Source organism: Clostridium sp. UBA5988 (genome assembly GCF_002435615.1).
In the GTDB taxonomy this organism is placed as follows: Bacteria; Bacillota; Clostridia; order Clostridiales; family Clostridiaceae; genus Clostridium_J; species Clostridium_J sulfidigenes.
In genome coordinates this window covers 1-100,486 of the sequence record NZ_DJBA01000077.1, presented here as the reverse complement: position 1 = coordinate 100,486, position 100,486 = coordinate 1, and the positions used below count along the sequence as shown (strand labels likewise).

Sequence of the window (100,486 nt, the reverse complement as noted above, 5' to 3'; positions counted from 1 at the left end):
CATTATCATAAATCGATCAGATGATTTCAAAAAATTCACTTCTTACTGTTGACTTATATTAAACAAAGTAATACAATTATTTAGTGGAAAAATTTATATACCTCGGTAGGTGAGGTTACTACAAGGATACGGGTTGCTACCGTAAAAGAGTGGAAACATTCTTAACTGGTTAGCAGATTTTGCCGAACAAAGAAGGCTTAATCTAACGCAATTTCATTGCCTTGTAGAGCTAAAACTTGAACGAGACATACTATTATTAGTGTTTGCCTGCGTTTAAGTTTACGGAGGTTTTTTTATTTGATAAATTTTAGGAGGTGTAAGAAACATGGACGATGGTAGTAGTAATATTGACAATGAAGATTTAATAAGTTTAATGTTTAATCCCAAAATAAAGCTCTATGTAACTTCTTACCCTCTTTATGACATAATTTAATTTCACTTTAACTTTTTCAAAGTGAAAACTATAATCAAGAATTTTATGTCCATAAACAGATAGAAATATTACATAGTTATTTATCAAGGCATTAAACATGAGGTTTAATGCTTTTTTATGTCTTCATTGTTTTTTACCCACTACAACCTAGAAATTATAATTTTTCAATTTTAGTCAATACTTATTTTGACCGTTCATAATGTATTGAATTAATAGGAGGGGTAACAATGGAAAACACAATAAAACTAATCAATGAAAAAAAGTTCATTGACGCAAGAAAAACTCTTGAAAAAAAGAATGTAGTAGATATAGCTACTTTATTAGGTGAAATGGATAAAGAATCTGTAGTTAAAATTTTTAGAGTACTTCCTAAAGATAAAGCTGCACATGTATTTTCCTATCTAGACCACGAGGAAAGACTATTTATAATTGATTCTATTACCGATAGTGAAATTTCAAATATTATAGATGATTTATTCATTGATGATACTATAGACTTTCTAGAAGAACTACCTGCTAATGTAGTTAAAAAAGTTTTAAAAAATACAGATGAAAATACTCGCAAGATTATAAATCAATTCTTAAAATATCCTGAAAGTTCAGCTGGAAGTATAATGACTATAGAATTTGCTGATTTAAAAAAGCATATGTCTGTAAATGAAGCTATTGCTCATATAAAGAAAACAGGCATAGATAAGGAAACTATTCACACTTGCTATGTTTTAGGCGATAACAGAGAGCTAGAAGGTATTATTTCTTTAAGAAAACTTATTTTAAGTGATGAAAATATGCTAATAGAAAATTTAATGAAAACTGAATTTATACATGTTAATACTTTAGATGATCAAGAGAATGTAGCTCAACTATTTAAAAAGTATGACTTGTTATCTATCCCAGTTACTGATAATGAAAAAAAATTAGTTGGAATAATCACCATAGATGATATAGTAGATATTATAGACCAAGAAAACACAGAAGACTTCCAAAAAATGGCTGCTATGGAGCCAAATGAAGAAGAATACTTAAAGACCAGTGTTTGGACTCTTTCTAAGCATAGAATAGTTTGGCTTCTTGTATTAATGATTTCAGCAACTTTTACAGGAAACATTATAAGAAAATTCGAAGATGTCCTATCCTCAGTAGTTATTCTCGCTTCCTTCATTCCAATGTTGATGGATACAGGCGGCAATGCCGGATCTCAATCTTCAACTCTTATCATAAGAGGTCTTGCCTTAGGAGATATAAAATTATCTGATGGATTTAAAGTTATTTTTAAAGAACTAAGGGTTAGCATCATTACTGGTTCCGTTCTTGCCGTAGTAAATTTTATAAGAATATATTATTTTGAAAAAATTAACCTTTTAATTTCTTTCACTGTATGTATAAGCTTATTCTGTACTGTTGTTGTAGCTAAAATAGTAGGCGGCATACTACCCATCTTAGCAAAAAAATTAAAATTAGATCCTGCTATTATGGCAAGCCCATTAATCACAACTATAGTAGATGCGGTTGCTCTAACTCTATACTTTACATTATCCGTAAATCTACTACACCTAGCAGTTTAATTTATATTTTAATATAATAAAGGACTATTCTAAGGCAATTTATTATCTTTTAATTGCCTTAGAATAGTCCTTTAACTAATTTAAAAAAGAACTACAAGACTTTAGTCTGTAGTTCTATAGAAAATAGATTATTATCTTCTATTTCTTTCTGCTTTTCTTGCTCTTCTGCAATCTGGGCATCTTACTGGCTCATTTTCGAATCCTTTTTCAGCGTAGAAAGCTTGCTCTCCCTCTGTAAATATAAATTCTTTACCACAGTCTTTGCATGATATTGTTTTATCTGCCATTTTAATTCCTCCATTTTTAAAGATTTACATTCAATTAACCAATTCCCTAAAAACGGAGAAAGTTATAATAGATGTGAATCTTTTTATTTTATGGTTTAAGTTTATCACTTTGCTAGTTAAATTTCAAGTATTTTTTGAATACTTATATCCATTTTTATACCAATTATAGGACTATTTTATTTTTAAATAACTCATATACTATATAACAAATCAATCCTTATATTTTAATAAATTATTATAATTTTATATAATAAAATAAAGCTATAAGATTAATTCTTATAGCTTCTATTGAAATATTAAATATTACTATCTTCTATTTCTTTCTGCTTTTCTTGCTCTTCTGCAATCAGCGCATCTTACTGGGTCATTTTCGAATCCTTTTTCAGCGTAGAAAGCTTGCTCTCCTTCTGTGAATATGAATTCATTTCCGCAATCTTTACATGTTAATGTTCTATCTGCCATTTTTCATTCCTCCATTTTTAAAGATTTACTTTTAACTAACTGATTCTCTAAAACTGGAGAAAAATGTTATTAATCTTAAATCTTTATAATATATTTTTTGTATTTACTACTCTTTTAGTATATCATGGTGATAATAATAATTCAATATATATTTTTAATTTTATTTCCTAGATTTTTGCACTTTAACTTTTTTTCCTTTAATAATTATCTCTCCATATTTTTTTAAGAAATTGTCACCTTTATTATTCAGTATATCTACATATGAAATATTATCTTGTATATCTATTATACCGATATCGTCTCCATTTAACTCTGGAAGATTACTAAGAGCTCCCACTATATCTATATTTCTTATTTTCTTCTTTTTACCAGCTCCGATGTATACTTTTAGGATATCTTTATGAATTACTTTCTTTTTATTTCTCTGTCCTTCTTTAAATTCTTTCTGACTCTCCTTAAATATACTCTTACCTTCTTTAATCTCTAAATCACTTGGAAAATTCCCCTTTTTAATACTATATCCTAGGTATTCTTCTATAGAAATCAAATACTTCTTTTCATATTCAGAAACTAAAGTTATAGCTGTACCTTCCCGTCCTGCTCTTCCTGTTCTACCTATTCTATGAACATAACTTTCCCTTTCCATTGGAACTTCATAATTAAATACATGGGTTATATTATCTACATGAATTCCTCTAGCTGCAATATCCGTAGCAACTAGTACTTTAAATTCCTTATTCTTGAACCTTTCCATAGTTTCAATCCTTATTTTTTGCTCCATATCTCCATGTAGTTGTTCTACTGAAATTCCCTCTGATTTTAATTCTTCATACACTTTTTTAACTTTATCTTTGGTATTACAAAATACTATAGCTGCATCTGGTCTACATGCATATAAGTTCTTCCATAAGGCTTTAAACTTATCTTTATGTTCAATATTTAAATATGATTCTTTTATTTTATCACGATTAAATACCTTGGATTCTATTTCTAAAAATCTAGGGTTTATCATATAATTAGTGCATAGCTCCTCAATGCTTTCTGGTATTGTTGCAGAAAATAGAGCTGTTGTCCTTTTTTTCGGTAATCTATCTAGTATATCACTTATCTGATCTATAAAACCCATATTTAACATTTTATCTGCTTCATCAATGATTACATATGTTAAATCCTTAAAGTTTAAGTTCCCTCTATTCATATGGTCACTTATCCTCCCAGGTGTTCCTATTACTATATGTACCCTCTGCTTAAGTTCTCTAACCTGCTCATTAAAAGGCTGCTTTCCAAAAACAGCAGCACATCTAACCTTTTTTATTCTCCCTATATTGGATATATCATCTTTAACCTGTAATGCAAGTTCTCTTGTGGGAACTAGAACTAATGCTGTTATTTTCCCCTCTTCTACCCTAACTTCATTACAAATAGGAACTCCAAAGCTCGCTGTTTTCCCACTGCCAGTTTGTGATTTTACTATAATATCCTCTCCATACAAAAGACTTGGTATTGTTTTATCTTGAACTTCAGAAGGATTTTCAAACCCTAGATTGTTTAGAGCCTGTAATATGTTTTCATTTAAATTATATTTTTTAAATCCACTTTCCATAACTATCTCCTTGTATCTAATTAATATCTAATCATTATTCCTATTTCACCTCATATTAGACTTATATATATATTTCTACTTATTTTAAAAATTTTATACATTAATACTTTTTATATAAATAGTTAATTCTATATAGCTCAAAAATAAAAGCTATAAGAATCACTTCTTATAGCTTTCATTGAAATATTAAATATTAATTATCTTCTATTTCTTTCTGCTTTTCTTGCTCTTCTGCAATCAGCACATCTAGTTGGCTCATTTTCGAATCCTTTTTCAGCGTAGAAAGCTTGCTCTCCTTCTGTGAATACGAATTCGTTTCCGCAATCTCTGCATGTTAATGTTTTATCTGCCATTTACAATTCCTCCATTTTAAAGATCCACCTATTATTAACAAATCCTCTAATTGGAGAAAATTATTATATATGTTAAATCTTTATTTCAATTTTATTTGTGTTTAACCACTTACTCAGTATAACATACACTTTACGCATAATGCAAGTAATTATATAAATATTTTATTTTATCTTTATTTATACAGTAGTAATCCCTTTATTACTTATTTGAAATACTATTTGCTCATCCTTGCCATCTACTAAAATATTGCATCCATCATAAACTTCCCCAGCTATAATTTTTTTTGCAATCATGGTTTCTAAAACATTTCCAATATATCTTTTTAGTGGTCTTGCCCCATAAACTGGATCATAGCCTTCTGTTGCTAAAATCTCCTTAGCTACGTCAGTAATTTCTAAACCTATATTTTTATCATATAATCTTCTTCTAACATGGTCAATAAATATATCTATAATTTTCTTTATACCTTCAATATTTAGTGGTTTAAACATTATAATGTCATCTACACGGTTTAAAAATTCTGGCTTGAACCTACTCTTCATTTCACTCATGACTAAGGCTTTAGTTTTTTCAGTAATTACACCACTATCCTCTAGTAGATAACTACTACCTATATTAGAAGTCATAATTATTATAGTATTTTTAAAGTCTATAGTTTTGCCCTTATTATCAGTGAGTCTTCCATCATCTAATATTTGTAGAAACACGTTAAATACATCTTCATGAGCCTTTTCTATTTCATCAAATAAAACTACTGAATATGGATTTCTTCTTACAGCTTCAGTTAATTGTCCCCCTTCTTCATAACCTACATATCCTGGAGGCGCTCCTATAAGTCTTGATGCTGAATATTTTTCCATGTACTCTGACATATCAATTCTTATAATATTTTCTTCACTATCAAATAAATTTCTCGCTAAAGTTTTAGCCAGTTCTGTTTTACCTACCCCTGTAGGCCCTAAGAAAATGAATGAACCAATAGGCTTATTTTCATCTTTCATTCCTGCTCTAGCCCTAATTACGGCATTAGCAACAGCTGTCACTGCTTCATCTTGACCTATTACCCTATTGCTAAGTTCTTCCTCTAATCTTAATAGTTTTTCTCTTTCTCCTTCTACTAATCGTGTTACCGGAATTCCAGTCCACTTAGATACAATTTGAGAAATTTCTTCTTCTGTAACCTCTTCTTTGAGAAGAGCTGTTTCATAATTATTGTGCATGCTTTCTTCTTTTTCTTTTATTTCTTCTTCAAGACGTGGTATAACCCCATATTTTAGTTCTGCAGCACTATTTAAATCATATTCTCTCTCATACCTTTCAACCTTACCTCTAGCTTCATCCAATTGCTCTTTCAAAGTTCTAACTTCAAGAATCTTACTTTTTTCTTGTTCATATTTAGCAGTCATTTCATCATTTCTTTCTTTTAATTCTGCTAACTCCTTTTGAAGTTGTTCAAGTCTCTTTTGAGATGCTTCATCACTTTCTTTAAGCAGAGCTTCTCTTTCAGTCTCTAATGTAAATAGCTTTCTTCTAACCATGTCAAGTTCTGTAGGAAGAGAATCTATTTCACTTCTTATCATAGCCCCAGCTTCATCAATTAAATCTATGGCTTTGTCTGGTAAAAACCTATCTTGAATATACCTATTAGATAATTTTGCTGCTGTTACTATAGCTGAATCATGAATTCTAACTCCATGGTGTATTTCAAATCTTTCCTTAAGTCCTCTTAATATTGAAATTGTATCTTGTACTGTAGGCTCTTCTGTAATAACTGGTTGAAATCTTCTCTCTAATGCTTTATCCTTTTCTATATATTGTCTATATTCATCAAAAGTAGTAGCTCCAATGCAATGTAATTCTCCTCTTGCTAGCATAGGCTTTATAAGATTTCCTGCATCCATAGCTCCATCAGCTTTTCCAGCACCTACAATGGTATGAATTTCATCTATAAATAATATTATCTTCCCATCAGAATTCTTAACTTCCTTTAGTACAGCTTTAAGTCTTTCTTCAAATTCACCTCTATACTTAGCTCCTGCAATTAAAGCTCCCATATCTAAAGAAAAAATTATCCTGTCTTTTAGTCCTTCTGGCACGTCTCCACGTACAATTCTTTCTGCCAAACCTTCAACTATGGCCGTCTTACCTACTCCAGGCTCACCAATAAGCACTGGATTATTTTTAGTTCTTCTTGACAAAATTCTAATTACACGTCTTATCTCTTCATCCCTTCCTATTACGGGATCTAATTTATGTTCCTTAGCAAGATCAATTAAATTAGTTCCATACTTAGCAAGAGCATCATAAGTTCCCTCTGGATCATTAGTATCTACCCTTTGATTTCCCCTAACCTGAGATAATACTTCCATAAATCTTTCCTTATCTATTCCATAATCCTTAAGTATTTTACCTGATATACCTTTTGCATCTACCTCTATGATGGCTATCATTATGTGTTCTACACTTATATAGGAATCATGAAATTTCTCTGATATATCTTGAGCCTTAACTAAAACTTCATTGATTCTTCTAGTGGCAGTAACTCCAGATGAACGAGCTCCTTCTCCTAATACTTTAGGCATTTTCTCTAGCTCTAAATTTATTTTTCTTTTAATTCCTTCAACATCTACTTCCATTTTCTCAAAGACATTAGGTATTAATCCATCTTTTTGATTTACAAGAGCAGAGAATAAATGAATAATATCTACTTGTTGATGATTATTTCTTACTGCTTCCTCATAGGCATCATTTAAACTTTGTTGAACTCTTATTGTTAATTTTTCTGTTTCCATAACATCACCAGCTACTCCAATTTTATATCCAGTTAAGTAGCATTTCTCCTTTCATAAAATTTCAATTTAAATATTTTCTACTATTTTTCTAAATAACTTTAAAAATTCTTTTCTTTCATCATTTGTGTCTAAGGCATTTAAAACATATCCATACAATTTTCTTTCAAAAGCTAGATGTTCATTTTTCACTTCCTTGCCTTCATCTGTAAGTTGTAATCCATAGGATCTTCTGTCTCTCTTACTAATAGTTCTATTTACATAGTTAAGTCTTTCTAGTCTATCTATAGCACTGGTTAGAGTACTTTTAGGTATATCTAACATAGTGCAGATTTCCTTTAAAATCACATCTTCTCTTTCATAGACAATTCTTATAATACTAATTTCCATAGTATTAAGTCTTTCTATCCTAGGAAATTCCTCCATAGTCCTATATTGATTTGAAAAAGACAAAAACATTTTCCATAAATTCGAAAATTCTTCAACTAACTTGTCATTACCCTCCATTACACCTACTCCTTTAAAATCTTCTTTATCCTACAATCATAAAATTCAATTATTAAATCAATAGATTACAACCTATATTATTGTTTGCTAAACGTAAAATTAAATTAGTACGAAATTAGTACTTTATTATTAAGTAAATAGTACTACCATCGTACTATTTTGTCAATAATGAAATTTTATTAATCAAAAATAAAAGTAATAATGAAAATCTACTATCATTATTACTTTTATTTTATATTTACAATAAATTTTGATTCAATTATTTAATATTTTTTATTTCTTATTTCTTATTTTTCCTCTAACTACTGACGAGTTTTCTTCATAGATCTCCTCTTACTTGAAGTTTTGCCCTTATTGCTATCAAATTTGCCTCGAGCATTATCATTCAGCTTACCTCTAGTATCAGAATTTTTACTTCCATTTCTACCTGCACCTTTAAAATTATCTTCCTGAGCCCCTATATATCTGCTCTTAGACGTATTTTTAACCTTTTTACTTTCTAAATAATCTCTTCCCTGATTTTTTCTAGATGAAGATACTTTAGCATTACTATGCTCTCTGTCTCCTTTATTACGTCTACTATAGTTCCCAGTATGGTTAAGATTTTTTCCATGTGTTTTAGGTCTTATTAGGCACTTTGGTCCATTTCCTATTAAATCTTCTCTTCCAGCCTCCACTAAGGCTTCATATACTATATCATACTTTTTAGGGTTTCTATATTGAAGAAGAGCTCTTTGCATTGCTTTTTCCCTCTTGCTCTTAGGTACATATATCTCTTTCATAGTTAATGGATCTACCCCTGTATAAAACATAGCTGTAGATAAGGTTCCAGGCGTTGGATAAAAATCCTGAACTTGCTCTGGCTGATAATTAATATCTCTTAGATATTCTGCTAACTCTATAGCTGATGCTAATGTGCTACCTGGATGACTAGACATTAAGTAAGGTATAATATACTGCTTCTTCCCAACTTGCTCAGTAAGATTATAAAACTTATCTACAAATCTATCATAGGTCTTCCCAGATGGTTTTCCCATATACTTTAAAACATCAGCACAAACATGCTCTGGAGCTACCTTTAATTGTCCACTTACATGATGTTCTACAAGTTCTTTAAAGAAGGTATCATTTTTATCAGCCATTATATAATCATAACGTAACCCTGAGCGTACAAATGCCTTTTTCACCTTAGGAGTAGCTCTTACCTTTCTTAGTAGTTCTAAATACTCAGTATGATCTGCATCTATATTTTTACACGGTTTTGGATATAAACATTGTTTATGCTTACATGCACCATGCTTAAGCTGAGTTTTGCATGCTGGGCGTCTAAAGTTTGCAGTAGGACCTCCTACATCATGAATATATCCTTTAAAATCGGGTAAATTTGTTATTTCTACTACTTCTTGCAAAATAGAATCTTCACTTCTACTCTGAACTATTCTTCCTTGATGAAAAGTTATAGCACAAAAAGAACAATTTCCAAAGCAACCTCTAGAACTAACTATACTAAATTTAACCTCTTCTATAGCAGCTATTCCACCTGCTTCTTCATAACAAGGATGATAATTTTTTGTGTAAGGTAATCCATAAACATGGTCTAACTCTTCCCTAGTAAGAGGCATCTCTGGTCTATTTTGTACCACATATCTATTGGCATGCTTTTGTACTAGAGTCTTTCCTCTTACTGGATCTTGTTCTTCATATTGAACCTTAAATGCTCTGGCATATTCCATCTTATCTGTAGATACAGCTTTATAGGATGGTATCTCAATATACCCACTTACATATTCTAAGTCATCTATCATATAGCATGTTCCAGGCACATGTCTTATATACTGAACTTCTAATCCATCATTTAAACAATTTGCCACTTCTACTATTTGCTTTTCACTCATTCCATATATAAGTAAATCAGCACCACTATCTACTAACATTGATTTTCTTACCTTATCACTCCAGTAATCATAATGGGCAAATCTCCTAAGACTAGCCTCTACTCCACCAATTATAACCGGAATATTCTTATATGCTTCTCTAATTTTATTACAGTATACAATAGTAGCTCGATCTGGTCTTAAACCCATTTTTCCACCTGGAGAATAAAGATCCTTTTCTCTAACTCTTTTAGCTACAGTGTAATGATTTACCATAGAATCCATGTTACCACCATTAACTAAAAATCCCAATCTAGGTCTTCCTAACTTCATAAAATCTTCAGTGCTATGCCAATCAGGTTGAGGAATTATTCCTACTTTAAATCCTGCATCTTCAAGAACTCTAGAAATTATAGCAGTACCAAAACTATGATGGTCTATATATGCATCTCCTGTTACTATTATAAAATCCAACTGTTCCCATTGTCTTTCTAACATATCATCTTTACAAATTGGTAAAAATCTATTTTCTAACATTTAATCACCTACTCAAATATAGTTCAAATTTATAATTCAACTCAAGGTCTAATTATACTATAAAAAGAATCAAGAGACTATTTCTTTTACAAAATAATCTCTTGACTCTAAATTAAATATATTGGTATTTTATAATAGTTGGCTAAATTAATTTATATTGTTACTTAAAACCCTTAACACCTTAAGCTATTTTAGTAACTTTTTCTTCCTTTAACATCTGTGCAACGTAGTTAGCTAAATCAACAACTCTTGCTGAATATCCCCACTCATTATCATACCAAGATGCTACTTTAATCATGTTTCCATTTACCATAGTTGATAATCCATCTACTATAGAAGATCTACTATCTCCTTTAAAGTCTACAGATACTAATGGTAATTCACATAAACCTAATATTCCCTTAAGTTCATTTTCAGATGCTTCTTTAATTACTCTATTTATTTCTTCTACTGTAGTTTCTTTTTCAACTTCGCATACTAAATCTGTGATAGATACAGCAGCTGTGGGAACTCTTAATGCAAATCCATCTAATCTACCCTTTAATTGAGGTAATACTTTTGCAACCGCTTTAGCAGCTCCAGTTGTAGTTGGTACTATAGATTCCCCTGCCGCTCTTGCTCTTCTTAAATCTTTATGACTCTTATCAAGGATTTGTTGGTCATTTGTATAAGAGTGAACTGTAGTTATAAATCCTTTTTTAATTCCAAATTTATCATCTATTACTTTAGCTACCGGCGCTAGACAATTAGTAGTACATGATGCATTTGATATGATTGTATGTTGTGATAAATCTAAATCAGAATCATTTACACCCATTACTACTGTTATATCTTCATCTTTACCTGGCGCTGTTAATATAACTTTCTTAGCTCCGGCTTTTACATGATCCATAAGTTCTTCTTTTGTTTTAAATTTTCCAGTAGACTCTATAACTAAATCAACCTCTAAGTCCTTCCAAGGAATTTCTTTTGGTGATCCACATCTTGTTATCTTTATTTCTTTATTATTAATTATTATTGAATCCTCTGTTGTCTTAACGTCTCCTTTGAAGGTACCAAAGCATGAATCATAAACAAATAAATGTGCAAGTGTTTTTATATCTGCTCTAGCATTTATAGCTACAATATTAAAATCCGTCTCAGGACTTTCACATGCTATCCTTAAAAAAGTTCTTCCGATTCTTCCGAATCCATTTATTCCAACGTTTATCATAATTGAACCCCCGCAATTCATTGTTATACTCTTTATATCAATATAGTATATCACATTAGAATATGTGTCAAATATAGTATATCATATTTTTTCTTAATTTCCCGTTGAAATATAGTATTTACTTTCATTTTCTTTTGTTTACTACCATTTTCATATTTATATTTATGTAAAAAATATTTAATTTACTAGGTTGGTTATTAAATTTCATTAAAAACTAATCATTTAAATCTGATATATGTGCTACACTTTTTCATTTGAAATATAAATAAAAATCCCACCAAGTTTGGTGAGATTTTTATTTGTTATTCTTAAAGATGAGTTTGAAGTTTAGCTTTAATGTCTTCTGGAGACATGTACCCTACCATTCTATCTACAGGAATTCCATCTTTAAGTACTACCATAGTAGGTACACTCATAACAGAGAATTTTTTAGCAAGAGATCTACTTTCATCAATATCTGACTTTAAAAATTTAATTTTACCATCAAAATCTCCTTGAATATCTTCTAATACTGGGGTTAATCTTTGGCATGGTCCACACCAAGTAGCAAAGAAATCCACTAAAACTAAACCTTTGCCTGCTTCATTTTCAAAATTATTTTCATCTATAACTTTCATAATAATCATCCTCCTATTCTTTTAAAGGTTAATACCTTTATTTTACTATAAATACATAAATTAAAAAAGTCTTCTTTTCATCATTATCCCATTTTATTTCGTATATCTAAGTATAATCCTTAAAAATCCTTTTAATATCATCATCAATCTACGAATTTCAAAGATTATACCATATCAATATTTTTTATATGCTATTTTTCTAGCCATTAACCCTATAAGAGGAATTTCATATTCTTTATATTCATAACACTTTACCATTGAAATAATTTCAAATATAGTTATAACTATAGCAACTATACCTGTTATTATTGCTGATAGTAATATAGTACCTAGGGCCCCATATGCTAGAGGTCTAAAAAACATTAATCCTATACTACCACCTATAATCATAAATATAATAGAACTAAATATAATACCTACAATATTTATTAAAAAAGCTTGCATAGCATGAAACTTCACAAAACTGCTATCCTTTTCTAAAATATAAATTACAATAGGAGCAAGCCACGCTATAATCTTTATTCCTGGAATAAAAATTACTACTATTGCTGCACCGTAAGCAATCAGCGCCATAACATTAGCATCTATATTTCCTATAGAAGACTTATGTGGTTCATAAATATTCATATAATACCCTCTCCTTTTATACCCATATAATTATATTATTCCTTAATATAGTTATAATTACAATATATTTAATTCATTATTTTAAATTTATAAAATAAAGGAATGGAAAAAGTTCATAAATAGTTAATTTTGATTTATGAGCTTTTTCCACTCCTAATAAATATGAAATTATATATGTTTATACTTACTTAAGCTCACCATGTTTTTCATAATGTACAATTTCTTTTATTTTATTGCTATGATCTACAAAAACCACTGTTGGCTTATGTTCTTTGGCTTCTTCTCCATTCATTTCACAATAACTCATAATTATAACCTTATCTCCTACTTGAACACATCTTGCTGCTGCTCCATTAAGGCATATAAGACCACTACCTCTTTTTCCTGCTATAGTATAAGTTTCAAATCTACTTCCATTGTTAATATCTACAATTTGAACCTTTTCATATTCTAGAATTCCTGCTGCATCAAGTAAATCCTCATCTATTGTAATACTCCCTACATAATCAAGCTCAGCTTGGACTACAGTAGCTCTGTGTATTTTTCCCTTTAACATCGTTATTGTCATTGTTTTTCCTCCTAATTATATGTGATAAGTAAAGTTATCAATTAATCTTGCTTTTTTAAAGTACACTGCCAATGCTACTAGGACATCCTCCTTAATCTCTTTTACCATCTCTAAACTTTCACTGCTTACCACTTCTATATAATCTATTTTAGCTAAATCTTCCTTTTCCATATTTTCCCTAATTAACTTTTTAATATTATCCGGATTTCTTTCTCCATCCTCTAATAGTTTTTTAGCCATAGAAAGAGATTTATTAAGCACTAATGCAGCCTTTCTTTCTTCTGGAGATAAATATATATTTCTTGAACTCTTCGCAAGTCCATCAGTTTCTCTAATAATTGGACATCCTACTACTTCAATATCAAAATTCAGATCTCTTACCATTCTTTTTATAACTGCTAATTGCTGAGCATCCTTTTCTCCAAAATATGCTCTATGGGCAGGTATAATATTAAATAACTTAGAAACTACAGTACAAACTCCTCTAAAGTGAGTTGGTCTACTACTTCCACAAAGTCCAGTGGTCAAACCACCTACCTCTACAAAAGTTGAAGCATCTTTATAATACATATCTTCACTTTCTGGATGGAATATTAAACTTGCTCCAGCATTTTCACAAAGTTTTGAATCCCTTTCTAAATCTCTAGGATATTTATCTAAATCTTCATTAGGTCCAAATTGAGTTGGATTTACAAAAATACTAACTACTACTCTATCATTTTCTGATACAGCCTTTTTAATCAAACTTTCATGACCTTCATGTAAATAACCCATAGTTGGAACTAATCCTACTTTTAAACCTTGAGCCTTCCACCCTTTAACTACTTCTCTTGCTTTTATTACATCATTTAATATTTCCATAATTTTACCTTCTTTTTAGTTTATTTTTATTAATTTACTCAGCACTGAGTTTACTTTTAATATAGTTTAGATATAACGTCTTCACTTATTTTAAATCCATGCTCTAGTGCTGGAAAAATTCCCTTACTTACATCTTCAATATAGGCTTTAAAAGCTTCTGTCATTGTAGCTCCTAAATCCGCATATTTCTTAACAAACTTAGGTGTAAAATCATTAAACATTCCTAACATATCTTGATATACAAGAATTTGCCCATCGCAACTAGCTCCTGCACCAATACCTATTGTTGGAATTGATATTTCTTTGCTAATTATCTCTGATAACTTAGCTGGAACACACTCTAAGACCACTGAAAATGCGCCAGCTTTTTCTACTGCTTTTGCTGCTTCAATAAGTTCTTTAGCCGCTTCTTCACTTTTTCCCTGCACCTTAAATCCCCCTAAGGAATTTACTGATTGAGGGGTTAATCCTATATGTGCCATTACAGGAATAGATGCTTTAGTTATAGCTTCAATTCTATCGCACATGTCTACTCCACCTTCTAGTTTTACACATTGAGCACGTCCCTCTTTCATAAGGCGTCCTGCATTAAAAACAGCGTCATAAACAGAAGTTTGATAAGACATAAATGGCATATCTGCAACTACTAAAGCATTTTCTGTTCCTCTTGCTACGGCCCTTGTATGATGAATCATATCCTCCATAGTTACTGAAATTGTATCCTCATAACCAAGGCACACCATCCCTACTGAATCTCCAACTAAAATACCATTAATTCCTGAACTATCAATAATCTTAGCCATGGAATAGTCATAGGCAGTAAGCATAGTTATTTTTTCACCCTTTGCCTTTGCCTCTCTAAATGTTATAGCCGTATTTTTCATTTTACTTTTCCTCTCCTAGAAATTCTTCAATCTCACTATAATCTCTATTTTTATTTTTTTTCTTTGCCACCTTTAACAAATTATTATTTAACATCCTATATAAAACTTTATCTTCCTCACTTAAACAAGCTATATGAGCCTTCATGGTAGATAAATCCCCTCTTTCCAATGGTCCTGTAAGGCTTTTTACCATTCCTGAAGATTTTATATTCTCTATATTATTGGTTATAAGAGGATATAAGGCTTCAATGGCTAAATCTTCACTAAAACCACACTGTTTAAGATAATTTACACCATTATTAATAAGCCCTAGAACCAAGTTACTGCTAATAACTGATGCTAAGTGATATAAACTCTTGTTTTCTTTTTCAATAATTTTTACAGAATTACCTAGAGAACGAAAAATTTCAGCTAATTTATCAATATATTTTTCATGCCCTTCAATAGTTATAAAAGCTTTTTTAAAATTTTTATAGGAATTATATTTGTCTGATATGGCAAACATAGGATGTATAGAATATGGGTAAGCACCAAACCTGCTTATATCTGAAAAGATTTCCGAAGATAACAAACCACTACAGTGGCATATTAATTTGTTTTTTATAGACAACTCTTTAAGCTCATTCCAAACCCCCTGAATTTCTCCATCTGGGGTAGTAATAAAAATCACATCACTTTCTTTCATTAACTCCTTTAAGTTTATGAAAGATTTTGTGCCAGTAAATTCTGCGGCTTCCTTTGCTGAGCTATGATTCCTACTATAATATCCAATAAGTAAGATACCATTCTCTTTAAAGTATTTTCCTAGTGAAAAACCAACCTTCCCGGCTCCAATGAATCCAAATTTTATAACAATCACTCCTCACTTTATCTGTTTTCTAAGTTAATATTAAAACAATACATAGATATTAACTGCAATTTAAAACTAAAAATCATGTGAAGTAATTTGTTATCTAAGTCTCATTCTAAAAGATATGAGCTGTCCGTAAAACTTTTCCTTTATAGCTATTTCCCTAGAGAATAATAGCTATATACAAATTAGAATATTATTTTTCAATCTATATTCTAATTTAAAGATATAATCAAATTATAGGTGCAGTTATTTCTATACTGCCCATAATTACTTATATCACAATTATATAAGTAATTCAATGTCTAGAAATTGTATTTTTTAGTTTTAAAATTCTATAAACACTCTCATTAATTCTTTTTTCGGTAATGATACCATTTCTAACAGCTTCTACTACTCCATTTGTTTTTCATTTGTTTTACACCCCTTTAATTTCCTATAATAAAATACACAAAATAAACCACACTAAAATTATATTCAAATTTATTTTTAGGAGGAATTCTTATGACAAAAGATAGTCAACCTGATAACAAGCAAGCTAGAATGGAAAAATGTAATTATCAAACACCAATTACGAGTGAGACGGGAAAAAATCACAATAGAACTGCTAAAAAGCACTCTATTAAGAGAGAAGGGTTTCAAAGCCCCCATATAAATTAAAATTATAACCTATCCTTAAGTAATGGGGAAATTCTCCATTACTTTTTTAATATATTTTAATATATTATTCTTTTATCACATATTAACACCTTTGTTCAACTGTAGTAATATATTTATATACGGAGGTGTATAAATTATGATTTATTTTGCTCATAGAGGTGCTAGCAAAAATTATCCTGAGAATACTTTGCTTGCCTTTCATAAGGCTATTATTGCAGGTGCAAAAGCTATTGAACTAGATGTTCATAAAACAAAGGATAATAAACTAGTAGTTATTCATGATGAAGATGTTGCAAGAACCTTTCAGGGTAAAGGACTTATAAAAGACTTAACCCTCGAAGAAATTAGTTCCTTAAAATCTAAAAATATTGATTATGAAAATAGCAAGTTATGCAAGATTCCGACTTTATACCAGGTCTTAGAGTTACTTAAACCTAGTAAAGTCCTTATAAATATAGAACTTAAAACTGATGTTATTCACTATAAAAATATAGAAAAAGACGTGATTGATTTAATAAAAAACTATGGTATTGAAAACCATGTATTACTTTCTAGTTTTAATCACACTTCCCTTGAAATATGTAAGTCTATAGATAAAAATATAAAATTAGGTGTGCTAATTGATAGAAAAATTGATAATATAATTGCCTATGCTAAAAATCTAGGTGCTTATTCTTTAAATCCTAATGTTTATTTAGTAAATGAGCCTTTAATCAAATTGGCTCATAATAATAACTTAAAAGTATTCACCTACACCGTAAATAAAGCATTTATAGCCAACCACCTTGATAAAATTGGATGTGATGGTATCTTTACCGATAACATAGAGAAATTTATTTAAGCATGATTTTAAGTTCAGTGGACAAAAGGAGTTAAATTACTTGCTTTAACACCTTTTATTATACTTTATATCAAATTACTAATTTAATACTCATAATTTTAAAAATAATTATAGAAGTACTTTTAATTATAATGGTATAATTATTTAGAGTCCAAAAATAATTATTGAAAAGGTTGTGATAAAATTGAAAACAAAACAAATAGTTTACAGTGGACTTTTAATTGCTTGTAGCATTTTACTTCCCCAATTATTTCATTTAGTGGGAGGTCCCGGTATTGGAACAACACTTCTTCCTATGCATATCCCAGTTTTAATTGCTGGATTTATCCTTGGTCCTATTACCGGATTAATAATTGGAATTTTAAGTCCTATTTGTAGCTTTTTATATACTGGAGGAATAATGCCTGCAATACCTATGTTATATCTTATGATAGTTGAGCTAGGTACTTATGGATTATTTACAGGTCTTATATTTAAGAAATTTAAATTCAACATATATGTATCACTTATTGTATCTATGATTGCAGGTAGAATAACTAGAGGTTTAGTTTTTGTCGTTGCTACAAAATTCTTGGGAATTTTTCTTCCTCCTGCTATGGGTATATCTATAGCAATAACTCAGGGTATTCCCGGAATAATACTTCAAATGCTAATTATCCCACCAATTCTCTATTTATTATGTAAGCTACCATATACTAAAAACTTAATGACTCAATAAATTTGGAGGCGTATTAAAATGAAAACCTGTATAAAAGCTTTACTTGAAGAATATAAATATAGCTGTATCCTTATGAGCAAAGAAAAAACTGTGATGACTTCCTTTGATAAAGGTGTAAGCCCTATATATAAATATATCAAAGAAAATGGAGTGTCCCCTATACCATTACTAATGGGGGATAAAATTGTTGGAAAGGCAGTTGCTCTGCTGGCTATTTACGGCGGTGTGGAATATATCTACACAAAAATAATTAGTCAAGGTGCTATAGATATTTTAAATTCCCATAATATTGAATTTGACTACGAAGAAGTAGTTCCTTATATAAATAATCGTAAAAAAGATGGGCAATGTCCTATGGAAGCATCTTTGTCTGGCACAATAAATCCTGAAGAAGGATTTAATATAATTGATACATTTATTAAAAATAGATAATTAAAGGAGTGTACAAAATGATTTATAAACCCTATGGTAAAACTGGTAAAATGGTTTCTGCCCTTGGCTTTGGTGGAATGAGATTTAAAGATGATTGTTCCATTGAAGAAGGAGCTGAAATAGTTAGGTATGCAAATAGCCTTGGTATAAATTACTTTGATACTGCACCTAACTATTGCAAAGATAGAAGTGAAGATATCTTTGGAGAAGCTTTTAAAAACATGCCTGGTGAATTCTATGTATCTACTAAAAGCAGTCTTGGTAGTGAACCAGATGCAGATTCAGTAAGACGTAGAATAGAAAACTCACTCAAAAGACTTGGTATAGACAAAATTAACTTTCATCATATGTGGTGTATTATGGACCTTAATCACTATAAAAAAGTTATGGCCAAAGGTGGTCCTTATTGGGGCGCTCTTAAAGCTAAGGAGGAAGGCTTAATAGACCACCTAGTATTTTCTACCCATGCTTCTGGTGAAGAAATTAGAATTATGGTAGAAGAAGGTTATTTTGAAGGAGTAACCTTAGGGTACAACATTTTAAACTTTCCGTATCGACAAGAAGGTATTTTAGCTGCTCATCAGCATGGTCTAGGAGTGGCAACCATGAACCCCTTAGGTGGTGGCTTAATTCCTGAAAATCAAGAATATTTTTCATTTATAAAACAAAACCAAAATGAAAGTGTTGTACAAGCAGCCTTGCGTTTTAATGCTTCTCATGAATGTATTTCAGTAACTCTATCTGGTATGGGTAGTAAGGAAGAAGTTAAGCATAATGTAGATGCTGTTAAAAACCTTACTATTCTCAAAAACTCTCAAATAGAAACTTTAAAATCTTCTCTTAGGCAAGATATGAATCAACTATGTACAACTTGTCAATATTGCAAACATTGTCCTAAAGGTATTAATATTCCTAAATATATGGATTTGTATAATTATTACGTATTAAAAGGTATTAATGGTATAAAAGAAATGTATGAATCACTCTCTAAATATGGCGATATTGACTTTGAGAAAGATATGGCTCCTAGTGATTGCATTGGCTGTAAAAAATGTGAAACTCTTTGTACACAAAAGTTAAATATAGTAGACAGACTAGATTGGATTAATCGCAATGTGATTACTAAATAGCTATTTATAGTAGTTAGTTAAGTATTTTAGCTTTTAATTAAAAATATATGGATTTATTAACATTTCATTTAATAAATCCATATATTTTCTTTGTTATGTACTATAAAATAATAATCATAAACTTTTTATAATTTTATTAATCTCTTAACCTATTTTTATTAACAACGGTAGTATTTCTCCCCTTTTCCTTAGCCTCATAAAGGTTTATATCTGCTCTATGTATTATATCTTCCGTATTCATATCTAAATCTCTAAAGCCATATACTCCGAAACTACATGTTATACTAAACTTATTTCCTTTATATTCAAGGGTTGTTTCCTCTAAATTCTTCCTAATTCTTTCTGCAATAATTTCTGCTTTATCTTCATCCGTATCATTTAAAACTATTAAAAATTCTTCTCCACCATAACGTCCAATCCAATCACTTCCATTACTTCTAATATATTTTGAAGCAATTCTCGTAAAATCTTTTAATACATTATCTCCAACTATATGACCATAGGTATCATTAATTTCCTTAAAATAATCTATATCTGCCATTATAACAGACATAGATTTTTGTTCCCTTATAGATTTCTCAACATCAACTTCTAATCGCTCTCTTATGTACCTTCTATTATATACACCTGTAAGATCATCTATTAGGGTAGTTTCTTGTATATTTTTCAAAAACTTCTCAATAGATTCTGCATATTCCCTCTCTCTATCTATAATAGCTCCTCCTTTTGATATATCCTTAACTAACTCAACTATATAGGTTTCCTTACCAATATTTATAGGAGAAGCCATAACTAGAAAAATCCTGTTTTTGTTATACTCTATTTTGACTACAGTTTCATTACTTTCATATGCTTTTTTAGAAATACAATTTTCACATATACCATTCCTATCCCATAACTCATAACAGTGTGTATCAGTATTTATAATATTGTTATCTGTTGATAAAATTTTATTATTATTGGGATTAATTATTCTTATCATATCATATATATTTTTAAAGATTGAAAGTCGCTCTTTCACATCATCCATTATATCCATACTTCAAAACCTCCTTATTTAAAATATGGCTTCATTTGTTCTGTATTTTTTATTTTTCAGCTGTAATAAAGTACATCTATACATGTAATCCTAAAATATCTTTCATATATATTTTGAAAAAATGATCTAGAATATACTTCTATTTAACTATTCATCTATAGGAAGTACATCTATATATTTCTCTGATACATCATTTGTCAAACTTTCTACACTCATAAGTTTTTTATTAATCTGCTTAGTCCTTGTACCTACAAGCTTATCTAAATCTGTACTTGCTTGATTTAACTTTTTCTGTGTAGCTTTAAGCACCTCTTCAAATTTTCCAAACTCTGTTTTAACTGCTCCAAGTACATTCCAAACTTCACTAGATCTTTTTTCAATTGCAAGAGTCCTAAACCCCATCTGTAAACTATTTAAAAGTGCTGCTAAAGTTGTTGGTCCTGTTATATTTATCTTATATTCTCTTTGAAGAATTTCAACTAAATTAGTTCTTTTAACAACCTCTGCATAAAGACCTTCTATTGGTAAAAACATAATTGCGAAATCAGTGGTGTAAGGTGGGTCTATATATTTATCTCTAATATCCTTGGCTGATTTCTTTATAGCTGTTTCTAACTTTTTATAACCTTCTTCTATTAAACTTTGGTCTCCTGTATCATAGGCATCCACTAAATTGTGGTATACATCCAAAGGAAACTTTGAATCTACAGGAAGGTATACTACATCAGAGGTTTTATCCTTACCTGGAAGTCTTATTGCAAATTCCACATTATCTCTAGATCCCTTCTTAGTTACTACATTTATATCGTACTGTTCTTTAGTAAGAATTTGATCTAAAATTCTTCCCAATTGAATTTCTCCTAAGGTTCCTCTAGTCTTAACATTAGAAAGAACTTTTTTTAAATCTCCTACTCCCATAGCTAAGGTTTGCATCTCCCCTAGTCCTTTATGCACAACTTCCAATCTTTCACTTACCAACTTAAAGGATTCTCCTAATCTCTTCTCCAATGTGCTTTGTAACTTTTCATCCACAGTTTCCCTCATTTTTTCTAACTTATCCTCAGTAGACTTAAGCAACTCACCCTGTTTTTGGGATAAATCATTAAATTTTTCTTTTTGCAAATTATTAAACTCATTAACACTTTTAGAAAATTGATTTTCAAAGGATTTAAGTGATTTTTCTATAGTATTAGAATATGTATCTAGTTGATTCTTTTGAAAATTTGCTATTTCACTCATTCTACCTAAAATAGCTTCACTTAACCTTTGTATTTGAAGGTTCAACTCAATTCTAGCTTCTTTTTCACCTTTACGAGATTCTTCCCTATTTCTAGAGATTTCATCTCTAAAGGCTTTTTCTAATTTATCAACACTTTTATCTATATCTCCTACTCTTTGTTCTATATGTAAAATTGAATTCTCAATATCGGATGTACTGCCCTTTTGCACTCTGCTTCTAGAATCCTTTAATTTTAAAGTAAAATATATATTTATAATTAACAATATAATTACAATAACCAATAAAACTTCCATTACCTCATCCCCAATCTTAAAATTTATATAAGAATATTACTCTCAAATACCATTTAAAGGCTAAATAGAAAATTTTATCTATTTAGCCTTACATTTAAGGTAAAATAAGAAACATGAAAATATGTTCCCTTGGTCATTATATCATTTTTCAGTATAAAATTACAAATAGATTAAATTATTAAACTCTTCAATATTTTTTACTATCTATTTAATTTATATTAGATACTTTTCATAAGTACAATTTTAAACTCAGTACCTATGTCCACTTTACTTTTAACTTCTATATATCCTCCTTGGGCTTCAATAATTGATTTACTAAGAGATAATCCAATTCCAACAGACTCAGATTTTCCCCCTTTATAAAATCTCTTAAAAATATTAGGAAGATCCTTTTCACTAATTCCCACTCCATTATCCCTTATTACAATTTTTGTATTTATAGGATTTTCTTCAAGTTCTATATGAATTTCACCATTATAACTATGTTCTACACCATTCTTAACTATATTAATCAACGCTTCTCCTAACCATTTATCATCATAATTAAACATAAACTTATTTTTATTTTTATTTTTTTTATTAATCTCTTCTATATTGCTTATTACCGATTCTTCATACATATTACTTTTAAATACTATATTAACTTTATTTTCTGCTGCCATCATTGCAACATTGTCTATAACTTCATAAATAGTATTAACTAAGCTATTTTCCTTCATATTAAATTCAATTGCTCTTGCATCTACCTTGGCTAGCTTCAATATACTTTTTATAAGCCAATCCATACGATTTAATTGTGTCTTGCTATTTTGTAAGAATTTTTCCCTATTTTCTTCACTAATTTTCTTATTGCTTAAAATATCATTATAAATAATAAGGGCAGATAGTGGTGTTTTTAATTGATGAGATATGTCTGATAATATATTTACTAGAAACTCCTTTTCTTTTTTTAAATCTACCATCTGACTTTGTAAAACTTGTCTCATATTTTTAAATCCATAGGAAAGTTTTGCAAAATCTCCTTCCTTTTCTTCATAAAGATTTACATCATAGTTTTCTTCTAGTATTTCCTTAGAGGCTCTTGTCAAATTTCTTACTCTACTATATATACCTATATACTGAATATAATTTAATAATATTAGTAAACCTCCAAATGTACTACCTATAATTATAAATATAAATTTACTACTTTTAAAAGCTTCATTTATTCCATCTATATACATTATATTTATATTGTCTTTATAACCATAATTATCTATAATTTTTTCTCCTAATTTTATCTCTTCCTTTGTTGGCACCTTAAAGGCTGCCTCTACTAAATCCGCTTCAAGATTAGGAAATTTTTCTACCATTGTAGATAACAATGCAGCCCTGCCATCTATATATTGACTCTTTATGTTATTAAAATAAAAAGTAATCCACATATTAACGATAAATATAAATATTATAACTATAAATAATAACACTATGGAACTCTTTTTTAATTCTGGATTTATAAGCTCTTTCATTAATTTCTCCTACTTTCCATTAACAACTTCTTTTATCCACATATAGCCTAGTCCTCTTTTCGTTATAACATATTCTGGCTTACTAGGATTATCTTCTATTTTTTCTCTAAGTCTTTTTATATATACTGAAAGAGTATTTTCCTCTACATATGCTCCTTCTTCACCAAATAATTCCTTTAATATATGATCCTTGCTAAGTAATATTTCTGGACTCTGTAGAAATGCTAAAAGAAGCCTATATTCCTTTGCCGTTAATGATATCTTTTCGTTACCTTTGGATACTTCTGCACTAGATGTGTTAATAATTATATCCCCAGATCTTAAAGTTGTTATATTATTATCACCTTTGCCAACTCTTCTTAAAACTACACGGATTCTTGATAATAACTCCTTTACTCTAAAAGGTTTTGTTATATAGTCATCACCACCTATATCTAATCCCAAAATTATATTTACTTCTTCATCTAAAGCAGTTAAAAATATTATAGGTGTGTCCTTCTTTTCCTTCACGTATTTACAAAAGTCATAGCCGCTTCCATCAGGTAAATTTATATCTAGAAGTATTAAATCAAACTCCTCATTATTAAATTTTTCTTTTCCATTCTCTATAGAGCCCACTCTAAAAACCTGATATCCTTCTTCTTGAAGGGTATATTCTACTCCTAAAGCCAATGCCTCATCATCTTCAACTAATAAAATTCTATTCATTACATAACTTCCTCCATAAACAAATTTTCAAATTATTTATTAACACTATTTTATAACTTGCATTTATACCTTAATTTTATCATTAAAATCATATAACATTATAGGAATTTTAAAAAGCCTAGATTATAATTATATTAAAACAAAAATCCAAAGAATATTTCCTTGGATTTTTGCTTTATCTATTTCTTATTCTTATTTTAGAATAACTGTTTTATTTAATAATAGGTCTATATTATTTACTCGCCTCTTATACTATCAATAATATTTTGTTTACTCAATCTTCTAAGAGGTATTAATGCCGAAACATATCCCATAATAATTACAGCTACAATAGAAATAATAATACTATTCCATGGTAATGTGAATTTGAAATCCCTAATATTTGACATAGGATTATATAGTAGATATGCTAGTATAGTACCTGCTACTGAACCAATAATTCCTCCATATAGTCCAAATAATACACCTTCAAATGTTATCATTTTTCTCACTTGTTTCCTTGTCATCCCTATAGCTTTTAAAGCTGCTATTTCCTTATTTCTAAGAAGAATATTTGTAGTTACCGTATTTACAATGTTTACTGCACTTATTAAGGTTATTACTATTATAAATCCCATAAGCAATATACTCATTTGCAATTTATACGCCTTTTCACTTTTAGCAGATTCTATTTTATTATAATAGCCAATTCCTGCATTGGTATTTTCTATCTTTTTTAGCGATTTGTCTATTTTATCTAAATAGCTTTCATTCTTAATCTTTATTCCCACATCTGTAACTTTAAAGTTTTTCATCTGCTGCTGATTGCCTTCTATTATATTCTTAACAGTATTCTTACTTCCTATAACGTTTAATACTCCTTGATAATCTAAATCACTAAAAGGCTGAACATCCATAATTGCTGCTACTTTAACCGTCTTAAGCTCCTTACTATTAAAGTTCTCTTGTCCATCTGAATATTCCACATCACTAATTAGTATATCATCTCCTACTTTAAGATTAGCCATGGGTGCAATAAGACTTCTCTTATCTCCAAAGAATGTTGTTTCTCTAACTATAATTACTTCTCCATCCTTAAGATTATCAATGCTACCTTCCTTAATATATTTCTTAGCCACATTTAACTTATTATCTTCATAGGCTTGAAATACAACACTAATTTTCGATTTGTTTTTTCCATCAACTTTACTCTTGAATAAATCTTCATCCCTATTTTCTGCTGCCCACTGTCTTACTTCTTTAGGTATAGCAGAATCCTCAACAAATCCTTGAGTTAATATGAAATTATAATGTTTATAGACTTCACCTACCCCTGAAATATTTCTTAATTCTTCAATTAATTTATTATTTATAGCATCTAGTTTTTCAGTATTACCATTATCAAAAATGGTAAATGCAATGTCATTATCTTCAGTAACCTTCTCAGAAAAATTATTTGAGAACTTAGCAAAGCTCATAAAAGTTACAAATAAGGTTACACTTATAGCCATAGATAATACAGTGATATAAAATCTTCTTTTATTTCTCTTAACATTTTTTAGAGCCATGGCTGTATCTATTTTAAAGACTTTTCCTAGAAATTTACCACTCCTATTTCTCTTTTCTTTCTTAATTAAAGATTGATTACTTATAGCCATTAATGGCGAAATTTTACCTGCGCTTCTAGCTGGTAGATAAGCTGAAACATATATAGTTGCTGCTCCTATACCACTACTTAATAATAGTACAAATGGTGATGTTACTACTTTAAGGTTTGAAAACTCACCCAATCCTGACATCTTATTAAAGGTAAATGCAATACAATATACAGCCACTATTCCAAAGAATACTCCAAGAGGAATACCTATAAATATCATAATAGATGCTTCTCTAATTACTAAATTCATAATTTGTTTTTTAGTAGTTCCAATAGCTCTTAACAATCCAAACTGCTTCATTCTTTCTGCTATGCTAATATGGAAAGCATTATAAATAACCACTACTGTAGCCAAAACAACAATTCCTATAACAATGAAAACTATCATAAATAGAGATTTATTCATATCAGCATTACTAGACTCCCCTATAAGTCTTAGTAAATCTTTATTTTGTACTACTTCACTTTTACTACTAACAAGATTAGATACTTCCTTAATCACTTCTTGTTTATCAGCTTCATCCTTAATTTCAACTAATACTGTGGAATCGTCTTTCACATTACTATCATTCTTTATTAAATAAGCCTTTGATATTCCTTCACCTTGATTTTGCCAATCATCCTTGGCTATTCCAGATAATGTATAATCTTTTTCATCTCCATCTTCATCTTGTATTTTAATTATATCGCCTACTTTAACTTCTTCATCAAAATATCTAAGAATCCATCTTTCAATAACAACTTCATTATTACTCTTAGGTAATTGGCCTTCTTCTAAATTTATATTCATAAGTTTAAATGCAGCTTCATTTAAATAGTTAAGTTCAATGTTTTTATCCTTTATAAATGGAACAGCATTTTTACTAATCATAATCCCTAAACTATTAACATTTATATTAGTTTGAATCTTATTTATTTCATCTTCAGATACATTAGTTATAGCAACATGAAATGCCCCCATACTTCTCTTTGAATTTTCAATCATAGAATTCTGCACTGTTAATATAAAAGTACATATTGATGTTATAAGTGCTACTGACAATATTATTCCTATTATAGTTAATATTGTCCTTTTTTTATTATCCTTTAAGTATTTTCCACTTAAAGCTTTATAACTATTAATCAATGTTTCTTCCCCCTATGCCATAGTTTTGTCACTTTCAATTTTTCCATCACTTAAAGTTATAACTCTATCTGCTTGTTCAGCCACATTCCTATCGTGAGTTATAAGTATTAGAGTTTGATTATACTTTCTAGCGGTAACCTTTAAAAGCTCTATAACTTCCTTAGAATTCTTACTATCCAAATTACCAGTTGGCTCATCTGCAAGAATTATAGATGGCTTATTTATAAGTGCTCTTGCTATTGACACTCTTTGTTGCTGCCCTCCTGAAAGCTCTGATGGAATATGTTTTCTTCTATCTTCAAGACCGATCATAGATATAATTTCATCTAAATATTTTTTATCTACCTTCTCACTATCAAGAAGGGCAGGTAAAGATATATTTTCTTCTACATCGAGAATAGGCATTAAATTAAAGAATTGAAATATAAATCCTATATTTCTTCTTCTAAAGATACTAAGACCAGTTTCATTTTGTTTGTATATGTCTATATCATTTATAAATACTTTTCCACTAGTAGGTATATCTAATCCTCCAATTAAATGAAGTAATGTAGACTTTCCAGAACCTGAAGCTCCTACTATAGCTACAAATTGTCCTTTATCAATGCTAAAGCTAACATCATCTAAAGCACGAACCTGACTATTTCCTTCTCCATAATACTTCTTTAAGTTTTCAACTCTTAAAATCTCCATACATAATTCTCCTTCAATCTATATTAAAATTTTGTAGTTACAATAATTTAACTCTTAGCCTCAATAGTATTTAGATTAAGGTTGTATTAATCACTACACTTCTCTTTACAAATATCATTATATATATTTAACTATTTTTTCACCATAAACCTTACCTTACATAATTAATAGTTTTCTTACATTTTAGTCATATAAGAAAGAGTGTAGCAAATTGTCATTAAACAAATTTAACTACACTCTTCCAATTCTAAAAGTTAATTATATAACTCCATTTCTAAATCAGTAGTAGATGAATGTTCAAATTCACATATATCATATCCAGATACACTTAATTGAAAATCCTTCTTTTTTCCTCTCCCTAAATACCCTTCATAACTACTATTTGAATTTACTGAATTAAAGTTTTCTTCATTACCTAAATCAGCCCCATCAAAGTATACTCTTCCTCCATGATTATCTTTTAAATTAACCTTCATAGCATATTTGTCAAAATCAGTGGTATACTCTATATCCCTTCCAACTAATATAACATTTTTTCCTATTGGCATGTAGGATTCTATATTTATATAATTAGCATTGATGGTAACATTATTAGGTAGCACTTTTCCTTCTCCATAATCCTTATAAGTACCTCCTGAATATACCCTAGCATTATTACAATCTATTTTAACATTTTCAGCATTTATAAATTCCCTTAAGTCTATTTCTAGATAATTGCTAGTTTTAATATTAATATTTTTAAGAGTATTATTGTGTGGCAAATTTACATATCCCCCTCTAGGACTTGTAAAAATCAATGTATCTTTCAAAACTTTACTATCCTTTATTGTTAGGTTTGTATAATAATTACTATTAAAATTAATGTCTACTCCCACTGGAACTTCTATAACAATTTGAGCATTATTATTTTTTTCTTCCATAAGTGTGTAAATAATTGCATCATAAGATTTTTCAAAAAATCCCCTTATATTTTTTGCTTCAAAAAAATTATGCATAGTTCTGTCTCCTACAACCTTAAGACCCTTTGTATTGGCATCATAGGAAGTTTGTACCTTCATATCATTTTCTATATATTCTAGTACCTTAACCCTTGTATTTTTATCTGATGAAGATTTAATTTCTACATTATACCCTTTATTTTCTAAGGATGAAATATCAACAACATCAACTTGTTTATCTGTTACAAATACTTCTCTTTCCGAAGGAGTTGCATTTATTATTTCTCTTTGAACTCTATAAACTTCATTTGCAATTTTAGGCATCATATATGCTCCACTTATAATGGACCCTGTAATTCCTACTGCAAGAAACACTCCAGCCACAATAAGAGATTTTTTCCATCTATTCATTAAATTTTTCCTCCTTATCATCTATATTTTCTTCTTTATAATCTACATCTATATCTTCTATAAAAACAGGCTTTTCTTCGTAAGTCTTATCTTCTACAGAAATTTCTTCTATCTCTTCATTTTTCTCAGTAGCACTTTCAGTATTCTTCTCATTACCTTCAGTGTTTTCTTGTTGATTTTTAACTCTTACATACATATTTCTAGTTTTAACCCAAGATATATAGCTCACTACTAAGTATTTTAATCCTTTATATACTAAACAGTATAAGATCCAACATAAAATAATAAATCCAGTCCATGCTATACAAGCAAAGAATCCAAACACTCCCATAGATATATCAATTCCACAAAGGAATGCAGCTCCTAGATAACCTATAAAGTTTGCAATTGACATTCCAACAAGTCCTAAACCACTGGCTATCATAGACATAACTATTGTTAAAGCTGGGAAAAATAATAAAATACTTATAACAACTATTATTAATTTTACTCCAGCAGAAGATATCTTTCCGTTAATTACTGAATTGGAATCTAAAAATTCCTTAGTCTTATTACCTGCCTTTTTTCCTTGTCTCTTTACATTTTTCCAAAGATTTTTAGCGTCCTTAGAAACTTTATCTTTAAGTTCACTATTGCTACTACTTGTAGATTTGCCTTGTCCCTTCATCTCCTCAGTTAATTCTTTTGCAATGCTCTTAGGAGAACCTAATGTTTTTATAATCTCCTCATCACTCTTTCCCTGTAATTCTCCATTTAAGAAAAATTCTTCATAGTCCCTTAATATATCATTTATCTCAAGTTCACTAAAAGCTCCCTTTAAGTAATCCCTAAGTATATCTAAAAAATCATTTTTAGTCATTATTCTTATTCTCCTTCCTATAACATCCTAATATTAAATTTACATCCCTTACAAACTCATCCCATTCTTTAACTAAAGTACTTAAATTACCTTTTCCATAGTCTGTAATCCTATAGTATTTTCTATCTGGGCCACCTTCTGACTTCACCATATAGGTTTCAAAATTTCCTTCTGTAGTAAGTCTTCGCAATAATGGATATATAGTGCTTTCCTTTACTGACATAACTCTTGAAATATTTTCTACAATTTCATACCCATACATATCTCTGTCATTTATAAGTGTGAGAACACAGATTTCAATTACACCCTTTCTGAGTTGTGTACTCATATCTAAACCTCCTTTATTAAGTTTTAACAACATACTTTTCTTTGTATATATTTTAACTATCCTTATACTATGTAAAACACAATAGTGTCTTAAAAAATATAGAAGTTACTGTGTATTACACACCCCTTCTAAAACTCTAGCAACTTAACTATGTAAAACATAGTAGTCCCTTTTAAATTTGGTACTACGTTTTACATAGTACCCTTACATTCTTATGTTATCATAGTATCGTGTTATACACAATAGATACATATTAAAAATATCATAAATAAAACATAAAGATTATAAAAATATATTTAACTCCTATATTCTAATTAGTGTACAAGTTCTTTATATTAAAATAACCAAGGCTTAAAGCCTTGGTTATCCAGTGTCAAAATAAATTATTTATAGCTCTCATATACTTCTTGAATCTTATCCCAGTTAAATAAGTTCCAAATACTATTAACGTAATCTGGTCTTACATTCTTATATTTTAAATAATAAGCATGTTCCCAAACGTCGATTGTTACAAGTGGTTTTTTACCTTTACTTAAAGGAGATTCTTGATTTAAAGTAGCCATAACTTCTAGCTCACCATCACTATTTAAAACTAGCCATCCATAGCCTGAACCAAATTGTCCAATAGCAGCTTTAGAAACAGCTTCTTTCATGTTTGCAACACTTCCAAAGGCTTTATTGATTTTTTCAAGTAATTCTCCCTTTGGTTCACCTTTTCCTCCTGGTGTTAAAATACTAAAGTAAAAGTTGTGGTTTGCCACACCTCCACCTTGATTAATAACTCCTTGACGAATTTCATTTGGAATACTATCTAAATTCTCTAACAATTGTTCTAAAGTTTTACCTTCAGTAAGAGCTTCATGTCCTTCAAGTAATTTGTTAAGATTATTTACGTATGTTTGTAAATGTTTGCCGTAGTGAGTTTCTACTGTTAAAGCATCAATGTGTGGCTCTAACCCATTATATTCATAAGGTAATTTAATTTTATCATATGTCATTTTAATCCACCTACCCTTTCCATTTATAATATATGCTTATATTTTACCACTTTTCATCCATATAAGCACTAATAAAAATTTTTACTTACAATTTATTATTATAAATTATTTAATATATTATTCATTAATATTTCATATACATTAATATGTTCAAATTTATTTTAAAAATCAATAATTAAGGAGCGATATTTTATGAAATCCACACTATTAATGTGGGAATGCATTGGTGCAATTATGATTTTCCTAATAGGTGCATTAATACATTTTGGCTATGAAGCAACAAACAAATTATCTTTTACTTCTGGTATCTTTGCCGTTAATGAAAGCATATGGGAACACTGTAAGCTTACCTTTTGGTCTCCTCTAATCTTTGCTATTATAGAATATTTTTTCGTAGGTAAATATGTAAATAATTTTCTCTTTGCAAAGACTCTAAGCGCTTATATTACAACAATTTCAATGTTAGTTCTTTATTATGAAATGCTTAAAAAGAATGGCCATCACTCACTACTTAAAGATTTAATTATCTTTGAAGTTAGTATTCTAATAGGACTATTAGTAAGTTATAACTTAATGTTACTACCTGAATTTCCACCAATAATGAATAAGATAGCCATTATTATGTTAGTTGGAGCTACATTCATATTTTACCTATTTACTTATTGTCCACCGAAATTACCTATATTTTATTGTCCAGTATCTAATTCCTATGGTATCAATAATTAAACTCTCACAACAAATATTATCAAAAATGACTGTATCAAAATTAACTAAATGTTAATATTTAATATAGTCATTTTAAAAATTTATCATACCTTAGGTATTTCTATTATAAATTCCGTTCCTTTATTAATTTCACTTTTAACTTTTATATTTCCTCCATGAGCTTCTATTATTGCCTTTGATATGGTAAGACCTATACCAGCTCCTCCTGTAGCTCTAGTTCTTGATTCATCAGCCCTGTAAAATCGCTGAAAAATATAAGGTAAGTGCTCTTTAGAAATTCCTATGCCACTATCCCTTATGTGTATTATTGCTATATTTTTTCCTTCATCACAGGTAATTTCAATTATTCCCCCTTGCTCAGTATATTTTATTCCATTTGAAATGATGTTTATTAACCCTTGAGTAATTTTATCTCTATCTACATTTATAATAAAAGTTTCTAATTTATTGTTCACACTGATATTTTTATCATGAAGTTCCTTTTCAAAATTAATTAGAATCATTTCTACTAGTTCCTTTATATCAACTTCATTTTTATTTAAAATCAAATCTTCACTTTCATATCTAGAAAGATGCTCTAAGGAACCAACTAACCTACTTAATCTCCGTACTTCCTCATGAATACTTTGCAGCCTTTCTTCTGTAGGCTCCCAAATTCCATCTATTAATGCCTCCAGTTGTCCTTGCATTGTAGTTAACGGAGTCCTAAGTTCATGGGAGATATCCTTAGTCATGGTTTTTCTTATCTTTTCCTCTTCATCTAAACTAAAAGCCAAAGTATTTACTGAACTAATCATATCATTAATTTCTTTTATATTGCTTTCCTCTTTAATTTTATTTTTATATTTACCTGTAGCTATGGAATTTGTGGCTTTAACTACGCTTCCTATAGGTTTGCTTATTGAAGTAGAAATTAAAATTCCTATAAATATGGAGATACCTAAAGAAAAAATTCCCACAAAAATTAATATATTATCTAAGGTTTTAAAAAAAATCACATCAGAATCATTATAATAAAGGGGACCATAATAGCCTATTTCAAGAATCCCCGCATATTTTTCATCTATTTTCAAATTATATACTTCCTCAGTATAATCACCTTTATATCCTGGATTTACAATGCTCATATTGTAACCCATCCTACTCATCATTGCCTCACACATACTACTATTATGAGTTTTAGCACTCCATATTACATTATCTGAAATATCTTTTATGCTTATAATAAATCCATTATTTATAGCTTCAATCCCTATGTCTTCTATATTTTTATTATCCCATCGTCCATTTTTATAAGTATTACTTATATCTTTAATCAGTGATTTTTTTCTTCCTTCTATAATATCCTCTAGATATCTATTAAAGTTTTTCTTCATAAATATATGAGATGAGAAACTAATTAAAAGAATAATTGTCATAGAAAATAATAAAAAAATCAAAGTAAGCCTATGTTTCAATTTCATCGAATTATTCACCACCAAACTTATATCCAATGCCGTGAACTGTTAATATATATTTAGGATTTTTACTATTTTCCTCTATCTTACTTCTTAAATTTTTAATATGAGAATCTATTATTCTATCATAAACATCACTATCATCCCCTAGAGCTCGATCAAGAAGTTCTCCTCTAGAGAATACTTTCTTTGGACTTTCACATAAAGCTAAAAGTATCTTGAACTCCGAAGGAGTTAATTCTACTAAATTATTACCTTGTCTTACCTCATAGGTATCTAAATTTATAACTAGGTCTCCCTTATTAAAGGATAAAACATTATCCTGTTTATAATTCAATGCTCTTTTTAACACTGCATTTACTCTAGCCACTACCTGCTTAGGGCTAAATGGTTTTGTTATATAATCATCAGTCCCTAGAGAAAAACACTTCAAGATACTTTCTTCCTCTACCTTGGCTGTTAACATTATTATAGGAACCTCTGATTCCTTTCTTATGATTTCACAAATTTTTTCTCCTGATATATCTGGTAACATTAGATCTAGGATTATTAATCTAGGATTGTATTGTTTATATTTATATATGGCTTCACTTCCATTTATTGCTGTTATAACACCATAACCAGCTTTCTTTAGATATGCTTCCAAAACTTCTAAAATTTTAACTTCATCTTCTACAATAAGTATATCCACTTGCATCCATACTCCTCCATTAATTTAAAACTTATTATAATATACTTCTTAATTATAATAAATCATTATGAAGATTCTATGTAGAATTCCTCCATAAAATCTACATAACTTAAATATATACTTTAGCTACTATCTTAAAATTAAGTATGAGGTGATAATTTTGTCTAATAAATCTATAACCCTAAATATTGATAATATGGTATGTACGTCTTGCGAGAATACTATAATAAGACATTTAAAAAAGATTTCAGGAGTTACAATTGTAAAAGCAAACTATACTAAGGGAACCGTCCATGTTGAATATGATGCTGAGAAAGTATCCTATTCTACCATAGTTGCTACCATTGAAAAATCCGGCTACAAAGTTACTAGTGATAAAAAAAAGAGTAACTCAGAACTTTTACCCATTATGGGAATAGTCCTTATAGCTTTACTTATGATACGCCTTGGCAAAGGTACTGGCGTATTTGATATGTCTTCTGCTTTAAGTAGTAAAGTTAGTTACATTGCTCTATTTACCATTGGTGTTTTCACATCTCTACACTGTGTGGGTATGTGTGGTGGAATAATGATGTCCCAAAGTATTACATCTTCTATTGTACCTGAAAAAAACAAATTTAAACCTGGACTTATGTATAATTTAGGCCGTTTAATTTCTTATACGGTTTTAGGTGGTATCGTAGGTGGTATTGGTAAAGCTTTTTCTCTTTCCTTTGGAGTTCAAGGCTTCATAGCAATAGTTGCAGGTGTATTTATGGTAATTATGGGTTTAAACTTATATGGTTTTAAAGCCCTTAGAAAATTTTCTATAAAGCTTCCTTGGAGTAACTGTAACTCCCAGAAAAAATTTAGAAACCCTCTTATAGTAGGATTTTTAAATGGGTTTATGCCTTGTGGTCCCCTACAAACAATGCAGCTTTATGCTCTAGCTTCTGGAAGTGTCATAGCTGGTGCAACTTCAATGTTTTTCTTTGCCCTAGGTACAATTCCTTTAATGCTAGGCTTTGGAGCTATTGCTAATGTACTTAGTCAGAAAAATTCCAAAAGATTAATTAAATACAGTGGTGGTATTATCATAATTTTAGGTATTATTATGACTAATCGTGGCTTGTCTTTAATAGGAGTTAATTTAATGCCTAATTCCTTATCTTTAGGTGGAAATAATAATACAACTATATCCGATAAATCTTCAGCTAGTAAAGCAACAATTTCTAATGGAAAGCAAGTTATAAGGATTGCAGCTAATAATCAAGGATATACTCCAAATGTAGTTTATATTCAAAAGGGAATTCCTACAGAGTTTATAATTGATGGTGAAAGTATTAACTTCTGTAATAATAAAATTGTTATTCCATCTATGAATATTGAAAAGACTCTATCCTCTGGAGAAAATGTAATAGAATTTACTCCAGACGCTGGAGACATAAACTATAGCTGTTGGATGGGCATGCTTAGAGGAACAATAAAGGTAGTAGATGATTTAAATTCTATAAATGATTCTACTATACAAAATGATATAGATAGTGAATTTTATTATCCTTCTAATGATTCTAATAACCAATTTTTTAATGGTGGTTTTTCTTGCCATTAATAAAAAAAGAAGTATTAAGGAAATTTTCCTTTAATACTTCTTTTTTATATGGATTTTATATAATATTATACTTTTATTTTTTAATCTAGAACTTCAGAAATAGTTACTAGTACCTTACTATCTACTTCAGCAATTATACTATGGTCTATTCTTGCATCGAAAGGAAGGAAATCACCTTTTTTTAATCTAAACTTTTCTCCTGCTTTAAATTCCATAGTTATATCACCTTCATATATTTGAATTGATGCATAACCATTATGAGTATGATAAGGCTTACCACTCCCTGCTACAAAGTTGAAGAATATAGTCTTAAACTTTTCATTTGATGCTATAACTTTAGTCCTAATATCTATATCATTCATACTTATAGGTACTAATATATTTTTATCTAAACTCATTTTTATTTCCTCTTTTCAAACTTATTTTGCTTCTTATAATACCTGTATATTAACGTTCTATTACATATACATAAGTAAAATCTATGTGAAAGATATTAATTTAATGCAGCTAATAATTTTTCTATGTCTAATCCATGAACTATAGCAGCTTCTGCAAGAGTTTCTGCTTGAGCTGATGGGCAACCTACGCAACCCATACCAAAACTCATTAAAATTTCAGGAGCTCCTTCTTTCATTCTTATAACTTCACCTATTGTCATATCTTTATTTATCATATTCTTTTCCTCCTATAATTTGAATTTTTATTTATAACTAATAATTTAAAATTATTAGTATCTCTTACAAGTTAAAGTATACTAAAACACTCTGCTATATTCGGTAACATAGGTTACAGAATATAAAAATTTTATAAAAAAAGTATTCAAAGGTAAACTCAATTTACCTTTGAATACTTCATTACTTTTAATTCTAGCTTTCCATGAACATTTTCATATCATCTTCTACATTAGTTATTCCACCAATACCAAAGTTATCTACAAGAACTTTAGCAACATTGGGTGATAAGAATGCTGGTAATGTTGGTCCTAGATGAATATTTTTAACTCCTAAGTATAATAGTGATAATAATACTATTACTGCTTTTTGCTCATACCATGCAATATTATATGATATTGGTAGGGCGTTTACATCATCAAGCCCAAAGACTTCTTTAAGTTTTAGAGCTATAACAACTAATGAATAAGAATCATTACATTGTCCTGCATCTAGAACTCTTGGAATTCCTCCTATATCTCCTAGGTTTAATTTATTATACTTATACTTTGCACAACCTGCTGTTAAGATAACTGTATCCTTTGGTAGTTTTTCAGCAAATTCAGTATAGTAGTTTCTTGATTTGGCTCTTCCATCACAACCAGCCATAACAAAGAATCTTTTTATAGCTCCAGTTTTAACAGCCTCCACAACCTTATCAGCCAAAGCTAATACTTGATTGTGAGCAAATCCTCCAACTATTTGTCCCTTTTCTATCTCTGTAGGTGCTTTACACTTTTTAGCCATTTCTATAATCTTAGAAAAATCTTTTATGCCATCTCTATTAGCTTCTATATGTGCACATCCTGGCATTCCAGTTGCACCAGTTGTAAATAATCTATTCTTATAAGACTTATCTGGAATTACTATACAGTTTGTAGTCATAAGAATTGGACCATTGAACTTTTCAAACTCTTCCTTTTGCTTCCACCATGCATTTCCATAGTTTCCTGCAAAATGTTTATATTTTTTAAACTTAGGATAGTATTGTCCAGCAAGCATTTCACCATGAGTATAAACATCTACCCCTGTTCCTTCTGTTTGCTCTAACAACATCTCTAGATCCTTTAAGTCATGTCCTGAAATTAATATTCCTGGATTTTTTCTAACTCCAATATCTACAGTTGTTATTTCTGGATGCCCATAGGTTTCAGTATTGGCTTTATCTAATAATGCCATACCATCTACTCCATATTTTCCTGCTTCTAATGCAAGTGCTACTAAATCATCAACAGTTAAACTATCATCTAAAGTTGCAGCTAATGCCTTAGCCATAAATCCATGAATTTCTTTCTCATTATATTTTAGGTTCATAGCATGCTTCATATATGCTGATAATCCTTTTAATCCATAAGTTATAAGTTCTCTTAGACTTCTAATATCTTCATTTTCAGTAGCAAGCACTCCAACTTTTTCAGCTTTAGCATCAAATTCTATAGTATTATCTGCTGTCCAAGCTACTGCATCTGCCATTACTATTTCTTTCTTTTGTAGACCAAATATCTTTTTAAAGAAGCCTCCAGTTATTTTTACTTCTCCAACTTGTCCACCAGCACTAACAACTTTTCTTTTTAAAGTTTCTCTTAATTTTAAAGTTTCTTTTACTCTATTTAAAATAGCATCTCTATGGAAGTTAGCATTAGTAATAGTAATAAATAAATTTTCTGTAATATATTTATCTACTACACTATCAATAACATTTACTTTTCTTCCTTCATTACTTACGATAGCTAATCCTTTAGTTACATATACTAATAAATCTTGAGCCTTTGCAACTTGCTCATCTTTACCACAAACACCCTTTATAGTACAGCCTTTACATCCTGCTGTCTCTTGACATTGATAACAAAACATTGACATAAATTTCTCATCTCCTATTAAATTGTTATTATTGCTTTTCACAAGTTAAAGTATACTAAAGCACAAAACAATATTCGGTAACATTCGTTACCAAAATTCAAAAGAATATATATTTTAATATGTAAGTAAAATTTAGATATCAATAAAAATAAATAAAATGAACTTTAAGCACAAACTCTCATGTACTTAAAGTTCATTATTCCGATTATTAAAGATATTTTTTCTCTAACTCCTCTAATATTGAAGTATATTTCTTCATAACTTCAGTATTTGCATATTCAAATTCAACACACTCTGCATTTACCTTTTCAATGATTTCTTGCTTTAATTCTCTAGTAGCAAATTTATATATTACATTATCTTCTTTGTCTATATGCCTTTCTAAAAGATGAGTATAAGAAATGGCATTAGCAATAACATCTAGTATAGCTTCTTTATTACCTGATTTTAAATTTTCAAGTGCTTCACTTAGTCCTGTAATATAAAGTCTTCCTAAATCATGTTCTACAAGCATACCATATTTCACAGTCTTCTCTGCAATAAGTCCAAGCTCCTCCACCATCTTATTAAAAAGAATTACTTCTTCTTTTTTATGGTGATGTGCATCTGCATAATTTCTAATGAAATCTATCATCTTATAGAAATCTTCATAATTTACATTCTTTTCTTCTAGAGATTTGTAAGTAGCTTTTCTAACTACAGTAAGCATACGTTTAATATACTTATGCTCTTCCATCATTAAATCTATAGCATTCATCTTTTCTCCTCCTACTTTCTTTTAATGATTTGAGTTCCATCTCCTAATTCCTCGTATTCATAGTTACCATTAACTTCATTAACAAAGGCCTTAATCCATAGTCCTCTTAAGCTATAGAAATAAGAAACATCTCCAGATTCTCTATTCCATATGTCCTTATGAACACAAATTCTTCTACTCCACTGTACCATATCTTCCGTAGACACTAGAACCTCATTAACTCTATCACATGGCATTCCATCTAATATATAGTCATTTATTCTATCATATATATCCATAGCATTACTTGCTGGGTCTAATTTTTCTTTAACTTCCTTAGCTGCTTTCATTCCTTGATGAATATAAATATTTTCTAATTTAGCCTTAACTTTTTCATTACTATTTAGTAATTTAGTTGTCCAAGCTGCCATTCTTCCCTCTGCTGAATGTATTTTTCCTTGTAGCCACCCATGGATATTACTTGTATCTATCATATCTTCTAAAGGAAGATTTGGCAGTTTTTCTCCATGATTTTCATTAATCTCCTTAGCTAATGAAGATACATCTAGTCCCTCTTCCTTAGCTAGATTAATTATTTCTTCCTCTAATCCTTCAAACCATAATATTTTGTTAAATAACCAATAATGTACTTTTCCAAGATATAAACTCATATTTTCTCCTCCTACATTTAAATAATTTTAAAACTCAAATCATGTTTATCTTATATATTGAAATTACTTTATAGCCATAGTTTCAATATAATTGTAAATCATAATCCTTTAGTTAAATATATTTTAACCTGCTTAATTTATATTAACCTTTATAAGCAGATTATATTTTATTAATCTCTACATCTATGAGTTTATATTAATATCTTTACAAATTCGGTAACATTAGTTACCAAAACAAATTAAAAGCCAATATATCAAAACTTTTTATGATATATCAGCTTATAATTTATGTATTCATCCTATATATAATTTACATTTAATAGTTCTTCAAAATCTTCCCTAGGCATAGGTTTTGCAAATAAATATCCTTGGGCCATTTCACATCCTATCTCTTTTAAGAAATCCGCCTGTTCTCGCGTTTCTACCCCTTCACAAATTACTTCCATATTAATATTTTTCGCCATATCAACTATACTTTTAACAATATCTTTACTCCTCTGTGAATTAGTTGTTTCATCTAAAAATGCTTTATCTATCTTTAAGGTATTAGCTGGAAACTCTTTTAAAAGATTTAATGATGAGAATCCAGATCCAAAATCATCAACAGAGATTTTAAATCCTACCTTTTTTAAACCTATCATTTTTTCTATAAGCCTATCAGCATTTTTCATAAAAGCACTTTCCGTTAATTCAAACTCTACCAATTTAGGATCTATGTTATAGCTTTTAACTAACTCATTAATATCCTTGACTATATTGGGATTATTAACATGAAATCTAGAAACATTTAATGATATTGGAACTACACTTTCTCCATTATCTAATCTTTCCCTTAAACACTGCAATACACTTTTATAAACATACATGTCTAGGTTTACTATAAACCCATTTTTCTCAAACAAAGGTATAAATTTCGCTGGTGGAATTAACCCTTTCTCAGGATCCTGCCACCTAACTAAGGCCTCAGCACCTACAATTTTCTCTGTATTTAAGTCATATTTAGGTTGATAATAAACCTTATATTCTCTATTTATAAGGGCCTTATACATTTTATTTTCTATTTTCAATTCCTCAATAATTTTATTTTCAAAACACTTATCATAAAAGGCAATTTTATTTGTATGAGAACCCTTAACTGATTTACGTGCTATATTAGCTTTATTGATAATATCTTCAACCTCTATACCATTAGAATTAAATATACAAATCCCACTTACAACTATTAACCTATAATTTTTTGCAAAAACCTTTTCTAATTGTCTAAAAATATTTTCAAATTTTGTTAACCTATCAATTAATTCTTTTTTATTTGTGTATTCTACAAGTATTAAAAAATTATCTGCAGATACCCTTGCAAAAATTTCATTTTCCCCCATTGAGTTGTATAACTTATTGGATATTGCACAAATAATTTTATCTCCTTCTTCATATCCTAAATTATCATTTATAAACTTAAATTTATCTATGTCACTGTATATAAGAGCATAGGATTTTCCTTTATTAGTCTCAAGTATCTTTTTAGCTCTAACTTTAAACTTATTAGCATTCCATAGACCTGTAAGTGGATCTGTAAATGCCATTTTTTCATAATACTTTGTTCTTCGTTGTTTTAAATAAAAAAATATCAAAAGAGATATTATTACTAATAAAGATATAAAAATAATAATTTCTAATCTATATTTAACTAGTACTACCTTTAAATTTATTGGAATAGATTCTTGTACTACATTTTTCATAATAATATCTACTCTAGTTTTTTCATCTATAACATTAATAGCCTTATTAAGTATAGGTATTACTAATGAATCTATATTAGGATTTACTCCAATTGATATATTATAACTTAAATTCCCAATATTCATTGATTTTAAATTATTATCTTTTATACTGCTAATAGCAATATTAGCTGTGTAGCTGTCTAATACTGTTATATCTACTTTTCCCGATTTAACTGCATTAATACAACTAATATAATCATTGTAATACTCAATGTTGTATTGTCCAAATTTATTTTCAAAAGCTTCTTTGTTGATTTTCATATCATTAGGTATAGCTATATCCACATTCTCTGTTTTTATATATTCTTCTCCTTTTCCAACTATAACTAAAGGTAAGGATATATACGGGTTAGTTAATATAATGTGTCTAGAATGTGTATTTTTTTCAATACTAGATTCACTAGCTATTAAATCCACTTTTCCATTTGCCATTAACTTTATAGCTTCTTCCGTATTTTTCACCTGTACATATTCAAATTCTATACCTATTTTTCTAGAGATTTCTTCTAACATATCTCTTACTATTCCAGAGAAGTCACCCTTGCTATTCCTATACTCTATAGGACTTAAATAATCTTTATAAGCCACTTTTAACACCGGCTTTCTTTTTATAAAGTCAACCTCTCTTGGAGTAAGTAATGGTTGTTGATTTAAAATACTATTACCATAATGTTTTTCTCGTAATTTCATATCAAAATTTAAATCATCTAGTTTTATCTTTCTTAATGCTTCATTAAGTTCATTAGTGATATCATTATTCCCCTTTTGCGTTATATAATAAAAAGGGTGAATATCGCATTTGGCAACTAATCTACCACTATTCTGATTTGAAATGCTTCCTAAAACTATAGCATCCACATTACCTGATTCCATGTCCGCTATCATTTCTTCTTCAAAATCATAATATACTTTTTCATAAGAGAAATTATTTTGTTTTGCATAACCTTCAAAGACCGTATTTTGAAAACTTTCCTTTAAAAACCCTATTTTCAAGCCATTGAATGCTTCAAAATCTTCATAAAATACACTGTTATTTTTACTTGAAACATACATAGTTGTAAGTTCTATTCCATTTGAATAATCTACATAGTCATATATCTTGCTTCTATCCTCGGTGTACTGAGCCCCACATAACAAATCTATCTCTCCTTTAGATAGCTTGTCTAATAATTCTGGCCATGTATCATATACATATTCATAATTCCAATTAGTATATTTTGATATTTCCTCGAGATACTCTACTCCATACCCTGAAAAAAGTCCATCTTTATCTTTTTCAATGAAAGAAGGATAATCATAATAACCTACTTTAATTATCTTGCTCTCAGTATCTGAAAACGCTATCATCATCATAGCTATATTTGTAATTATAAAAAATATTAGTGTTAAACACAGTAATTTAAATTTTCTCATCATATCCTCTTTTCCTATTGCAAATAATAATATATTTACATACCACTATAATTATCGTACTTAAAATTATATCTTAAAGCAACATTTATTATAATGATGAGATAAAATTTTTATTTCACTTTCTCCTATAAAAAAACAGGTTTTAGATTCATAAATACAAATCTAAAACCTGTTTTAATTTATTGAAAAGTAAAGCTTACTTCACACATTTAAAATTATTAAGCTTAATATGATTATCTCCAATTTCCATGAGTTCTTCATCATGGGTAACTATTAGGATGGTTTTCCCCTCTTTATGCATCTTCTGTAATAGGCTAACTACCAGCATCTTATTATCATGATCAAGACTTCCTGTAGGTTCATCTGCAAGAACCAGTTCACAAGGTTTAAGTAGAAGTCTTGCAATAGCTATCCTTTGCTGTTCTCCTCCTGAACACTTATATACCATTTTTTTCTCATAGCCTTGAAGTCCCACCTGCTTTAGAACATTTGATATGAGTTCTTCCTTATTCTTAGCCTTCACATTCTCCAGTGCAATCTTTAGATTATATTCCACTGTTTCATTATCCACCAAAGCAAAGTTTTGGAAAAGGTACCCTATCTTTTCCCTAAGAAGATGCTCTGCTTTCTTGGAAAATGGATGTACATTCTTTTCTTCAAATAGATAGATATTTCCCTTATCCTTGGTATCTAAAAGACCTATTATATTGAGAAGAGTAGACTTTCCAGATCCAGAAGTACCGCTGATGATAGTAAAACTATTTTTTTTAATTTCAAGGCTGAAATCCTTAAAAATCTCCACATCCTTGAAGGATTTGTTCATATTTTCTATACGTATTACATTTTCCATACTTTCTATTCCCCCTTAAGTACCATTGATACGGCATTTTTCTCAAACTTCTTAATTAGATAGACCATGAAGATTATTTCAATTGCCATGAACACTGCTACAAACAGTGCTGCTTCATTAAATGGAATCTTCAATATCCCCACAGCTGATAGAAGAAGTATAATATGGGGGCTCAGGTTAAAAATAACAAGTCCACTGTATCTAGACCAGAACCTGTGTCCTAAAAGATACTTTACAGATATCTCCTTCTTAATTTCCTCAAGGTGAAGATAGACACTTTGATATAGGAATACCAGCATGATGAAGACGTACAAAAGAATAATCCCTACAGTCTTACTAAAAGTTTTAGCATACATTTTCATATAATAATCATATATTCCACTATTATCAGTAATTCTATATTTATTCTCGTATCCCATTTCCTTTAGGGTTGCCTCAAGAGATTCAACATCTCTATAGCGTGCATATTGGTACATAGGCTGGGCATATCCTGGTAAAAAATCAGTAATAATGTATACCAAGGGATCATCACTAGTAGCCCTAGTTGCAGTGATGTCTGGGTTATAGAACGGCCTTTCAAAGGTAACATAAACCTTCTCAAATAATTCATTTTCATTTATCATTTTAATAGCTTCTTTATCCTTGTATTTTTCTGGTATAAAAATTGTATTAGTTGAAATCGAATCAACATTAATTATTTCTCCCTGTTCATTTTTAATTTTATAATCTCGTAGATATTCTTTATTTACATTGATAGATGGAACAAAATTCTCACTTTCATCTTCATTGGAAAATGTTATATTTGCTTTATTAGAAAAATCAAAATCAGTATAAGTACCCTTTTCCTTTTCCAAAACCTTAAAATAATCTTCGCTAATTTTTTCAATGTCTTCCATACTCGAGTTAAAAGATGTCTTGCTGGTTCCTGATACGGTATACCTATAGTTTTCTTTATCATAATACTTTAAATGATTATATAGATTCTCAGAAGCGATAATTCCTTTATTTACCTGTGAAATCATAGGTGAAATTATTATTGCCATGAGTATGATTTTCACCACCAGATTTAAGAATACTAATTTCATATTTACACTGCTTTTCTTCAAACTTACTAAGGATGAAACATACCTTATATAAAAATAAAGGATTCCCATAAGCAATGTTAGTCCTAGTATGAATAGTATAGAGGTAATATAGATTGGTTTTATAATATTGTATGACATAGGAGATATTTCTCCTACTAGTACAGCAAAGGTTATAATAACTGTCAAAGAAAAAACAATGATTTCCCTTGAAATATATCCCCCTATAACTCTTCTCATAATCTGATGATTCTTATTACCATTCATCTTTCTAATGCTGATTTCCTTGAGTTTCTTGTTTATAAAACTTGTCATAAGTATGATATTTACCACAACCAAAATAATAATTAGCTGAAGGTTTGTCCCTATAGCACTTTCAGATGACTTGCCTCTATCACTTTGAATAAAGGATTCATTAGTAAGAGAAAATTTATTCATTAAAGATTTTTTTAGAGCATTCATAGCATTTATATCTTCTTCATAAAATGAAACATACAATTGTATGTCTCCATCATCAATGACATTTTTCAATTGATGAAGTGGTCTGTAGGATTGAAGACTATATAATATTCCTGTGCTATAATAATCATCCAATAATTTTATCTTTATTGCATTGCTATCATTACTATCCATAGCATAATAGCGGTTTTCTTTTTTATCAGAAAAAGAAACCTTGCTATCCTCATCAGTATAGATAAAATTATCAACATCAAAGGTACTAGAATAGATAAAATGTTCTGCTACTTGTCTGTTAAGGTCGTCATTTTTTCCCCTTACAATATGGATTTCAGCATCATTCTCTTCTGCAAATTCTTGTAGACTGTCGATTAATTGAGGCATGGTCATATTATTATCCGCTACAGAAAGAGGCACATCTGTAACCTGCATATCCATATATTTTTTATTATGAAAATCTTTTATATTGAAATAGTATGTCTCATTGAATTCTGAATATATAGTTATAGTAATTAATAAGCCTAAAATTGCGGTAAAAATATAGCTTAGCTTTTTCATAATTTCTTAGACCTCTTTTCATTTTTAAGAGAGCTGCATATAACAGCTCTCTTCCTCTGATATATTAGTAAATTAATGCTTCAGTGTAATAATGAGTATGCTGACCAGTCGATGAGAACCCATAAAAGGTGTATGATGCCGAAGACTTTTTCGAAGTGGTTGTTCTGCTTACTGATAAACCGTAGACATTTCCATATTCTGGCACATAAATTCTAGCTTTACCAGAACCATCCATATTAGTTAATGTGTAATTAGTCATTGCTATGTTATTAACATCTCCAGCATACACTGTTCCATAAGCTGTACCTCTTGTACCATTCCCTACACTTGTCCAAGCAAAGACTGAGACTTGTGATACAACTAATACCCCCAATAACATTAAACCTATTTTCTTTTTCATAAAAATACCTCCTAGTAAATATTATACAAATAAACCATAATAAGATAACTTGTATTGTAACCACTGTATCAAAATGGGAAGTTAATGTCAATACATTTATGTAAAATTATGTTTACAATAACTTTTTATAGATATTATAACTTTTATGGAATCTAATATATCTAGCAGTTGATTTTATTAAGGGATTAAACTGAACTAATTCATCTAAAGACTCTGTTGTGCGCTGATGAAAGATTAATCTCAAATCAGAGAAGTTCTACGCTTTGAGGTAAAAGCTATTAGTAGAGCATTAAATATTTCTATATAATATTTATTAGAAGAATCGAGTAGGAGCTGAATAATTATTTTATTCAGCGACCTCTCACACCACCGTGCGTACCGTTCGGTACACGGCGGTTCAATAAGAATTGCCTAATCATAAATACTTTTCAGTCAATGTTATAAACCCTTGTTCTCTAAGGTATTTATTAGATAGTGTTCTTGCTAAAATAGGGCTATTGGATATTCTCCAGTAGCTTTTTCTTGTATTCGCATATTCCCAAGCCTTGTATTCATCAATACCAAGCTTTTTCAGATTATCATGTTTTGTTTTGATTTTCTTCCATTGTTTCCAATAACATAAACGAATTCTCCGTCTTAGCCACTCATCTAAGGTTTTAAGTGTACTTTTCATGTCAGCTAATTTAAAGTAGTTAACCCATCCAACTATAATTTGTCTTAATTTAATTGAACGAAGTTCCATGCTCATAGCATTACTTCTTCCTGTTACTTCTTTTAGTTTAGCTTTAAGCTTCTTAAGAGAGCTTTCATGTACTCTTATTCCCATTTCACCTTTCTTTGAATAGAATGTAAATCCTAAATATTTTAACTTCCACGGTCTATCGACCTTACTTTTGTCTTTATTGACTTTAAGTTTTAAATCCTCTTCTATAAACCTTGTTATACTTGCCATTACCCTGTTTGCTGCCTTTCTAGTTTTAACATAAATATTGCAGTCATCAGCATATCTACAGAAGTGTAATCCTCGCTTTTCTAATTCTTTATCTAGTTCATTCAACATGATATTACTAAGTAGTGGTGAAAGATTGCCACCTTGCGGTACGCCTTTTTCAGAAATATTAAAAATACCCTTATCCATTACTCCGGCTTGTAGATATTTTCTTATGAGGGATATTACCCTAATATCTTTTACTTCCTTATAAACCAGACCTATTAATTTATCATGATTAACAGTATCGAAGTATTTTTCTAAATCAATATCTACTGCCCATTTATATCCTTTATCCATGTACTCTTTGCATTTCAGAATTGCTTGATGTGCACTCCTATTTGGTCTAAATCCGTAACTGTTATTTGAGAATTTCTCTTCAAAAATTGGATTTAAAACTTGAGCGATAGCTTGTTGTATTACTCGGTCTACAGCTGTTGGTATTCCTAGTGGTCGTTTCTTTCCATCAGGTTTAGGTATTTCTACTCTCCTTACTGGATTAGGTTTATAACTACCTTCCGATAGTGATTGCCGAAGGCTGTCGCCATTTTCTTTTAGGTATTGTAGAAGTTCATCTACCTTCATACCATCAATTCCATGACTGCCTTTATTAGCTCTAACTCTCTTAAATGCTTGATTTAAGTTATTTCTGTCAATAATCCTTTCAAACAGCTCATCAGTGTATTTATTTTCGGTGTTCTGTTGCTTTTCTATCGTCAATGAAATGCTCGGCGCTCCTACATACTCTTCGAGTTCCACTCTATCCTTTTGTAGGTAGCCTTCAATATGAAGTTGTCTGCTGTTATCACATTTCTTTGTGTTATTCAAAGTTTCAAAACCTCCTATCGTTCAGTCCTTCACCGAAGGTTCATGACCCTTCTGCTACTATGACCTCTGCTGACTTCTTAGATTTCAGCTTTACATCACTGCAAAGGTTGTTATTTCAAAATTCATTTCTATAACGTTCATCTAAGACCTCCCCAGGTAAGAACGCAATCTTTCACTCCATCTATCTGCTACATTTACACCGTCTGTTTCGGATAGTTTTGGGCTTCAGCTTGTCTTGCAACCTTACCCACAGACATATGCCTTATATGTAGTTTCTGTTCGTCAGACCAGAGTTTTGCCGCCGACTTCCTTCAGATTCCATGTCACCATGGACACCCTTGTCTTAAGCTATGCACTTGGCACTATCTACCCGTGCTCGGGACTTTCACCCGTTAGATTGCGCCCATGCTGGGCGCACAAAAAATAAGCTTTGAATACCGATTTTAGTATTCAAAGCTTATTTTTATTAATTATAATATTTTTTGAACTCTACCAACTATTCCACCTTCAAGCATTACCTTAATACCTCTTGGATGTACTGAAGAATTAGTTAATAACCTTGTAACTGTTCCCTCTGTCAATTTTCCTGTGCGTTGATCTTCCTTCTTTACTACTAAGACCTTTGAGCCTATTTTTATATCTGCTCTTTTAGTTCCATCCATAGTTATTTCTCCTTATTTCTTGAATAGATCTCCAAGGGCTGCAAATGGATTATCATTAGCGGCTTCTTGTTCTGCTTCTTTTTTCATTTTCTTCATATAGTTATTAACATCCCTCTTATCAACTTTTCCACCTTTTTCGAATCTCTTATTAAATTGGGATGCCTTTTCTCTAAAGTTACAGTTTGCCCCTGGGCATACATAGATTTGACCTTCTCCGTGTCCTTTAAGGGTAAGTTTTTTCTTACATTCTGGACAACGAGCATTGGTAGTTTTACTAACACCTTCTCTGTGACCACATTCTCTATCTTGGCACACATTCATAACTCCAGTTTTAGTCTTAACCTCTAACATGTATTTTCCGCACTTAGGGCATTTTGCACCTGTGACATTTTCATGAACAAACTTATTACCATTGACTTTAACATCTTCAACTAGAGCTCTTGAATATCTTCTCATCTCTACAATGAAGTCCATGGCATCTTCCTTGCCTTTGCTAATATCTTCTAGCTGGCTTTCCCACTTAGCTGTTAAAAGTGGTGACTTAAGATCACTTGGAACTAATTCTATAAGTTGTTTTCCCTTAGAGGTTGGAACTATTTCCTTTCCTCTCTTTTCTATAGAAAATGAATTAAATAATTTTTCTATAATATCTGCTCTTGTAGCTACAGTACCTAATCCACCAGTTGCATTTAAGGTCTTTGCTGCATCCTTTGAAACATTAATATACTTATGTGGATTTTCCATAGCTGAAAGTAGTGTTCCCTCATTAAATCTTGCCGGTGGCTTAGTTTTACCTTTATTTATATCTACAGAGTTTATCTTTAATTTATCTCCAATATTAAGCTTTGGAAGTACTTGATCCTTTAATCCATCTTCTTCGTTAGAATCCTCCATGTCTTCTCTATCATATAGTGCTTTCCATCCCTTAGATTTTATAACTTTTCCTTTAGCTACGAACTTCTCTCCAGCTATTTCTGTCACTATATTAGTTTGTAAATATTCAAAAGGTGGCATCATAACACTTAAAAATCTCTTAACTACTAAATCATAAATATTTCTTTCCTCTGAACTTAAGTTAGACATATTAGGACTTTGCTCTGTAGGAATTATGGCATGGTGATCTGATACCTTACTATTATCTACAAAGCTCTTGCTTGGAGTAATTTTACCTTTTAGGATATTTGTAGCTGCTGCCCTATATGCTCCTATAGATATAGCTCTTAATCTCTCTGGAAGTGTAGCTACTATATCTGTAGTTATATATCTTGAATCCGTTCTTGGATAAGTTAATATCTTATGATTTTCATAAAGTCTTTGCATTATAGAAAGGGTCTGCTTTGCAGAATATCCCCAAATTTTGTTGGCATCTCTTTGAAGCTCTGTTAAATCATAAAGAGCAGGTGATGGCTTTTTCTTTAGGCTTTCAGTTATATCTATAATACTTGCTTCTTGACCTCTAACCTTAACTAGGGTTTTATTAGCTACTTCCTCATTAAAAGTGCTTTGATAATTATTCTTATCAACCCACTGTAGTGAAAATTCTTTAGCCTTGGCAGTAATTGTATAGTAATCCTTAGGAATAAAGTTTTTAATATCTTCTTCTCTTTGAACTATCATGGCTAAGGTTGGAGATTGAACTCTTCCTGCTGAAAGCTGAGCATTGTATTTACAAGTAAGGGCACGAGTTACATTAAGTCCTACAAGCCAATCTGCCTCTGCTCTACACACCGCTGCCTTATATAAATTATTATAATCTTTACCTGGTTTTAAATTTTTAAATCCGTCTAAAATTGCCTTATCAGTTTGAGAAGAAATCCATAATCTCTTTAGTGGTTTTTTTACTCCAGCCTTTTCTATTGTCCAACGTGCCACTAACTCTCCTTCTCTTCCCGCATCTGTTGCAATAACTATCTCATCTATATCATTTCTTAGCATTTGCTTTTTTATTTCATAAAACTGCTTTTGGGTCTTTTTTAAAACTGTGAGTTTCATATGCTTTGGAATCATTGGCAAAGTTTCCATGCTCCACTTTTTATATTTGGCATCATAGTCCTCAGGATCTTGTAGTCCCACTAAGTGACCTAGTGCCCAAGTTACCACATACTTACTTCCCTCTATGTATGCACCCTTACTCTGATTGCATTTTAAAACCTTAGCTAAGTCTCTACCTACTGAAGGTTTCTCTGCTAGTACTAATATTTTTCCCATCTTTTACTTCCTCTCTTATCTACAGTATCTATATAAAGTATTATTAACTTATTAAGCTAAATCTTATCTTTTGTATTATATCATACTTTACCTTAGGATAAAGAGATAAATGGTAAAAGAAGGCTATGAATCAAAGTCCATAGCCTTCTTTATATATTTATTAAACCTATCTTACATACATTCCACTTGGTTTTTCAGATAAATTAACCATAATATTCTTCATTTGAGTATAAGCATCTAGGACAGATTTATGAGTTTCTCTACCTATTCCTGAGTTCTTATATCCTCCAAAAGGTGCTCCAGCTGGGAAACTATTATAAGTATTTACCCATACACGTCCTGTTCTAATACCTCTAGCAACTTGTATAGCTTTATTAATGTCTCTAGTAAATACCCCTCCACCTAAACCGTATTCGCTATCATTTGCCATGGCAATTACTTCATCTATTGTCTTGAATTTAATAACAACTCCTACAGGTCCAAAGATTTCTTCTCTAGCAACTCTCATGTCATTAGTAACATCAACAAGTAGAGTTGGTTTCATGAAGTAACCTTTAGCAGCATCGCCTTCAGTGTATCTTTCTCCACCTGTAGCTACTTTAGCTCCCTCTTTCTTACCGATTTCTACATAGCTAAGAATTTTATTAAGTTGAGCCTCACTTACTTGTGCTCCCATTTGAGTATTATTATCTAATGGGTTACCCACCTTAACCTTTTCAAAAGCTTTAACTGCTTTTTCTATAAATTCATCATAAAAATCTTCTTGTACAAAAATTCTAGATCCCGCTGAGCAAACTTGTCCTTGATTAAAGAGAATTCCTAGTTGAAGTCCTTCTAAAGCTATATCTAAATCTGCATCTTTAAAGAATATATTAGCAGATTTCCCTCCAAGTTCTAGAGTTGCAGGAATGATATTTTCAGCTGCTGAAAGTCCAATTTTCCTACCTACTTCTGTTGATCCAGTGAAGGCTAATTTATTAAGGCCTTTATGATGTTGTAGATATTCTCCACTTTTTGAGCCTCTGCCTGTAACTATATTAATTACACCCTTTGGAACTATATTCTCTATTAATCTCATAAGCTCAAGTACACTTAATGAAGTTGTGCTTGATGGTTTAAATACTGAAACATCCCCTGCTGCCAATACTGGAGCAAGCTTCCATGCAGCCATTAAGAATGGGAAGTTCCAAGGTACTATTTGTCCTACAATCCCAATTGGTTCTCTTAATATTATGTTTAAAGTATTTTCATCAAGCATTGTTGAGCTACCCTCATCTGAACGAATAACTCCAGCAAAATATCTAAAATGATCTGCTGCAAGAGGTATATCAGCTCCTGTGGTTTCTCTAATTGGTTTTCCGTTATCCATAGTTTCAATAGTAGCTAAATACTCTGCATTGTCATCAATGACATCTGCAATTTTGTTTAACACATCTGCTCTTTCAGCAACTGTTGTTTTTCCCCAAGTTATGAAAGCTCTTTCAGCTGCTTTAACTGCATCATCTACATCTTTTTCTGTAGCATCTGCTATTTCAGCTAAGAATTCTCCAGTAGCAGGATTGTAAGTTTTCAATACGCCTCCATCAGAAGCCTCTCTCCATTGACCATCAATATATAGTTGATATTTTTCTTGTAATTTTATATTCATAGTAAATCCTCCTTGTACATTCTCATAATGTTTTATATTTTTTTAATCTGTTTTTTCTATCTCTTAATTTAACTTTATTATAATCACAAAATATCTTTCTAGGAAGTAGGCACTTTATTCTCATTAACTATACTTTTTGTGACATAGTATCATAAAAGATACTAATATATTCATAAATAATATTAGAAAATCTTATAATAATGTTAATAGTGGATTTGAAATTTAACATATATAAAATTCATGGTATAATGCAGAGTATGTTATAGACTTTTTTATATGTAGTTACTTTTTTATACTATAATATTATAAATATACTATTAGGACGGTGAATATAATGGATAAGAATTTGCTATGCATATTTCCTAGACATGAAGAATGTCATATGAGAAATCAATGAACTAAGTACTCTACGTGCCCCATGGTGGTGGTACAAAATCTTCTATCTGGTAAATGGAAATTATTAATTTTATGGTATTTAAGTTATGGTACCTTGAGATTTAGTGATATTAAAAAGAGGTTACCTAAGGTAACTCAAAAAATGCTAACTTCACAATTGAGAAGTTTAGAAGAAGATAAGCTTATATCTAGAAAAGTATACCCTGTAGTCCCACCTAAAGTTGAATATAGTTTAACTGAAGTTGGTAAAGAAATCATACCTATTCTAGAAATGATGCATTCCTTTGGAAGTGAATATTTAGATGCTGGTTTATTAAATACTGAAGAAAAGGATGAAGATAACACTGATTTAAATTAGTTAGATCTTTCTATTTAAACCTATGTAATAATTGAAGAAATACATATAAACAGATTTCTAAGTATCAGTATTTTTGATACTAAGAACTCGTTATCCAGGGACGTATCAGCTCTTTACTCCCACTTTGAAGAGATGGGAGTATTAGAGCTGGTAGTCATCGGATAAAAAGTGCCATTTCATATATACTCTAAGACTTATTAGAGTATAGTGTCTTATTTAAGATTTTCTGAATAAATTTTGTCTTTCTCTCGCAATAAGTATCAGCATCGTATCTATATTCTTTAGCTAGCTTTGTTTTCAATGCTGCATAATCCTCTCGTGCATCTCTATTTGTTCTAAGATGATTTCTTAATGCAATATGCTCTAAATATCCTTTACCATCTTTAGGACATACATATAAGTGATATGGCATAAATCTATTTTTCACATAACTAAAAGCCTCTCTATCTTCAATGCCTAAATTCCCTTCATGATGATATCCAGCTTCTTCTAACCTCTTCTTTATTTCAGGGAAATTATCATAACTATCCATAACCACATCTATATCGATGATAGGTTTTGCAGAGAGTCCTTCCACTGAAGTACTTCCAACATGTTCAATTGATAAAACCAAATCTCCAATATAAGAATTTAGCATGTCCCTAATTCTTTCAAATTCTAACTTCCATTTTTCATTATAAGGCTCAATAACAATAACTTTTGTTCTAATTGACATAGATTTATACCTCCTTTTTTCTATTCTAAATTAATTCTAAAACTTATCTTGTTCATACTTTTTCTCAAAACCCTTATATCTTATATAAGCCATTAATATGCCAAACAATGGACTAATAATTGCAAAAACAATTATCCTAGTCTTAAAAATTTCATTGCCTATAAAATTAAATGTTAAATCACCATCTATAAAAGGTACTAAAAATGTCCATATTAAAAAGAAGAATAATCCATCATAAAATATTCCAATTTTAAGCAGATAAGCAATTATACCTTTATTCTTTATCCTCTTCCACCTTTCTAATTTTTTTTCTTCTTTGCTCATTTTCACATCTCCAAACCTTTTAATATTTACTTTATATTATGATTTTTAAATATAGTGCTATATTAGTTTTTCTACCAAAACTTAGTTATGTTATTTAGGTAGTAATTCTCTGAAACCCGCATGAATAAAACAACTATTTAACTATTTAAATAGTTAAATATATACCAATATATCTATATAAATATTAATATCTTCATCTTAGCTCCCCATTGCATAGTTAAATATTACTTTGCCATTAGTTTAATAATAGAACCCTCTACTAATTTAAATCATTTAAAGATTTAATTATAGGGTACTTACTTTCAATATCATTCCTATCATATCTATCAATCAGAATTGGAATCATACCAAAATCTTCTGCCGCAATAAGATTTGATTCACTATCATCTATAAAAATTACTTCCTCTGGTTTTACTCCGATTTCTTCAATAGCTATTTTAAAAAGTACCTTTTCAGCTTTATAGGAGCCATAAATTGATGACATAACAAATGTAGAAAAATATTTTCTTAGACTCTTATTAATAAATACTCTTTCTAAGGATGGCCATGTATCTGAGACAACCCCTAAAATATATTTATCTTTTAATCTTTGTAGCCCAGGTTCCACATCATCAAAAAAATAAAATTTATCATCATTATATACATTATCACTTGCCAAAGAATTAATTATTTCCTCATTTATACTCGTATACTTTATTTCTTTTAGTACTATTTCATAAAACTCCTTGAACATCGCAAATTCATCTTCTTCTGTTTTTACTAATAATATTTTATTAATATGATCACAGGCTTTATTCATTGCTTCACTTAATTGTTCTTCTGTACATTGAAAGCTTGTGTCATTAATAATATTAAAGAAGTTAGGTGTAATAAACCAATATCCTGTCCTAGGTGCATTTAAAGTTCTTCCCGAATCAAATAAAATGGCTTTAATGTTGTTCATATTCATTATAAATTTCCTCCAAGCCCATCGTAAACATTTTCATTGTTTCTGTGTATAAATAATTACGATTCTAAATTAAATACTGTTGCTATCCTCATTGTTCAACTTTTTTAAAATAATATCTAGCTTTTCATCTATTTCTTTATTTCTATTAACAAAGTTTTTACACCATTTTATGCCTTTATATATAGCTATTAAAATTACAAATATCAAAATAACATTTATAATAGAAATTATTATTATTTTATTATTTACCTCCATCTATAGACTCCTTTCTTAATTTAAAATACTTATTTATTTTCTCTCATATTGAATTCTTCTACATTTAGCATAATTATGGAATTTTCTATTTCTCCATCAACTGTTGAATATCGAAGGCTGAAATAAAGATTATTCTTGATAAGACCCAACTGTTCTTCATTGAATAATTGTTGTGAACTGATTTCTCCTATACTTTTATTTAACAAAAGTTCATCAGATAAAGATGTTCCTTTATTGTCCATTTCCATTGAAACTGTTTTTAATAAAACTACATCTTTATCTCCTTCTTTATCTAAATAGATACTTTCAGAATATGATTCAATTTGTTCTTCTTTGCTTCCTATATACTGTATATTACCGCCACTAACTATATGTTTGTTAGGAGACATAATAATTAATCCATCAGTTATTCTTATATCTGTGTTTTCTCCCTGAAATGAATACACTTTAAATTCTTGTTTATCCATCTTAGTTTTGTACCAAATAGTTGTACCAATGAATACTATATTAGTTATAACTAGAAAAAACATAATCCAAAGTATAAATTTTCTCTTCATACATCTCTCCTCCCTATTTTACTACCAAATCAGCATTTTCAATTGGTGAATAATCTAAGATATATTTTTCTTCCGCTGGGAAGTAACGCCTTTCATATTTGCATTTTATATCCTTTAATCCACCTATATACCCATCTCTTTTTATAACTCTACTTAATCTAACTTCTTGTGGTACATCAAGATAAATTATAAAATCTAAATACCTTCTTATCTCTTTTCTTTGTAGAAATATCCCTTCTAAAAGCAAAACAGTACCATGTTCTATTAAAACTTGTTGTTTAATATATCCATCATTTTCTTTATCATATAACTCTATTAATTTATATATTTCATCTCCTCTTTTTACAGGTGATAAAATTTCTTTCACTAAATAATCATATCTCCACTGTATATTGTAATAACAATCCCATTCTTCTTTAGACTCATCATATCTAATATGTTTTGGATGTATAAAGTCATCAATATGCAACACATAAGTATGATACTTTTCCTTTTGTAATTGCACTTTTAATGAATTAACTATTGTGCTTTTACCCGCTCCTCCTAATCCATCAATTCCAATAACATAAATTCTATTAGAAATATCCTGGTTTCTTAATTCCCTTAATAAGCACTCCATTTCAGACTCCTCACTAAATATATTAATAATGTATGCTTAAATTTTTTATATATTTTTACAATATATAATTATTATACCTTATTATTAACTATATCCCTATAACTTTTACACATTTTTACTCTTTTAAATCTTAAAAAGATTAATTTAAAAATCTAGTTTACTTGTTATAAATCATACACTTTAAAATAAATAATGCTATAATTTATTTATTAATCTATTATTGTATTGGAGGAAATTTAAAAATGAAAGTACTATTAATAAACGGTAGTCCTAATGAAAAAGGATGTACTTATACTGCTTTATGTGAAATAGCAATGGAACTAGAAAAAGAAAATATACAATCAGAAATATTACATGTGGGCAAGGCTCCTATTAGAGGCTGTATGGGGTGTGGTCACTGCTATAAAAGTGGTAGTGAAAGATGCGTTTTTAATGATGATACTGTTAATATTGCTTTAGAAAAAGCTAAGGATGTTGATGGATTTATCTTTGGTTCTCCAGTTCACTATGCTGGTGCTTCTGGTATGATTACATCATTTTTGGATAGGTTTTTCTATGCAGGTAGTGGCTTTGAATATAAGCCTGGGGCTGCTATTGTAAGTTGTCGTAGAGGTGGTTCCTCTGCTACCTTTGACCAATTAAATAAATACTTTACTATCTCAAACATGCCAATAGTTTCTTCACAATACTGGAATATGGTTCATGGAAATACTCCTGAGGAAGTAAAACAAGACCTTGAAGGTATGCAAACAATGAGAACTCTTGGTAAAAATATGGCTTGGCTATTAAAATCTATAGAAGCCGGTAAAAAAGCCGGAATATCCTTACCTAAAAAGGAAGAAAAATTAAGAACCAACTTCATAAGATAAGATAAAAACAAAAGTGCTTTTGCAAAATATCTTACTAATTTCATGTAAGATGTCTTGCCAAGCACTTTCAATTTATATTATAAAGTTTACTTTACTCTTCATATCCTTTTGGATTTTGGCTTTGCCATCTCCAAGAATCTTCACACATTTCTTTTATCCCCTTTTCAGCCTTCCAGCCTAACTCTTCATTAGCCTTTCTTGGATCTGAATAACAGGTTGCAATATCTCCTGGTCTTCTTGCTGTAATTTTATAAGGAATTTCTTTTCCACTAGCCTCTGAAAATGCCTTAACTATATCAAGAACACTATATCCATTTCCTGTTCCTAAGTTATAGGTTACAAGACCTGAATTAGTTTTTAATTTTTCTAATGCTTTTAAGTGACCTTTAGCTAAATCTACTACGTGAATGTAATCTCTAACTCCTGTACCATCTGGTGTGTCATAATCATCCCCAAATACACTAAGCTCCTTAAGCTCACCTATAGCAACCTTTGTAATAAAAGGCATTAAATTATTTGGAATACCACATGGATCTTCTCCAATAGTTCCACTTTCATGGGCCCCTACTGGATTAAAGTAACGAAGTAATGCTATATTCCATGAATTATCAGAGCTATATAAATCTCTTAAAATTTCTTCTAACATTAGCTTTGTTCTTCCATATGGATTTGTAGCAGATAGCGGTGCTTCCTCTGTAATTGGAATAATTTTTGCATCTCCATAAACAGTAGCTGATGAGCTAAATACAAAATTTTTAACTCCATATTTTCTCATTAATTCTAAAAGTACAAAAGTGCTAGTTAAGTTATTGTGGTAGTACTCTAGGGGCTTAGCCACAGATTCTCCCACAGCCTTAAAACCTGCAAAATGAATTACTGAATCTATAGTATTTTCACTAAAAACCTTGTCCATATCTTCCTTGTTTAAAACATCATATTTATAGAATTTTGGCTCTTTTCCTGTAATAGCCTTAATTCTATCCTTTACTAACTCTTTACTATTACTTAAGTTATCTACAATAACAACTTCATACCCCTCTTTTAATAGCTCAACAGTAGTATGACTACCGATATAGCCCATTCCTCCAGTTACTAAAACTGCCATGTAATACACTCCATTCTTACTTTATTTATGTCGAATTTAAATTTATATCATAGCATTTAACCATATTGATAATGCTCAGATAAATAACTTCGTATACAATTATATCTCAAATTGTAAAATTATTAAAGTAAAAAAGAGCTATTAGTTTAGCTCTTTATTTAAAATCCTTAAGAATTCCTTCATAGTATCTTTATCTACACTATAAAAAATTTTATTATCTACCTTTTCCATATATACTAATTTAGCTACAATTAAAGCATTCATGTGATAAGAAACAGTAGCTGTAGTAAGAGAAAGAGCCGCTGCAATTTCTTGCCCGAACATAGACTTTTTCTTAAGCATCTTTATAATATTAAATTTACTTTTATCGCTTAGACACTTTAATCTATCAATTAGAATTTTTTCCTCATTATCATTTCCTACAGAAGCACTCAAAAGTTCATAAACCTTCCATCCAAAGTACATATATTCTCTTCTTTTATTATTAAAAACAGGGCTTATGGTTGATAAAAATGATACTGAATTAAATCTAATTATACTTGGAAAGATATAAATATCATCTTCCCACTGATCAAAGATTTTAATACCTGTGGAATCAGAGATAAATTTAGGGTTTTCTTTAATTAAATCTCTAAGATCATATATAAATTTTTCTACTTCTTTTTCCATAACCTTAAAAGCTTCCTTAAATACATCTATAGAATTTATAATCATATCAATAAGTTCGCTTAAATACTCCTTTGGATTTTGAGAAATAACCGTAAGCCACCACTTAGATTCACTGTCTAAAGTACATCTTTCTATAAGATAAGGCATAAATTCTTTTTCTGCATCTAGGCTAGATAAATCATCCTTATCAGGAAAATCATCTCTAAGATAATCATCTTGACATAGAATTTCCTTCATAGCAAGTTCCTTTAGTTCCATGGAATCTAAATTGCGAATTCTATTGCGTCCCTCAATTAGTTCCTCCTCGGTTATATTGTTAACAAAAATACTAGCTATACAATGTGTTTTTTCATGAACTTCACTAATATCATTAAAGAATATCTTAAGTCTATCCATAGGTATCTTATTTCTAGTCTTAAATTTTTCGATAAATTTAAAAAAGCTTTTTAAATCCTTATTCATATATTTATCTATATCTTCGCCATACTTTTTAAAACTGTCCCTGAGCTTGTTAACTATTTTTTCTTCATTAACTATAAAATAAAGAGTATTTTTCACTTCCTCAATTAAATTAATGTTATTCTCTACTATATATTTCATATGAAACTCCTTCTCTCGTCCTTCAGATGAGTAAGTTCCAATAACTAAATCAAATATTTAGATTGTCACTTAAATTTCCTGCATGCTTTTATTATAACGTTGACATAGGAATAATACCACCATACCTATTCCGAATATTAAGAATAGTTGAGCTGTGCTTAAGAATACACAAAGACTTCCTACTACTAGGGATCCTACTGGTGTAGCTGCCATACATAATGAATTAAGTATTCCTGCTGCTCTTCCCAAATATTGTTGTTCTGTTTTTTGCATAAAAGCTATATTTATTATCATCATAAATATACTAGCAGATGCACCGAATAAAAAGCCTACTAAAATGATAACAACATAAAGTGCTAAATCCACACCTATCATAGGTATAAATGCTAAAGATAAATATGAAATCCCTAGGATTACCCCTGACATTATAAATAAATTAATTCCTTTAAATTTTTCTGCTATTTTAGGATATATAGCACCACCAATAAGCATCCCTGCAGTTAAGCTAAAGCTAATCATTGCAACTACTTCAGGACCTTTTAACAACTCTTCATTTACATATGCAACTCCTAAAGTGTTAAAAGGTATCATAAATAAATTTATTAATGCCGCAAATATAGTTATTGACATCAAAATTTTACTAGTTTTTAAATATATAAATCCATCCTTTAAATCTCCGAAGTACCCCTTCATATTTAACTGTTGTTTCTTTAAAATCTCTTCTTTATATCTGACCATAGCCATAAATATTCCACAGAGAAAAAAACTAACTGCATTAACAATCATTCCGCCACCAATACCAATAACTGCAATGATTCCAGCCGCCACTGCAAGACCAACTAACTCCACAATTCTAGATAAAGTAGATTGTACTGCTCTTGCATAGGCAAACTTTTCTTTTTCAATAATTAGTGGATAGGCTGCTATTGCTGCTGGTCCTTCAAAGGACTCAAAGGTAGAATTCATGAAGATAAATATAAATAAATGATATGGCTTAAGTAATCCAAATATAAACATCAATGCTGTGATAGTTACTACTGTAGCTCTCCCTAAATTACAAAGGACAACTACATTTTTCTTCTTTTTATAGTCTACAAACACACCCGCAATAGGTTGAAATAATATTGTTGGAATAGCATTAACCCCAAAAATTAAAGCCATTAACGCAGTACTCCCTGTAATCTCATATACCATCCATCCATAGGCAATGGTGTCAATAGAATCCCCAAATCTTGAAATAAGATTACCAATGATAAATAAGCAAAAATTTTTATCCATAAGTATATCCTTATATCCTATTTTTTTCTTTTCTACAGCTAAATCCATAACTATACCTCCCTTACATAATTTATATATTATTAAAATTTCTTCCTATTGTTAGTTTATGATTATATTAGATAATTGTCAATAGTGATTAGATATATATCTAATATGAATCAAAAAAAAGGGCAAGAAGTATTTATTCAACATCACCCTTTATCAAGGTGTTTCGCTACTTCTCAACCCTTTATTTCTTAATTATTTTTTTCTTCATTGTTATCTAAACATTTTAAAAATAGCTCTACTAGTACTGGATCAAATTGGGTACCTGCACATCTCTTTAATTCTTTAATAGCCTCTTCTTTATTCATGGCCTTTCTATATACCCTATCATGAGTCATAACATCATAGGCATCCGCAATAGCAATAATTCTTGCCATAAGCGGTATTTCTTCTCCTGCTATGCCTAATGGATATCCACTTCCATCCCATTTTTCATGATGAGTTAAAACACATTTTGCCACATTAATTATTTCACTAGAAGCATTGATTATTCTAAATCCCTTTTCTGCATGAGTTTTCATCACTTCAAATTCATTTGTTGTAAGGGGACCTGGTTTTAAAAGTATATCTTCCTCTATAGCAATTTTCCCAATGTCATGTAGTCTAGCTATTATCATTAATTCATCCATTTGGGAACTCTTAAAACCATATCTCTTTCCTATTTCCAATGCGTAAGATTCTACTCTTTCAGTATGTTCTTCTGTTTCCATGTTCTTAGCTTCTAAACTCTTTTTTAGCGAGTTCATCATAGAACTCCTAACACTATTATGTTCTAATAGTTTTTGCCTATACACTCTCTCTTCCACTTCTTTAATACACTTATCAATATCTTCTTCTAGAGAGTGTTTAACAACTTCACCAAGGGCAATGCTAAGTTCAATATAACTATAATCATCCTTCTTACACTCACTTCTTATTTTTTCTACCATTCTTTCACAGGAATATTCATTACAATTTGGTAGAAGTATCATAAACTCATCTCCGCCCCATCTAAAGACATAACCTTTATCACCACAAGCTTTATTAAGAACTCCTGCTATGCTTTTTAATAACTTGTCTCCTTCTAGATGTCCTAGGGAATCGTTAACTAACTTTAAACCATTCACATCTCCCATAATTATTCCTAAAGGAAGGTGCTGCTCATTATTTAATTCTCGAATTTTTTCTTCAAAATAAGTTCTGTTATATATTCCAGTTAAAGCATCATTATAGCTCAAATATCTAAGTCTATCTTCTAAATTTTTTTGATTAGTTATATTCCTAGCTAACCCAACAACTCCCCATACTTGTCCATCTTCATTTATAACAGGAGCTTTAAAACTTTCTTCTATAACTCTATCCCCACTACTGTCTAGAGTCATTCCTTCAATATATTTTGCTTGTTTACTTTTCATTATCTCTTTATCAATTTTAATAAAATTCTCTGCAACTTCTTTATCTGGATAAATTTCTAAATCACTTTTTCCAATTACATCATCTACTCCAAATTGTTTATAATAATCACTAAAGTTTTTATTACATCCGATGAATCTTGAATCTTTATCTTTATAAAAAATAGCTTCTGGTAATGCATCTATAATAGTTCTGAGAATGCTCTTTTGATTTTGAAGCTCCATTTCTCTTCTTTTTTCATCTTCAACATTTACAATAATTCCACCTATAGCATTAGTTTGACCCTCTTCATCTGTAATTGGAAAGGCATAACACTCTTCTTTTATCTCTCTAGTAGTTTTATCATATACATCTATTTGTAGCTTCTTTAAACTTTCCTTTGTTTTTTTATTATATACTCTTATTACTTCATCCGGAAAGATTTCTTCATAGTTTTTACCTTTTACGTCTTCTAAATTCAGATTGTATTTTCTTTCAAAAGCCTTGTTAATAAATATAATTTTTTTATCTTTGTCTGCAATCCATGCAGACCATGGCATATTCTGTAAGTATAATTCAGCTAACCCCATATTTTTCCCCCATATTTATTCCCAATAATTCATCTTCACCTTATTCTACCACTTTTTTCCCTATAATATCTACATTTTTATTTCTATATAGCCCTCTAATTATCTTCTTTCCTTTCTTCTTAACTCTCTTTGTAGTTTAAGCTGAAATCTAGGATCATTAGCAATGTAGTAACTTAAAATATCACTTATAGTTTCTCCATCTAACCCTTTAATTCCACCCATTTTATCTACTTCATCTTCTATAATATCTAAAATATATTCTTCTAGAATTTCTCTTGTTAACTCCTCTCTCTCACTTATTTCTTCTTCCCTTTCCTCTCTTTTCTCTTTTTCTTCATCAGCTTTTAATCTTTCTTCTATTGATATATATTTATTATTTCTTTGCTTTTGTTTTTTCCTCTTTTTCTTAATCTTACACAAAAAACACCCCATATTAATCCTCTCTATTTAAAATTCTTTCATTATAAATTTCACCTACTAATCCTTTCTAATTAGCATCTTCCCTAAGAACTCTATTTATATAGTGAACTCCGTATCTTTGTTATAATCTGTTCTTGCAATCAAATATCTTTTTAGTATTTTAGAAGTATATACTCTAAAATATACGGAGGGTTCTATTTTTATAGAGTAACCTTTACTAGCTATAGCTAATCTAAGTTCTTCTATTGTATAACATGGATTATCTAGTTTAGTATATATCCCACCCAGTTGTAATGGAGTGTGACTATCGCTACCTGTAATTACATTAACTCCTATTTTACTAGATAATTCATATAACTCTCTTCTTACCTCTTCTTCACCTTTTTTGAATATATCTTTAGCATTTAAATCTATAGCATCTAATCTCTTTAGTAGTTCTTCAGGATGATTACACAACTTATGTCCTCTTCTAAAAGGATGTGCTCCTATTTTTAAACATCCATACTCATCAGCTAAATCTAATAACTCTTTAAATTCCACTAAGTTTTCTCTATTCATATAAGGTTCTAGCCTTTCATGAATCTCTAATATAGCCTCTCTCCTTCCTACTAAAACAACATGCCCCTTATCCTTTATGCTCACTTCCATAGCAGGAAAAACAGAAACTCCTTTAACTAAATACCTATGATCTTTGTATTCATAGTTTTCTTCAAGATATTTATATATTTCTTTAAAATTTATAGCATTAAAATGTTCACACATAATTATTCCATTTAATTTATTTTGCTTTGCATATTCAATTTCCTCATTAAAAAATCTCTCATTAAAATCTTTTCTTTTACTCAACAATCCATGGACATGAAAATCTATGTTCATATTAACTTCTCCTCATAAAATTACTGATAAAATCTAGAATCTAAACTGTAAACTCTCTCTTCTTATCATTATATTGAAATAACACCAGTAAGTTCCCCATATCTGAGTTGCTTCTCATCCATTACACATAAATAAAAGACTGCCCCAAATAATTTTGAGACAGTCTTTGTACAAAACTAAAATCTGATTTTTTCTTTTCTAAGTCTTTGTATGGCTCTTTTTTCTGTAATTACTGCTACAACTTGACTTTTTAAATTCTTATTTTCTGAGTATTTTCCATGGAAGGATAAGAAATTAAAATTTCCAATAAGAGCAAGATTTTCATCACAAATCAACACCCTTTCACAGGTATCACCCTTCTTTATTTCAAAAAGTTTACCATAGTTATTAAAATCATCTTTAATGATATCTGCTATTCTTTCTGATCCTCTTTCCATTTCTTCCATGTTCAAATCCTTATTGGAACCTAAGCCATAAACTATTCTAACCTTAACCTCTCTGTTCAATGCCTCTTTCAAAAGACTATATACTTTTTCCTTATACATTACATGATTATTTATCCAAGGAGTAACTATGTCTATTTCGCTTTTAGCTGCAATTAGAGCTTCTTTGAAAATATCAATGATTTCATCATCCTTTATAGTTTTATAATCAGCAACCCCTAGTCGAGATAAACTATTCACTATTTCTATAGTACAATCTACATTCTTCTGAACTGAAGTCATATAACTCTCTTCTAATTCTTCTATATTCTTTTTAATATTTTCACTTATTTTTTCATAATTTCCTTTTTTCTTTAGTTCTTCAAATTCATCCGTAATGTTATCCACCATTTGATTAATTTGTCTCTCACTTTGTCTTATGCAAACATCCATAACATTATTAGTATGACTCTTTAAGCTTTTTTCAAATCCATCTAAATTTATGTTACTGCTATTTTTAATTTCTCCCTTCATAGACTTGAACTGCTTGTCTATATTCATTCCTATTTGCATCTTTAATGAAGTGCTCTGTCTTGTTAAAATTTGTTCTACTTCTTTAGTATAAATATTCATACTTTCATTTAAAAGCTCATTTATTTCTTTATTAATTCCCCTGTAATCTTTTTCACTATTATCACTAACATAATTTTTTATTTTAGTTTCTATAATTTCTATGAGCTCCTCATTATTCTGTGAAAATTTGTTTCTTGCCTCTTTTATTACATCTTCATAAGCATTATTAACAGTTTCTCCTATTTCATTGACTATTTGTTTCTCTACAAATCTTTTTTTCCCTTTCATAGTGGTTGCTAAAACATCAGACATACTATTGTTAACTCTATCATTTGCATATTCTATAACATCTCTTTTTACTTTACTTATCTGATTATTAACTTTTTCCCTTATATCATCTTTAATGTCAAAAGCTTTTTCATCAACTGCAACCACTGCTTCTACTTGTTCTTCATGACTCTTCTTTTTTTTCTTTAAATTATACCCCTCAAGTAACTTTGAAAATAGAAATACACATAATGTAGCTAAAGCTATTACTAGTAAAATAGTAATTACTAAAGTTACTGTGCTTTCTCCTAAACTTTTAAACATCATTTTCCCCCACAATCCTATTTGCATTTAAATTTACTGTAAACACCCCTAAAACAAATAATATATACTTTCATAATTAATATACTATATATTATAATATTCTACCAATATATATAAATCTTTATAGTTAAATGAAAATATGATGAAAACTTTCAAATAAGTATGCTATAATCTATGTTATCCTATTTAAATCTTATGAAAAGGAGTAATGAAATGGCAAATATAACCTTTAATAATATTGTTAAAAAATATGATGAAACCAATATTGCTGTTGAAAACTTTAACTTAGAAATAAGAGATAAGGAATTTATTGTTTTAGTAGGCCCATCAGGATGTGGAAAATCTACAACTTTAAGAATGATTGCAGGTCTTGAAAGTATTACAGAGGGTGAAATATTCATTGGTGATAAATTAGTAAACAATGTAGCTCCTAGGGATAGAGATATTGCCATGGTATTTCAAGGTTACGCTCTATATCCCCATATGACTGTATATAAAAATATGGCTTTTGGACTTGAAATGAAAAAGGTACCAAAGGATGAAATTCATAAAAAGATCACTAAAGTTGCTAAAACTCTAGACATTGAAGAACTATTATATCGTAAACCTAAGCAGCTGTCAGGGGGGCAATGTCAACGTGTTGCACTAGGACGTGCTATTGTTCGTAATCCATCAGTGTTTCTACTTGATGAACCTCTATCAAATCTAGATGCAAAGCTTAGAACTCAGATGAGAACTGAGATAATCAAGCTACATAAAACTTTAGGTACAACCTTTCTATATGTAACCCATGATCAGACAGAAGCAATGACCATGGCAGATAGGATTGTACTAATGAAAGATGGCCTTATTCAACAGGTAGATACCCCTATGAATCTATATAATAATCCTTGTAACTTATTTGTAGCAGAATTCATGGGATCTCCTAAAATGAATACCCTAGAAGTTACTCTTATAAACAACTCTAACAATTTTTATGCTAAACTTAATTGTATTACAATTAAATTACCTAATACAGATAAAATTAAGTCTTTATTTAACAACTACGCAAATAAATCTATTATCTTAGGCTTTAGACCTGAAGATATATATGTTGAGAATAACACCATTAAAGATAGTCTAAGTAATATTATTTCAACTAAAGTTGATATTACTGAACTAATGGGATCAGAATCATACTTATATCTAGATTGTAATGGTAACAAGTTAATAGCAAAAGTTCCATCTTCTATAGATATAAAATCAGAACAAATAAATATAGCAATTGATACTAGCAAACTTCATTTTTTTGATAAAGATACAGAAGAAAGAATAGATATCTAATATTATTAAATTTAGAAAGCACCTTCTTAAAAATTTTTAGAAAGGTGCTTAATTATTAACCTTTACTTGATTATCTAATTTATTATCTCTATATTATCTATACTTTCAATACGAATAATATTAGTTTTAGTAACATCCTTTTTATCTTTATAGGTTATCTTAACCCACTCATCATCTACGTCAAGAACCTCACATTCCATTTCGCTTTTGCCTGTAAATACTACAGCTCCATCACAATCAATAATACATTTCACACCAATTAGATCCTTTAACAACTTTGACAAGGCCTCTTCCCCCTTAATCTTTCTTTTTAAATTCTTTAATTCACCTTCTAATTTTTTTATTTTTGATGAATATCCCATCTGAGATAGGACTAGTACAAATGCAATTAACCCAAAATACTCCAAGGAATTAATCCCCTTTCTAAAACTTATAACTTTACTAAGTTGTCCATATCCTCTCATAGATATGAAACTATATAAATATTAACATATGAACCTAGTTATATAGTCATATATAAAACTATATAACTATATAACTATTTAAATAGTTGTTCTGTTCATGCGGGTTTCAGCATCTTTGCTACTTAAATTAGCTCCTTATAAATGCTTCAATTACTGACTTAACTTCCTCTTTATTTTCCATATATGATTTAGCCTCTATGGACTTTAATTCATTTTCAGATAATAACCTTATCCCTCATTTCTAGATACATTTATTTCACCTCTTTAAAATATCTTCCTGTTATTTCAATAGTGTTTCCATCTGGATCTTCTAGTATATCATCCACTTTTTAGTTCTAGGATTATAATCAAGGCATATTCCACATCCAGGTATATTTCTCTTTCTATCAAGACTTTTGTGTATATCATCAATATAACCATCGTTTTTAATGGGATATATGTTGACACCATTACTATATGCATTCTCAAAATCAAATGCTGCCCCACCCTTAAACATATCATAAAGTTTATCTAATATCTCTGATGGTACTGGCTCAATACTTCTTTTTCTTCCCTTTAACTCACTAAGAATTTTGTGATGAATAACCTCTTTATAAACTTTTATATCATTCATATAAACCTTTACTATATAATCATCATCATGACAAAGATAAGCATATCTATTTTGTAAACTATGGAAAGTAAACTTCCTTAAAGGTTCAACTCGATGTGCTAAATACAATAACTCTGCCAGTTCCTCATTACTAACATTCTCAAGGTCATCTTCACATTGAAAATCTACCCAACAAAAATCTCCATAACTATATACATCTTCTTCTATAAAACTTTCCATGTTATTCTGCAAAATATATTCAAAACCTAACTTATGATTCCAATTGCCCTCATCTGGAAATCCCTTTAAAACTAGAATGTTATTAGGTGTTTCTTTAATTCCACTCATAAAGTCCTTAAAGGTCATTCCTGATGTAAACACAGAATTACTTTCTTCATCAATTTTTATATAACAAAACCATGTATTCTTCATTTTATTACGCCTATCCTCTCTAATATGTTCTCTCTATTCATCCATTATATATTAATATTTTATCTTTTTAAAAATATACGTAACAATAAAGCCCCTATCATCTTGACTTTCACTATATTTAATTAACTTAAATGACTTATTTAAATCTTCAAAATCAGTTTGCTGAATCAAGTCATCTTTTCTAATTTTAGTATCTACTTTATGCTTCCATCCAAAACCACATACAAATAAAATGCCATCATCAGCTATACATTCTCCGACATATTCAAGCTGGTTCTTGCTTAATCTATAATGGTTAACTAGAACATTATCAAATGTTCCAATATTTTTTAAAGAATTAATTACACTTAAATCAATTTGCTTTGTATGAACCAAATAATTATTTCTTTTTGCAAATCTATTCAACCTTTCAAGTGCTTTATTGCTGAAATCAATTCCTGTTACTTGAAATCCTTCTCCAATAAAAAATAAAGTATTTCTACCATCTCCACATGCTATATCAAGAACAGATCCTTTTTTAAAGTATCCTATATTTTCAATTATTGATTTTTCAGCACTTAAAGGCTTGTCACTTCTATTTTCAAATTTATCATCCCAATATTCCTTATTTCCCATGTACTCCATACTATGCCCCCTAATTTAACCAAGGTATATTGATATATCCTCTAATTAATCTTAAATCTCCCTTATAAATGTTTTAATAATATTTTTTCTTTTATATCCACTTATATTATGATAAATATCTTCTCGCTTATAATCAGGTACTATAAAACTGCTATCAATATTCATCAATCTTGCTAAATGTATGTTAAACTCATAATGACTTACTGGTTTTTCGCATGCTATATTTATTGTTCCTTTAAAATGGCTATATATAAGTTCAATTATAGCCTCTGCTAGATCTTCTACATTAATAAAACTTGCATAGAAATTTGCGGTTCTTGAATAACTTCTACCCATTTTTGAAATTTCCAATAAAGACTTCATTCTAGTATCCATTCTTCCATCATAGTCATAACCATATATACTCCCTGGTCTTACAATTACATGATTAGAATGCCTTCCAACTATACTTTCCCCTTCAATTTTACCGTTAATATACTTTGAAAAATATTCATCGGGCATACGTTTATGAGGAATTATATCTTCAGTTTGATTCTTTCCTTTTCCAATTGTAGTAGAAATATAAATTAAACGTACATCTTTAGAGATATTAGTAACTATCTCATTTATACCTATTTTAGATAAGGACATCTCTTTTTCTACATCAATAATACTCCAAATAATTATATCAGGTTTAAGCGAAAGCAACTTCTCTATATCTAATTTATTCAATACATTGATTTGTAAAAGTTCATGATTCCCTAAGCTATAACAAGTTCCATAAATATCATCATTGCTACATTTCTTAAGCTTCTTATATATTGTATTTCCTAAATATCCACTTGCCCCTATAATTAATATTTTCATAGTTGTATTCCTACCTTAAAATACATATTAAAAACCACATTCCTCATTAACTATAAATAACTTCATCCTATTTTCATCCGCTTGTCCCTCAATTATTAAAAGCACATTACAAACCCTTTCTTTTGATGTACAATCTACACATCTATTTATTTCTACACAGGGTGGATTATAACCTGCTCTTTTTGCATTTAAAGGACATGCTATATTTCTAACTCTTTTTATTCCCTCTTCAACATTGTCTACAATTTTGTTTTTACCTACAACTACAATTACTTTATCTGGTCCAAAAGTAATTGCTGCTACCCTATTCCCACTATGATCCACATTGATAATTCTCCCATCAGTGGTCACAGCATTAGAACCGGTAATATACCAATCAGTTATAAGAGCTTTCTTTTTCAGCATTTTAGTTTCATCCTTAGTCTTTCCAAGTTCTTTATCATAAACTATATTTCCTCTGTCCATCAGTGATTCTACTATATTCATTTTCTGAAGGGTAGCTGAATGACCAATTCCAATGGTACATTCTTCATCTATAATTTTTAATATATGATTCTTAACTTCAGTTAAATCTTCAAAACATTCAACCTCTATATTTCTAATCCTAAAGTTTTCTTTTAACTTATTTATAGTATTTGTATCCATGATTATACCTCCATAATAATTTCATATAGAAAATACCGTATATACATTAATGAATAGTACGGTATTCTATAGATAAACATTTTAATTTTTTATTAAATACTCCTATGTTATAAGCTTCTATTCTTCAACAAATTTCACTAATTCTTCATTAAATTTTTCTTTCTGATCGTAAAATACTCCATGACCACTATATTTAAATGGTATAAGTTTTGAATTTCTAATGTGTTGATTTTGTATTTTAGCTAATTCAAATAATACAACTTTATCATGAATACCATGAAGAATTAATGTTGGAACTCTTATAGTCTCTAAATCAGAAAATAATTTTTCCTCACCTAGCCACGTGTTTGCAATAGCCGCTGTGGACCATCCTGCTGCTTGTAATCCAAGATTAAAGAACCACTGAGAAAATGGTTCAGATATATATTTAAAGAAAAATATATCTCCGAAATCTCTCAGCATTTTAGGCCTATCATTATATGTCCCATCAATAATTTTAACAACTTCTTCTCTATCCAATCCATATGGAAAGTTTTTACGCTTAATAAGACTAGGTGCTGCTGCAGATATAAGAACTAGCTTAGATACTCCATATCCTTTATGACGAGCCATATATCTAATAGCTATAGCTCCACCTGTTGAATGCCCTGCTAGAGTGAAGTCTCTAAGACTTAGTGCATCTACTACACATCTAACATCATCAGATAAACGATCATAATCATAACCATCATAAGGCTTATCAGAATCTCCAAAGCCTCTAGTATCTATTCCAATACATCTATACCCATACCTTGGAAGTTGGTCAAACTGATATTCAAATAAATTATGACTACCAGGCCAACCATGTAAAAATAGAATTGTTTTCTTTCCTTCTGGATTAAGATCCTCTACATAAACTTTCACATTTGGTTCAACTTTAATATAATATCCCACTCATTACCTCCATCAATGAAATAAGTATATTGATAGATTATTCACTAAGAAATATTTTGTGAGTACTTTCATGATGATTGTCCAATATATTATTGGGTGATATTATAGGAATATTAAAGTTACTTAGTTTTTTATTGCATTATAGAATTCTTTTAGATCTCGCTTTACTTCATCTGAAAGAGAATGCCATCTGATTCCTTGTATTGCTCCCTCTAAGGCACATAACCTATTGATACAAGCAGAAGCGTCTATGCCTTTAATATCTAACCATGCTTGTTTACTACCCATTTCTTTTAATTGTTCAACAGTTTTTATGCCGACTTCATTAAGTTGTTCTTCTAGTTTCTTACCTATATTAGGTAAGTCAGATAATTTACTCATAGTTTTCCTCCATATTAAATTATTTTTATTTTAAACCTATGCTTTTCTTCTTATAAAATAATTATCATACATCATCATTTTTCTATTTAGTGGAACATAATATTTTTTCTTTAATGACTCAATACGTTCAGTTGCATTTGGAATTGCTTTTGTAAGAATTTCCTCAACATTAAAGATTTCAAAAAAATTCTTATTTACGATTTCTAAAATATCATCTATATATTTTTGTTTTTCATATTTACTCTGCAAATCTATTCTCAATACTCCATAATGGTTAAACTCGTCTTCTGCTTCTCTTTTAAACATTTCAATAGTTCCAATTTTTTCATTTGTATCATTCAAAATTATCGTCCATCTCACAAAGTATTTATTCTCATAGGAAAAAGTCCAAAATTTAATTGCCTGCTCCATTCTTTCAACTGTTGTATAATAGAAATCATCACCATTACAGTTATCAGAATTAAACAATTTCATAGCCTTTTTATCTGAATAACACTTTAGCAATTCCTCTGCATCTTTAATTGTTGTCTGTTTTAATGTAGTCAAATCATTTTTTAATATAGGACACTGCTCATAAACATTCCTTATCATTTTAATCTCCCCTTAAGTTAGTGCTTTTACCTTAGCTTTATCCTTATCTATCTTGACTCTAACTCTCTGAAGATTATTTCATAGAACTTATCTTTACTATGAACTTCATTCCAAGGGTTATGTCCACACTCCTTTAATAATATGAATTTAAAATCCTTTATTGTTCTTGTCAGTGGCTTTTCAACACCTTCAAAAGAATGAGAATCATATTCACCATGTATAGCAATTACAGGACATTTTATATTCTTTCCATAATCCAAAAGTTTCCCATTGCTTCTTAATTTATTTATTTCTTTCATACAACTTTGAAAAACTTCTGGCTGGAAATCTAGAGATTCATTTTCAATAGAAATTGGACTAAAGGAATCTGCCTTTGCCATTAATTCTCCAAACTCACGCAATACTTCTTTTTTGTTTGGATTATTATGTTCATTTAATAATTGAAATAATGTCCCAACTCTTAAGTTTTCTTCTTCTGTAAGTCTGTTAGCTCTTTTGCTATGCATTGATGAAAGATAAATATCTTCATAGGATCCACTTCCTATAAGTATAACCTTACTTACTAACTCTGGATATTTCCATGCAAAAATATAGCTTAACCATGCTCCCCATGAATGACCAATTAGTGTTACTGGAAATTGTCCATTATTTTCAAGCAATTCTTTAAGTTCACTAACTTGTCCATCAATAGAATTTGATGATTGCATAGGTTCAAGAACTCCATATTTCATTGACAATTCTTTTGCTACTGGAGCCATTCCCCCTGGAGCACCAGGTCCTCCGTGAATAACTGCTATATTATATGGTTCACTTCCATATGTTCGTATATTAATCACATTAATTACTCCTTCTTATACTTAATAATCTAATACATTAAAAATTAGACCTTTTTGCAAGTAAATTTCAGCTATAATCTTTTAACCATTTATTTCTTTATTATACAAAACTTTTAAATCCATTACAAATATTCTCTATATACATTATTATAAAATTTAAAATTTAGTTTTTAATGAGTTTCATTGATTATAAAAATGTATTTAAAATTAAATATAGATATTATATCGTGGTAAATAATGGTATGATAAATATATAGCTATAATAGTGCACTTTAACTTGAATAATTTTACAGTTGAACAAAAAACAAATTACTATGCCACATTTAAATACTCTAAGACTTTTTCAAGAGTTTCACCATTTGTAGCAGCATTAAAAATGAAAATTACCTTTTCTTTTTCTAAGTTTTTCTGGGTTTCCTTGTATCCTGTATTAAAGTGCTGTGCTTCTCTAGAGTAAAGTTTACAGTAAGTATAGTTTAGTAAGATTATTAACAGAAATCTATTAATGCTTTTTTCACTTCTAACTTGGTAACCATTTAAGCCAAGGTAGGTTTTGCAATCTCTAAAGAAAAGCTCAATTGCCCAACGGTCAGTATATTGAGTTAATATATCTAGTGGCTTTAAATCAGTGTCTAAAGAAATAAATGCTTTTAATGAGCCATCTTCTTTAAGCGACTCCTTCGGATAACTTAATGTAATAGATATATTTTTCATGTCCTTAAGGTTACCAACGTAGTTGTAGATATAGTATTGCTGATTTTTAACGGTGACAAGGTTAAAATCTTCTACATCTATTGTTTTAGCAAAGTTATTAAGTTTAACTCCTAAGCTATTACAATTTGAAGGAAAAATAACTCTATTAGTTTTTAAAGCACCAATATAGGCGTAGCCTGCTAACGCAGATGCCTTAAATATGGCTTTGCAACTATACCAGCTATCACCTAAAACATAACCTTTATCTATTGGTTTTGGAAGAGATTTAATTAAACACTCAGCTAACTTTATTTTACTCATAGTATTTTTATCATAAATATCTATTGAGTAAGGTAGCACTAGCCCATCACAAGAAAGCAATGATACTACAATTTGATGACCATATACATTTTTACCTTTTAAGTGTGAGTTGTGAAATCCACATTTCTCAATAGGATTTACAGCCTTTGACGAGGGCTTAGTTTTTTCTGAAATGGTATCATCAATTATAAAGTATATTGGCTTTTTAGTAACTCTAGACTTCTCCCAAATAAGCTCTAAAACTAATGATTTTAATGAGCGTCTCACATGTTCTTCATTCCAAGCATTGCTTGATAAAAATCTAGTAATACTTGTTCTATGACGTTGAGATGTACTTGATGCTACATCCGAGACTTTACCGTTGTATCCCTTTGAAAGTGTTGCATTCATTATGTTTTCTAGATGACTAATCTGTGGTTTAGTTAAATATAGGTCTAGTTTTAGTTTTTCAAAAAAATTGTATAATGATAGTTCTTCTGATATAATTGATTTCTGAAACATTTATGCATGACTCCTTGTTGTCGTTTTTGTGTGAGAACTTAATTATAACAAGGATTTTTCATAAATGTTTTTTTATTTTATTCGCTTGTAAAATTATTCAAGTGTTTTTGCACTATTATAGATATAGATTATTAAATCCGATTAATGTAAATATTAAATGACAATTAGTAAAATTATAAAAGCACAGTTATATGGCAAATGAATTATTCTAACAAAGAAAGGAGCTAATATAATTATGAAAAATAGGAAAGCAATTATTTTGAAACCTCCTAGATAACATGTATTCATTAATATTAAACTTCCAAGAGGTCCTCCTTATATAATTTTATAAATCTATTTAGTAACTCTATTAAATTTTAGGAGGATAATATAATGAAAAAAATAGGAAAACTCATACTAAATAAAGAAAGTGAAAATCATAAAATTTTATGTATGGCTGATGGAATTTCGATTCGTAAGATGGAGGATAATCCTTTTGATTATATCTTAATGTCAAAATGGCTAAGTAATCCTGAAGTTCTTTTTTACTATGAAGGTAGAGATAATGCCTTTAGCATAGATAGAATAAAAGAAAAATACTCTCCAAGGATTTTAGGTAAAGAATCTGTTACTCCATGTATCATTGAACTTAATGAAAAACCCATTGGATATGTTCAATATTATTATGAAAGTGAAAAGAAAGACCTTGAGGTTGAAAACTATGATAATCCTTATGGAATTGATTTGTTCATAGGTGAGACAGAGTATCAAAACCAAGGAATTGGCACTAAAGCCATAAAGATTCTAACTAAATATTTATTTAGAGTAGAAAATGCTGATGTTATTCTCATAGATCCTCAAACTTGGAATAAACGTGCCATAAAATGTTATGAAAATTGTGGATTTAAAGCTATTAAAATCCTTGAAAAAAGAGAACTTCATGAAGGTCAGTATAGAGATAATCTGGTAATGCATCTAGTTAGAAGTTAGTAAAATTTCCAACAACTTATAATTTATAATAACTCTAAGAATTAATTAATCTTTTAGTAAAAGAAATAAAGGGAAGTCACAAAAGACAACGTGTTCCGTTTATAAGTGCAAAAGTTGCTAATCAAGTTAAAATCTCAACTAAAATCACAGGTCAAATCACAGAGTAAATCACATATAAAATAAAAAAATAATAATTTTATTATCTTTGTGAATATATATGTGATTTATACCTAAAAGAAAGGAGTTGCGGAGGTGAAGTATATAAAACCTAAAGTAAGAAAAAGGTTTCTTTGGAATTATCAACAAGAACACTTGCCATATTAGAACATTACTCTAAATACACTCAATATAGCCAAGAGGAAATACTGGATATGTTTTTATTAAACCTATTAGAAGATACTGATTTTATATAATGAGTTAATAATCAAAGATACAATAAGAAAATACTTGCTTAATTGTATGATACTATTAGTGATTCTGAGTTGAAAGATAATGAAACTAAAGAGATTGTTAGATAAAACTGTTAGTAAAGCAAAAGTTATTCCACCTATTACTCAAGAGGAAGTTAATCAGAGGAAAATAGACTATACCGATTTATCAAAGATAGAGTTTTCGAGAAAATATAGATACCTTCTATATACCCCCAGTAGAATTAGTTGTTGATAAAAAGTCTTATAACATTTTAAACTAACTTTTGTGCTAATCCTTTTTTTAAATGGTATGGAAAAGAGCAATTCAAGTATAAGAACCTAAATGGGAATGCTTCTCGATATATGATTACAGGAAAGAATTTCAAACTAATAAAATGTAATGATATTAACGATGATACTATTGATAAGACTGTAATAAGAAGTTATACAGCTCCTTATTCAAATTGGGCAATGGCAGAATAAATTAAAAGGTTAATAGATATTAACACTACAGTTCCCATTTAGCCAGATTTATATATTCTATAAAGAAGATTCTTCTGAAAAAGATTTAAATCCGTTTGATAATCCTAATAGTTTTTATAGACGTGGTAAAAGTTCAAGCAACTCTCAAAAGTATCAGTGTAAATTATGCAAGAAAATTGCAAATGTCTTACCAGAGCAGAAAGAATGTTTTACTTATTATGAGAAGAAGAAAGAATATCAATATTATAAAGACCATTATCGGGGGGGGGGCAGAGTAGAAGGTAAAAGTTATATATATGCTAACTTTAATCCTAAATATGCTCAATATATGAATAACTATTCTAAGAACATATTTAAACTTCTATGAGACTTGGGATAGCAAAAAAGAAATATAAAATAGAGGATATATTATATTTAAAGTAATTAAATATCAATAAATAAAGTTTAAATGACTGGCTATTAATAGTCGGTCATTTAAACTTTATTTTAATTAATACCAATATACTGAAATCAAGTTTAATATTATGCTAAGTCTAATTATCGACATCATCTTCATTTAGTTTATTATCAATAACTTGTTGCTTTTTCTTATTTATAGTTATCATTGCTGAACGAAATATAAATAAGAAAAGAACAAAACTAACAAAATATAATGCTAAATTTTTTATATCATATTGACCGCTTAATATTGCAAGTAAAATTACGGAAGCAATCCCTGTTATAACTGTGTTTAATAATAATTTTTTCTTACTCTCACCATTGGGATTCCAGATGTCAATACCGTTTTTAAAATGGCGAATTGAAATAAATAACCCACCTGCTATTAATGCAAAAAATTCAACTGCATATTGAGCGAATGGAGCATTCATAAAAAATTGCTGTACAATAATAGAAATCATCAATCCAGTCACCAGCCATCCGTATGCCTCGCTTTGGATTTTTCTTCTCTCCAAAAGTATTCTTTCATCTTGAATTTTATTATTCTTCATCTAATCCCTCCCAAAATAAATCATTTAATGTTTTGTTTAGTGTTTTACAGATTGCTATACAAAGGTTTAGTGTAGGGTTATAATCACCAGATTCAATAAGCCCTATAGTCTGCCTTGTTACGCCAACTGCTTTAGCCAAATCATCTTGTTTCATATCGCATTCAATACGAGCGATTTTCATCCGTTTATTTTTCATATAGCACCTCCTTATATTATATAGCCTTATATTATATAGTATATAGTATAAATTGCTAAATGTAAAATATATATTGCATTATGAATAAAATAATAGTCAAATAATATTTAAAAACTCAATAGTAACACAAGATAATATTTAAAACCTATAAAGAATATATACATACTTTTACTTACAAATTCCTTTTCATTATATATATAATGAAAAAAGTTCTAAGTCATTTATTTAACTTAGAACTTTAGTTATTTATTAAGTGATTTTGTATGATATTTTTATTGTGATTTCTTATGAGAATTTATAACTTTGCACCTCAAAACGGAACCCGTTGCACAAAAGACTTCACTTTAAGAAAATATACCTAACTGTCTTTTAAAAATCTAGCTAGTAACAATGTATTTTTATATTCCCCTTCGATTTTTATGTTTTTATTTTTTCTTCCCTCTTCAATAAATCCGAACTTTTTATAAAGTGCTATAGCAGGTGTATTTTCTTCAAAAACCTCTAATTCAATTTTCTCAACTTGATTTTCTTTGCACCACTTTATAACCTCTTCCATTAACAAAGTTCCTATTTTTAACCCACTGTATTCCCTTAAAATTGTTATACCAAAATCTGCAACATGACTTGTCCTTTTAGTGTTACCCCTCTGTAATGTGGTAGAACCTACTATTTTCTCATTTACTTCTGCTATTAAAAATAAAGATGTATTTTTAATATATTCTGCCTCGTCTTCAGCTGTTAAGTCAAATTCGTCTGGCTCTTTAGGAAAGAAACTTACCTCGCCCATTACTTGTTTCACCAACATTACAATTTCATTAGAATCTTCAACTGTTGCTTTTCTAATTATAAGTTCATTGTGATTTTTTTTCTTCATCATAATTATAACACCTTTCTATAATTTCAAATATCTTTCAATTTACTACTTGTATTATATTTTCCAATTTCAATCAAAAATTGATAACTGAGTATGGCATCCTTGATTTAACTTTTCTTTCATCGGTTTGGAGTAACTACTTGATAAACCATATTTTTCTCTCAAAGCATTTACTGTTTTATATAAATTATTTTTATATTCCTTATTTGCTCCACCAGTTTTATATAATAATAGTAAGTCATCATATATCTTTGGAAATTCTTTCTTTATGAAATCTAAAAATACTTTTCTTGTACTACCTCTTAAATAAAGAGTTCCTGGTAGAACGTAATCCACATCACATTCTTTAGCATGAAAATATAGAGAATTTATATTTTCAAAAGTATCTGTTATATATGGAATAATAGGCATAAAATGAAGTCCAGTAGATGCATTGGTTTTACTAAATTCCTTTAACATTGCAAATCGTTTTAAAGATTCTACTCCATTTGGTTCAATTAATTTTCGTATATTTTCATCCATAGATGTAATTGTAGCTGCTATATTTACATAGGTAATCCTAGAAAGATCATCTATTAAATCATAATCTCTTAAAATTAAATCTGACTTAGTTGAAATAATGCATGGTGTTTTATACTTTATCATAAGTCTTAATATATCCGGCATTAGTTTATACTGTTCTTCTACTTGTTGATAGCTATCTGTTACCCCTCCAATATTAACAACTTCCCTTTTCCACGAAGGACTACTCAGTTGTTTTTCCAATTGTTCAACCACATTAGTTTTTACATATATGTCTTCAAAATATTTATCTGAATCTAAATATTGATGTGAATACATAGCATAACAATATTTACAACCATGTTCACAACCTCGATATATGTTTAAATCCCAAGCAAAGGGTATTTTTCTTTTTAATTTATTACACGCTACATCACAAGTAATTTCTCTAATCTTTGCCATTTATTCACCTCCAATATAACAATGATAAGGAATATAAAAACTAATTATTTTATTTTTTACTTATAGGTAATATTTTACCATACATATGTATATTAAACATATCTTTAAGAAAAAAAATTATTTTTATCCATGAATAAGTTTCTATATTTTCACTTATGTAATCATTTACTATAGGCTGAAATTAGGTTAATATTATTATATAAACATCTTTTATAAAAAATTTAATGTGCCTTGAACTTAACTATTATCTATTACTTAATGAAGGGGTTGTTTGAGATGAATAAAGATTTTTTCAAGAAGAATAGGCTAAAGTTATCAATGGAATTAGCTAATGGATCCATATTAATAATGCTTGCTGGAAAAGCACCGAAGAAATCAAATGACTATAATTATAAGTTCACACCAAATAGAAATTTCTATTACCTGTGTGGAGTTGATGAAGAGCATATAAATCTTGTAGTTATTAAAGATAGAAATGGGAATATAGAAGAAAGACTTTATATCAGAAAATTTGATGAAAAAAGAGCTAAGTGGGTAGGTAAGAGTATTAATGTTGAGGATGCTAAAAAAATATCTGGAATAAATGATATTAGATTTATAGATGACTTTAAAACAGATTTAAATAGTTTAATATCAACTAAAAATTTAGTCCATATATATTTAGATTTAGAAAAAGATGCCTATGAAGATGATTTAACTACTAATGGTTGCTTTGCCAAAGATTTAAAGGAAAGATACTCTCAGGTATTTATACACAACGTATATCCTAAGTTATCTATTCTAAGAATGTGCAAAGAAAAAGAGGAAATTAAAGAAATTAAATCTGCTATAGAGAAAACTAAATTAGGAATAGAAGCGATGATGAAAAATGCTAAACCTAATATTATGGAATATCAACTTGAGTCCTATTTCGATTTTTCATTAAAAAACAATGGTGTGAAAGATTTTGCCTTTCCAAGTATAATTGCCAGTGGAAAAAATGGAACAATTCTTCACTATGAACAGAATAATTGTGAAATTGATGATAACTCTTTGGTTTTATGTGATGTAGGTGCAGCATGGAATTATTATCATGGAGATATAACTAGAACTTTCCCTGTTAACGGTAAGTTTACTGAAAGACAAAAGCAAATATATAATATAGTATTAAATGCTGAACTTGAAACTATAAAAGCTCTTAAACCAGGTCATACTTTTCAGTCAATAAATGAGGTTACAAAAAAAGCTTTAACAGAAGGATTGATTGACCTTGGTATAATAAAAGATGAAAGTGAATTGTCTAATTATTACTATCATCAAGTAAGTCATCATTTAGGACTAGATACCCATGATGTAGAAGATTATGATACTCCTTTTGAGGAAGGCATGGTAATTACAGTAGAACCTGGCCTATATTTATCCCAAGAAGGCATAGGAATAAGAATTGAGGATGATGTAGTTATAACTAAAAATGGATGTAAAGTCTTGTCTGATGAGATTATAAAAACTGTTGAAGAAATCGAAGAATTTATGAAGAAATGTCAAAAACAAAAAATTTATTAATCATTTAAAATATAAAGGAGAGTAAGTAAGTTTGTGTAAACACAAATTTATTTCTCTCCTTTTTTAATATATAAACTTTTATTTAATAAGTGCATCTCCAAAGAGAGAATTGAAGGTCTCATTTGCTATTTTTGTAAAGTTTTCAGGTGTAGAATATTTATTTTCTATATTAAGATTTTCCCATGTAGCAGTCCAGATTAGATATTTATCTAGGGGTAACATGCTCTTTACCTTTAGATGACAACCATCACGAACTAATAATCCATCTTTAGCTATTTTTTCAATATCAAAATATAACCTTGCACCTGTTTTATATTTCATTTTCTCATCCATAATAATTTTATTATTTTCCTTGGATAATACAACGACTTCACTTGAAACATTCCCATTAGAAAACATAATATAATCACTATAGTCCTTTGGATCACCAAGAAGCTCACCTATAGGCTTGTCCTTGTAATTACTGCCTTCTTTTTTTAGTATATTCCACGACTTTAAACATCCATCGGTTTTAATTTTTTCCCAATTTTCCATTGTGGTACTATGAATAAGAACCCTAGGTTCATTTCCCCTTAAAAAAGCTTCATTATAATGATGATTCTCATATGCTTCCTTTGCTTTAATTAAGTCTTCCTCATTTACCGACAAAATCATATTTTTACAATAGCTATTTTCATATTCTATAAAATCCATAAGATTAAATTCCCATTGCTTACACTTTTTACTTACCTTTAAAGTATATACAGATGAATTTCCTCTTCCATTGGTTATTTCATAATTCTTAGAATTAGTTAAGCAAAATATAATCCAATCATCAGTATATCTTTCATCTGTAAATGGATTTATATGTTTCGGTTCAAATCCAGGTTCTGTAATGTATATCAAAAGCCTTCCTCCGTTCTTTAGATAATTGTTACCACTATTAAAACTAAATTATAATTATTCTGTTTTTAATATTTCTATTATAGCATATTTTCTAAATATTCATTATTATTTTTTATTTAATTTAATTATTAATATCTATGGCTTTAATATACTTAACATTATTCCTTTATTAAATTATATTCTCAACTTCAATAAATCCAAATTTTTTATATAGATCATAGGCAGGTTTATTGTCTATATGTACATCTATAATAATATCTTCTATATCCTTTTTATGCATATCATTTACACAGGTAGCTAATAGTGTAGAAGCAACTCCTTTATTTCTATGATCTGGTGCAACATGCAGTGAATAAATATGCATCTCATTCACACTTCCAGGTAAGCTATTAAAATACCTATCACTTCATCCTTACATTGTGCAGTTATAATATATCGTTTTGAAAAATCTCCTAAAATATTATTCCTAAGATTTTCAATAAACTTATCTGGTTTTTTACCAGAAAGGTCAGGGTCTAAGGTTCCCTCTATAAACATTGATAGATAAGTATTTAATTTACTTTTTAACTCTTCTCCTTCTAAAACTAGCTCACTGATTTTAAATTGAAACGGTTTTTCTATTTGGTTAATCAACCTCTTTCTAAGTTGTATGCTCATTTACTTATCCTCCTTTATAAATAATTAGTACAAGATATCAAACTCAAAAATTTTATAACCTACATACAAATATATTTCACTTAAAAATACATAAATTTTATAGTAATAATAAGCGCTGGTAGGGTTAAAACTACAATACCAACATTTATAATTAGGGCAGCGATTGTTAAAAATAAATCCACTTTAGGAACACATATATTACTAATCTCTCTTTCTCTTAGTGATTTTGAACTTAAAATGCTATATATCATTCCAATAATACTAATTACTAAAATTAATGATATGGTGATTAGTAAAAATAACTCATTATCTTTAGGTGGATAAAATATATCCATGATCATAAATATAAAATATATAACTGCACTAATCCCAATAGATATAAAGGAATATAAATTAAGTTTCGTATGTGATTTTATTTTCATTTTAACTCCCCCAATGCTACACAATATTTAATAAGCACAACCTTTTTTACCATATTATAACATATGTTCAAATTAAAAGCTAATTATCTCCATGAATATCATTTTTTATTAGCATAATGGAGTATCAGCTTCAAAGCCCATCTACTCTTCCTATAACTTCTACTCTCCTATTTCGTCCAAATGCCCTGTATCATTAATGCATTTCACAGCTATCTTATTACTTATCTCATCACATTTAACAATACTTATACTGCAATTATAAAATTCCATGTTAAATCTTTTAAAAATCATTATTACAAACTACACCATTAAAAATAATATGGATTATAAAGAAACTTTCTAGGAAACCAATGGTCTAATATTATTTTAAACTTTGAATCTAATAGTATAATCCACTCCTTAAATTCAAGCTCTTCTACAGAATATACACCATACAATAGTGCGGTAAGCCCTTTTATATCCATCTTTACATGTGGTTTTCCACTCTCATATTTACTCATTTTTAGTTTCTTATCCACAGCTTCTAACTTATAAATACCATTATTCCACTGACAATGTTCATCATATAATTCTAAAATAATGTGACCTTCTAAATTTACATTAATATCATTCATTGCTTCTACTGCATCTATAATTCTTACCATCCATGGATTATTGTTAATCTTTACTTCAAAAGGCCTCATTGGATCATTCAACCATGTCCAAAAATTAGTACCATATGGAACTCTTAATTCTATATGTGAAAATTGGTCTTTATGCTTTGCAAAATATCTGAATAACATCACTCTGCTTTCTATGTCTTTCCAATACATTTCTGCCACAAAAATTTTTCCATTTTCTCCTGATCCTATTTTAATATACTTTGCTGCTGCCATAGTTTTATTATTTTTCTTTATAAATACTACAATTACATCACCATGATCTTCTATCCAATACTCCTTGGACATATTATTGAGAAAAACAAGTCCATGATGCTCCAACAAATCAAGTTCAAATTTAAATGCTTCAAATTCCTCTTGCACCTCAATAGCTCTTACTCTTTTATCTTCCCATTCACCATTTATTTTTGATATATCTTTTAAATAATGAAAAAATCCATCTAAAGAAATTTTAATTAGCAAATTGTCATTTGTACCCACATACCCAAAAGAATTATAAAAACTTTCTTTAAAAGGATGTAATAAACTAACAGATTGATTTTTTTCTTTCATATCTAAAAATGCTGCTTTTGTTAAGTCCTTTACATATCCCTTCAAACGATATTCAGGAAAAGTAGCCACATGGGAAACCCCTCCCATCTTCTTAATTACACCTCTCACTGACTGATTAAATGTATAGTTCCTTATCATAGCTACTAGTTTCTCCTCATCAAACATTCCTAATATTTCATCAGGAGTATAAAATGATAATTCATCCTTTGCTGGTTTACTATCAGTCCACTGACGGCCTGTACAATATACGTGTAGCTCCCTTACTTGCTCAATATTCTCAGCTTTAATTTTTTTAATTTTCATAGGCATATTCTCCTATATATTTCTTTAGAGATTGCTCCATTCTACTTTTCATTGATAATATGTCTGTTAAGAATACATCCACCAAAAGTTTATCCTCCATCTGATATTCTTGTTTTGTAACTTGTCCACAAAATTTGTGATAAAACTGATTTGATGCTGCATAATGATGGTTATAGACAACAATCTTTTCCATACCCATAACCATGTAGAAATCCAATGTGTAAATAATCATCATGAGAGAAATCCCCCTATTTCGCTGGTCAGGATATACCCAAAGCCCATTTGATTCCTTTAATTGTCTAATTTCAATCATTGATTCATCCTCCAATAATACAACTAATCCCATACAATTACTTTTTCACTAGTATATATTCAAGATAAACTGATGTATTTTCTCTATCATCGATATTTCTTTTTACTGATTTCTTTTCCTTATATATAACTTCAAATTTTGTAAGGGCTTGCTCAATTTCGTTATCCTTATAATGACAATAGATCACTTCATCATTATCTTCAATTTGTAAAAACTCCCCTTCACCAATTTCTTTTCCTATGCCATAAGTATCACACTCTTCACCTAAAAAATTCACATAGCATAGTCCTCCAGGTTTTAACACTCTATAAAATTCTGATAAAGCAAGTGAGAAATCTTCTTTTTTCATATGAACAGATGTATTATAAGAATACAAAAAACTAAAAAACTCATTTTCAAAAGGTATTTTTCTCATATCACCAAATATGATATTTAAATCTTTATCTTGTTCTATACAAAATGCCCTTGCTTTTTCTAGTTGATCTTCAGATATTTCAATTCCATAAGTTTCATATCCAAATTCATAAAACAAAGAAAGAGGTGGATTAGAACCACCAGCACCACAGTCTAATATAATTTTCTCAGAGGAATTGTTATTACAATATTTTAAGAAATTATATAACGGAATAGCATTTATAAGATTATGCATAATTTATTAATACTCCTTATACTTTAAATTTTTGCTATTTGTTTACCTTTAGTTATATATCATCTATTGGGGTTTTCATTAGGAAAACAACAAATTACTGTATCGAGGTACTCAATACCACAAAAATATTCACATATTGAAGTATTTTTCACTGCACATTTATGTGTATTAGAACCTTCTTTTTCATTCCAAGGACAACGACTTTGCTTCCAATCAACCTTGTCATTACTTGTTAAATCTATGTCCATATTTGCACCTAAAAGTTTTTTTATTTTTTCTTTCATAATCTTTACTCCTTTTTGCTTAAAACAAAATTTAGTCAATATCTTCAATGCTTCATTGACCATTATTAAAACATATAACTTTAGAATCCTTATATACTTCCATCTTTCTTTTGCTTCTTTTTAAAACAAACTCTTCTCCCATAGCTACCTTATTTGCTTGTACATCTGCTTTGTATCCATCATCAAGTATTTGAAAATGATTGATTTCTTCAGTTCAGTATAATCTGAAAAACATTTTATATATTTCAATTCAGTTTCCAAAATTTTTTCATATAATTCTGCCTTCATAATATAAATCTCCTTAACATATCTATTTTTGAATAACTACTATATATTTAAAATAATTACAAATAATTCCTTAAGAAAATTATAACATATAATTTTAATGAAAATCCCAAAATATATCATATTCTTCTAATTTCTACTATTATGTTTCCAACATCAACTATTTACATTTCAATGTTTGAATTGTAATATAGCTTGGTTATTAAATGAAAAAATATCACACATTCCTTTTAGAACATGTGATATTTAAACTAATTGTAATTAGTATTATTAAAAATATTTTAGGATTTACTTAATAAATTTACCTATTGCATCATTTAAATCTGTGAGAACTTTTTTATCTCCTGTTTCTACAGCATCAACAACACAATTTTCAATATGATCTTGTAAAATTATTTTACCAATATTATTAATTGCAGATTTTACTGCTGAGACCTGTACTAATACTTCACTGCAATCACGACCCTCCTCAACCATCTTTTTCACTGCCTCTAAATGTCCTATAGCTCTTGATAATCTATTTATTACAGCTTTAGTATTTTTATGTGTATGGTTATGTCCATGTTCATCACTCATAAATTTATCTCCTTTTGTTATATTTAAATTATATGTTGATTTTCTGCCACTTTCCACTTAAGAAACGTTTTAATAAAATTATACCTCTAATTGTAATATCTAAAGCATACCCAAGCCAAACTCCCAATAATCCAAATCCAAATGTTACTCCTAGTAAATATCCAATTACTACTCTTCCACACCAAATTCCTATTAGTGTTGCATACATTGGAAATTTTGTATCTCCAGCACCTTGCAATGCACTGGTAAATACTTGAGTAATTGCTGCAAATGGCTGAAATAACGCAATCAACCTTAATACTTTTACAACCATTTCTTGTATTTCTTTTGTATTTGTAAATATTCTTGCAAATTGTGGAGCAAATATAAAAAATATAATTCCAATAATAATCATAAAAATAGTTGCGATGAAATCCGATAAAATAACAATATTTTTAGCTTTCTTAGTATTATCTTCTCCAAGACTTATACCAACAAGAGTAGCTGTAGCAACCCCCAAACCCATTGCAGGTATATAGGAATAGCTTTCAATATTGCCTGCTATATTATGGGCTACATATGCTGATATACCAATAGAAATAATCATGCTATTGTATACTAATTGACCTAATCTCATAACTAATTTTTCAATTCCAGCTGGTATTCCAATTCTCATGATGGATTTAATTATATCTTTTTTAATCTTTATATTTGTCAAATCAAGCTTAATAACACTACCATTTACTAGCTTTAATGTAAGAATTAAAACATTTATCATACGTGAAATAGTTGTAGCTAAACCTAACCCCAGAATCCCCAATCCTAATTTTATAAAAATATAATTTAAAAATATATTTAACACATTAGCAATCCCCGTTGCTATCATTGGTGTATTAGTATCTTTAGTTGCTCTTAAACAGCTTGATAGAATAAGTGATAAGCAAAGAAATACTGATGGAACTGCAACAACCATATAATATGGTACTGTATAACTTAATATTTCATTTGAAGCACCTGAAATCATTAATATCGGTTTATAAAATATTAAATTGACTGCTCCAACTAATATTCCTATTATAATACCTAATATATTGGATTGTTTTATGGTGGCATTTGCTTCCTCAAAATCACATCTTCCAACATTTCTTGAAATAATTGCGTTAGTTCCTATACTTATAGCAGTATAAAAAGCAATGAACACATTAACAATTAAATTAGTTACACTAATTGCTGCAATTGCACTATCATTAATCTGTCCTGCAAAGTAAGTATCTACCGTTCCCAGTAGTGTTTGAAGAATATTTTCTATTATTACAGGAATTGATAACAAAAATATAGTAATAATATTATCTTTATTTTTCTTTGCCCAATTCATTCTATCCCTCCTTATATTATCCCCCCATAGGGGATAATATAAGGGTATCATTTATTAAAATACACTTCAAGAATTTTTGTAAAATTATCCATTTAACTTCTATAATACCAAACTATAAATATTTTCTTTGACTTTATTAATGCATATGATAAATTAATCGCCTATATTCAATACCATTTTGCACGCTTATTATATGTAAATTATACCATATAAATTATAAGTAGCTTATTTACAAGTTAATTATTGAAAAATAAAAATACCGTAAAATTCATCACTAAATTTCACAGTATTTTAGAAATCCATTTATTCCTATATCAATTTTATCTATATGAAGAATATGTTTTTGTTTTGTAACTATTTAGCAATCTTAGATAATGATTTGCTTCTCTTAGAACATGATCTCCTAAGAGCGGTAAAATTATGGACTTAATCTTACAATTTAGTAATCCTTCTGTTCCTTTCATCTTGAAATCTCTAATATCTTTAGTGGCCTCTCTACTCTCCTCAGTCACAGTGGATATATGTGCTAATGAAATTGTATTATCGTGCATAGTAAGTGCTTCTTCTGTCAATCTATCAAATTGCTTACCAAACTTGTTAGCAACATTAAATAATTCCTCTTCTGTTGGATCTAAAAAGCCTCTAATAAATTTAGAATGATCAGCCATATTTCTATTCCAAGAGACTTCTTGCTCAATCATCGCTTTATTAATGTCCATCTCAACTCTTTCCTGTAACCTTCCTAACATTCTAAGATAGAACATTGCTTCTCTTAAAATATGATCCACTAAAAGAGGATATGAACCTGTAAACATCTTGCACTTTAATACATTTACTTTTATTTTATTTTTTAACTTAGCTGTTTCATTTACTACATGAATAATCTCTTTATTTAAATAAAATACTTCTTCTGATAAACCATCTAGAGTTTTACTATTTTGATAATCTCCTAAAGATAATTCCATTTCAGTTGTATTTGTATTGATATTAATTCCAGTGTAAAATTCTGTAGCTCTTTCTGCTTCTAGTGTATAGTTTGTAATTATTTCCCCTGTATTACCAATGTTTGGATCGATAATTCCACTAGATAATTTTATAGTCTTTCTAAGCAATCCATCTAGTTGTTCCTTTAACATATCTGCATAATGAAGGTAATTTTGAGATCTAGGCATTAATGATGCACCAACAAAAACTAGATGCTCCTTCATTATTCTTAAAAAGAATAGATTTAATTCTAGCGATTGTTTAATAAACTTCTCCTTAGATAACATATTTTCTCCCTTTAAATAATACTTCATTAACAATATATGCTTATACCTATATACTGACAAAGCAATTTAATTAATTTTTATTACAAAATATACTAATACACCTTGTTAATATTAAAATTACCACAAATTACGTTCTTATTGGTTGTTTTTCTTTTTTGCCATTTTATACTTTTGGTAAAGAATATCTTTTAAAACTAAAACAGTATCTACGTCGTCAAACCCAAACTCAATTTTAAAAGTTTCATGAAAGTTCTTTTCAATAAGTCTTTCGTTGTATACTTGTTTACCTTACATTAATTGAGAATCCATTTTTTTATTTAATTCTTTTAATGTTTCTTGTTCATTTATATTTACTAGGTACTTATTAGGAAATATAACTTTTAGTGATGTTGGATAATCTTCACCATCCCAAGGAGCCTTATGATTCACCACTGAATACATGCCATTTTCATCCTCTTTCAAGATAATAACTAATGGATTTGCACCTCCACTAATTTCCTTTTTATCATTATTATTAATTTCATATTCCCCAAATAACGTATACATATATACGTATTTAAGTCCGAACTTTTCATCTATACCATATATTTTATGAACTTCATGTGATTCCTTTGAGGATAAATTATTAGAACTAAAATTATTGGATTTAAAATAATTATTAATAATGTAATCTGAAATTACTAAGTCTAAATTTTTTCTATCTAAATTTTCTGTATAGACAATACCATCCTTTGATGGTGTATAATATCGTAATAAAGTTAATGATCCTATTAACACTATAATCATTAGTATCATGATAGTTAATAATATTTTAAAAAATTTTTTATTCACAACATTTCCCCCTTATTTCTATATTAACAATTAATAATGTAGCATATAACAAACAACGGTTACATTTTATCCTAAATGTACCAAATATTATACCAAATCTAATAGTTTATACCCTACGTTATTCACTTTTCAGTATACTAAACACCTTTTCTATCAAGTTAAAATGGAAATTTGTCAACTAAACTTAACATTCTAACTCTCTCGTATTTCCTTATCATCCCTAAGATATTTAATTTAATCGTAATTATTTATCATGCTCTCTTCATTAATGGCAGTATCTCCACTTACCTTTTCATCAGATTCCCCTTTAGACTTCATTAATTCATTAATGTATAAAGAATCTGCTATTGTTAAGCATTTCACCCTTGCCAATAATTCCTTTGATGCAGATTTTGCTGGAATACTCTTTATACACTTAGGTGGATTTTTACCATCACTAACATAAACTTTTATAATACCACCTTCAAGTATGTACTCTATTTTCCTTTTACCTGATGTTTTTATTTCAGTATTACTAGCTTTTGATTCTTCCAATAATTTTAAAAATTCTCCTTTTGAATTTTGCTTTTTATTTCTATCTTCATAATTTTTTATATAATAATTATTTAAAGTAACTTTCATTATGAATACCCTCCTTAAATTTATAATTTAATTGAAATACTATTAATCTATATTAACTTGTCCATAATGTTCACCAGCACATTTTATAATAGCAGAACTTTCACTAATCCATTCAATTGTATATTGTCCACTTGAAAAATTATTAAGCCCCTCTACCCTATTCCAGTTTACACTTCTCTTAAATAACCAATACTTTTTTTCATATATAGTACTATAACCATCTAATAGTGATGATTTTTCAACAACTATTATAGTATTTGCTCTATTAGGCTCCTGAAAATATAACTCCTTTTTAGAAAAGAACAATAACTGAGAAGTTATAACTAAAAATGAGATCGCTATAAACACCATATATCCAATTACTTTACTAGATTGTGTTTCTTTAATTATATATAAAATAACAAGATATAACCCCAATATAATTAAAGCTGTATTAGTATAATTTCCAATTAGTGATAGATTGAAAGCTACTTTTATAGCTATCAATAAAATTATTATTAATATATAAGTTATAGAAATTACATTAAATAAACAGATTTTTTTCATCTAAATATTACCCCTATATCTTTCTACTAACTTGTAAGTCAAATTCTGGCTTTGTAACATATGCTAGATATTGAACATTCTTATCATTTTCAACTACTCCTGCTCCTGTAACAATATGTGTTGGCATAATCATAAGTATCACTCCTTAGTCAATTACTAGCAATTACTTTACATAATAAAAATTAACTATAGTCTAGCCTTTTATTTTCCTCCATGAACTTTCTTCTAATCCATCTGCTTTTAGATACTTACAGAATCTTTCAAAGCATCCCATCATAGCAGCTATAGCCTCTTCTGTTACTTGATAGTTCTCTTCCCACCACCAATTTTTTATTATCAATGGTTCATTTCCTCGATGTATTTCAGGTTCAAATCTTGCTACAAGCTTATCTCCATATAAAACTGGTAATACATAATATCCATACTGCCTCTTTGAAACAGGTTTATATACTTCCCAACTATATTCAAAATCAAAAATATCTTTAACTAACTTTCTGTCCCAAAGAAGATTATCAAGTGGAGCCAGAAAACTTGCTTTTTTATCAATACTAGAATTAAGATTATCTAACATTGATGTATCGTCAGCCCTTATATAAAAAGTTTCATTTAGTCCTTCTACTTTTACAAGTATAAGCTCACCATCCTCTAGTAGCTCCTTTAATATTTTCTTTCTAAGATTTTTATCGGATACAAAATGACCAAGCCATCCTTCACCACTTCTCTCCCAATAAATCCCTATACTTCCTATCCTTCTTTTAAAATACCACTTATAAAAATCATCATCACTATTGAATGGATCTTTCATTTCCAGTATTTCTTTAGGCAATAATTTCTCTATTAGGTCATAGATTTTTTGAGTATTCTTCTTTTCTTTAATACCTAGAGTTCCACTATTCCACATATAATCCATAGTAGCGCTGGAAAGTTTCCCATGACCCCAAACTCCACTTTTCACACGTCCAATATCCAGCTTTGAAGGCAAGGTAGCACCATTTTTCTCTATATATTCCTTTGCTACATCAACATAGTTAATTGCTTCAATTGAATTTCTATGATTCAATACTCTCTCAATCTCTTCTTTTCTTCTTAATCTAACTCTTTCAAAATAAGGCCAGTCATTGACAGAATAGATAGCCATCATTTTATCCCAACCATCTATGATCTCTCTTTTATCATAAAGAAGAGTTTCTAGCATCATAGGGTTATAATTTTCAACTCTGGACTGAAGCACCAAATCAGCATTTCTCCCTACCATATTTAAAGGATCATATTGTATGCACCCTACTCTATTTATAAAATTCTTAATACCCTCTTCACCATCAAAAGATTTTGGTGAAGATAAACCTTGATACATAACCAGAAATTTTCTCAATTCGCCCTTTGACATAGTAATTTTTTTCATATTACTTCCTCACTAAAATTTTTATTTATTATATTATTTTCAATTTTAAGACTAGATTTTTAAATAAATTATTCTGAAAAACTTCTTATAATAATTATAATTACATGAAAATATTGAGCTTATGAGGTTTTATTTCTTTTACAGGCATTACAACTTCAACAAAACCAATTTCTTCATATCTACTGTTTGGAAAAACCTCATAGTTTTCGATTACGTATTTTGTAGCCTCTACTAATGCTGATTCTTTATCTTCATTTCCCAGCATAACGGCACAATGAGGTACCCATTGTCCAGCTGTGTAATATTCCCAACCACTATGATCACAAAACGCAAAGGTTTCGTGTATATTTTTGTGTAAAGCAATTAATTCATCACATACAACTGGTGCAAGATATACAGTTGGGGTATTATTAAATACCCCAATACTAGAAAGCAAAGCGGGAAATGATTTTGTATCCTTAGCTATTTCTTTTAATAACTCGTCACACTTTTCAATATCAATATCATTAAATATAGCTATGGTAATATGAGGACGAGTCTTCCATTCTAAATATTTTTCACTGATTCCCTCTCTTGCAATTTCTTTAGCTAATTTAATAATTTTTTCCTCTGTTTCCTTATCAAAGTATAATTCTATTGCATATTTCATACTAATTCTCCTTCCATATGTAAATATAATTTATTATGAATATGGCTATGAATTTCATGTTGTTCAAATATGAAATTCGCTGAAACCCTTGGTATGACAACAACTATTTAAATAGTTAAATAGTTGTATAGTTTCCTATGTAACTATTTTCATATATAAATAGTTTCATATTTATTTTATTCTACTTAAAGTTTAAAATAATTTCATTAACATAGTCATTCATAACTGTTCTATATTCTTCAGGTCTGTAGTCCATGGATTTTATCAAATTAATCATCTCTTTGGCTGAAATATATTTAACATCGTCTACCCCTGACTTTTGTAAGGTTAAATCTGAAATATCAATATCTTTACATAATACAAAAATATCAATGAAATGATTGTATTTTTCCCATAAAACTTTTTTAAGAAAAATTATATCATTTATCTTTATACCTAATTCTTCATGTATCTCTCTAATAATAGCCTCTTTACTTGTTTCTCCAGATATAACGTGTCCCATGTGAATATCCCATCCACCAGGTAAGAACTGTTTTGATTTTGACCTTTTCTGAATTAAGAATTCTCCCTTTGAGTTATGTATATATGCATGTGCTCCTAAATCATATTGTCCTTCTAAAAGCTCTTCATCTTTTGGTGCTATTTTACCACTTCTACTACCATCTCTATTTAAAATATCAAAATACTCCATGTGTTTTCCTCCTATAAAAATATCATTATTTTATCACCTACATAAACACTGCTTAAGCATGTTTTCATTGTAACATTTATTTTAATGCTATGTATATATTTTATATATAAGTTAATTTATTCTACAAGAAAAAGCAAAGTGGTTACTTCAAAATGGAAGTAGCCACTTTTATAATTTTTAGAATAAATATAAGATATACCTATATTAATAAATCTCCAAGAATGATGTTATCTTTCCATCAGGATGACATTCTTCAAGAAGTCCAAACTCCGGGTCATAAAATTTGCATTCTTATTCAAAACTAGAGATTAATTTTTCAGGATTTATTATTTTTCCCTTATATTTTTCTGTTCCCTTTTCTATTTGTCTGCTATCTCCTGTTGCAAGAGCTTGTTTCCAAAATTCTTCTGGCGTAATATTGGGTTTTACTTGACAAGCTAAAGCATAAAGTCCAGCAAGATAAGGCATACACCAGCTCCATCCACCTTCTCTATAAAATACATAATCCTTCTCTCCTGTAGGACTAGCTACGGTTTTAGAATCAATAGGAATAAGTAATAATTCTTCTGGTTTGTCCATATTAAATTTCTCTTCATAATACTTATTAAGTTCATCAATATGCTCTATTTTCGATACCCACTTTTTCCATTCTGTAACTTTATAATTAGAAATATCATCTTTATCTGCAAGGGAATCTATATCTAATCCATGGAAATAAAACTTATCCTCATATGTGTCAAACATATTTACTGTTATAACAAATATATTTTCTTTATTTGCTTTTTTAACTGCTTCTATAAATTCGTTATACCCCTTACTTTCAGGCTTGCATCCTGCTGATATAGATAAAACTCGTATCTTATCATCCTTTGGCAAAGATTTATTTACTTCAATAATTCTTTCAATTGCTTTTGCTGTCCAAGAAAAATCTATTTCCGTTTCATTATCAATATAGTTATAATTTTCACATGCTATAAAATACAAATCTGCTTCCGATGCAACTCCAGTATTCTTACCTGCTGCAATTGATGCCACTGCTGGAGCATGCATCTGTGCTTCTTCTGGTTCATAATGAATTTCTTCATACATCTTTACTCTATCATGATATTCCTCATGATTTACTAAAAGAGAATAATCGATAAATGCTATGTTTATGCCCTTACCAGTTATTCCTCTTTCATGAAGTTTTTTTATTTCAAGACCTGGATTTTTATGAAACTCTAAAAAACTTTCAGGGTTAAACTCTTCTGGAAGTTTCCCTGGCCATTTTGTTTTACTATCAAACACTGAATTTAAAAGCTTATCTTTCTCCCCAGATAAATCAAGTTTCTCAAGGTCATATCCTCTTAAATCACTACTATTTTTTCCCCACTGATCTTTGAGTTCTTCAATGTTATTTATACTCCCTCTTCCAAAATCAGCCATGTACGGAAATCTTTCAATTTTTACCTCTTCTTTAACATTATCATTAGTAGAAATTTTTTCTTTGCTGTTAACTTTATTATTGCAGGCAGTGATATTTATTGCAAATACTGCTACCAATAACACTATTGCTAACTTTCTTTTCATTTAATATCCACCCTTTCATTTTTCTCCCCAATATTATCATCTTCTTTAGTTAGTACAGTACCTCTGGATTTCTTAATATATAATTTAACTTATCTTCCCATCTATCATGCATATCATAAAAATGCTCTTCTCTATTTATAAACTCAAATCCAAATTTATCAAATATACTTTTCATTCTCTTATTTGAGTCCATCGTATCAGCATATATACATTTAAGTTTTAATGTATTAAATACATAGTCTATTGCCAATTTAACCGCTTCAGTTCCATACCCTAATCCCTTATAATCATTATTAGCAAGGGCAAGTCCAAGTTCAAATTTACCTTTTTTGTAAAACTTTTTTAGTTTCTCATAAGGTTTCATTGATTATACTCCCCCTTTTTACTTCACGATATAATCTACAAATTGTTAATAAATCTATGTATTATAATTTATAAACATATGTTCTTATAGTGTTACACAAACTTTAAAAGTTCGTGAAAGCTATTAATTACATAATCATATTCTTTAACTTCCCCAAAACCATATCGTGCATATATAAAGGGTATATTAGCAATTCGTGATGCTTTTAAATCTCCCTCAGTATCACCAACATATACTGAACTAATTAAGTTATTTCTTTTTATTATTAGTTTTATATTCTCACCTTTACTTAAACCTGTTCTTCCTACATTCTCATAATCTATAAAATATTTATCTAACTTATGTGATTTAAAAAAGGCTTCTACATATCCACATTGACAGTTACTAACAATAAATAATTTATATTTTTTAGATAATTCCTTTAAAGTTTCCTCTACCCTATCATATAGAATTGCACCATGTTTGCCTAAATGAATACATTCATCCTTACAGCAATGCTTAACTATTTTAAGTCTATTTTCTTCTTCTAAATATGGGAAAAACTTTAATGCAACATCCTCTATTACTAACCCCATAACACCCTTCATATCATCAAGCGTAAGTTTATTTATCACCTCATCATAGTTACCTATAGTTTTATTCCATGAATCTATAACACTAGATGTTGAGTCCCATATAGTTCCATCTAAATCAAAAATAATACTATCCATTTTCATATTTCCCCTTCTCTTTAATAGAATAATTATAATTACTTACTACTTCTAGTGAGTTAACTTATCTACAATTTTTCTCCGTAACTTCTTTTAAAAGTATCATTAAACTCCCTCCCTAGCATTCTCCAGAAACAGTAATCCTAATAAAATTATACCATATTATAATCCATATATTTGTATATGTAGTAAAATTAGAGAATAAAAAAATATCGTATACTCATTTCTGAATAATCCGATATTTTATAACCTTACTATTTAATATAATACATGTTCAACTCTAAAGTACTTCCACAATTACTTTCTGCTTTATTGAATCCAACTTCTATTCCACCTAGAGCTTTAACCAACTGAATACTATTAGGATTACGACGATCTGCCTCATAAATAAAATAATCTAACTCCATATGTTCACGAAAAAAGTTAGTTAGACTAGTAATAGCTTCATATCCATACCCCTTACGTTGTTCATTCTTTCGTATCCATAAACCCACTTCAGGAGTCTTAGTGTCTATCAGATGAATCTCTATACTTCCAATGAATTTATATTCTTTATCTAAAATACAACACACCAAATTTGTTCCCATTTCTTTAAGTTCTGTAAACTCATCAATAAATTTTCTTGTACTATCTAGGCTTTTAAAAGGCTCTGGATACTGGTATTTTGTTATTTCATCATTAAATTCAGTAAAATAATCATATGCGAATTTTTCTGAAATAGGCACAAGAAGTAACCTACTTGTTTCTATATTAAATCCTGTTTCATTGATAATATCCTTTATCATTCTTACCTCCGTTATATCTAAAAAAACAAATATCTTATCTAACTCATTTATCTACACTAGAATTTTATCAACCATTATTTTTTGTTTCTTAACTATTTAGTTGAATTATGTATCATAACTGTTTCAAGTCATTAACAGTCATTCCCATTAATCTAGTACCATGGTTTTCACTATCAAAGTGAACATTGCTATGTTTAGGATACATAAATTCGATCATTGCGAAGTTTGCAACATCAACTAAAAATTCTGTATTACCAGTTTCTTTATACTTTTTTAATCTTATTTCTAGATTTTCAACTGAATTAATTAAACCCTCACCATAGTTATTTTTTATAGGACCGTATTTATGATAACTGACGAACATTCTATTTTTTCTTAGTTTATCAAATTCTTCACTATATTCTGTCTGTAATACTTGTTCTATATCATTCATAATTTTCTCCTTAACTTTGCTTCACTATCTTAGAAATGCATCATTCATAAAAATATCATGAACTATTTAATATTGATTATTCTCTTTTTTTATATTTACTTACTAACATCCCTACAAATAGTTCAGGTATTAAATTTAATAAGCTAATCATGTTTATTCATATGTATGTTCTGAAAAATAAGCAATTTCAATAAAACCATTTCTTTCATATAACTTTTTAGCACCAGTATTTGATTTAGCTACTCGAAGTCTTATGTTTGTAATAGATTCATTCATACTCATATTCCTAATACAATGTGCTAATATATAACTTCCATATCCTTTATTTTGAACTGTAGGTTTAACTACAATATCAGTTATATAGTTTTGGCAGAAAATATATGCACCTACCAACTCATTATTTATCCAGAATGAGTGTACTTGGCTATGCTCATCTAAATCAATAAGCTTTTTGTAAAATTGTTCTTCATTTATGGCATTAGTATTTACCTGCCAACCATTATCTATATTTAACTGATAATATGAACTATCAAATAAGTTAATAAATTCTTTTAACATATCACTTTTGAATCCTTTATCAATTAAATTACAACAATTTAACTTGGGTAACTCTTTACCAATGAATTCAAGATGATATCCTTCAACATCTACTTTAAAACCTAATTTTCTCACTTCATTAATTATTTTTAGATTATTACCGTACACGTTAAAGCATATTTCTTTTGAGTAAAATTTAAAAATATATTCTTTAGTCTTATTTTTTATAATATCTAAAATTTGATCTATATTGTTTTCATTAAGAAAATAAGCATAAAAAATGCAACAATCTTTATTGTCAACAGCTATAAATACTCCCTTATTTTCCTCTGTTGATACAGAATATATTATATCAACTTGATTATTTTCAAACGCTTTTTCTACATACTCTTTTGCATGGGGAGATATATTAGCTATAAGCATTAATATTTCTTTAGAATCCATTTATACTACTCCTTTTATTGAAATATGAAAAGTGATGGGTGGATAGGCTTTAAGTTTTACTCCTAAAATGCGCGCTACCTTAGGAGTTACACCATGCATTCCGACGAAAGCACGAGTAAATGCATCGGGCGAATTATATCCATACTTTATAGCAATATCAATAACTTTTTTATTGCTACTTTGTAAATCTAATCCTGCAAGAGTTAATCTTCTACGACGAATATATTCAGATAGAGATACCCCTACAACAAAGGAAATATAAGACTACCCTAATGGACAACGAGTTCTAAGTATCGAAAGTACTGATACTAAGAACTCTGTTTATAATTCTTTTGACATAGTTATAAATTCCATTTCTCCCTTAACTGTTTTTCCTATGAATTCATTTATAACTTTAAAATCTAAACTTTTATATAATCTTATAGCTCTTTCATTAAATTTAAGAACTGAAAGCTCTATATTTTTTAAATCGTACCTTTCCTTAGCAAATTCTAAAATAGCTTGTAAAAATTCCTTTCCCATGCCCTTGCTTGTTAAACTTGGTCTCATTTGAATTGAAAAGCTTACTTTATCCTTAAGGTGTTATACGTCAATTTATTTTG

The 100,486-nt window shown here is 29.2% G+C and carries 105 protein-coding genes, 1 pseudogene and 1 riboswitch; of the genes and pseudogenes, 13 read left to right on the top strand and 93 right to left on the bottom strand.

The genetic code is table 11. The features are described 5' to 3' along the window. Nucleotides 1–94: 94 nt before the first annotated feature. Nucleotides 95–254, top strand: a riboswitch (M-box (ykoK) riboswitch). Between the two features lie 406 nt (nt 255–660). Continuing rightward, entirely contained in the window at nt 661–1,998 is a 1,338-nt protein-coding gene (mgtE, locus tag B3J31_RS16970; RefSeq protein ID WP_150842868.1) for a magnesium transporter, read from the top strand. A 131-nt stretch (nt 1,999–2,129) separates the two neighbouring features. Here mgtE and B3J31_RS16965 read toward each other — a convergent pair whose 3' ends face one another. The 14 genes from B3J31_RS16965 to B3J31_RS16900 all read right to left on the bottom strand — a co-directional run bounded on the left by B3J31_RS16965 (nt 2,130) and on the right by B3J31_RS16900 (nt 16,031). Beyond that, on the bottom strand, nt 2,130–2,285 hold the full coding sequence (locus B3J31_RS16965; protein ID WP_346867727.1) for a zinc-ribbon domain-containing protein: 156 nt from the start codon (nt 2,283–2,285) through the stop codon (nt 2,130–2,132). Nucleotides 2,286–2,591: 306 nt separating this feature from the next. Then, nucleotides 2,592–2,747 carry a zinc-ribbon domain containing protein gene (locus tag B3J31_RS16960; protein ID WP_150842869.1) on the bottom strand — a complete coding sequence of 52 codons (156 nt, stop codon included), beginning with the start codon at nt 2,745–2,747 and terminating at the stop codon, nt 2,592–2,594. Nucleotides 2,748–2,907: 160 nt separating this feature from the next. Further along, nucleotides 2,908–4,350, bottom strand: a complete 1,443-nt coding sequence (locus B3J31_RS16955) for a DEAD/DEAH box helicase (RefSeq protein ID WP_346874249.1) — start codon at nt 4,348–4,350, stop codon at nt 2,908–2,910. Between the two features lie 197 nt (nt 4,351–4,547). Further along, nucleotides 4,548–4,703 carry a zinc-ribbon domain containing protein gene (locus tag B3J31_RS16950; protein ID WP_150842871.1) on the bottom strand — a complete coding sequence of 52 codons (156 nt, stop codon included), beginning with the start codon at nt 4,701–4,703 and terminating at the stop codon, nt 4,548–4,550. 177 nt (nt 4,704–4,880) lie between these two features. Next, entirely contained in the window at nt 4,881–7,496 is a 2,616-nt protein-coding gene (gene clpB, locus B3J31_RS16945) for an ATP-dependent chaperone ClpB (RefSeq protein ID WP_346874248.1), read from the bottom strand. 66 nt (nt 7,497–7,562) lie between these two features. After that, the gene (locus B3J31_RS16940; protein ID WP_150842873.1) at nt 7,563–8,000 is read right to left on the bottom strand and encodes a MarR family transcriptional regulator; all 438 of its coding nucleotides are present in this window, start codon (nt 7,998–8,000) and stop codon (nt 7,563–7,565) included. 302 nt (nt 8,001–8,302) lie between these two features. Beyond that, nucleotides 8,303–10,411 carry a YgiQ family radical SAM protein gene (locus tag B3J31_RS16935; RefSeq protein ID WP_346867729.1) on the bottom strand — a complete coding sequence of 703 codons (2,109 nt, stop codon included), beginning with the start codon at nt 10,409–10,411 and terminating at the stop codon, nt 8,303–8,305. 181 nt (nt 10,412–10,592) lie between these two features. Next, a complete protein-coding gene (gene gap, locus B3J31_RS16930; protein WP_150843439.1) occupies nt 10,593–11,627 on the bottom strand; it encodes a type I glyceraldehyde-3-phosphate dehydrogenase in 1,035 nt (344 codons plus the stop codon). 305 nt (nt 11,628–11,932) lie between these two features. Then, complete coding sequence (trxA, locus tag B3J31_RS16925; RefSeq protein ID WP_156964322.1) at nt 11,933–12,241, bottom strand: thioredoxin; 309 nt, start codon at nt 12,239–12,241, stop codon at nt 11,933–11,935. A 174-nt stretch (nt 12,242–12,415) separates the two neighbouring features. Further along, nucleotides 12,416–12,868, bottom strand: coding sequence for a DUF4870 domain-containing protein (locus B3J31_RS16920; protein ID WP_035132610.1), 453 nt, complete (start codon nt 12,866–12,868; stop codon nt 12,416–12,418). 184 nt (nt 12,869–13,052) lie between these two features. Further along, nucleotides 13,053–13,436, bottom strand: a complete 384-nt coding sequence (gene panD / locus B3J31_RS16915) for an aspartate 1-decarboxylase (RefSeq protein ID WP_150842875.1) — start codon at nt 13,434–13,436, stop codon at nt 13,053–13,055. Nucleotides 13,437–13,451: 15 nt separating this feature from the next. Further along, the gene (gene panC / locus B3J31_RS16910; RefSeq protein WP_346867730.1) at nt 13,452–14,297 is read right to left on the bottom strand and encodes a pantoate--beta-alanine ligase; all 846 of its coding nucleotides are present in this window, start codon (nt 14,295–14,297) and stop codon (nt 13,452–13,454) included. A 56-nt stretch (nt 14,298–14,353) separates the two neighbouring features. Continuing rightward, complete coding sequence (gene panB / locus B3J31_RS16905) at nt 14,354–15,181, bottom strand: 3-methyl-2-oxobutanoate hydroxymethyltransferase (RefSeq protein WP_346867731.1); 828 nt, start codon at nt 15,179–15,181, stop codon at nt 14,354–14,356. A 1-nt stretch (nt 15,182) separates the two neighbouring features. Further along, a complete protein-coding gene (locus B3J31_RS16900; RefSeq protein WP_346867795.1) occupies nt 15,183–16,031 on the bottom strand; it encodes a Rossmann-like and DUF2520 domain-containing protein in 849 nt (282 codons plus the stop codon). A 504-nt stretch (nt 16,032–16,535) separates the two neighbouring features. Between B3J31_RS16900 and B3J31_RS16895 the strand changes: the two genes are divergently transcribed. The 5 genes from B3J31_RS16895 (at nt 16,536) to B3J31_RS16875 (ending at nt 19,812) form a co-directional block, all read left to right on the top strand. Continuing rightward, on the top strand, nt 16,536–16,691 hold the full coding sequence (locus B3J31_RS16895) for a hypothetical protein (RefSeq protein WP_167402876.1): 156 nt from the start codon (nt 16,536–16,538) through the stop codon (nt 16,689–16,691). Nucleotides 16,692–16,827: 136 nt separating this feature from the next. Next, nucleotides 16,828–17,532 (top strand): glycerophosphodiester phosphodiesterase family protein, encoded by a 705-nt coding sequence (locus B3J31_RS16890; protein ID WP_150842878.1) that lies wholly within the window; start codon nt 16,828–16,830, stop codon nt 17,530–17,532. A gap of 184 nt (nt 17,533–17,716) precedes the next feature. Beyond that, nucleotides 17,717–18,250 carry an ECF transporter S component gene (locus B3J31_RS16885; protein WP_051824024.1) on the top strand — a complete coding sequence of 178 codons (534 nt, stop codon included), beginning with the start codon at nt 17,717–17,719 and terminating at the stop codon, nt 18,248–18,250. An 18-nt stretch (nt 18,251–18,268) separates the two neighbouring features. Further along, nucleotides 18,269–18,682 carry a DUF1893 domain-containing protein gene (locus B3J31_RS16880; RefSeq protein WP_346867732.1) on the top strand — a complete coding sequence of 138 codons (414 nt, stop codon included), beginning with the start codon at nt 18,269–18,271 and terminating at the stop codon, nt 18,680–18,682. 17 nt (nt 18,683–18,699) lie between these two features. Further along, a complete protein-coding gene (locus B3J31_RS16875; RefSeq protein ID WP_150842881.1) occupies nt 18,700–19,812 on the top strand; it encodes an aldo/keto reductase in 1,113 nt (370 codons plus the stop codon). 136 nt (nt 19,813–19,948) lie between these two features. On the opposite strand, the gene B3J31_RS16870 is transcribed toward B3J31_RS16875, so the two are convergent. The 10 genes from B3J31_RS16870 to B3J31_RS16825 all read right to left on the bottom strand — a co-directional run bounded on the left by B3J31_RS16870 (nt 19,949) and on the right by B3J31_RS16825 (nt 31,589). Further along, nucleotides 19,949–20,851 (bottom strand): GGDEF domain-containing protein, encoded by a 903-nt coding sequence (locus tag B3J31_RS16870; protein WP_346867733.1) that lies wholly within the window; start codon nt 20,849–20,851, stop codon nt 19,949–19,951. A 147-nt stretch (nt 20,852–20,998) separates the two neighbouring features. Beyond that, nucleotides 20,999–22,384: a DNA recombination protein RmuC gene (locus tag B3J31_RS16865; RefSeq protein ID WP_346867734.1), complete on the bottom strand. Its 1,386-nt coding sequence runs from the start codon at nt 22,382–22,384 to the stop codon at nt 20,999–21,001. Between the two features lie 218 nt (nt 22,385–22,602). After that, nucleotides 22,603–23,892, bottom strand: coding sequence for a HAMP domain-containing sensor histidine kinase (locus tag B3J31_RS16860; RefSeq protein ID WP_346867735.1), 1,290 nt, complete (start codon nt 23,890–23,892; stop codon nt 22,603–22,605). Nucleotides 23,893–23,901: 9 nt separating this feature from the next. Continuing rightward, nucleotides 23,902–24,600 (bottom strand): response regulator, encoded by a 699-nt coding sequence (locus B3J31_RS16855; RefSeq protein WP_150842884.1) that lies wholly within the window; start codon nt 24,598–24,600, stop codon nt 23,902–23,904. A gap of 236 nt (nt 24,601–24,836) precedes the next feature. Next, nucleotides 24,837–27,362: an ABC transporter permease gene (locus tag B3J31_RS16850; protein ID WP_346867736.1), complete on the bottom strand. Its 2,526-nt coding sequence runs from the start codon at nt 27,360–27,362 to the stop codon at nt 24,837–24,839. 12 nt (nt 27,363–27,374) lie between these two features. Beyond that, complete coding sequence (locus tag B3J31_RS16845) at nt 27,375–28,055, bottom strand: ATP-binding cassette domain-containing protein (protein WP_150842886.1); 681 nt, start codon at nt 28,053–28,055, stop codon at nt 27,375–27,377. Between the two features lie 254 nt (nt 28,056–28,309). Then, nucleotides 28,310–29,404: a hypothetical protein gene (locus tag B3J31_RS16840; RefSeq protein WP_346867737.1), complete on the bottom strand. Its 1,095-nt coding sequence runs from the start codon at nt 29,402–29,404 to the stop codon at nt 28,310–28,312. After that, nucleotides 29,397–30,263: an HAAS signaling domain-containing protein gene (locus B3J31_RS16835; protein ID WP_150842888.1), complete on the bottom strand. Its 867-nt coding sequence runs from the start codon at nt 30,261–30,263 to the stop codon at nt 29,397–29,399. Before B3J31_RS16835 ends, B3J31_RS16840 begins: the two co-directional genes overlap by 8 nt. Further along, nucleotides 30,256–30,591 carry a PadR family transcriptional regulator gene (locus B3J31_RS16830; protein WP_035132636.1) on the bottom strand — a complete coding sequence of 112 codons (336 nt, stop codon included), beginning with the start codon at nt 30,589–30,591 and terminating at the stop codon, nt 30,256–30,258. The genes B3J31_RS16835 and B3J31_RS16830 overlap by 8 nt, the downstream gene beginning before the upstream one ends. 383 nt (nt 30,592–30,974) lie before the next feature. Continuing rightward, complete coding sequence (locus B3J31_RS16825; protein WP_035132638.1) at nt 30,975–31,589, bottom strand: superoxide dismutase; 615 nt, start codon at nt 31,587–31,589, stop codon at nt 30,975–30,977. Between the two features lie 192 nt (nt 31,590–31,781). Here B3J31_RS16825 and B3J31_RS16820 point away from each other — a divergent pair, with 192 nt between their 5' ends. Next, complete coding sequence (locus B3J31_RS16820) at nt 31,782–32,315, top strand: DUF6512 family protein (RefSeq protein WP_150842889.1); 534 nt, start codon at nt 31,782–31,784, stop codon at nt 32,313–32,315. Between the two features lie 83 nt (nt 32,316–32,398). On the opposite strand, the gene B3J31_RS16815 is transcribed toward B3J31_RS16820, so the two are convergent. Beyond that, nucleotides 32,399–33,691, bottom strand: coding sequence for a sensor histidine kinase (locus B3J31_RS16815; RefSeq protein WP_346874247.1), 1,293 nt, complete (start codon nt 33,689–33,691; stop codon nt 32,399–32,401). Nucleotides 33,692–33,782: 91 nt separating this feature from the next. After that, entirely contained in the window at nt 33,783–34,469 is a 687-nt protein-coding gene (locus B3J31_RS16810) for a response regulator (RefSeq protein WP_035131911.1), read from the bottom strand. A gap of 154 nt (nt 34,470–34,623) precedes the next feature. On the opposite strand from B3J31_RS16810, the gene B3J31_RS16805 reads away from it, so the two are divergent. Then, nucleotides 34,624–36,054, top strand: coding sequence for a sulfite exporter TauE/SafE family protein (locus B3J31_RS16805; protein ID WP_346867738.1), 1,431 nt, complete (start codon nt 34,624–34,626; stop codon nt 36,052–36,054). Nucleotides 36,055–36,134: 80 nt separating this feature from the next. On the opposite strand, the gene B3J31_RS16800 is transcribed toward B3J31_RS16805, so the two are convergent. From B3J31_RS16800 to B3J31_RS16740, 13 genes are all read right to left on the bottom strand, one after another. After that, nucleotides 36,135–36,452: a cupin domain-containing protein gene (locus B3J31_RS16800; protein WP_150842893.1), complete on the bottom strand. Its 318-nt coding sequence runs from the start codon at nt 36,450–36,452 to the stop codon at nt 36,135–36,137. Nucleotides 36,453–36,547: 95 nt separating this feature from the next. Continuing rightward, complete coding sequence (locus B3J31_RS16795; RefSeq protein WP_035131910.1) at nt 36,548–36,727, bottom strand: DUF1858 domain-containing protein; 180 nt, start codon at nt 36,725–36,727, stop codon at nt 36,548–36,550. Nucleotides 36,728–36,920: 193 nt separating this feature from the next. Continuing rightward, entirely contained in the window at nt 36,921–38,624 is a 1,704-nt protein-coding gene (gene hcp / locus B3J31_RS16790; protein ID WP_150842894.1) for a hydroxylamine reductase, read from the bottom strand. Between the two features lie 208 nt (nt 38,625–38,832). After that, entirely contained in the window at nt 38,833–39,381 is a 549-nt protein-coding gene (locus tag B3J31_RS16785) for a hemerythrin domain-containing protein (RefSeq protein WP_346867739.1), read from the bottom strand. A gap of 11 nt (nt 39,382–39,392) precedes the next feature. Further along, nucleotides 39,393–40,031, bottom strand: a complete 639-nt coding sequence (locus tag B3J31_RS16780) for a hypothetical protein (protein WP_150842896.1) — start codon at nt 40,029–40,031, stop codon at nt 39,393–39,395. Nucleotides 40,032–40,330: 299 nt separating this feature from the next. Continuing rightward, on the bottom strand, nt 40,331–43,222 hold the full coding sequence (locus B3J31_RS16775; RefSeq protein WP_346867740.1) for an EAL domain-containing protein: 2,892 nt from the start codon (nt 43,220–43,222) through the stop codon (nt 40,331–40,333). A 196-nt stretch (nt 43,223–43,418) separates the two neighbouring features. Further along, nucleotides 43,419–44,072, bottom strand: a complete 654-nt coding sequence (locus tag B3J31_RS16770; protein WP_346867741.1) for a putative bacteriocin export ABC transporter — start codon at nt 44,070–44,072, stop codon at nt 43,419–43,421. 5 nt (nt 44,073–44,077) lie between these two features. Continuing rightward, nucleotides 44,078–46,168, bottom strand: a complete 2,091-nt coding sequence (locus B3J31_RS16765; protein WP_346867742.1) for a DUF1430 domain-containing protein — start codon at nt 46,166–46,168, stop codon at nt 44,078–44,080. Between the two features lie 64 nt (nt 46,169–46,232). Beyond that, nucleotides 46,233–46,541: a hypothetical protein gene (locus B3J31_RS16760; RefSeq protein WP_346867743.1), complete on the bottom strand. Its 309-nt coding sequence runs from the start codon at nt 46,539–46,541 to the stop codon at nt 46,233–46,235. Nucleotides 46,542–46,983: 442 nt separating this feature from the next. After that, nucleotides 46,984–48,384 (bottom strand): group II intron reverse transcriptase/maturase, encoded by a 1,401-nt coding sequence (ltrA, locus tag B3J31_RS16755; RefSeq protein ID WP_346867744.1) that lies wholly within the window; start codon nt 48,382–48,384, stop codon nt 46,984–46,986. A gap of 470 nt (nt 48,385–48,854) precedes the next feature. Then, on the bottom strand, nt 48,855–49,046 hold the full coding sequence (locus tag B3J31_RS16750) for a YwbE family protein (RefSeq protein WP_346867745.1): 192 nt from the start codon (nt 49,044–49,046) through the stop codon (nt 48,855–48,857). A 12-nt stretch (nt 49,047–49,058) separates the two neighbouring features. After that, entirely contained in the window at nt 49,059–51,254 is a 2,196-nt protein-coding gene (locus B3J31_RS16745) for a DNA topoisomerase III (protein ID WP_346867746.1), read from the bottom strand. Nucleotides 51,255–51,420: 166 nt separating this feature from the next. Beyond that, nucleotides 51,421–52,902, bottom strand: coding sequence for an aldehyde dehydrogenase family protein (locus tag B3J31_RS16740; protein ID WP_346867747.1), 1,482 nt, complete (start codon nt 52,900–52,902; stop codon nt 51,421–51,423). 418 nt (nt 52,903–53,320) lie between these two features. Between B3J31_RS16740 and B3J31_RS16735 the strand changes: the two genes are divergently transcribed. Further along, on the top strand, nt 53,321–53,656 hold the full coding sequence (locus B3J31_RS16735; protein WP_150842901.1) for a winged helix-turn-helix transcriptional regulator: 336 nt from the start codon (nt 53,321–53,323) through the stop codon (nt 53,654–53,656). 187 nt (nt 53,657–53,843) lie between these two features. Here B3J31_RS16735 and B3J31_RS16730 read toward each other — a convergent pair whose 3' ends face one another. The 6 genes from B3J31_RS16730 to B3J31_RS16705 form a co-directional block, all read right to left on the bottom strand. Next, nucleotides 53,844–54,371: a GrpB family protein gene (locus B3J31_RS16730; protein ID WP_150842902.1), complete on the bottom strand. Its 528-nt coding sequence runs from the start codon at nt 54,369–54,371 to the stop codon at nt 53,844–53,846. A gap of 36 nt (nt 54,372–54,407) precedes the next feature. Further along, entirely contained in the window at nt 54,408–54,695 is a 288-nt protein-coding gene (locus tag B3J31_RS16725; protein WP_346867748.1) for a hypothetical protein, read from the bottom strand. A 259-nt stretch (nt 54,696–54,954) separates the two neighbouring features. Then, a complete protein-coding gene (locus B3J31_RS16720) occupies nt 54,955–55,644 on the bottom strand; it encodes an HAD-IA family hydrolase (protein ID WP_346867749.1) in 690 nt (229 codons plus the stop codon). Nucleotides 55,645–55,713: 69 nt separating this feature from the next. Next, nucleotides 55,714–55,899 carry a hypothetical protein gene (locus B3J31_RS16715; RefSeq protein ID WP_346867750.1) on the bottom strand — a complete coding sequence of 62 codons (186 nt, stop codon included), beginning with the start codon at nt 55,897–55,899 and terminating at the stop codon, nt 55,714–55,716. A 29-nt stretch (nt 55,900–55,928) separates the two neighbouring features. Next, a complete protein-coding gene (locus B3J31_RS16710; protein WP_346867751.1) occupies nt 55,929–56,456 on the bottom strand; it encodes a hypothetical protein in 528 nt (175 codons plus the stop codon). Nucleotides 56,457–56,469: 13 nt separating this feature from the next. Continuing rightward, a complete protein-coding gene (locus B3J31_RS16705; protein WP_346867752.1) occupies nt 56,470–57,075 on the bottom strand; it encodes an adenylyl-sulfate kinase in 606 nt (201 codons plus the stop codon). Nucleotides 57,076–57,317: 242 nt separating this feature from the next. Here B3J31_RS16705 and B3J31_RS16700 point away from each other — a divergent pair, with 242 nt between their 5' ends. Beyond that, entirely contained in the window at nt 57,318–57,944 is a 627-nt protein-coding gene (locus B3J31_RS16700; protein WP_346867753.1) for a flavodoxin family protein, read from the top strand. A gap of 91 nt (nt 57,945–58,035) precedes the next feature. Here the strand turns inward: B3J31_RS16700 and galE are convergent, their stop codons facing one another. The 7 genes from galE to B3J31_RS16665 form a co-directional block, all read right to left on the bottom strand. Next, nucleotides 58,036–59,049, bottom strand: coding sequence for a UDP-glucose 4-epimerase GalE (gene galE, locus B3J31_RS16695; RefSeq protein WP_150842911.1), 1,014 nt, complete (start codon nt 59,047–59,049; stop codon nt 58,036–58,038). A gap of 141 nt (nt 59,050–59,190) precedes the next feature. Then, nucleotides 59,191–60,318, bottom strand: coding sequence for an ArsR/SmtB family transcription factor (locus B3J31_RS16690; protein ID WP_346867754.1), 1,128 nt, complete (start codon nt 60,316–60,318; stop codon nt 59,191–59,193). 69 nt (nt 60,319–60,387) lie between these two features. After that, nucleotides 60,388–61,644, bottom strand: a complete 1,257-nt coding sequence (locus B3J31_RS16685) for an MFS transporter (protein WP_346867755.1) — start codon at nt 61,642–61,644, stop codon at nt 60,388–60,390. 188 nt (nt 61,645–61,832) lie between these two features. Beyond that, a complete protein-coding gene (locus B3J31_RS16680) occupies nt 61,833–63,602 on the bottom strand; it encodes a sensor domain-containing diguanylate cyclase/phosphohydrolase (RefSeq protein WP_346867756.1) in 1,770 nt (589 codons plus the stop codon). 99 nt (nt 63,603–63,701) lie between these two features. Continuing rightward, on the bottom strand, nt 63,702–64,034 hold the full coding sequence (locus B3J31_RS16675) for a hypothetical protein (protein ID WP_346874246.1): 333 nt from the start codon (nt 64,032–64,034) through the stop codon (nt 63,702–63,704). Between the two features lie 84 nt (nt 64,035–64,118). After that, complete coding sequence (locus B3J31_RS16670; RefSeq protein WP_346867758.1) at nt 64,119–64,898, bottom strand: PHP-associated domain-containing protein; 780 nt, start codon at nt 64,896–64,898, stop codon at nt 64,119–64,121. Nucleotides 64,899–65,074: 176 nt separating this feature from the next. Next, nucleotides 65,075–66,484, bottom strand: coding sequence for a hypothetical protein (locus tag B3J31_RS16665; RefSeq protein ID WP_346867759.1), 1,410 nt, complete (start codon nt 66,482–66,484; stop codon nt 65,075–65,077). A gap of 213 nt (nt 66,485–66,697) precedes the next feature. Between B3J31_RS16665 and B3J31_RS16660 the strand changes: the two genes are divergently transcribed. Next, complete coding sequence (locus B3J31_RS16660) at nt 66,698–67,807, top strand: sn-glycerol-3-phosphate ABC transporter ATP-binding protein UgpC (protein ID WP_346867760.1); 1,110 nt, start codon at nt 66,698–66,700, stop codon at nt 67,805–67,807. 74 nt (nt 67,808–67,881) lie between these two features. Here the strand turns inward: B3J31_RS16660 and B3J31_RS16655 are convergent, their stop codons facing one another. From B3J31_RS16655 to B3J31_RS16610, 10 genes are all read right to left on the bottom strand, one after another. Next, nucleotides 67,882–68,271, bottom strand: a complete 390-nt coding sequence (locus B3J31_RS16655; protein WP_346874245.1) for a hypothetical protein — start codon at nt 68,269–68,271, stop codon at nt 67,882–67,884. A gap of 310 nt (nt 68,272–68,581) precedes the next feature. After that, nucleotides 68,582–69,295 (bottom strand): hypothetical protein, encoded by a 714-nt coding sequence (locus B3J31_RS16650; RefSeq protein ID WP_346867762.1) that lies wholly within the window; start codon nt 69,293–69,295, stop codon nt 68,582–68,584. A gap of 51 nt (nt 69,296–69,346) precedes the next feature. Next, the gene (locus B3J31_RS16645; RefSeq protein WP_346867763.1) at nt 69,347–69,919 is read right to left on the bottom strand and encodes a class I SAM-dependent methyltransferase; all 573 of its coding nucleotides are present in this window, start codon (nt 69,917–69,919) and stop codon (nt 69,347–69,349) included. 51 nt (nt 69,920–69,970) lie between these two features. Continuing rightward, nucleotides 69,971–70,765: a sugar nucleotide-binding protein gene (locus B3J31_RS16640; RefSeq protein ID WP_346867764.1), complete on the bottom strand. Its 795-nt coding sequence runs from the start codon at nt 70,763–70,765 to the stop codon at nt 69,971–69,973. A gap of 27 nt (nt 70,766–70,792) precedes the next feature. Next, the gene (locus B3J31_RS16635; RefSeq protein ID WP_346867765.1) at nt 70,793–71,410 is read right to left on the bottom strand and encodes a lactate utilization protein; all 618 of its coding nucleotides are present in this window, start codon (nt 71,408–71,410) and stop codon (nt 70,793–70,795) included. Between the two features lie 117 nt (nt 71,411–71,527). Continuing rightward, nucleotides 71,528–72,343, bottom strand: a complete 816-nt coding sequence (locus B3J31_RS16630) for an alpha/beta hydrolase (RefSeq protein ID WP_346867766.1) — start codon at nt 72,341–72,343, stop codon at nt 71,528–71,530. A 123-nt stretch (nt 72,344–72,466) separates the two neighbouring features. Further along, nucleotides 72,467–72,724, bottom strand: a complete 258-nt coding sequence (locus tag B3J31_RS16625; RefSeq protein WP_346867767.1) for a TfoX/Sxy family protein — start codon at nt 72,722–72,724, stop codon at nt 72,467–72,469. 36 nt (nt 72,725–72,760) lie between these two features. Beyond that, nucleotides 72,761–73,315, bottom strand: a complete 555-nt coding sequence (locus tag B3J31_RS16620; protein WP_346867768.1) for a GNAT family N-acetyltransferase — start codon at nt 73,313–73,315, stop codon at nt 72,761–72,763. A gap of 47 nt (nt 73,316–73,362) precedes the next feature. Next, nucleotides 73,363–74,151 (bottom strand): alpha/beta hydrolase, encoded by a 789-nt coding sequence (locus B3J31_RS16615; protein ID WP_346867769.1) that lies wholly within the window; start codon nt 74,149–74,151, stop codon nt 73,363–73,365. A 312-nt stretch (nt 74,152–74,463) separates the two neighbouring features. Beyond that, nucleotides 74,464–75,666 carry an IS701 family transposase gene (locus B3J31_RS16610; protein WP_346867770.1) on the bottom strand — a complete coding sequence of 401 codons (1,203 nt, stop codon included), beginning with the start codon at nt 75,664–75,666 and terminating at the stop codon, nt 74,464–74,466. Nucleotides 75,667–76,038: 372 nt separating this feature from the next. Here B3J31_RS16610 and B3J31_RS16605 point away from each other — a divergent pair, with 372 nt between their 5' ends. After that, nucleotides 76,039–76,635, top strand: a complete 597-nt coding sequence (locus B3J31_RS16605; protein ID WP_346867771.1) for a GNAT family N-acetyltransferase — start codon at nt 76,039–76,041, stop codon at nt 76,633–76,635. Nucleotides 76,636–78,061: 1,426 nt separating this feature from the next. Here the strand turns inward: B3J31_RS16605 and B3J31_RS16600 are convergent. The 4 genes from B3J31_RS16600 to B3J31_RS16585 form a co-directional block, all read right to left on the bottom strand. Beyond that, nucleotides 78,062–78,517, bottom strand: coding sequence for a DUF6773 family protein (locus B3J31_RS16600; protein ID WP_346867772.1), 456 nt, complete (start codon nt 78,515–78,517; stop codon nt 78,062–78,064). Then, entirely contained in the window at nt 78,507–78,713 is a 207-nt protein-coding gene (locus B3J31_RS16595; protein ID WP_346867773.1) for a helix-turn-helix transcriptional regulator, read from the bottom strand. The genes B3J31_RS16600 and B3J31_RS16595 overlap by 11 nt, the downstream gene beginning before the upstream one ends. A 358-nt stretch (nt 78,714–79,071) precedes the next feature. Further along, entirely contained in the window at nt 79,072–79,590 is a 519-nt protein-coding gene (locus B3J31_RS16590) for a GNAT family N-acetyltransferase (protein ID WP_346867774.1), read from the bottom strand. Between the two features lie 66 nt (nt 79,591–79,656). Then, entirely contained in the window at nt 79,657–80,550 is an 894-nt protein-coding gene (locus B3J31_RS16585; RefSeq protein WP_346867775.1) for an SPL family radical SAM protein, read from the bottom strand. 276 nt (nt 80,551–80,826) lie between these two features. On the opposite strand from B3J31_RS16585, the gene B3J31_RS16580 reads away from it, so the two are divergent. Then, a complete protein-coding gene (locus tag B3J31_RS16580) occupies nt 80,827–82,092 on the top strand; it encodes an aminopeptidase P family protein (protein ID WP_346867776.1) in 1,266 nt (421 codons plus the stop codon). A 78-nt stretch (nt 82,093–82,170) separates the two neighbouring features. On the opposite strand, the gene B3J31_RS16575 is transcribed toward B3J31_RS16580, so the two are convergent. From B3J31_RS16575 to B3J31_RS16445, 27 genes and pseudogenes are all read right to left on the bottom strand, one after another. Beyond that, complete coding sequence (locus tag B3J31_RS16575) at nt 82,171–82,977, bottom strand: hypothetical protein (protein ID WP_346867777.1); 807 nt, start codon at nt 82,975–82,977, stop codon at nt 82,171–82,173. Nucleotides 82,978–83,146: 169 nt separating this feature from the next. Then, a complete protein-coding gene (locus B3J31_RS16570; RefSeq protein WP_346867778.1) occupies nt 83,147–83,341 on the bottom strand; it encodes a GNAT family N-acetyltransferase in 195 nt (64 codons plus the stop codon). Between the two features lie 5 nt (nt 83,342–83,346). Next, nucleotides 83,347–83,634 carry a hypothetical protein gene (locus B3J31_RS16565; protein ID WP_346867779.1) on the bottom strand — a complete coding sequence of 96 codons (288 nt, stop codon included), beginning with the start codon at nt 83,632–83,634 and terminating at the stop codon, nt 83,347–83,349. Between the two features lie 80 nt (nt 83,635–83,714). Then, complete coding sequence (locus B3J31_RS16560; RefSeq protein WP_346867780.1) at nt 83,715–84,056, bottom strand: hypothetical protein; 342 nt, start codon at nt 84,054–84,056, stop codon at nt 83,715–83,717. Nucleotides 84,057–84,215: 159 nt separating this feature from the next. After that, a complete protein-coding gene (locus B3J31_RS16555; protein WP_278245231.1) occupies nt 84,216–84,347 on the bottom strand; it encodes a hypothetical protein in 132 nt (43 codons plus the stop codon). 17 nt (nt 84,348–84,364) lie between these two features. Then, nucleotides 84,365–85,570, bottom strand: coding sequence for a GNAT family N-acetyltransferase (locus tag B3J31_RS16550; RefSeq protein WP_346867781.1), 1,206 nt, complete (start codon nt 85,568–85,570; stop codon nt 84,365–84,367). Next, a complete protein-coding gene (locus B3J31_RS16545; RefSeq protein WP_346867782.1) occupies nt 85,560–85,883 on the bottom strand; it encodes a hypothetical protein in 324 nt (107 codons plus the stop codon). Before B3J31_RS16545 ends, B3J31_RS16550 begins: the two co-directional genes overlap by 11 nt. 37 nt (nt 85,884–85,920) lie before the next feature. Beyond that, a complete protein-coding gene (locus B3J31_RS16540; RefSeq protein ID WP_346849008.1) occupies nt 85,921–86,532 on the bottom strand; it encodes a class I SAM-dependent methyltransferase in 612 nt (203 codons plus the stop codon). Nucleotides 86,533–86,591: 59 nt separating this feature from the next. Next, a complete protein-coding gene (locus tag B3J31_RS16535; RefSeq protein ID WP_346849012.1) occupies nt 86,592–86,816 on the bottom strand; it encodes a hypothetical protein in 225 nt (74 codons plus the stop codon). Nucleotides 86,817–86,960: 144 nt separating this feature from the next. Then, nucleotides 86,961–87,104 (bottom strand): hypothetical protein, encoded by a 144-nt coding sequence (locus B3J31_RS16530; protein ID WP_346867783.1) that lies wholly within the window; start codon nt 87,102–87,104, stop codon nt 86,961–86,963. A gap of 285 nt (nt 87,105–87,389) precedes the next feature. Beyond that, nucleotides 87,390–87,677 (bottom strand): metal-sensing transcriptional repressor, encoded by a 288-nt coding sequence (locus tag B3J31_RS16525; protein WP_346867784.1) that lies wholly within the window; start codon nt 87,675–87,677, stop codon nt 87,390–87,392. A gap of 28 nt (nt 87,678–87,705) precedes the next feature. Continuing rightward, nucleotides 87,706–89,031 (bottom strand): MATE family efflux transporter, encoded by a 1,326-nt coding sequence (locus tag B3J31_RS16520; RefSeq protein ID WP_346867785.1) that lies wholly within the window; start codon nt 89,029–89,031, stop codon nt 87,706–87,708. Nucleotides 89,032–89,351: 320 nt separating this feature from the next. Further along, nucleotides 89,352–90,302, bottom strand: coding sequence for a DUF2935 domain-containing protein (locus tag B3J31_RS16515; RefSeq protein ID WP_150843924.1), 951 nt, complete (start codon nt 90,300–90,302; stop codon nt 89,352–89,354). Nucleotides 90,303–90,590: 288 nt separating this feature from the next. Further along, nucleotides 90,591–91,133: a hypothetical protein gene (locus B3J31_RS16510; protein WP_150843925.1), complete on the bottom strand. Its 543-nt coding sequence runs from the start codon at nt 91,131–91,133 to the stop codon at nt 90,591–90,593. Nucleotides 91,134–91,367: 234 nt separating this feature from the next. Further along, nucleotides 91,368–91,754 (bottom strand): hypothetical protein, encoded by a 387-nt coding sequence (locus tag B3J31_RS16505; RefSeq protein ID WP_035131806.1) that lies wholly within the window; start codon nt 91,752–91,754, stop codon nt 91,368–91,370. 42 nt (nt 91,755–91,796) lie between these two features. Continuing rightward, the gene (locus B3J31_RS16500; RefSeq protein ID WP_346867786.1) at nt 91,797–92,300 is read right to left on the bottom strand and encodes a hypothetical protein; all 504 of its coding nucleotides are present in this window, start codon (nt 92,298–92,300) and stop codon (nt 91,797–91,799) included. A gap of 193 nt (nt 92,301–92,493) precedes the next feature. Then, nucleotides 92,494–93,702 carry a winged helix-turn-helix domain-containing protein gene (locus B3J31_RS16495; RefSeq protein ID WP_346867787.1) on the bottom strand — a complete coding sequence of 403 codons (1,209 nt, stop codon included), beginning with the start codon at nt 93,700–93,702 and terminating at the stop codon, nt 92,494–92,496. A gap of 100 nt (nt 93,703–93,802) precedes the next feature. Beyond that, complete coding sequence (locus B3J31_RS16490) at nt 93,803–94,351, bottom strand: 2'-5' RNA ligase family protein (protein ID WP_346867788.1); 549 nt, start codon at nt 94,349–94,351, stop codon at nt 93,803–93,805. Between the two features lie 181 nt (nt 94,352–94,532). Beyond that, entirely contained in the window at nt 94,533–95,042 is a 510-nt protein-coding gene (locus B3J31_RS16485; RefSeq protein WP_346867789.1) for an NUDIX domain-containing protein, read from the bottom strand. 291 nt (nt 95,043–95,333) lie between these two features. Further along, on the bottom strand, nt 95,334–96,611 hold the full coding sequence (locus B3J31_RS16480; RefSeq protein WP_346867790.1) for a S8 family serine peptidase: 1,278 nt from the start codon (nt 96,609–96,611) through the stop codon (nt 95,334–95,336). Between the two features lie 49 nt (nt 96,612–96,660). Then, nucleotides 96,661–96,975: a GNAT family protein gene (locus B3J31_RS16475; protein ID WP_346867791.1), complete on the bottom strand. Its 315-nt coding sequence runs from the start codon at nt 96,973–96,975 to the stop codon at nt 96,661–96,663. 92 nt (nt 96,976–97,067) lie between these two features. Continuing rightward, nucleotides 97,068–97,691 carry an HAD family hydrolase gene (locus B3J31_RS16470; RefSeq protein WP_346867792.1) on the bottom strand — a complete coding sequence of 208 codons (624 nt, stop codon included), beginning with the start codon at nt 97,689–97,691 and terminating at the stop codon, nt 97,068–97,070. Between the two features lie 248 nt (nt 97,692–97,939). Then, nucleotides 97,940–98,470, bottom strand: coding sequence for a GNAT family N-acetyltransferase (locus tag B3J31_RS16465; RefSeq protein ID WP_346867793.1), 531 nt, complete (start codon nt 98,468–98,470; stop codon nt 97,940–97,942). A gap of 112 nt (nt 98,471–98,582) precedes the next feature. Then, complete coding sequence (locus B3J31_RS16460) at nt 98,583–98,903, bottom strand: hypothetical protein (protein WP_150843937.1); 321 nt, start codon at nt 98,901–98,903, stop codon at nt 98,583–98,585. A 153-nt stretch (nt 98,904–99,056) separates the two neighbouring features. Beyond that, nucleotides 99,057–99,884: a GNAT family N-acetyltransferase gene (locus tag B3J31_RS16455; RefSeq protein ID WP_346867794.1), complete on the bottom strand. Its 828-nt coding sequence runs from the start codon at nt 99,882–99,884 to the stop codon at nt 99,057–99,059. Nucleotides 99,885–99,893: 9 nt separating this feature from the next. Then, a pseudogene (locus B3J31_RS16450) lies at nt 99,894–100,139 on the bottom strand (helix-turn-helix transcriptional regulator); the annotation flags it as partial. A 66-nt stretch (nt 100,140–100,205) separates the two neighbouring features. Beyond that, nucleotides 100,206–100,439 carry a GNAT family protein gene (locus B3J31_RS16445; RefSeq protein WP_346867796.1) on the bottom strand — a complete coding sequence of 78 codons (234 nt, stop codon included), beginning with the start codon at nt 100,437–100,439 and terminating at the stop codon, nt 100,206–100,208. Between the last annotated feature and the right edge of the window lie 47 nt (nt 100,440–100,486).

Excerpts from the sequence above, each read along its gene's own strand:
- B3J31_RS16605 (WP_346867771.1), top strand. The coding sequence starts at position 76,039 with ATGAAAAAAATAGGAAAACTCATACTAAATAAAGAAAGTGAAAATCAT.
- B3J31_RS16645 (WP_346867763.1), bottom strand. The coding sequence starts at position 69,919 with ATGGAGTACATGGGAAATAAGGAATATTGGGATGATAAATTTGAAAAT.
- B3J31_RS16625 (WP_346867767.1), bottom strand. The coding sequence starts at position 72,724 with ATGAGTAAATTATCTGACTTACCTAATATAGGTAAGAAACTAGAAGAA.
- B3J31_RS16580 (WP_346867776.1), top strand. The coding sequence starts at position 80,827 with ATGAATAAAGATTTTTTCAAGAAGAATAGGCTAAAGTTATCAATGGAA.
- B3J31_RS16460 (WP_150843937.1), bottom strand. The coding sequence starts at position 98,903 with ATGAATGATATAGAACAAGTATTACAGACAGAATATAGTGAAGAATTT.
- B3J31_RS16550 (WP_346867781.1), bottom strand. The coding sequence starts at position 85,570 with ATGAAAATTAAAAAAATTAAAGCTGAGAATATTGAGCAAGTAAGGGAG.
- B3J31_RS16540 (WP_346849008.1), bottom strand. The coding sequence starts at position 86,532 with ATGCATAATCTTATAAATGCTATTCCGTTATATAATTTCTTAAAATAT.
- B3J31_RS16800 (WP_150842893.1), bottom strand. The coding sequence starts at position 36,452 with ATGAGTTTAGATAAAAATATATTAGTACCTATAAGTATGAATGATATA.
- B3J31_RS16890 (WP_150842878.1), top strand. The coding sequence starts at position 16,828 with ATGATTTATTTTGCTCATAGAGGTGCTAGCAAAAATTATCCTGAGAAT.
- B3J31_RS16680 (WP_346867756.1), bottom strand. The coding sequence starts at position 63,602 with ATGGGGTTAGCTGAATTATACTTACAGAATATGCCATGGTCTGCATGG.
- B3J31_RS16590 (WP_346867774.1), bottom strand. The coding sequence starts at position 79,590 with ATGATGAAGAAAAAAAATCACAATGAACTTATAATTAGAAAAGCAACA.
- B3J31_RS16600 (WP_346867772.1), bottom strand. The coding sequence starts at position 78,517 with ATGAAGAATAATAAAATTCAAGATGAAAGAATACTTTTGGAGAGAAGA.
- B3J31_RS16490 (WP_346867788.1), bottom strand. The coding sequence starts at position 94,351 with ATGAAATATGCAATAGAATTATACTTTGATAAGGAAACAGAGGAAAAA.
- B3J31_RS16585 (WP_346867775.1), bottom strand. The coding sequence starts at position 80,550 with ATGGCAAAGATTAGAGAAATTACTTGTGATGTAGCGTGTAATAAATTA.
- B3J31_RS16960 (WP_150842869.1), bottom strand. The coding sequence starts at position 2,747 with ATGGCAGATAGAACATTAACATGTAAAGATTGCGGAAATGAATTCATA.
- B3J31_RS16780 (WP_150842896.1), bottom strand. The coding sequence starts at position 40,031 with ATGAGTTTATATCTTGGAAAAGTACATTATTGGTTATTTAACAAAATA.
- panC (WP_346867730.1), bottom strand. The coding sequence starts at position 14,297 with ATGGAAATATTAAATGATGTAATAAAAGCAAGAGAAGTAGTTAAAGGG.
- B3J31_RS16920 (WP_035132610.1), bottom strand. The coding sequence starts at position 12,868 with ATGAATATTTATGAACCACATAAGTCTTCTATAGGAAATATAGATGCT.
- B3J31_RS16475 (WP_346867791.1), bottom strand. The coding sequence starts at position 96,975 with ATGAAACCTTATGAGAAACTAAAAAAGTTTTACAAAAAAGGTAAATTT.
- panB (WP_346867731.1), bottom strand. The coding sequence starts at position 15,181 with ATGAAAAATACGGCTATAACATTTAGAGAGGCAAAGGCAAAGGGTGAA.
- B3J31_RS16470 (WP_346867792.1), bottom strand. The coding sequence starts at position 97,691 with ATGAAAATGGATAGTATTATTTTTGATTTAGATGGAACTATATGGGAC.
- B3J31_RS16795 (WP_035131910.1), bottom strand. The coding sequence starts at position 36,727 with ATGATAAATAAAGATATGACAATAGGTGAAGTTATAAGAATGAAAGAA.
- B3J31_RS16835 (WP_150842888.1), bottom strand. The coding sequence starts at position 30,263 with ATGACTAAAAATGATTTTTTAGATATACTTAGGGATTACTTAAAGGGA.
- B3J31_RS16895 (WP_167402876.1), top strand. The coding sequence starts at position 16,536 with ATGACAAAAGATAGTCAACCTGATAACAAGCAAGCTAGAATGGAAAAA.
- B3J31_RS16530 (WP_346867783.1), bottom strand. The coding sequence starts at position 87,104 with ATGAAGGCAGAATTATATGAAAAAATTTTGGAAACTGAATTGAAATAT.
- B3J31_RS16730 (WP_150842902.1), bottom strand. The coding sequence starts at position 54,371 with ATGTCAATTAGAACAAAAGTTATTGTTATTGAGCCTTATAATGAAAAA.
- B3J31_RS16785 (WP_346867739.1), bottom strand. The coding sequence starts at position 39,381 with ATGAATGCTATAGATTTAATGATGGAAGAGCATAAGTATATTAAACGT.
- B3J31_RS16690 (WP_346867754.1), bottom strand. The coding sequence starts at position 60,318 with ATGAAATATATAGTAGAGAATAACATTAATTTAATTGAGGAAGTGAAA.
- B3J31_RS16635 (WP_346867765.1), bottom strand. The coding sequence starts at position 71,410 with ATGGATACAAATACTATAAATAAGTTAAAAGAAAACTTTAGGATTAGA.
- B3J31_RS16485 (WP_346867789.1), bottom strand. The coding sequence starts at position 95,042 with ATGGAGTATTTTGATATTTTAAATAGAGATGGTAGTAGAAGTGGTAAA.
- B3J31_RS16765 (WP_346867742.1), bottom strand. The coding sequence starts at position 46,168 with ATGAAAAAGCTAAGCTATATTTTTACCGCAATTTTAGGCTTATTAATT.
- B3J31_RS16935 (WP_346867729.1), bottom strand. The coding sequence starts at position 10,411 with ATGTTAGAAAATAGATTTTTACCAATTTGTAAAGATGATATGTTAGAA.
- B3J31_RS16875 (WP_150842881.1), top strand. The coding sequence starts at position 18,700 with ATGATTTATAAACCCTATGGTAAAACTGGTAAAATGGTTTCTGCCCTT.
- panD (WP_150842875.1), bottom strand. The coding sequence starts at position 13,436 with ATGACAATAACGATGTTAAAGGGAAAAATACACAGAGCTACTGTAGTC.
- clpB (WP_346874248.1), bottom strand. The coding sequence starts at position 7,496 with ATGGAAACAGAAAAATTAACAATAAGAGTTCAACAAAGTTTAAATGAT.
- B3J31_RS16665 (WP_346867759.1), bottom strand. The coding sequence starts at position 66,484 with ATGTTTAAAAGTTTAGGAGAAAGCACAGTAACTTTAGTAATTACTATT.
- B3J31_RS16825 (WP_035132638.1), bottom strand. The coding sequence starts at position 31,589 with ATGACATATGATAAAATTAAATTACCTTATGAATATAATGGGTTAGAG.
- B3J31_RS16515 (WP_150843924.1), bottom strand. The coding sequence starts at position 90,302 with ATGTTATCTAAGGAGAAGTTTATTAAACAATCGCTAGAATTAAATCTA.
- B3J31_RS16745 (WP_346867746.1), bottom strand. The coding sequence starts at position 51,254 with ATGGGAAAAATATTAGTACTAGCAGAGAAACCTTCAGTAGGTAGAGAC.
- B3J31_RS16715 (WP_346867750.1), bottom strand. The coding sequence starts at position 55,899 with ATGGAGGTAAATAATAAAATAATAATAATTTCTATTATAAATGTTATT.
- B3J31_RS16870 (WP_346867733.1), bottom strand. The coding sequence starts at position 20,851 with ATGGATATAATGGATGATGTGAAAGAGCGACTTTCAATCTTTAAAAAT.
- B3J31_RS16855 (WP_150842884.1), bottom strand. The coding sequence starts at position 24,600 with ATGAATAGAATTTTATTAGTTGAAGATGATGAGGCATTGGCTTTAGGA.
- B3J31_RS16465 (WP_346867793.1), bottom strand. The coding sequence starts at position 98,470 with ATGATAAAGGATATTATCAATGAAACAGGATTTAATATAGAAACAAGT.
- B3J31_RS16845 (WP_150842886.1), bottom strand. The coding sequence starts at position 28,055 with ATGGAGATTTTAAGAGTTGAAAACTTAAAGAAGTATTATGGAGAAGGA.
- B3J31_RS16865 (WP_346867734.1), bottom strand. The coding sequence starts at position 22,384 with ATGGAAGTTTTATTGGTTATTGTAATTATATTGTTAATTATAAATATA.
- hcp (WP_150842894.1), bottom strand. The coding sequence starts at position 38,624 with ATGTCAATGTTTTGTTATCAATGTCAAGAGACAGCAGGATGTAAAGGC.
- B3J31_RS16770 (WP_346867741.1), bottom strand. The coding sequence starts at position 44,072 with ATGGAAAATGTAATACGTATAGAAAATATGAACAAATCCTTCAAGGAT.
- B3J31_RS16840 (WP_346867737.1), bottom strand. The coding sequence starts at position 29,404 with ATGAATAGATGGAAAAAATCTCTTATTGTGGCTGGAGTGTTTCTTGCA.
- B3J31_RS16705 (WP_346867752.1), bottom strand. The coding sequence starts at position 57,075 with ATGGAGTGCTTATTAAGGGAATTAAGAAACCAGGATATTTCTAATAGA.
- B3J31_RS16500 (WP_346867786.1), bottom strand. The coding sequence starts at position 92,300 with ATGAAAAAAATCTGTTTATTTAATGTAATTTCTATAACTTATATATTA.
- B3J31_RS16670 (WP_346867758.1), bottom strand. The coding sequence starts at position 64,898 with ATGAACATAGATTTTCATGTCCATGGATTGTTGAGTAAAAGAAAAGAT.
- B3J31_RS16965 (WP_346867727.1), bottom strand. The coding sequence starts at position 2,285 with ATGGCAGATAAAACAATATCATGCAAAGACTGTGGTAAAGAATTTATA.
- B3J31_RS16640 (WP_346867764.1), bottom strand. The coding sequence starts at position 70,765 with ATGAAAATATTAATTATAGGGGCAAGTGGATATTTAGGAAATACAATA.
- B3J31_RS16535 (WP_346849012.1), bottom strand. The coding sequence starts at position 86,816 with ATGAAAGAAAAAATAAAAAAACTTTTAGGTGCAAATATGGACATAGAT.
- B3J31_RS16620 (WP_346867768.1), bottom strand. The coding sequence starts at position 73,315 with ATGATAAGGAATGTTTATGAGCAGTGTCCTATATTAAAAAATGATTTG.
- B3J31_RS16810 (WP_035131911.1), bottom strand. The coding sequence starts at position 34,469 with ATGCAAGTGGATATACTTATTGTAGAAGATGAAGTTAAAATTTTAGAA.
- B3J31_RS16545 (WP_346867782.1), bottom strand. The coding sequence starts at position 85,883 with ATGATTGAAATTAGACAATTAAAGGAATCAAATGGGCTTTGGGTATAT.
- B3J31_RS16815 (WP_346874247.1), bottom strand. The coding sequence starts at position 33,691 with ATGAAGAAAAACTTTAATAGATATCTAGAGGATATTATAGAAGGAAGA.
- B3J31_RS16495 (WP_346867787.1), bottom strand. The coding sequence starts at position 93,702 with ATGAAAAAAATTACTATGTCAAAGGGCGAATTGAGAAAATTTCTGGTT.
- B3J31_RS16675 (WP_346874246.1), bottom strand. The coding sequence starts at position 64,034 with ATGGGGTGTTTTTTGTGTAAGATTAAGAAAAAGAGGAAAAAACAAAAG.
- B3J31_RS16725 (WP_346867748.1), bottom strand. The coding sequence starts at position 54,695 with ATGAGCAAAGAAGAAAAAAAATTAGAAAGGTGGAAGAGGATAAAGAAT.
- B3J31_RS16565 (WP_346867779.1), bottom strand. The coding sequence starts at position 83,634 with ATGAGCATACAACTTAGAAAGAGGTTGATTAACCAAATAGAAAAACCG.
- B3J31_RS16480 (WP_346867790.1), bottom strand. The coding sequence starts at position 96,611 with ATGAAAAGAAAGTTAGCAATAGTGTTATTGGTAGCAGTATTTGCAATA.
- B3J31_RS16455 (WP_346867794.1), bottom strand. The coding sequence starts at position 99,884 with ATGGATTCTAAAGAAATATTAATGCTTATAGCTAATATATCTCCCCAT.
- B3J31_RS16660 (WP_346867760.1), top strand. The coding sequence starts at position 66,698 with ATGGCAAATATAACCTTTAATAATATTGTTAAAAAATATGATGAAACC.
- B3J31_RS16750 (WP_346867745.1), bottom strand. The coding sequence starts at position 49,046 with ATGGATGGAACTAAAAGAGCAGATATAAAAATAGGCTCAAAGGTCTTA.
- B3J31_RS16830 (WP_035132636.1), bottom strand. The coding sequence starts at position 30,591 with ATGAGTACACAACTCAGAAAGGGTGTAATTGAAATCTGTGTTCTCACA.
- B3J31_RS16820 (WP_150842889.1), top strand. The coding sequence starts at position 31,782 with ATGAAATCCACACTATTAATGTGGGAATGCATTGGTGCAATTATGATT.
- B3J31_RS16525 (WP_346867784.1), bottom strand. The coding sequence starts at position 87,677 with ATGAGTGATGAACATGGACATAACCATACACATAAAAATACTAAAGCT.
- B3J31_RS16735 (WP_150842901.1), top strand. The coding sequence starts at position 53,321 with ATGGTGGTGGTACAAAATCTTCTATCTGGTAAATGGAAATTATTAATT.
- B3J31_RS16595 (WP_346867773.1), bottom strand. The coding sequence starts at position 78,713 with ATGAAAAATAAACGGATGAAAATCGCTCGTATTGAATGCGATATGAAA.
- B3J31_RS16940 (WP_150842873.1), bottom strand. The coding sequence starts at position 8,000 with ATGGAGGGTAATGACAAGTTAGTTGAAGAATTTTCGAATTTATGGAAA.
- B3J31_RS16505 (WP_035131806.1), bottom strand. The coding sequence starts at position 91,754 with ATGAAAGTTACTTTAAATAATTATTATATAAAAAATTATGAAGATAGA.
- B3J31_RS16655 (WP_346874245.1), bottom strand. The coding sequence starts at position 68,271 with ATGAGAGGATATGGACAACTTAGTAAAGTTATAAGTTTTAGAAAGGGG.
- mgtE (WP_150842868.1), top strand. The coding sequence starts at position 661 with ATGGAAAACACAATAAAACTAATCAATGAAAAAAAGTTCATTGACGCA.
- B3J31_RS16520 (WP_346867785.1), bottom strand. The coding sequence starts at position 89,031 with ATGAATTGGGCAAAGAAAAATAAAGATAATATTATTACTATATTTTTG.
- B3J31_RS16880 (WP_346867732.1), top strand. The coding sequence starts at position 18,269 with ATGAAAACCTGTATAAAAGCTTTACTTGAAGAATATAAATATAGCTGT.
- B3J31_RS16710 (WP_346867751.1), bottom strand. The coding sequence starts at position 56,456 with ATGAAGAGAAAATTTATACTTTGGATTATGTTTTTTCTAGTTATAACT.
- galE (WP_150842911.1), bottom strand. The coding sequence starts at position 59,049 with ATGGCAGTTTTAGTAACTGGAGGAATGGGCTATATCGGTAGTCATACT.
- B3J31_RS16955 (WP_346874249.1), bottom strand. The coding sequence starts at position 4,350 with ATGGAAAGTGGATTTAAAAAATATAATTTAAATGAAAACATATTACAG.
- B3J31_RS16570 (WP_346867778.1), bottom strand. The coding sequence starts at position 83,341 with ATGCATATTTATTCACTGCATGTTGCACCAGATCATAGAAATAAAGGA.
- B3J31_RS16700 (WP_346867753.1), top strand. The coding sequence starts at position 57,318 with ATGAAAGTACTATTAATAAACGGTAGTCCTAATGAAAAAGGATGTACT.
- B3J31_RS16720 (WP_346867749.1), bottom strand. The coding sequence starts at position 55,644 with ATGAATATGAACAACATTAAAGCCATTTTATTTGATTCGGGAAGAACT.
- B3J31_RS16685 (WP_346867755.1), bottom strand. The coding sequence starts at position 61,644 with ATGGATTTAGCTGTAGAAAAGAAAAAAATAGGATATAAGGATATACTT.
- B3J31_RS16740 (WP_346867747.1), bottom strand. The coding sequence starts at position 52,902 with ATGAATATAAAATTACAAGAAAAATATCAACTATATATTGATGGTCAA.
- B3J31_RS16555 (WP_278245231.1), bottom strand. The coding sequence starts at position 84,347 with ATGATTTTTAAAAGATTTAACATGGAATTTTATAATTGCAGTATAAGT.
- B3J31_RS16650 (WP_346867762.1), bottom strand. The coding sequence starts at position 69,295 with ATGAAGAATACATGGTTTTGTTATATAAAAATTGATGAAGAAAGTAAT.
- B3J31_RS16775 (WP_346867740.1), bottom strand. The coding sequence starts at position 43,222 with ATGAGAAAATTTAAATTACTGTGTTTAACACTAATATTTTTTATAATT.
- trxA (WP_156964322.1), bottom strand. The coding sequence starts at position 12,241 with ATGAAAGTTATAGATGAAAATAATTTTGAAAATGAAGCAGGCAAAGGT.
- B3J31_RS16560 (WP_346867780.1), bottom strand. The coding sequence starts at position 84,056 with ATGAAAATAAAATCACATACGAAACTTAATTTATATTCCTTTATATCT.
- B3J31_RS16860 (WP_346867735.1), bottom strand. The coding sequence starts at position 23,892 with ATGAAAGAGCTTATAAATCCAGAATTAAAAAAGAGTTCCATAGTGTTA.
- B3J31_RS16950 (WP_150842871.1), bottom strand. The coding sequence starts at position 4,703 with ATGGCAGATAAAACATTAACATGCAGAGATTGCGGAAACGAATTCGTA.
- B3J31_RS16610 (WP_346867770.1), bottom strand. The coding sequence starts at position 75,666 with ATGTTTCAGAAATCAATTATATCAGAAGAACTATCATTATACAATTTT.